The sequence below is a fragment of the Pseudoxanthomonas sacheonensis genome, assembly GCF_010093305.1.
GTDB lineage: Bacteria > Pseudomonadota > Gammaproteobacteria > Xanthomonadales > Xanthomonadaceae > Pseudoxanthomonas_A > Pseudoxanthomonas_A sacheonensis.
On the sequence record NZ_PDWS01000009.1, the window covers coordinates 57672 to 160183 of the forward strand.

Annotated in this window: 84 protein-coding genes and 1 tRNA gene (1 of these 85 only partly in view); 40 read left to right on the forward strand and 45 right to left on the reverse strand. The window is 64.3% G+C overall.

Features of this window, described 5'->3' with window-relative positions; translation table 11 throughout:
* The 8 genes from CSC73_RS09500 to ndk all read right to left on the reverse strand — a co-directional run.
* Window positions 1–654, reverse strand: the 5' portion of a protein-coding gene (locus CSC73_RS09500) for a molybdopterin molybdotransferase MoeA (protein ID WP_163840201.1). It extends 564 nt beyond the left edge of the window; only the first 654 of its 1218 coding nucleotides appear in the window; the start codon lies at window positions 652–654; the stop codon falls past the left edge of the window.
* Between the two features lie 24 nt (window positions 655–678).
* Complete coding sequence (der, locus tag CSC73_RS09505) at window positions 679–2079, reverse strand: ribosome biogenesis GTPase Der (protein ID WP_163840202.1); 1401 nt, start codon at window positions 2077–2079, stop codon at window positions 679–681.
* Window positions 2080–2254: 175 nt separating this feature from the next.
* Window positions 2255–3436, reverse strand: coding sequence for an outer membrane protein assembly factor BamB (gene bamB, locus CSC73_RS09510; protein WP_163840203.1), 1182 nt, complete (start codon window positions 3434–3436; stop codon window positions 2255–2257).
* Window positions 3436–4068, reverse strand: coding sequence for a YfgM family protein (locus CSC73_RS09515; RefSeq protein WP_163840204.1), 633 nt, complete (start codon window positions 4066–4068; stop codon window positions 3436–3438). The genes bamB and CSC73_RS09515 overlap by 1 nt, the downstream gene beginning before the upstream one ends.
* 77 nt (window positions 4069–4145) lie before the next feature.
* Window positions 4146–4979, reverse strand: coding sequence for a helix-turn-helix domain-containing protein (locus CSC73_RS09520; protein WP_163840205.1), 834 nt, complete (start codon window positions 4977–4979; stop codon window positions 4146–4148).
* Window positions 4972–5787 carry a type IV pilus biogenesis/stability protein PilW gene (gene pilW, locus CSC73_RS09525; RefSeq protein WP_163840275.1) on the reverse strand — a complete coding sequence of 272 codons (816 nt, stop codon included), beginning with the start codon at window positions 5785–5787 and terminating at the stop codon, window positions 4972–4974. Before pilW ends, CSC73_RS09520 begins: the two co-directional genes overlap by 8 nt.
* On the reverse strand, window positions 5774–6928 hold the full coding sequence (gene rlmN, locus CSC73_RS09530; RefSeq protein ID WP_163840206.1) for a dual-specificity RNA methyltransferase RlmN: 1155 nt from the start codon (window positions 6926–6928) through the stop codon (window positions 5774–5776). Before rlmN ends, pilW begins: the two co-directional genes overlap by 14 nt.
* A gap of 9 nt (window positions 6929–6937) precedes the next feature.
* Window positions 6938–7363, reverse strand: coding sequence for a nucleoside-diphosphate kinase (gene ndk, locus CSC73_RS09535; protein ID WP_093280210.1), 426 nt, complete (start codon window positions 7361–7363; stop codon window positions 6938–6940).
* Window positions 7364–7573: 210 nt separating this feature from the next.
* On the opposite strand from ndk, the gene CSC73_RS09540 reads away from it, so the two are divergent.
* The 3 genes from CSC73_RS09540 to CSC73_RS09550 all read left to right on the forward strand — a co-directional run bounded on the left by CSC73_RS09540 (window position 7574) and on the right by CSC73_RS09550 (window position 11908).
* Window positions 7574–8200: a TetR/AcrR family transcriptional regulator gene (locus CSC73_RS09540; protein WP_163840207.1), complete on the forward strand. Its 627-nt coding sequence runs from the start codon at window positions 7574–7576 to the stop codon at window positions 8198–8200.
* Window positions 8201–8234: 34 nt separating this feature from the next.
* Window positions 8235–10607 (forward strand): 3-hydroxyacyl-CoA dehydrogenase/enoyl-CoA hydratase family protein, encoded by a 2373-nt coding sequence (locus CSC73_RS09545; RefSeq protein WP_163840208.1) that lies wholly within the window; start codon window positions 8235–8237, stop codon window positions 10605–10607.
* Between the two features lie 95 nt (window positions 10608–10702).
* The gene (locus CSC73_RS09550; protein WP_163840209.1) at window positions 10703–11908 is read left to right on the forward strand and encodes an acetyl-CoA C-acyltransferase; all 1206 of its coding nucleotides are present in this window, start codon (window positions 10703–10705) and stop codon (window positions 11906–11908) included.
* A 177-nt stretch (window positions 11909–12085) separates the two neighbouring features.
* On the opposite strand, the gene galU is transcribed toward CSC73_RS09550, so the two are convergent.
* From galU to cmk, 8 genes are all read right to left on the reverse strand, one after another.
* Complete coding sequence (gene galU, locus CSC73_RS09555; protein ID WP_163840210.1) at window positions 12086–12985, reverse strand: UTP--glucose-1-phosphate uridylyltransferase GalU; 900 nt, start codon at window positions 12983–12985, stop codon at window positions 12086–12088.
* Window positions 12982–14892 carry a polysaccharide biosynthesis protein gene (locus tag CSC73_RS09560; RefSeq protein ID WP_425502300.1) on the reverse strand — a complete coding sequence of 637 codons (1911 nt, stop codon included), beginning with the start codon at window positions 14890–14892 and terminating at the stop codon, window positions 12982–12984. Before CSC73_RS09560 ends, galU begins: the two co-directional genes overlap by 4 nt.
* Window positions 14889–15881 carry an MraY family glycosyltransferase gene (locus CSC73_RS09565; RefSeq protein ID WP_163840211.1) on the reverse strand — a complete coding sequence of 331 codons (993 nt, stop codon included), beginning with the start codon at window positions 15879–15881 and terminating at the stop codon, window positions 14889–14891. Before CSC73_RS09565 ends, CSC73_RS09560 begins: the two co-directional genes overlap by 4 nt.
* Window positions 15882–17060 carry a lipopolysaccharide assembly protein LapB gene (lapB, locus tag CSC73_RS09570; RefSeq protein ID WP_093280216.1) on the reverse strand — a complete coding sequence of 393 codons (1179 nt, stop codon included), beginning with the start codon at window positions 17058–17060 and terminating at the stop codon, window positions 15882–15884.
* Window positions 17061–17083: 23 nt separating this feature from the next.
* Window positions 17084–17356, reverse strand: a complete 273-nt coding sequence (locus CSC73_RS09575) for a lipopolysaccharide assembly protein LapA domain-containing protein (RefSeq protein WP_163840212.1) — start codon at window positions 17354–17356, stop codon at window positions 17084–17086.
* 89 nt (window positions 17357–17445) lie between these two features.
* Window positions 17446–17751, reverse strand: a complete 306-nt coding sequence (locus CSC73_RS09580; protein ID WP_093280218.1) for an integration host factor subunit beta — start codon at window positions 17749–17751, stop codon at window positions 17446–17448.
* Between the two features lie 72 nt (window positions 17752–17823).
* Window positions 17824–19512: a 30S ribosomal protein S1 gene (gene rpsA, locus CSC73_RS09585; protein WP_163840213.1), complete on the reverse strand. Its 1689-nt coding sequence runs from the start codon at window positions 19510–19512 to the stop codon at window positions 17824–17826.
* 177 nt (window positions 19513–19689) lie between these two features.
* Window positions 19690–20361 carry a (d)CMP kinase gene (gene cmk, locus CSC73_RS09590; protein WP_093280220.1) on the reverse strand — a complete coding sequence of 224 codons (672 nt, stop codon included), beginning with the start codon at window positions 20359–20361 and terminating at the stop codon, window positions 19690–19692.
* Window positions 20362–20561: 200 nt separating this feature from the next.
* Here cmk and ykgO point away from each other — a divergent pair, with 200 nt between their 5' ends.
* The 9 genes from ykgO (at window position 20562) to CSC73_RS09635 (ending at window position 29077) form a co-directional block, all read left to right on the forward strand.
* A complete protein-coding gene (ykgO, locus tag CSC73_RS09595; RefSeq protein ID WP_005913193.1) occupies window positions 20562–20687 on the forward strand; it encodes a type B 50S ribosomal protein L36 in 126 nt (41 codons plus the stop codon).
* Window positions 20688–20878: 191 nt separating this feature from the next.
* A complete protein-coding gene (locus CSC73_RS09600; RefSeq protein ID WP_163840214.1) occupies window positions 20879–21208 on the forward strand; it encodes a hypothetical protein in 330 nt (109 codons plus the stop codon).
* A gap of 42 nt (window positions 21209–21250) precedes the next feature.
* Complete coding sequence (locus CSC73_RS09605) at window positions 21251–22282, forward strand: agmatine deiminase family protein (protein WP_163840215.1); 1032 nt, start codon at window positions 21251–21253, stop codon at window positions 22280–22282.
* Between the two features lie 230 nt (window positions 22283–22512).
* Complete coding sequence (locus CSC73_RS09610; RefSeq protein WP_163840216.1) at window positions 22513–23952, forward strand: alpha-L-fucosidase; 1440 nt, start codon at window positions 22513–22515, stop codon at window positions 23950–23952.
* 145 nt (window positions 23953–24097) lie between these two features.
* Window positions 24098–25045, forward strand: a complete 948-nt coding sequence (locus CSC73_RS09615; RefSeq protein WP_163840217.1) for an aldo/keto reductase — start codon at window positions 24098–24100, stop codon at window positions 25043–25045.
* Between the two features lie 7 nt (window positions 25046–25052).
* Window positions 25053–26354, forward strand: a complete 1302-nt coding sequence (locus CSC73_RS09620; RefSeq protein WP_163840218.1) for an NTP/NDP exchange transporter — start codon at window positions 25053–25055, stop codon at window positions 26352–26354.
* Window positions 26355–26431: 77 nt separating this feature from the next.
* The gene (locus CSC73_RS09625) at window positions 26432–27319 is read left to right on the forward strand and encodes a carbon-nitrogen hydrolase (protein ID WP_163840219.1); all 888 of its coding nucleotides are present in this window, start codon (window positions 26432–26434) and stop codon (window positions 27317–27319) included.
* Window positions 27316–27846: a GNAT family N-acetyltransferase gene (locus tag CSC73_RS09630; protein WP_163840220.1), complete on the forward strand. Its 531-nt coding sequence runs from the start codon at window positions 27316–27318 to the stop codon at window positions 27844–27846. The genes CSC73_RS09625 and CSC73_RS09630 overlap by 4 nt, the downstream gene beginning before the upstream one ends.
* A 4-nt stretch (window positions 27847–27850) precedes the next feature.
* Complete coding sequence (locus CSC73_RS09635) at window positions 27851–29077, forward strand: TraB/GumN family protein (protein WP_163840221.1); 1227 nt, start codon at window positions 27851–27853, stop codon at window positions 29075–29077.
* A 115-nt stretch (window positions 29078–29192) separates the two neighbouring features.
* On the opposite strand, the gene CSC73_RS09640 is transcribed toward CSC73_RS09635, so the two are convergent.
* Genes CSC73_RS09640 through CSC73_RS09655 form a run of 3 tightly spaced genes read right to left on the reverse strand, consistent with a single transcriptional unit; the run spans window position 29193 to window position 37212 of the window.
* Window positions 29193–32309 carry an efflux RND transporter permease subunit gene (locus CSC73_RS09640; RefSeq protein WP_163840222.1) on the reverse strand — a complete coding sequence of 1039 codons (3117 nt, stop codon included), beginning with the start codon at window positions 32307–32309 and terminating at the stop codon, window positions 29193–29195.
* A complete protein-coding gene (locus CSC73_RS18465; protein WP_246197480.1) occupies window positions 32306–36070 on the reverse strand; it encodes an efflux RND transporter permease subunit in 3765 nt (1254 codons plus the stop codon). Before CSC73_RS18465 ends, CSC73_RS09640 begins: the two co-directional genes overlap by 4 nt.
* On the reverse strand, window positions 36067–37212 hold the full coding sequence (locus tag CSC73_RS09655; RefSeq protein ID WP_163840223.1) for an efflux RND transporter periplasmic adaptor subunit: 1146 nt from the start codon (window positions 37210–37212) through the stop codon (window positions 36067–36069). Before CSC73_RS09655 ends, CSC73_RS18465 begins: the two co-directional genes overlap by 4 nt.
* A gap of 267 nt (window positions 37213–37479) precedes the next feature.
* Here CSC73_RS09655 and CSC73_RS09660 point away from each other — a divergent pair, with 267 nt between their 5' ends.
* The 4 genes from CSC73_RS09660 to CSC73_RS09675 all read left to right on the forward strand — a co-directional run bounded on the left by CSC73_RS09660 (window position 37480) and on the right by CSC73_RS09675 (window position 39784).
* The gene (locus tag CSC73_RS09660; RefSeq protein ID WP_163840277.1) at window positions 37480–37890 is read left to right on the forward strand and encodes a c-type cytochrome; all 411 of its coding nucleotides are present in this window, start codon (window positions 37480–37482) and stop codon (window positions 37888–37890) included.
* A 7-nt stretch (window positions 37891–37897) separates the two neighbouring features.
* Window positions 37898–38347 carry a c-type cytochrome gene (locus tag CSC73_RS09665; RefSeq protein WP_163840224.1) on the forward strand — a complete coding sequence of 150 codons (450 nt, stop codon included), beginning with the start codon at window positions 37898–37900 and terminating at the stop codon, window positions 38345–38347.
* A gap of 184 nt (window positions 38348–38531) precedes the next feature.
* The gene (locus CSC73_RS09670) at window positions 38532–38879 is read left to right on the forward strand and encodes a PadR family transcriptional regulator (protein ID WP_163840225.1); all 348 of its coding nucleotides are present in this window, start codon (window positions 38532–38534) and stop codon (window positions 38877–38879) included.
* A gap of 11 nt (window positions 38880–38890) precedes the next feature.
* The gene (locus CSC73_RS09675; protein ID WP_163840226.1) at window positions 38891–39784 is read left to right on the forward strand and encodes an HAAS signaling domain-containing protein; all 894 of its coding nucleotides are present in this window, start codon (window positions 38891–38893) and stop codon (window positions 39782–39784) included.
* 58 nt (window positions 39785–39842) lie between these two features.
* Here CSC73_RS09675 and CSC73_RS09680 read toward each other — a convergent pair whose 3' ends face one another.
* A complete protein-coding gene (locus tag CSC73_RS09680; protein WP_163840227.1) occupies window positions 39843–41417 on the reverse strand; it encodes a hypothetical protein in 1575 nt (524 codons plus the stop codon).
* 13 nt (window positions 41418–41430) lie between these two features.
* A complete protein-coding gene (locus CSC73_RS09685; RefSeq protein WP_163840228.1) occupies window positions 41431–42027 on the reverse strand; it encodes an NfuA family Fe-S biogenesis protein in 597 nt (198 codons plus the stop codon).
* 93 nt (window positions 42028–42120) lie between these two features.
* Here CSC73_RS09685 and CSC73_RS09690 point away from each other — a divergent pair, with 93 nt between their 5' ends.
* Window positions 42121–42462, forward strand: a complete 342-nt coding sequence (locus tag CSC73_RS09690) for a 4a-hydroxytetrahydrobiopterin dehydratase (RefSeq protein ID WP_163840229.1) — start codon at window positions 42121–42123, stop codon at window positions 42460–42462.
* Window positions 42463–42508: 46 nt separating this feature from the next.
* Window positions 42509–42934 (forward strand): energy transducer TonB, encoded by a 426-nt coding sequence (locus CSC73_RS09695; protein ID WP_246197481.1) that lies wholly within the window; start codon window positions 42509–42511, stop codon window positions 42932–42934.
* 127 nt (window positions 42935–43061) lie between these two features.
* On the opposite strand, the gene CSC73_RS09700 is transcribed toward CSC73_RS09695, so the two are convergent.
* Entirely contained in the window at window positions 43062–44042 is a 981-nt protein-coding gene (locus CSC73_RS09700) for an RluA family pseudouridine synthase (RefSeq protein ID WP_163840230.1), read from the reverse strand.
* A 421-nt stretch (window positions 44043–44463) separates the two neighbouring features.
* Between CSC73_RS09700 and CSC73_RS09705 the strand changes: the two genes are divergently transcribed.
* Window positions 44464–47667: an Rne/Rng family ribonuclease gene (locus tag CSC73_RS09705; protein ID WP_163840231.1), complete on the forward strand. Its 3204-nt coding sequence runs from the start codon at window positions 44464–44466 to the stop codon at window positions 47665–47667.
* 28 nt (window positions 47668–47695) lie between these two features.
* Here CSC73_RS09705 and CSC73_RS09710 read toward each other — a convergent pair whose 3' ends face one another.
* From CSC73_RS09710 to CSC73_RS09720, 3 genes are all read right to left on the reverse strand, one after another.
* Window positions 47696–48343, reverse strand: a complete 648-nt coding sequence (locus tag CSC73_RS09710; RefSeq protein WP_163840232.1) for a response regulator — start codon at window positions 48341–48343, stop codon at window positions 47696–47698.
* Between the two features lie 278 nt (window positions 48344–48621).
* Window positions 48622–49842 (reverse strand): DUF418 domain-containing protein, encoded by a 1221-nt coding sequence (locus tag CSC73_RS09715; RefSeq protein ID WP_163840233.1) that lies wholly within the window; start codon window positions 49840–49842, stop codon window positions 48622–48624.
* Window positions 49843–49882: 40 nt separating this feature from the next.
* Window positions 49883–50461 carry an HD domain-containing protein gene (locus CSC73_RS09720; protein WP_163840234.1) on the reverse strand — a complete coding sequence of 193 codons (579 nt, stop codon included), beginning with the start codon at window positions 50459–50461 and terminating at the stop codon, window positions 49883–49885.
* A 485-nt stretch (window positions 50462–50946) separates the two neighbouring features.
* Here CSC73_RS09720 and CSC73_RS09725 point away from each other — a divergent pair, with 485 nt between their 5' ends.
* Complete coding sequence (locus CSC73_RS09725) at window positions 50947–51429, forward strand: DUF4145 domain-containing protein (RefSeq protein WP_163840235.1); 483 nt, start codon at window positions 50947–50949, stop codon at window positions 51427–51429.
* Window positions 51430–51460: 31 nt separating this feature from the next.
* On the forward strand, window positions 51461–52165 hold the full coding sequence (locus CSC73_RS09730) for a DUF6988 family protein (RefSeq protein ID WP_163840236.1): 705 nt from the start codon (window positions 51461–51463) through the stop codon (window positions 52163–52165).
* A gap of 421 nt (window positions 52166–52586) precedes the next feature.
* On the opposite strand, the gene CSC73_RS09735 is transcribed toward CSC73_RS09730, so the two are convergent.
* A tRNA-Ser gene (locus CSC73_RS09735) sits at window positions 52587–52676 on the reverse strand.
* 67 nt (window positions 52677–52743) lie between these two features.
* Window positions 52744–53730, reverse strand: a complete 987-nt coding sequence (locus CSC73_RS09740; protein ID WP_163840237.1) for a LysR family transcriptional regulator — start codon at window positions 53728–53730, stop codon at window positions 52744–52746.
* Between the two features lie 117 nt (window positions 53731–53847).
* Here CSC73_RS09740 and CSC73_RS09745 point away from each other — a divergent pair, with 117 nt between their 5' ends.
* Window positions 53848–54426, forward strand: a complete 579-nt coding sequence (locus tag CSC73_RS09745) for an FMN-dependent NADH-azoreductase (RefSeq protein WP_163840238.1) — start codon at window positions 53848–53850, stop codon at window positions 54424–54426.
* A gap of 229 nt (window positions 54427–54655) precedes the next feature.
* Here CSC73_RS09745 and serS read toward each other — a convergent pair whose 3' ends face one another.
* Entirely contained in the window at window positions 54656–55936 is a 1281-nt protein-coding gene (gene serS / locus CSC73_RS09750) for a serine--tRNA ligase (protein WP_163840239.1), read from the reverse strand.
* 248 nt (window positions 55937–56184) lie between these two features.
* On the opposite strand from serS, the gene CSC73_RS09755 reads away from it, so the two are divergent.
* Together CSC73_RS09755 and CSC73_RS09760 are read left to right on the forward strand one after the other, a co-directional pair.
* Window positions 56185–56841 carry an energy transducer TonB gene (locus CSC73_RS09755; protein ID WP_163840240.1) on the forward strand — a complete coding sequence of 219 codons (657 nt, stop codon included), beginning with the start codon at window positions 56185–56187 and terminating at the stop codon, window positions 56839–56841.
* A gap of 119 nt (window positions 56842–56960) precedes the next feature.
* Window positions 56961–57533 carry an energy transducer TonB gene (locus tag CSC73_RS09760; RefSeq protein ID WP_163840241.1) on the forward strand — a complete coding sequence of 191 codons (573 nt, stop codon included), beginning with the start codon at window positions 56961–56963 and terminating at the stop codon, window positions 57531–57533.
* Here the strand turns inward: CSC73_RS09760 and aroA are convergent.
* The 3 genes from aroA to serC all read right to left on the reverse strand — a co-directional run bounded on the left by aroA (window position 57520) and on the right by serC (window position 61587).
* On the reverse strand, window positions 57520–58833 hold the full coding sequence (gene aroA / locus CSC73_RS09765; protein WP_163840242.1) for a 3-phosphoshikimate 1-carboxyvinyltransferase: 1314 nt from the start codon (window positions 58831–58833) through the stop codon (window positions 57520–57522). The genes CSC73_RS09760 and aroA overlap by 14 nt on opposite strands.
* A gap of 388 nt (window positions 58834–59221) precedes the next feature.
* Window positions 59222–60379: a prephenate dehydratase gene (gene pheA / locus CSC73_RS09770; protein WP_163840243.1), complete on the reverse strand. Its 1158-nt coding sequence runs from the start codon at window positions 60377–60379 to the stop codon at window positions 59222–59224.
* Between the two features lie 122 nt (window positions 60380–60501).
* Window positions 60502–61587 (reverse strand): phosphoserine transaminase, encoded by a 1086-nt coding sequence (serC, locus tag CSC73_RS09775; protein ID WP_163840244.1) that lies wholly within the window; start codon window positions 61585–61587, stop codon window positions 60502–60504.
* A gap of 154 nt (window positions 61588–61741) precedes the next feature.
* Here serC and msrP point away from each other — a divergent pair, with 154 nt between their 5' ends.
* Window positions 61742–62710, forward strand: coding sequence for a protein-methionine-sulfoxide reductase catalytic subunit MsrP (gene msrP / locus CSC73_RS09780; protein ID WP_163840245.1), 969 nt, complete (start codon window positions 61742–61744; stop codon window positions 62708–62710).
* Between the two features lie 122 nt (window positions 62711–62832).
* A complete protein-coding gene (msrQ, locus tag CSC73_RS09785; RefSeq protein WP_163840246.1) occupies window positions 62833–63462 on the forward strand; it encodes a protein-methionine-sulfoxide reductase heme-binding subunit MsrQ in 630 nt (209 codons plus the stop codon).
* Here the strand turns inward: msrQ and CSC73_RS09790 are convergent.
* Entirely contained in the window at window positions 63431–64234 is an 804-nt protein-coding gene (locus CSC73_RS09790; protein ID WP_163840279.1) for an FHA domain-containing protein, read from the reverse strand. The two genes, msrQ and CSC73_RS09790, sit on opposite strands and share 32 nt — an antisense overlap.
* 87 nt (window positions 64235–64321) lie before the next feature.
* Here CSC73_RS09790 and CSC73_RS09795 point away from each other — a divergent pair, with 87 nt between their 5' ends.
* Window positions 64322–64597 carry a polyhydroxyalkanoic acid system family protein gene (locus tag CSC73_RS09795; protein ID WP_163840247.1) on the forward strand — a complete coding sequence of 92 codons (276 nt, stop codon included), beginning with the start codon at window positions 64322–64324 and terminating at the stop codon, window positions 64595–64597.
* Window positions 64598–64654: 57 nt separating this feature from the next.
* On the opposite strand, the gene CSC73_RS09800 is transcribed toward CSC73_RS09795, so the two are convergent.
* Window positions 64655–65368, reverse strand: a complete 714-nt coding sequence (locus CSC73_RS09800) for a DUF8198 family protein (RefSeq protein ID WP_163840248.1) — start codon at window positions 65366–65368, stop codon at window positions 64655–64657.
* Window positions 65369–65495: 127 nt separating this feature from the next.
* Here CSC73_RS09800 and CSC73_RS09805 point away from each other — a divergent pair, with 127 nt between their 5' ends.
* The 3 genes from CSC73_RS09805 to CSC73_RS09815 all read left to right on the forward strand — a co-directional run bounded on the left by CSC73_RS09805 (window position 65496) and on the right by CSC73_RS09815 (window position 68631).
* Complete coding sequence (locus CSC73_RS09805) at window positions 65496–66761, forward strand: patatin-like phospholipase family protein (protein ID WP_163840249.1); 1266 nt, start codon at window positions 65496–65498, stop codon at window positions 66759–66761.
* Window positions 66762–66860: 99 nt separating this feature from the next.
* Window positions 66861–67400 (forward strand): phasin family protein, encoded by a 540-nt coding sequence (locus tag CSC73_RS09810; RefSeq protein ID WP_163840250.1) that lies wholly within the window; start codon window positions 66861–66863, stop codon window positions 67398–67400.
* Window positions 67401–67620: 220 nt separating this feature from the next.
* Window positions 67621–68631 carry a restriction endonuclease gene (locus tag CSC73_RS09815; RefSeq protein ID WP_163840251.1) on the forward strand — a complete coding sequence of 337 codons (1011 nt, stop codon included), beginning with the start codon at window positions 67621–67623 and terminating at the stop codon, window positions 68629–68631.
* Between the two features lie 179 nt (window positions 68632–68810).
* Here the strand turns inward: CSC73_RS09815 and CSC73_RS09820 are convergent, their stop codons facing one another.
* A complete protein-coding gene (locus CSC73_RS09820; RefSeq protein WP_163840252.1) occupies window positions 68811–70799 on the reverse strand; it encodes an SDR family oxidoreductase in 1989 nt (662 codons plus the stop codon).
* A 163-nt stretch (window positions 70800–70962) separates the two neighbouring features.
* Between CSC73_RS09820 and CSC73_RS09825 the strand changes: the two genes are divergently transcribed.
* The 4 genes from CSC73_RS09825 to CSC73_RS09840 all read left to right on the forward strand — a co-directional run bounded on the left by CSC73_RS09825 (window position 70963) and on the right by CSC73_RS09840 (window position 73370).
* Window positions 70963–71220, forward strand: a complete 258-nt coding sequence (locus tag CSC73_RS09825) for an acyl-CoA-binding protein (protein WP_163840253.1) — start codon at window positions 70963–70965, stop codon at window positions 71218–71220.
* A gap of 21 nt (window positions 71221–71241) precedes the next feature.
* Entirely contained in the window at window positions 71242–71868 is a 627-nt protein-coding gene (locus CSC73_RS09830) for a TetR/AcrR family transcriptional regulator (protein ID WP_093280259.1), read from the forward strand.
* A gap of 376 nt (window positions 71869–72244) precedes the next feature.
* Window positions 72245–72601, forward strand: coding sequence for a hypothetical protein (locus CSC73_RS09835; RefSeq protein ID WP_163840254.1), 357 nt, complete (start codon window positions 72245–72247; stop codon window positions 72599–72601).
* A 400-nt stretch (window positions 72602–73001) separates the two neighbouring features.
* Entirely contained in the window at window positions 73002–73370 is a 369-nt protein-coding gene (locus tag CSC73_RS09840) for a VOC family protein (protein WP_163840255.1), read from the forward strand.
* A gap of 273 nt (window positions 73371–73643) precedes the next feature.
* On the opposite strand, the gene CSC73_RS09845 is transcribed toward CSC73_RS09840, so the two are convergent.
* Window positions 73644–74063 carry a hypothetical protein gene (locus CSC73_RS09845; RefSeq protein ID WP_163840256.1) on the reverse strand — a complete coding sequence of 140 codons (420 nt, stop codon included), beginning with the start codon at window positions 74061–74063 and terminating at the stop codon, window positions 73644–73646.
* 264 nt (window positions 74064–74327) lie between these two features.
* Between CSC73_RS09845 and CSC73_RS09850 the strand changes: the two genes are divergently transcribed.
* The 3 genes from CSC73_RS09850 to CSC73_RS09860 are packed head-to-tail and all read left to right on the forward strand — an operon-like array spanning window position 74328 to window position 76312.
* Window positions 74328–75182, forward strand: coding sequence for a tetratricopeptide repeat protein (locus CSC73_RS09850; RefSeq protein ID WP_163840257.1), 855 nt, complete (start codon window positions 74328–74330; stop codon window positions 75180–75182).
* Window positions 75160–75774: a hypothetical protein gene (locus CSC73_RS09855; protein WP_163840258.1), complete on the forward strand. Its 615-nt coding sequence runs from the start codon at window positions 75160–75162 to the stop codon at window positions 75772–75774. The genes CSC73_RS09850 and CSC73_RS09855 overlap by 23 nt, the downstream gene beginning before the upstream one ends.
* A 22-nt stretch (window positions 75775–75796) precedes the next feature.
* Window positions 75797–76312, forward strand: a complete 516-nt coding sequence (locus CSC73_RS09860; RefSeq protein ID WP_211840855.1) for a hypothetical protein — start codon at window positions 75797–75799, stop codon at window positions 76310–76312.
* A 3-nt stretch (window positions 76313–76315) separates the two neighbouring features.
* Here the strand turns inward: CSC73_RS09860 and CSC73_RS09865 are convergent, their stop codons facing one another.
* From CSC73_RS09865 to CSC73_RS09895, 7 genes are all read right to left on the reverse strand, one after another.
* Window positions 76316–77020: a pirin family protein gene (locus tag CSC73_RS09865; protein ID WP_163840259.1), complete on the reverse strand. Its 705-nt coding sequence runs from the start codon at window positions 77018–77020 to the stop codon at window positions 76316–76318.
* Between the two features lie 134 nt (window positions 77021–77154).
* A complete protein-coding gene (locus tag CSC73_RS09870; protein WP_163840260.1) occupies window positions 77155–78597 on the reverse strand; it encodes an efflux transporter outer membrane subunit in 1443 nt (480 codons plus the stop codon).
* On the reverse strand, window positions 78591–79322 hold the full coding sequence (locus tag CSC73_RS09875) for an SDR family oxidoreductase (RefSeq protein ID WP_163840261.1): 732 nt from the start codon (window positions 79320–79322) through the stop codon (window positions 78591–78593). The genes CSC73_RS09870 and CSC73_RS09875 overlap by 7 nt, the downstream gene beginning before the upstream one ends.
* 90 nt (window positions 79323–79412) lie before the next feature.
* On the reverse strand, window positions 79413–80147 hold the full coding sequence (locus tag CSC73_RS09880) for an SDR family oxidoreductase (RefSeq protein WP_163840262.1): 735 nt from the start codon (window positions 80145–80147) through the stop codon (window positions 79413–79415).
* A 122-nt stretch (window positions 80148–80269) separates the two neighbouring features.
* Window positions 80270–83446 carry an efflux RND transporter permease subunit gene (locus tag CSC73_RS09885; RefSeq protein ID WP_163840263.1) on the reverse strand — a complete coding sequence of 1059 codons (3177 nt, stop codon included), beginning with the start codon at window positions 83444–83446 and terminating at the stop codon, window positions 80270–80272.
* Between the two features lie 191 nt (window positions 83447–83637).
* Complete coding sequence (locus CSC73_RS09890) at window positions 83638–84840, reverse strand: efflux RND transporter periplasmic adaptor subunit (RefSeq protein ID WP_163840264.1); 1203 nt, start codon at window positions 84838–84840, stop codon at window positions 83638–83640.
* Complete coding sequence (locus tag CSC73_RS09895; RefSeq protein ID WP_163840265.1) at window positions 84837–85610, reverse strand: SDR family oxidoreductase; 774 nt, start codon at window positions 85608–85610, stop codon at window positions 84837–84839. The genes CSC73_RS09890 and CSC73_RS09895 overlap by 4 nt, the downstream gene beginning before the upstream one ends.
* Before the next feature lie 354 nt (window positions 85611–85964).
* Here CSC73_RS09895 and CSC73_RS09900 point away from each other — a divergent pair, with 354 nt between their 5' ends.
* The 3 genes from CSC73_RS09900 to CSC73_RS09910 all read left to right on the forward strand — a co-directional run bounded on the left by CSC73_RS09900 (window position 85965) and on the right by CSC73_RS09910 (window position 88224).
* Window positions 85965–86993 carry a LysR family transcriptional regulator gene (locus CSC73_RS09900; RefSeq protein WP_163840266.1) on the forward strand — a complete coding sequence of 343 codons (1029 nt, stop codon included), beginning with the start codon at window positions 85965–85967 and terminating at the stop codon, window positions 86991–86993.
* A gap of 212 nt (window positions 86994–87205) precedes the next feature.
* Window positions 87206–87685 (forward strand): hypothetical protein, encoded by a 480-nt coding sequence (locus CSC73_RS18365; RefSeq protein ID WP_170299064.1) that lies wholly within the window; start codon window positions 87206–87208, stop codon window positions 87683–87685.
* Between the two features lie 203 nt (window positions 87686–87888).
* Window positions 87889–88224: a hypothetical protein gene (locus CSC73_RS09910; RefSeq protein ID WP_163840267.1), complete on the forward strand. Its 336-nt coding sequence runs from the start codon at window positions 87889–87891 to the stop codon at window positions 88222–88224.
* 65 nt (window positions 88225–88289) lie between these two features.
* Here the strand turns inward: CSC73_RS09910 and CSC73_RS09915 are convergent, their stop codons facing one another.
* The 3 genes from CSC73_RS09915 to CSC73_RS09925 are packed head-to-tail and all read right to left on the reverse strand — an operon-like array spanning window position 88290 to window position 102504.
* Window positions 88290–91607 carry a DUF6923 family protein gene (locus tag CSC73_RS09915; RefSeq protein WP_163840268.1) on the reverse strand — a complete coding sequence of 1106 codons (3318 nt, stop codon included), beginning with the start codon at window positions 91605–91607 and terminating at the stop codon, window positions 88290–88292.
* A 32-nt stretch (window positions 91608–91639) separates the two neighbouring features.
* Window positions 91640–95323, reverse strand: coding sequence for a hypothetical protein (locus tag CSC73_RS09920; protein ID WP_211840856.1), 3684 nt, complete (start codon window positions 95321–95323; stop codon window positions 91640–91642).
* Between the two features lie 11 nt (window positions 95324–95334).
* Window positions 95335–102504 carry an isopeptide-forming domain-containing fimbrial protein gene (locus tag CSC73_RS09925; RefSeq protein WP_211840857.1) on the reverse strand — a complete coding sequence of 2390 codons (7170 nt, stop codon included), beginning with the start codon at window positions 102502–102504 and terminating at the stop codon, window positions 95335–95337.
* Window positions 102505–102512: the final 8 nt, after the last annotated feature.

A 102512-nucleotide genomic window follows, 5' to 3' on the forward strand; every position in this document is an offset into this window, starting at 1 on the left:
CGCGCGCAGCAGACCCATCAACAGCTCGCGGTTGCTGTTGTAGATCTGCCCGGGAAGCAGCGGCAACCCCGGCTCCACCAGTTCATCGCCGGTAGTGAACACCGCGACCGTGGGGCGTTGCGAGACTTCCAGCTCGGCCACGCCCAGCGCGGCCGCCAGACTGACGCGCGCGGGAGACAGGACCGAGCCTGCGCGGAGCACCACGTCGCCGGCCCGCACGTCTTCGCCGGCGCGGCGAATGTCGGCACCAGCCGCCACGCCTGCCGGCACCGTCAGCAAGCCATCGTGTTCATGCGTCTCTTCCTTGATGACGACCGTATCGGCACCGGCCGGAAGCGGCGCACCGGTGGTAATGCGGATGCATTGACCGGATTGCAGCGCCTGGGCCAGCAGCGGTCCTGCGAACTGCGCACCGACGATGCGCAACTCCGTATCGTTTCCCGGATGCAAATCGGCATGGCGCAGCGCGAAGCCGTCCATCCGGCTGTTGTCGAAAGCGGGCAGGTCGATGGGCGCGCTGAGGTCCTGCGCCAGGATGCGTCCGTCCACTCGTTTGATCGCCAGGCGTTCATGGCCGAGCCTGCGCTCGGCCGCGACCCGCTCCACGATGCGCACGGCATCGTCGTAGCCGATGCGTGTGGGAAAGCCGTCCATCGTCCCCGCCACCGGAGGCCGCGCTTACTTGCCGCGCTTGACGTGCCGGATCAGGCGGCGCTTCTTGGCCACCTGTTTGTCGGTCAGCACGTTCTTCTTGCCTTCGTAAGGATTCACCGAATCCTTGAAGATGAAACGCACCGGCGTACCCACCATCTTGAAACGCTTGCGGAAGAAGTTCTCCAGATAGCGCTTGTAGGATTCGGGCAGCACCTTCAGGCGGGTACCGTGGACCACGAAGGTCGGCGGATTGAGGCCGGCGGGATGCGCGAACCGCAATTTCGGCGCATGGCCGCGCACAGCGGGCGGCGGATTGGTTTCGTAGGCCACTTCCAGGGCCTTGGTCACTTCGCTGGTGCCGTGTTCCTTGGTGGCCGAGGCGTGCGCGCGGTGGATGGCGCGGAACAGTTCGCGCAGGCCGGAACCGTGCTTGGCGGAAATGCGCACGTTTTCGGCCCATTCCACGAAATTGAGCTTGCGCGACAGCAGCGATTCGGTCTGCTCGCGCTGGTAGGTTTCCAGGCCGTCCCACTTGTTCACCGCGATCACCAGCGCGCGGCCGGCGTCGAGGATCGCCCCCAGCACGGTCGCATCCTGGTCGGTCACTCCTTCGGTGGCGTCCAGCATTAGCACCGCGACCTGGCATTGCTCGATCGACTGCAGGGTCTTGATGATGCTGAAGATCTCGACGGCTTCTTCGACCTTCGATTTGCGCCGCAGGCCGGCGGTATCGACCAGACGGTACTGGCGGCCGTCGCGTTCCATGTCCACGGCGATCGAATCGCGGGTGGTGCCCGGTACTTCCGAGGCGATCATGCGCTCTTCGCCCAGCAGCCGGTTGAACAACGTGGACTTGCCGACGTTGGGGCGGCCGACGAAAGCGATGCGCACGCGCGCCGGATCGTTGTCCAGCACTTCGGTGGTGCCTTCTTCGGGCAGCCTTGCGTGCACTTCCTCCAGCAACTCGTCGATGCCCTGGCGGTGCGCGGCCGACACGGTGATGACGTCGTTGAAGCCGTAGCGCGAGAATTCCGAGATCGCGGTGGATTCTTCCAGACCATCGATCTTGTTGATCACCAGCAACGTGGGGCGCGAGCTCTTGCGCAGCCAGGCCAGGATGTCGTCGTCCAGCGTCGAGGCGCCCTCGCGGCCGTCGACGATGAACAGGACCAGGTCCGCCTCTTCGGCCGCAGCCCGCGCCTGACGCGCGGTGGCGCCGGCCAGACCTTCCTCTTCGCCTGCGATGCCGCCGGTGTCCACCACCATGAACGGATTCTCTTCGTCCAGGCGGCAGATGCCGTAGTTGCGGTCGCGGGTCACCCCGGGCTGGTCGTGGACCAGCGCATCGCGGCTGCGCGTGAGTGCGTTGAAGAGCGTCGATTTGCCCACGTTGGGGCGGCCGACCAGTGCGACGAGGGGAAGCATATTGAAAACCGGGAATCGGGAATGGGGAATGGGAACAGCGGATTCCCAGTCGCCCGATTATCCTCCATCCGACCGCGGAAAATCGAAAATGACGGATCGAGCTGGATCGGGGTCGCTACCGCGCCCTAGCGACTCCCTGTTCTCGACTCCCTGTTCTCGATTCCCTATTCCTGCCTCACTGCAGGCGGAATGCGGTCAGTTCGCCTTCGACGTTCTGCACCAGCAGGATCCCGTCGGCCACCACCGGCTTGGCGCGCACCGCCTTGCCGCCGACTCGTTCGCGGGCCGCTTCCTCGCCGTTGTCCAGGCGCAGCCAATGCACGTAGCCGTCGAAATCCCCGACCACCGCGTAATCGCCGTGCACCGTCGCCGCGGTCAGCGAGCGGCGGGCCAGGGTCACGTTGGACCACATCGGCGCACCCGAGCTCTTGTCCAGCGCCCAGACCGAACCGGCCGGATCGGCGACGATCACACTGCCCGAGGACAGGCCCAGCCCGCCCGGTCCGCCGTTGTCGCGGGTCCACAGCGGACGGCCGCTGGGGCCATCGATGGCGACCGTTTCCTTCTTGAAGCTGGTGGCATAGACCGTGGTGTCGTCGAGCACGGCGGCGCCATCGACGTCGGCCATGCGTTCCAGTTCGGTGCGCCCCTCGGGCACGCCGATAACCTGATTCCACAGCGGACGCCCGTCGTTCAAGCCCATGGCCGAAAGCGTGCCATCGTCATTGCCGACGAACACCACGCCCGGACCCAGGGTCACCGGCGCATTGCCGCGAACGGTCAGACTTGGAAGATCATGGTTGGAGAACCAGCGACGCTCGCCGGTGGCGGCATCGAAAGCCGAAACGCGGCCATCGTTGGACCGTACCAGCACCAAACCCTGCCCGACGGCGGGCGCTGCGATCACTTCGTTGGGCACCTTGGCCTGCCACTTCTCCGCACCGGTGGCCGCATCCAGCGCGATCACCTTGCCGTCCAGCGAACCGATCACCACCAGCCCATCGCCGGCACCGGGACCGCCGGACAACCTTTCTTCGGACTCGTATTCCCACACGGTCTTTCCGGTCTGCAGATCGAAAGCGCGCACGCCGCCCTCCACAGCCGCCGCATAGACGCGGCCATCGGCCACTGCAGGACCCTGGTTCACGCCCAGACGGTCTTCGCCCTTGCCCGCGTTGGCGCTCCACAATTTGGAAACAGTGGCGGTAGCGGTGAAATCGACCAGCTCGGCCGGCTCGGTGGGTTTGCCGTCGTCCTTGTCCTTGCTGAACCAGCCTTTGACCGTGCTGCAGCCGGACAACACCATCGCCAGGACCGCGATCGCCATAATGCGTTTGAACATGAAAACCGGCCTCATCAAGTTGGCTGCGCGGGCTTGGGCGGTGTGCCGCCCAGATCGCTGAGTTTCAGCTCGACCAGGCGACGCTGCGGCGCAGCCACATCCATCGCGGTGAGAGCCTTCAAATAAGTGTCGCGCGCCTGATCCCGCTTGCCCGTGGCCAGCAACGCATCGCCGCGCGCTTCCAGGCTGGCGCTGTCGGCGGCGTCGCCCAGGACTTTCAGGGCCTCTTCGCCCTTGCCGGCATCGGTCAGCAGCTTGGCGAGGCGCAAGTCGACCAGCGATTGCAGATTCCCGTCGGCCTTGATGCCGCGGAGCGTGGCGATCGCGGCTTCGGCCTGGCCGGCATCGACCTGGGCCTTGGCCAGCCGCAGCGCGGCAAGATTCGCATACGCGTTGCCGCTTTCAAGCTTGCCGACTTCGGCCTGGGCCTTCTTCAGATCGGCCGCGCCTATGCTGTCCAGCGCGGCCTGGTAACTTACATTGGCCTGTTCGGCTTGCTGTACCTGCCGCTTCTGCCACCACTGCCAGCCAAAAATAACCGCGAGTCCCAAGGCTATGCCGCCGACCAATCCGGCGCCGTTGTTTTTCAGCCAATTGCGGACGCGCTCGCTTTGTTCGTGCTCATCGAGCAGATCGTCGATCGCCATGCGTACTCTCGCCCCGTCTGAGCGGGGTCTTCGATTCGGGGTTGGACGGGATTATCCGGTGGGGACCCGTACGCAGGTCAGTTGGCGACCGGCGCAAGGGAACCATCAGAGGATACCGCAAAGCGCGCAATGTTCGCTCGCTTGTACGGCGTCAGGTCCACCGTACTACCTGCTTGCTGAACCACGACCGCCGCTGCGTTGCCCAACACGACACGTCCGACTTCCCCGTTGCGGAAACTGCGTTCCTCGCCCGCCTTGAGCAGGCCGTACTCGAGATTGACGCCACCCGGCGCGTCGATCTGTACCCAGCTGTCGCCCGTCATGCGCAGGGTCAGTCCGCTGGCGCCGTTGCGCGGCAGCGGCGTCAGCGACGCGACATACGGTGCGGCTTGCGTACTGGCGGCGGCCGGCGGCTTGCCGGCGACGCCGCCCTGCTCGGCCGACGCCGCTGGCGCGGGCACGACGTCCAGCGAAGCGGTGGCCTGGGAGCCTTGACCCAGATGCGATTGGGTAGCCACCCAGACCGGCACCGCGATCGCGGCCGTGATGACCACGTAGACCGCTCGGCGCGCAACGCTTTCCAATACCCGTTGATAGCGGGGAGTGTGGCTGTGGCTGACCAGTTCCACCGGGCGCACGCCCTGCAAGTCGGCACGTTCCAGATACGGCTCGATATCGACCTTGAGCAGCCTGGCGTAACTGCGCAGCTGCCCGCGCAGGAACACCGGCGCGCCCAGCACCTGCCAGTTCTCTTCTTCCAGCGCCTGCACTACGCGGACAGGCATTTTCAATTGACTGCCCACCTCCTGCAGACTCAGTCCCGCACGCTCTCGCGCCTGGCGCAGGGCGGGCCCGCAGCCTTCGGCATAACGACCCGCAGACGTCGGGTCCAGTGGTGTCTGGTCAGTCATGGCCTTGTTTTCCCCAGGGGTCCGCGGTAACCACATCGGGGAACTCCGCCCGTAACCGCTGAACATATCGGCTGGCGGCGGCCTTGTCGCCCAGCTTTTCTTCTATACCAGCCGCCAGTTGTAGCACGGCTGCGCTGGCGGGTGCAGCAGCCAATCTTCGTTCTGTGAAGGCCCTCGCTTGAAAATAGCGACCCTGGCGGTATTCGCTCTCGGCCAGGGAGGCCAGCGCATAGGCGTTTTGCGGTGCTATCGAGAGCGCTTTGCGCAGATCGCGGTCGGCGCGTTCGTACTGGCCGGTCTTCAGCGCGCAGCCGCCTGCGTTGGCCAGGGCCGATTCCGGCGTGCCGTAATCCGGCGCCGCGAGCGCCCGGTCGAACCAGACCAGGGACTCGGCGGGAAAGCCGTTGCCGCACAGCCAGGCGCCGTAGTTGTTGAGCACTCCGCCCCTCTTGGGCGCGGCCTCGGCGGCACGCTTGAAGTATTCCCCGGCCTGGGCGCTCGCCCCTTTCTTGTCGGCGATGACCGCCAGCAGGGTCAATGCCTCGACGGAGGAAGGGTTCGCCTTGAGCGCTGCGGAAGCCTCGGCCTCCGCCATCTTGAGGTCGCCCGCGTTGAGCCGTTGCTCTGCCAGGCTCAGCCTGCGCTCGGCCGCCATCCGTTGGGTGGTCTTGGCGTCGTCGACGACATGGTAGTCGGGCGCCACGTATTCGGCCCGCTGCTCCTTCATGGCGGGCACCATGAAGGCCCGGCATGCGGTCAGCAGCGGCAACAGCAGCAGTACGGCGAATGCAGCGCTACGCAGCCGCATCATCGATCCCTTGCGACTGCAGGTGCAGGCGGAACTCGGCCTGGCGCCGCGTGCGGTCGACCACCTGCCCCTTCAGCTGGCCGCAGGCCGCATCGATATCGTCGCCGCGCGTACGCCGGACCATGGTGAGCACTTGCGAATCCAGCAGGATCTTCTGGAAGGCGCGGATGTCGGCATCGGTGCTGCGCTCGTAGCGCGTGCCGGGAAACGGGTTGAAGGGGATCAGGTTGACCTTGCCCGCATCCTTCGACTGCACGGCGTTGTCGAACTGGCGCATCAGGCGCGCCAGTTCGCGCGCGTGCTGGGGCTGGTCGTTGACGCCGCGCATCATGGTGTATTCGAAAGTCACCGAATCGCGCTTCTTGTTGTGCCGCACGTAGCGCGCGCAGGCGGCCATCAGTTCGGCGATCGGGTATTTCTTGTTCAACGGAACCAGCTCGGTGCGCAGCTCGTCGTTGGCCGCATGCAGCGACACCGCCAGCGACACGTCGGATTCGACCGAAAGACGGTCGATCATCGGCACCATGCCGGCGGTGGAAAGCGTCACGCGCTTGTTGGCCAGACCGTAGCCCAGATCGTCGCGCATCACGCTCATGGCGCGCACGACGTTGTCGAAATTCATCAACGGCTCGCCCATGCCCATCATCACCACGTTGGTGAGCTTGCGCTGCAGGTGCGGCACGTTGCCCAGATGGCGCGCGGCCACCCAGACCTGGCCGATGATTTCGGCCGTGGAAAGATTGCGGTTGAAGCCCTGGGTGGCAGTGGAGCAGAACTGGCAGTTGAGCGCGCAACCTACCTGCGAAGACACGCAAAGCGTGCCGCGACCCTTGTCCGGAATGAACACGGTTTCGATGGAATTCTTGCCGTCCATTCCCAACAGCCACTTGTGGGTGCCGTCGGCGGAAGGCTTTTCGAACTGTATCTGCGGAACCACGACCTCGGCATGCTGCTGGAGCTTGGCGCGCAGCGCCTTGCCGAGGTCGGTCATGGCATCGAAATCGGTGACATAACGGTGATGGATCCACTTCATCACCTGGTGGGCGCGGTAGCGCTGTTCGCCGAGAGTATCGGCGAAGAAGCGCTCCAGGCCCTCGCGATCGAGGTTGAGCAAGTTCTGTTTCTTGACGACCTCGTTCACGTCATCGGCTCAGCGCGAGACCACTTCGGTCGCGGCGAAGAAGTACGCCACTTCCACCGCGGCGTTCTCGACCGAATCCGAACCGTGCGCTGCGTTGGCGTCGATCGAATCGGCGAAGTCGGCGCGGATCGTGCCCGGCGCAGCGTCTTTGGGATTGGTGGCGCCGAGCAGTTCGCGATGCAGAGCGACGGCGTTCTCGCCTTCCAGCGCCTGGATCATCACCGGGCCGGAGATCATGAAGTCGACCAGCGCGTTGAAGAACGGACGTTCGCGATGCACGGCGTAGAAACCCTCGGCTTCGCGACGCGACAGCTGCTTGTACTTGGCGGCCACGATCTTCAGGCCGGCCTTTTCGAAACGCGAATAGATTTCGCCGATGACGTTCTTGGCGACGGCATCGGGTTTGACGATTGACAGGGTGCGCTCCAGCGCCATGGATTTTCTCCGTTGGGTGGGCCACTGCGGACCCGAGATTAACATGAAAAACCCGCGTCGAAACGCGGGCTTAGGCTAAATTGCGTAGCGCAATTCTAACGTATCGGCGGCATATTTGCAGCGGCTCCGCACTCTCGATGCGGCAGTGCAGCATGACTTTCGAAGGGGTCGAGCCCAGAATCAAACAAGCGTTTGATTGCCGAGAGCCTGATGGCCAACACCACCCATTTTTCAACCAAGGACCGGATCCTCGGCGCCGCCGAGGAACTGTTCGCCCAGCATGGCTTCGCCGGCACCTCGTTGCGTCAGGTGACCAGTCGCGCCGACGTCAATATTGCCGCGGTCAACTACCACTTCGGCTCGAAGGAGAACCTGGTCAACGAGGTCTTCCGCCGGCGCATGGACGACATGACCCTGCTGCGCCTGCGCCAGCTGAAAACAGCCTTGGAACAGCATCCCGGCGAGTTGCAGCCCATACTGGCCGCGTTCGTGGAGCCCGCCCTGGCCATGTCACAAGACCGTCATGGCGGCGGCGCGTTCGTGCGCGTGGTGGCGCGTGCCTACGCCGAAAAGAACGATGGCCTGCGCAAGTTCCTCTCCGACCACTACGGCCACGTGCTGCGCGAATTCGGCAAGGCGATCGCCGGTTGCGTTCCCGGCCTGAGCAAGGAAGAGCTGTACTGGCGGCTCGACTTCCTGGCCGGCGCGCTTACCTACGCCATGGCCGACTTCGGCCTGATCAAGCGTCCCGCCGATGTCACCGAAGCGGCGCACCGTGAGCGCGCCGCACGCGAACTCATCCGTTTCGCCGAGGCCGGCATCCGCGCCGACCACTGAATTATTTCATCATATAAACAAGGATTTATAGAACATGTCTAATAAGTTGCTTGTACGCAAAGCGGCCGTACTCGGCGCCGGTGTGATGGGGGCGCAGATCGCCGCGCACCTGACCAATGCCGGCGTGGACACGGTGCTGTTCGACCTGCCCGCCAAGGAAGGGAATCCGGACGGCGTGGTGCTGAAGGCCATCGCCAACCTGGGCAAGCTCAGCCCCGCCCCGCTCGCCAGCAAGTCGCTGGCCGAGGCCATCACGTCCGCCAACTACGACAGCGGGCTCGAACAACTGCGCGGCTGCGACCTGATCATCGAGGCCATTGCCGAGCGCATGGACTGGAAGCAGGACCTGTACAAGAAGATCGCTCCGTTCGTGGCCGACCATGCCGTGCTGGCCAGCAACACTTCCGGCCTGGGCATCAATGCTCTTTCCGATGTGCTGCCGGAACAGCTGCGCCACCGCTTCTGCGGCGTGCATTTCTTCAACCCGCCGCGTTACATGCATCTGGCCGAACTGATCCCGACCAAGGTCACCGACACGGCGGTGCTGGAAGGCCTGGAAGGCTTCCTGGTCACCACCCTGGGCAAGGGCGTGGTCTACGCCAAGGACACACCCAACTTCATCGGCAACCGCATCGGCGTGTTCTCCATCCTGGCCAGCATCCACCACACCGCCGAATTCGGCCTGGGCTTCGATGAAGTGGATGCCGTAAGCGGCCCGCTGATCGGCCGTCCCAAATCGGCGACCTACCGCACCTCCGACGTTGTAGGCCTGGACACCATGGCCCATGTCATCAAGACCATGGGCGACACCCTGCCCGACGATCCCTGGCACAAGTACTTCGCCGCGCCCAAGTGGCTGGAGGCGCTGATCGCCAAGGGCGCGCTGGGACAGAAGACCGGCGCCGGCATCTTCCGCAAGGTCGGCAAGGACATCGTGGTGCTGGACCTCAAGGCCCAGGACTACCGCCCGTCCACCGGCGTCGCCGCACCGGAAGTCGTCGAGATCCTCAAGCTCAAGAACCCGGCGGAAAAGTTCGCCAAGCTGCGGGAAAGCCAGCATCCGCAGGCGCAATTCCTGTGGGCCACCTTCCGCGACCTGTTCCACTACAGCGCCTACCACCTGGCCGATATCGCCGAAACCGCGCGCGATGTCGATCTGGCCATCCGTTGGGGCTACGGCTGGTCGCTGGGCCCGTTCGAGACCTGGCAGGCCGCCGGCTGGAAGCAGGTGGCGCAGTGGATCGCCGACGACATCGTGGCCGGCAAGGCCATGAGTTCGGCGCCGCTGCCCAATTGGGTGTTCGACGGCCGCGAAGGCGTGCATGCGGCCGAGGGCAGCTACAGCCCCGTCAAGAACGCCAAGCTGCCGCGTTCCGCCCTGCCCGTCTACCAGCGCCAGCGTTTCCCGGATCCGCTGCTGGGCGAAAAATTCCCCGCGGGCGAAACCGTGTTCGAAAACGACGGCCTGCGCATGTGGACCGACGGCGACGGTATCGCCGTGGTCGGTTTCAAGACCAAGATGAACACCGTCAACGACCACGTGCTCAACGGCCTGCAGGAAGCGGTAGCCCGCGCGGAGAAGGACTTCAAAGGATTGGTGCTGTGGCAGAACAGCGAACCGTTCTCCGCCGGCGCCGATCTTTCCGGCGCCATGGGTCTGCTGCAGGCCGGCAACGTGGCCGGATTCGAGGCCATGGTCGCCAACTTCCAGGCCACCAGCCAGCGCATCAAGTATTCGCTGGTGCCGGTGGTGGCCGCAGTGCGCGGCCTTGCGCTGGGCGGCGGTTGCGAATTCCAGATGCATAGCGCCAAAACGGTGGCCGGACTGGAAAGCTACGTCGGCCTGGTCGAGGCCGGTGTCGGCCTGCTGCCTGCCGGCGGCGGCTTGAAGGAAATCGCGGTGCGCGCTTCGCAGGCCGCAGGTCCCGGCGGCGATGTGTTCGCCGAGCTGAAGAAAACCTTCGAGACCGTGGCGATGGCCAAGGTTTCGGCTTCGGCGATGGAAGCGCAGGAACTGGGCCTGGTGCGCAAGACCGACAGGATCGTGTTCAACGCCTTCGAACTGCTGTACGTGGCCAAACAGGAAGCGCTGGCCCTGGCCGAAAGCGGCTATCGCCCGCCCCTGCCGGCGCGCCGCATCCAGGTCGCCGGCGATGTCGGCATCGCCACTTTCAAGATGATGCTGGTCAACATGCTGGAAGGCCGCTTCATCAGCGAATACGACTACGAGATCGCCGTGCGCATCGCCACCGTACTGTGCGGCGGCGCGGTGGATCGCGGATCGCTGGTCGACGAGGAATGGTTGCTCAGACTCGAGCGCCAGCACTTCGTGGAACTGGCGCAACAGGAAAAGACCCAGGCGCGCATCGGCCACATGCTGAAGACCGGCAAGCCGCTTAGAAACTGAGATTCGGGAAACGGGATTCGGGATTCGTGAAAGCGAAGCCCGAATCCCTGCACTACCGAATCCCCAATCTCGAATCTCGAATTCCGGAGTTATCCATGAGCAAACAGATCCAGGAAGCCTACATCGTCACCGCCACCCGCACCCCGGTGGGCAAGGCGCCGAAAGGCGTATTCCGCAACACCCGTCCCGACGACATGCTGGCGCACGTGCTCAAGGCCGTGGTCGCCCAGGCGCCGGGCATCGACGTCGGCCGCATCGACGACGCCATCATCGGCTGCGCCATGCCCGAGGGCGAGCAAGGCATGAACGTGGCGCGCATCGGTCTGTTGCTGGCCGGCCTGCCCAACACCATCGCCGCGCAAACCATCAACCGCTTCTGCTCGTCGGGCCTGCAGGCCGTGGCGCTTGCGGCCGACCAGATCCGCCTGGGCAACGCCGACCTCATGCTGGCCGGCGGCACCGAGTCGATGTCGATGGTGCCGATGATGGGCAACAAGATCGCCATGGCGCCCAGCGTGTTCGACAACGACCACGTGGCCATCGCCTACGGCATGGGCATCACCGCCGAAAAAGTGGCAGAAGAATGGAAGGTGTCGCGCGAAGACCAGGACGCCTTCGCCCTGGCCTCGCACCAGAAGGCCATCGCCGCGATGCAGGCGGGCGAGTTCCGCAGCGAAATCACGCCTTATGAAGTGATGTCGCATGTACCCGATCTGGCCGGCAACACCATCCAGCTGCGCAAGCTGCTGGTGGAGAACGACGAAGGTCCGCGCCCGGACACCACGCTGGAAGGCCTGGCCAAGCTGCGCACCGTGTTCCGCAATCCCCAGTTCGGTGGCACCGTGACCGCCGGTACTTCGTCGCAGATGAGCGACGGCGCCGCGGGCGTGCTGCTGGCTTCGGAACAGGCGATCAAGGACTACGGCCTGACTCCATTGGCGAGATTCGTGTCCTTCTCGGTCGCCGGCGTGCGCCCGGAAGTGATGGGTATCGGTCCTATCGCCGCGATTCCGAAAGCGTTGAAGCAGGCGGGCATCACCCAGGATCAGTTGGACTGGATCGAATTGAACGAAGCCTTCGCGGCCCAGGCGCTGGCGGTGATCCGCGATGTCGGCCTGGATCCGTCCAAGGTCAACCCGCTGGGCGGCGCCATCGCGCTCGGCCATCCGCTGGGCGCTACCGGCGCGATCCGCACCGCCACGCTCGTCCACGGCATGCGCCGCCGCCAGCAGAAGTACGGCATGGTGACCATGTGCATCGGCACCGGCATGGGCGCGGCGGGCGTGTTCGAAGCGCTTTAAGCCGGTATTTCCGCCAGACCAGAAAGGGCAGCCATTGGCTGCCCTTTTTCGTAGGTCGGGGCTACGTCCCCGATGCGTGAATCTCCGGCCGTCGGCCGCGTAGGGCCGACCTGCGAAATTTCACAACACCCCAAGGAGCTTTCCAGGACGCCGGAACGGGTCGCGATTTCCAACTCGTTATTCCAATTCGGTGACGCCGAGCTCTTTGAGCGCGTTTTGCATCAACTGTTGCGCCGCATCGCTCAGTTTCTCGTGGTCCAGCGCATAACGGATGGTGGCCTCGATCAGGCCGATGTGCGTGCCGCAGTCGAAACGCGTGCCGCGAAAACGGTAGGCGTGGACGGGGTGCTCGGCCAGCAGTGCCGCGATCGCATCGGTCAGCTGGATCTCGCCGCCCGCACCGGGCGTGGTGCTTTCCAGCAGATCGAAAATGCGCGCGCTCAGCACATAACGGCCGACCACCGCCAGAGTGCTGGGCGCCGTCTCGGGACTGGGCTTTTCGACGATGGCCGAAATACGGCCCTCGCGGCCCGAGAACGTCTCGGTCGCCACTATGCCGTAGCTGCCGGTCTGATCGCGCGGCACGTCCTGCACCGCGATCACGCTGGCGCCGGAAGATTCGGCGGCATCGGCCATCTGTTTGAGCGCGCCCGGACCCCGGTTCCAGATCAGATCGTCGGGAAGCAATACCGCGAAAGGTTCGTTGCCCACGATAGGCTTCGCGCAAAGCACAGCGTGCCCCAATCCCAACGCCTCGGCCTGAGTGACGAACACCGCGCGCACGTGGCTGGGCAACACGTTGCGCACCAGTTCCAGCTGCTCCAGCTTGCCTGCCTGTTCAAGCTTCTGCTCCAGCTCGTAGGCTTTGTCGAAATAGTCGGCCACCGCATGCTTGTAGCGGTTGGTCACGAAAATCAGCGTATCGCAGCCCGCTTCCACCGCCTCGTCCACGGCGTACTGGATCAGCGGCTTGTCGATGATCGGCAGCATCTCCTTGGGGACGGTCTTGGTGGCGGGCAGGAAGCGGGTTCCAAGGCCTGCGACGGGGAAAACGGCTTTCCTGATACGTTGACTCATCGGGTATGTCTGGCTTCTCGTGCGGGGAACTGGACGATAGTGGCGCCGGCGTCGCCGCTCTGCCCCGACGGAGAAAATTCGGGTATCGCCGCGCGCAGGATGCGCGAAAGCTCGTCGTTATCGTAATTCGCCACCGCGGTCTGCAGCAGGAAGACCGCGCGCGCGATGATTTCCGCCGAAGCATCGCGCGCGCGCGCTTCGAGAATCTTGGAATGCGAAGTGGGCCGGTAGAGTTCGTCCGCGTGAAACAGCGTTTCATGCAGCTTTTCGCCCGGGCGCAGGCCCGTATAGGCGATCGCGATGTCCTTGCCGGGCTGTTTTCCTGCCAGACGGATCATCTGCTCGGCCAATACCCTAATCGGCACCGGCTCGCCCATGTCCAACGTGTAGATGGAAGCGTGGGCGGCGCTGGCGGCCGCTTGTACGATCAGCTGGCAGGCTTCCGGGATGGTCATGAAATAGCGCGTGACCTCCGGATCGGTGACGGTGACCGGACCGCCGAGCCTGATCTGCTCGCGGAACAGAGGCACCACGCTCCCCGCCGAATCCAGCACATTGCCGAAACGGACGGTCACGAACCTCGTCGAAACGCGGTCGTCCAGGGTCTGGCAAACCATTTCGGCCAAGCGCTTGGTCGCGCCGAGCACGTTGACCGGATCGACGGCCTTGTCGGTGGAGATGAAGACGAAGGTCGCCACGTTCGCCTCGCGGCAGGCCCGCGCCACGACTTCGGTCGCCAACACGTTGTTGCGCACCGCTTCGCGCAATTGCTGTTCCAGAAGCGGGACTTGCTTGTAGGCGGCGGCGTGGAAAACCGCGTCCGGTTCGGCGATCTTCAACGCATGCTGGATGACCGCCGGGTCGCCGCAGTTGCCCAATACGGAAATGATCTCCAGATCGGGAAATGCGCGATGCAACTCCGTCTGGGCCGTGACCAGCGCCAGCTCATCGACTTCCAGCAGGGTGATCCGGCTCGCGCCATGGCGCGCGCATTGCCGGCACAGCTCCGAACCGATCGAGCCGCCGGCGCCGGTGACCAGGACGGTGCGCCCGCCCAGCCAGCCGCGAATGAGTTTCCAGTCCGGAGTGACCGGCTTGCGGCCCAGCAAGTCGTCGATGGCGACTTCCTTCAGTTCGCCGGGCAGCGAACGGCCTTCCAGCACGTCCACCAGTCTGGGCACGGTGCGGAATGGCAGGCCGGTGCTCTCGCAGATGGCCACCACCCGCTGCATGCTCGCAGCATCCATGGACGGCATCGCTATGACGATGAGTTTGGCGGCGGTTTCCTTGGCGATGGCGGGCGCATCGGACAATCCGCCGAGCACGGGAACGCCGTGCAGTTTGGTGCCCTGCAGGCGGGCCGAATCGTCCAGCAGGCCGACCGGCTGATAGGCGCCGCTGCGCCGCAGGTCGCGCACCAGGGCTTCGCTGGACCTGCCCGCACCGAGTATGAGCACCCGCAGGGCTATGCCGTTCTTGCTGTCCGCGTTCTGGTTGTCCTTCCAGGCCCGGAACATGAGGCGCGGCATGCCCAGCAGGCCGACCAGCAGGAACGGATACATCACCAGCACGGCGCGCGGCACCGATCCTAGCCGGTTGTAGAGAGCCAGCCCCAAGGCAAGGGCAAGCAAGCCTACCAGGCTGGCCTTGAGGATATTGCCCAGATCCGGAACGCTGGCGAAGCGCCAGAGCCCGCGATAAAGACCGACCCACCAGAACACCAGTCCCTGCGCGACCACGACTATCGCGATCTCGGGCGACCACAGGGGATATGAAGGGGGGTTTGGCAGCATTGCATAGCGCAGACGATGCAGCGCTTCCCAACACAGCCAGACCATCAGCAGATCGTGCCCCACCACCATCGAACGGGGCACCAGGGCAGCCATTTTTCCGCGCCAGGAATTCACTTTCGCGCATCCTTACTCATAGAGATATCCCTGCGCATACGCGCCCATAAAAAGCCTGCGCCCAGAAACCATACCAGGCAAATACCCGCCGACCCATAGTCCGTCCAGTCCTTTCCGACAACAACCAATAGCGCGGCCACAAGACTGAATCCTGCGTAAGCCAAGGTGACTCCTGCATGACTCACGTTGCGATTCGCCCACTTCTGGTAGGTGTGCTGGACATGCGGCGCCCACCAGCGCTCCCTTCGCAGGATGCGCATACCCAGTGTGAAGCCCGCGTCTACCAGGAAGGCCGAAATCGGCAGCAACAGCAACGGCCAGGCAACCCGGTCCGAGGCGAAAGCCGCCGCCAGCAGTCCCGCAAGCAGGAACCCAAGCGCCCCGCTGCCCACATCGCCCAGAAAAATCCGGGCCTTGGGGAAATTGAAGGGCAGGAATCCGGCCAGGGCCGCGGCCAATCCGGCGGCGACCCACTCCCATGCCCCGCCGGTCAGGACAAAGGCCATGGTCAGCGCAACGATGGCCGCCTGACTGCTTGCCAGCCCATCGATGCCGTCCATGAAGTTCCAGACATTCACCAGGACCATGGCCAGAACGAATGCCAGGATGGGAGCCAGCAGTCCCGGCGTGGAGCGGTGCACCCCCCAAGCCAGAAGGAATGCAGCCAAGGCCTGCACAAGCAGTCTTGGCCAGGCCGGGAGGGGTCGATGGTCATCCACCCAGCCGATACCCGCGACCAGAACCAGTCCAGCAGCGAAACATTTCAGCAAGAAAGACTCCGGTCCGCCTCGCAGCGCCAACCAGATTATCGCCGCCAATACCGTTGCCACTATCGCGATGCCGCCGCCTCTCGGCGTGGCCACGACATGGCTCCGTCGCTCGCCAGGCTGGTCGAGCAACTGCTTCTTCAACGCATAGCGTCGCGCCAGCCAGGTACCGGATGCCGCTAGCACCAGGTGCAGCAGCATCCATACTGGAAGTGCCGTCATTCAGACCACCGCGTAGTTCAGCAGCGGCTTCACCGTTCCCCATTCCTTGCAACTGGGGCATTGCCAATGGTGGGTACGTGCGCCGAAGCCGCAGCGCGTGCAGCGGTAGCTGGGATTGCGCACCAGCAATTGATCGGTGATGTGCTTGAGATCGTTCAACGTGGCGGTCGGATCGGCGCCCTCGGCCAGGGTCAGGTCTATCAGCGCCGCTTCGCCACGCACCGAAGGCCGGTCCTTCAGCTGCCGGGCAAGATAGGCGCGCGCGGCCGCCACTCCGTCCTGTTTTTCGACCAGACGGGTCAGCGCCAGGACCGGAGCGATGCCCCGGTAGTGTTCGCACATTTCCGAAAGGAAAGCGCGGGCGCCGGAAAGATCCCCGCCCTGCTCGTAGTTGGCCAGCAGGCTGGGCAGCACTTCGGGCAGATAATCGGGGTCGTGCCGCGCGGCGCGTTCGAAAGCGCGGATCGCGGCTTCGGGATTGGCCGCGTCCGATTCCATGCGGCCTTCCAGAATGCCCGCACGCACGCAGCTGGCATCGGCCTGATAGGCGCGCGCGATGGCGGCGCGTGCGGATTCGACATCGTTGGCGGTACGGTGGCGCTCGGCCAGTTCGCATTCGAACTGGGCGATCAGTTTACCCATCGGCTCACCGGCCACTTCTTCGTAGCGGGTGGCGTTGTCGATGGCTTTTTCCCAGTCGCGCTCGGTCTGGTAGATGCCGATCAAGTGCTTGAGCGCCTGCGGAGCGCGCTGGTCGATGCGAGTGAGATCGCTGAAAACCGTCTCGGCGCGATCCAACAATCCCGAGCGCATGTAGTCTTCGCCCAAAGCCAGCAACGCCTGCACTTTCTGTTGATCGCTCAAGTCGTGGCGTTGCACCAGTCCCTGATGCAGGCGGATGGCGCGGTCGACTTCGCCCCTGCGGCGGAACAGGTGGCCCAGCGCGACCTGGGTCTCGAAGGTTTCCTTGTCCAGCTCGGCGATATGCAGGAACAGCTCGATGGCCTTGTCCGGCTGCTCGTTCAACAGATAGTTCAAGCCGCGGAAGTAAGTGCTGGAAAGCCGGCTGACCTGGGTGTCGCCATGGCGCTGCCCGCCTCTGCGCCCTATCACCCAGCCGCTGAGCGCGGCCAGCGGCAGGAACAGGAAGAACCAGAACCATTCGTTGAGGAATTGCATCTACTGGAAGCCTATCTGATGGCTCAGACGCCGGTGCCGAGCTGAGGTGCCGATGACGCAGTGGCCTGTTTGTTGGCTTTGCGCAGCTTCGTATACAAAGGCCAGACCAGAGTAGCCAAGACGATCAAACCGCCTATGACCACACCGGCCAGCAGCGAGAGGATGATTGCGACCCCCGAAGAAGTCTGGATGTCTGCGAACAGCAATTTGAGCGTGATGGGCTGGGTATTCAGCACACCGACCAACAGACCTATGCCCAGGAAGATCAATGCGATGATCAGACGGAAAATGTTCATCGGGCAGCTCCATGCTTGGGAGCCGCTAGCTTAGCCGAGAGTGGCGGGACAGGACACGCCGAAAGCGCGCGGGATGCGGCAAGCAGCGCTTATTCGCCGCTTTCCTCGATGGGAGTCACGCCGCTGACGCGTTCGCGCAGCTCTTTGCCGGGCTTGAAATGCGGCACGTGCTTGGCCGGCAGGGCCACCGAATCGCCGGTCTTGGGATTGCGGCCAAGACGGGGCGGACGGTAATGCAGGGAAAAACTGCCGAATCCGCGGATCTCGATGCGCTCGCCATGGGCCAGGGCACCGCCCATCATCTCCAGCAGCGACTTCACTGCAAGATCGACGTCGTCGGCCTTCAGGTGGGGCTGGCGACGGCTCAGGATTTCGATGAGTTCGGATTTGGTCATCGTCACGGAGATAGGCGAAAAGCACCACTACCGGCCCGGAACGACCGGGCCGGAGTGGATCGAGTGGCTTGCTTACTCGGACTTGTTGCCGTCCAGTTGCGCGCGCAGCAGCGCGCCCAGCTGGGTGGTGGCGCCGGCGGAAGAAGACTGCGACTGGTAGTCCTCCAGCACTTCGCGCATTTCGGCATCGTCCTTCGCCTTGATCGACAGCTGCAGGGTACGGCCCTTGCGGTCCATGCCCATGAAGCGCGCTTCGATCTTGTCGCCCACCTTCAGGTGCTGGCTGGCGTCGTCGATGCGTTCGTTGCTGATGTCGCGCGCGGCCACATAGCCTTCCACGCCTTCGGCGATGTCGATGATGGCGCCCTTGGCGTCCACTTCGCGCACTGTGCCTTCCAGCTTGGCGCCCTTCGGATTGGCGGCCATGAACTGGCCGAACGGATCCTGCTCCAGCTGCTTGACGCCCAGGCTGATGCGCTCGCGCTCCGGGTCCACGGCCAGCACCACGGCTTCCAGCGTGTCGCCCTTCTTGTAGTTGCGGGCCACGTCTTCGCCGGTGGAGTTCCAGCTGATGTCCGACAGGTGGATCAGGCCGTCGATACCGCCGTCCAGGCCGATGAAGATGCCGAAGTCGGTGATCGACTTGATCTGGCCCGACACCTTGTCGTTCTTCTTGTGGATGGCGGCGAAGGTTTCCCACGGATTGGCGGCGACCTGCTTCATGCCCAGCGAGATGCGGCGACGCTCCTCGTCCACGTCCAGGACCATCACTTCGACGTCGTCGCCGACCTGCACGACCTTGGACGGGTTGACGTTCTTGTTGGTCCAGTCCATTTCCGACACGTGCACCAGGCCTTCGACGCCCGGCTCGATCTCGACGAACGCGCCGTAATCGGTGACGTTGGAGACCTTGCCGAACACGCGGCTGTTGGCCGGGTAGCGGCGGGCGATGTTGTCCCACGGATCCTCGCCCAGCTGCTTCAGGCCCAGGCTGACGCGGTTGCGCTCGCGGTCGTACTTCAGCACGCGCACGTCGAGTTCCTGGCCCACTTCAACCACTTCGGACGGATGGCGCACGCGCTTCCAGGCCATGTCGGTGATATGCAGCAGGCCGTCGATGCCGCCCAGGTCGACGAACGCGCCGTAGTCGGTGAGGTTCTTGACCACACCCTTCAGCACCACGCCTTCCTGCAGCTTGTCCATCAGCTGCTCGCGCTCTTCCGAATGCTCGCTCTCGACCACCGCACGGCGGGAGACCACGACATTGTTGCGCTTGCGATCCAGCTTGATGAGCTTGAACTCGAGTTCCTTGCCTTCCAGGTAGCCCGGGTCGCGCACGGGGCGCACGTCGACCAGCGAGCCCGGCAGGAATGCGCGGACGTCCTTGATGTCGACGGTGAAGCCGCCCTTGACCTTGCCGCTGATGCGGCCGGTGATGGTGGCGTTGGCTTCCAGGGCTTCTTCCAGCTCGTCCCACACCATGGCGCGCTTGGCCTTCTCGCGCGACAGCACGGTTTCGCCGAAGCCGTTCTCCAGGGAGTCCAGGGCGACCTTTACCTCGTCGCCGACGGCCACGGTGAGCGTGCCGTCGTCGTTACGGAACTGTTCGATCGGCACGATGCCTTCGGACTTCAGGCCGGCGTTGATCACCACCACGTCGTTGCGGACTTCGACCACGGTGCCCATGACGATGGAACCGGGCTTCAGCTTGGTGAGGTGGATCTGGCTCTGTTCAAACAGTTCTGCAAATGATTCGATCATTGAATAAATCTCGGTTGATGACGCAGACCGGGCACTGGTTGGATGTGCGGCGGTCCACCCGTTGTCGGCCTGGGCGGGATGCCTGTGACCGTGAGTGTTGTGGTGGATGAACCGCCGGGAGGATTCCCGACGGGGCTGGTTTTGTTGCGTTGTCCGCTACGCTGGATCCGGCTGGACTCAGGATTTCACCAAGGCCAGCACGCGCTCCACGACCTGATCGATGTTCAGGCCGGTGGTATCGATGAGGACGGCGTCTTCGGCCGGCCTCAACGGCGCCACCGTGCGCTGGGCATCACGGGCGTCGCGGGCGAGAATCTCGCGTAGCAGACCGTCTATTGTGACCGAAACCCCTTTGTCTTTCAACTGGTTATAGCGCCTTTCCGCTCTTTCCTCGGCGCTGGCGGTCAGGAAAACCTTGTAGGGGGCGTCCTTGAAGATGACCGTCCCCATGTCCCGCCCGTCGGCCACCAGCCCGGGAGGCTGCCGGAAAGCACGCTGGCGCTCCTTCAGCGCTGAACGGACCTCGGGAAAGGCGGCTATGGCCGAGGCTACCGCGCCCGTGGTCTCGAGCCTGAGCTCGTCGGTGGCATCGGAGTCGTTGACCCAGACCCGCAGGTCGCCCTGGGCGTTCTCCTTGAAGCTGACCTCGGTGTCGAAAGTGCAGCGCACCAGGGCCGCGGGGTCGGAAATGTCCAGGTTGGCCCAGCTCGCCGCCACGCCCACCGCACGGTACAAGGCGCCGGAATCGAGGTAATGCCAGCCCAGGCGGGCCGCGGCGATACGGCTTACCGTGCCTTTGCCGGCGCCGGAGGGGCCGTCGATGGTCAGAACCGGAATATTGTCGGACATGGGAACCCCGTGGATTTGCCGGGCATTATGCCCGGCCACCCGCCAGTGGCTGGAGGACGCCGGTCGCCGTAAGGCAAAGGCTTGAACCTCAAAGGAAAAATCCGCTAGAATGCGCGGCTTGATTTTTGTCCCGGCCGGACCACTGGTCCGCTCCGGCCACATTCCCAGACAGTTACAGTCCAAATTTCCCGAGGTATGTCATGAAAGTCCTTTCCTCCCTGAAGTCGGCAAAGACCCGTCATCGCGACTGCAAGGTGGTCCGCCGCCGTGGCAAGGTCTTCGTGATCTGCAAGTCGAACCCGCGTTTCAAGGCGCGTCAGCGCTGAAGCACCCACGGCGCATAGGCGCTGCAATATCGGGTCAGTCCGACACAGAAAGACCGCCTCCGGGCGGTTTTTCTTTATCCGGGCGCGTGGCGGCGCGCTCACCGTCACGATTGCCGCACTACATCGCGGCGCGGCGGTTTTTTGTTGCGGCCGTTTTGCTATAAAGACCCGTCCTTTGGGGAGCCACCGCCATGAACCATCGCTTGCTTGCCGTCCCGATGCTCGTCCTGCTCTGCTGCGCGGGCGCCGCCAGCGCCGATACCCTGTTGATAGAGCGCGCCCAGGAAAAACCCGCCGTCGCCTTGCCGGTGCGGGGCGACACCGCCGCAGCCGTGGAAGCCCGCTTCGGCGCGCCTCAGCAGAAACTGGAACCACGCGGCGGCCAGAAACGCCAGTGGCCCGTGATCAACCGCTGGGTCTACCCGGCCTTCACCGTGTATTTCGAGAAGAACCGCGTCATCGACGTGGTGGCCAACCAGGCCGGCCCTGACGAAGTCGGGCCCAAGCCTCCGATCCGATAAAACAGTCCGATAACAGTCCGATAACAGTCCGAAAGAACTTCAATGACCGATGCTTTTCGCTTCCCTGCGGAATGGGAACCCCAATCCGCAGTCCTGATCGCGTGGCCGCATGCAGAAACCGACTGGGCCGAGCGCCTGGGCGAAGTCGAGGAAACCTACGTCGCACTGGTCGCGGCCCTGACCCGCTTCGAGCCGGTAGTGATCTGCGTGGCGGACGAAGATCTGCAGACCTACGCCGAAGCGCGACTGCGTTCGGCGCGGGTGGACATGGCCAAGGTGCGCTTCGTGCCTGCCGAATACGACGACACCTGGCTGCGCGATACCGGCCCCATCACCCTGCGTGCGGGCGACCGGTTCAAACAGCTGGATTTCCGCTTCACTGGCTGGGGCGGCAAATACCAGGCGAGCCGCGACGACCGGCTTGTCGGCGAGCTTTCCGGAATGAACCTGTTTCATAACTATTTCGTGCAAAGCATTGATTTTGCATTGGAAGGTGGTGCTATAGAAACCGACGGAAACGGCACGCTGCTCACTACTTGGCAATGCCTGCACGAGCGCCACCCGGACGTTTCGCGGGCAGAAATCACAGCGCGGCTGGCCGGCTGGCTGCAGCAGGATCGCGTGCTGTGGTTGGACCGCGGCTATCTGGAGGGCGACGACACCGATGCCCATATCGACACCCTCGCCCGCTTCGCGCCGGACAATGCGATCGTGTTCCAGGCCTGCGACGATGCGGCCGATTCGCACTACGCCGAACTCACCGCCATGGGCGAAGAAATCGCCGCGCTGCGCACCCGCGATGGGCGGCCCTATCGGCTGTTCCCGCTGCCTTGGGCCCGGCCGATCCTCGACAACGGCCGTCGCCTGGCCGCTTCCTACGCCAACTACCTGATCGTCAACGGCGCTGTGCTGATTCCGGCCTACGGCGATGACGCCGATGCCAGAGCCGCCGAAGTACTTGCCTCCGCCTATCCGGGCCGGGAGATCGTGCAGGTGCCCTGCCGCCCGCTGATCTGGCAGAACGGCAGTCTGCACTGCATCACGATGCAGTTGCCGGAAGGCCTGCTGCCCTGAGTGGCGGCCATGCGGACCGCGCGATACCGGTCCGCTCCATCATCGGAGTGAATTCCTTCGCCGCGAATCGCAAGCGCATGCGTCGCCTGCCGTCCTTTGCCCGGTCATCCGCTTATCGCAGTGTGAGTCGTGTTGCATATGCAGGCCGGGGTTCGACCTGACGATCGATCTACCGTAGATTTGCATCGATCCAATCGCATCGGTCGCAACTGTCTTCGGAGCCATCAGCCATGCAACGATTCGCTTCCATCGCACGTTTCCGCATCGCATTGCGATATCTGACGGCCTGCGCGTGCCTGCTGGCCGCCCCGCTGTCCATGGCTACCTCTACCGCGCCGACGGTCGTGGCGTCGACGGAAAGCAAGGCCGCGTTCGATGCGCGCATGCAATGGTGGCGCGAGGCGCGCTTCGGCCTGTTCGTCCATTGGGGCCTGTACTCGGGCGCCGCCGGCCGCTGGAACGGCCGACCGGTCGCGGGCACCGCCGAATGGATCCAGCGCAACGCGCATGTGCCCGCCGACGAATACGCGCGGCAGATGCGTCCCTTGTTCCGTCCCAAGCCGGGCTTCGCGCGCGAATGGGCCAGGCTGGCCAGACAGGCCGGCGCCAAATACCTGGTGTTCACCAGCAAGCACCACGAAGGCTTCGCCCTGCACGACAGTGCGGTAACCACGTTCGACGCCAAGGATTTCACCGACCGCGACCTGGTCAAGGAGATCGTCGACGCCGCGCGCGCGGAAGGCCTGAAAGTCGGTCTCTATCATTCCGTGATCGATTGGCACCACCCGGCCTATCCGTACCGCGATTTCCTCAAGCTCGAGCAACCGCTGCCGCATCCGCTGGAGAAAACCACTCCAGCCGAGGATCCCGGCTATCCGCAACGCGCCGACCTGAAGGAATACCAGGACTACCTGCAGGCGCAGGTGCGCGAACTGGTCGAACATTACGGTCCGATCGACATTCTCTGGTGGGACTACTCCAATCCCGGCGCGGAAGGCGAAACCTGGCGGGCGCGGGAACTGATGGCGATGGTGCGCGAGCGGCAACCCGGCATCGTCATGAACAACCGGCTGTATCGCTCGCTCGGTTACGACGACCCGCAAGGCAGCCTGAAATGGTTCGATCGCGCGCACGGCGATTTCACCACGCCGGAACAGGCGATTCCCGCCAACGGCGTCGTCGGCGTCGACTGGGAAGCCTGCATGACGATGAACGACACCTGGGGCTACAACGCGCACGATCGCCATTGGAAATCGACCGCCACCCTGATACGCGATCTGGTCGATGCCGCCAGCAAGGGCGGCAATTTCCTGCTCAACATCGGCCCCCAGGCAGACGGCAGCGTGCCGCAGGCCAGCGTGCTGCGGCTGCGACAGATCGGCGCCTGGATGCAGCGCAACGGCGAATCGGTCTACGCCACCACCGCCAGCCCGCTGGATGCGGTCGGCTGGGGCCGTGTCACCGCGCGGGGCGAACGCTTGTACCTGCATGTCTTCGAGCGTACCAAGGACGGCATGCTGCGTCTGCCACTGTCGGGCAAGCGCAGCGCCAAGCTGCTGCAGGGCGGCGCATCGCTGGAAACAAGCCGGGAAGGCGAAACGCTTGTCGTCGCATTGCCGGCCGAACTGCCCGATGCCATCGATACCGTGGTGGTGCTGGACCCGGCCTGATCCCTGAACCGGCTCGACGACACGCCGCACTTCACAATTCCGGCCCGACATGACTTTGGTTGGGTAGGCGGCAAACGTTTCGTTCACACATCCCATCGCCTGATCGCCGATAACCGGCAGCTCTTCCCTGTTCGAGGAATCTGCCGTGTACACACGACGCAAGTTCCTGGCTTCCGCCGCTATTGCCGCGGCCGGCTTCGGTCTGGCCGCCTGCCGCGACTCCGCACAGGCGGAAGCGGTAAAGACCGGGCCTTCGGCGCGGTCCGGCCCGCTGAATACCCGTCTCATTCCCGGCACCCAGGAACGCCTTCCAGTCATCGGCATGGGCACCTCGGGCAGTTTCGAAGTAGGCGAAAGCGCGGCCGAACGCGACCCGCTGCGCGAGGTGCTGAAACGCTTCTTCGCCGCCGGCGCGTCCCTCATCGACACCGCGCCGACCTATGGCACGGCCGAGGACGTGCTGGGCGCGCTGCTGGCCGAACTGGGGCTTCGCCCCAAGGCATGGATTGCGACGAAGCTGTCCAGCGTCAGCGGTCGCGAGGCGGGATTGGCGCAGTTCAACGACACCCTGCGCCGCCTGAAGACCGATAAAGTCGAACTGCTGCAGGTACACAACCTGGGCGACCTGAAGACGCAGCTGGCGCTGGCGCGGGAGCTGAAATCCGAAGGCAAGGTGCGCTATGTCGGCCTCACCCACTACCTCGAACGTGCGCAGGACGAACTGGCCGCTGTGGTCCAGGCCGAGAAGCCAGACTTCCTGCAGATCAATTATTCGGTCGTGACGCGCGGCGCCGAAAAGCGGGTATTGCCGCTGGCGCGTGAACTTGGCGTGGCCGTGCTGATCAACCGCGCCTTCGAAGACGGCAAGCTGTTCGCGCAGGTCAAGGACAAACCGCTGCCCGCCTGGGCGGCCGAGGCCGGTATCGCTTCCTGGGCGCAGGCTTTCCTCAAGTTCGCGTTGAGCCATCCCGCCGTGACCGCGGTGATTCCCGCCACCGGCAAACCGGATCGCCAGAGCGATAATCTGGGCGCAGGCAGCGGCCCCGACCTCACCGAAGCGCAGCGCCAGTCGCTGATCGCTGCGCTGGCCTGACCCGCGCATGGCATCGCAAGCGAATGCGGTGACTCGCCGCCTGGCCGCGTTGTTCAACGTGGAGGAACGGGAAGCCGGCGCAGTCGTCGCTGGACTGCTGTTGTTCTTCCTGCTGTTCGCAGGCTATTTCATGTTGCGGCCGGTGCGCGAAACCATGGGCGTAGCGGGCGGCGTGGACAACCTGCAGTGGCTGTTCACCGGCACTTTCGTGGCCACGATAGCGGCGTTGCCGCTGTTCGGCTGGCTGGCCTCGAAAGTGGCGCGGCGGCGCATCCTGCCCTGGACCTACGGTTTTTTCGCCGCCAATCTGTTGGCCTTCGCCGCAGCATTCGCGCTGGCGCCCGACAACCTTTGGTCCGCACGCACCTTTTATATCTGGTTGTCGGTGTTCAACCTGTTGTCGATCTCGGTGGCCTGGAGCGTGGTCGTCGATGTATTCGCTTCCAATCAGGCCAAGCGCCTGTTCGCGCTGATGGCCGGAGGCGCGAGCCTGGGCGGTCTGGTCGGACCGCTGCTGGGCACTTTGCTGGTGGAGCCCATCGGTCATTCGGGCTTGCTGCTCCTGTCGGCGGCGATGTTGGGCGGTAGCGCACTGGCCGCGTGTCATCTGCAACGGTGGCGCGATGCCAATCCCTTGCCGCAGCGGGAGGACAGCCAAACGCGACGCAGACCACTAGGCGGCAACCCTTTCGCAGGCGCCACGGATGTTTTCAAATCGCCCTACCTGATGGCCATCGCGCTGTTCGTGCTGCTGTTGACCAGCGTCACCACGTTTCTGTATTTCGAACAGGCGCGGCTGGTGGCCGAGACCTTCAGCGACAAGACCCGGCAGACGCAGGTGTTCGGCACCATCGACGTCGTCGTGCAGAGCCTGGCCATCCTGACCCAGATCTTCCTCACCGGCCGCGTCGCGCAACGGCTGGGCGTCGGCGTGCTGCTGGTGGCCGTGCCGGTCGTGGTCGCGGCGGGATTCGTCTGGCTGGCGCTGGCGCCGACCTTCGCCGTGTTCGTGGTGGTGATGGTGGTGCGGCGCTCGGGCGAATACGCCTTCGTGCGGCCCGGGCGGGAAATGCTTTACACCGTCGTCACTCCCGGAGAAAAGTACAAGGCCAAGAACTTCATCGACACCGTGGTGTACCGGGGCGGCGACGCGGTGAGCGGCTGGGTCAAACGCGGGCTCGATCTGGTCGCTGAACATCCTGCGCTGGCGATGCTGATCGGCGCCGGGATCGCGCTGGCATGGGCCGTCACGGGTGGCATGCTGGGACGCTGGCACCACCGCCGCGAAGCCGCCGCCAACGCGCAATAGAGCCGCGTTCATCGCGCGGCGGCCTTCCCTGTCGCCTTCCGCGATAACATGCCCTCCCCACCCCGCACCCCGCCGACATGACCCTGCGCACTACTCTGCCCGTCGCCCTGATCCAGGAAAAAAACCATGGTGATGCCGAGGCCAATCTTTCGGTGATCGAAGCGCGCGTGGCCGAAGCAGCCAAGCGTGGCGCCAGGCTGGTGTTATTGCAGGAACTGCACAACGGCGCGTACTTCTGCCAGCACGAATCGGTGGCGGAGTTCGACTTGGCCGAACCCATTCCCGGCCCCAGCACCGAACGCCTGGGCAAGCTGGCCAAGCAGCACGGCGTGGTGCTGGTCAGCTCGTTGTTCGAGCGCCGCGCCGCCGGCCTGTACCACAACACCGCGGTGGTCTTCGAGAAAGACGGCAGCACCCTGGGTAAGTACCGCAAGATGCATATCCCGGACGATCCGGGCTTCTACGAAAAATTCTATTTCACCCCCGGCGACCTCGGCTTCAAACCCATCGATACCTCGGTGGGCAGGCTCGGCGTGCTGGTGTGCTGGGACCAGTGGTATCCGGAAGCCGCGCGGCTGATGGCGCTGGCGGGTGCGGAGCTGCTGCTTTATCCCACCGCGATCGGCTGGGATCCGGACGATGCGCAGGACGAAAAGAGCCGCCAGCGCGATGCCTGGATCCTCAGCCATCGCGGCCATGCTGTCGCCAATGGCCTGCCGGTGCTGTCGTGTAATCGCGTAGGCCACGAGCCCTCGCCGCTCGGAGCATCCGGCATCCAGTTCTGGGGCAATAGCCACGTACTGGGGCCGCAGGGCGAATTCATCGCCGAAGCCGGTGGCGAGCCCGAAATCCTCAGCACCGAAGTCGACCTGGCCCGCAGCGAACACGTGCGTCGCATCTGGCCCTTCCTGCGCGACCGGCGCATCGACGCCTATGGCGATCTGCTGAAGCGGTATATCGATTGAACCTGCAGCTGCGCAAGGCGACCCTTGCCGACATTCCGCATATCCACGCGGTGTACGCCCGGGAAGTGCGTGACGGCGTGGCGACTTACGAATATCAGGCACCCGACGAAACGGAGATGGCGCGGCGCATGCAGGAACTGCTGGCGAACGGATATCCCTTTCTGGTCGCCGAACGCGAAGGCGCGTTCGCCGGCTATGCCTACGCCAGCGCTTACCGCGGCCGCGCCGGCTATCGCTGGACCGTGGAGGACACCGTCTATGTAGCTGCCGAAGCTCAGGGGAAAGGGGTCGGCCGCGCTCTGCTCGCCCGCCTGATCGCCGATTGCGAAGCGCTAGGCTTCCGCCAGATGGTGGCGGTGATCGGCGAGCCCGGCAACGGCGCCTCGGTGGTCCTACACGAAAAACTCGGCTTCCACATCATCGGCATATTCCCCGGCCTGGGCCGCAAGCACGGACGCTGGCTGGATACGGTGCAGATGCAGCGCGCATTGGGCAGCGGCAACCACGAAGCACCTTTCGAAGAATGAATCCATGAACGATATATCTTCCTCCGCTCTGCATGATCCGCTCGCCGGGCAGCCGCACCAGATCGTCGAGCGCGATGGCGTGCGCTACACCCTGCTGGGAACCGCGCACGTCTCCAGGACCAGCGTGGAAACGGTACAGGCCGCCATCGCCAGCGGCGATTACGATACGGTCGCGATCGAACTCGACGCCGGGCGCCTGCAAGCGCTGACCGATCCCGATGCCCTGGCCAAACTCGATTTGGTGAAGGTGATCCGCGAAGGCAAGACCCATTTGTTCGCCGCCAACCTCGCACTGGCCGCCTACCAGCGGCGCCTGGCCGAGCAGTTGGACGTGGAGCCAGGCGCCGAGCTGAAAGCGGCCGCACTGGATGCGCGCGAACGCAACTTGCCGCTGCACCTGATCGACCGCGAAGTCGGGCTGACCTTCAAGCGCGCCTTGAGCCGGCTGGGCTGGTGGGGCCGCGCCAAGATCGGCGCCGGCATCATGATGGCCATGTTCGCCGACGAGGAAGTCGGCGACGACGAGATAGAGAAACTCAAGCACGGCGACATGCTGGAATCGAGCTTCGGCGAATTCGCGGCGGAAAGCCCGGCGCTGTACGAAAGCATCATCGCCGAACGCGACCGCTACATGGCCGCGCGCCTGCGCGAATCGGTCACCCACGCCAGCGGCGCGCGCGAGGTACTGGCGGTGATCGGCGCTGGCCATTTGCAGGGCATGGCCGAGCATTTGCGGAGCGATGTCGAAGCGCCGGCCACGGTGCGCGCCGCACTGGAGTCGGTTCCCGAGAAGAGCAAAGTGCCGTGGTTCACCATCGCGCTGGCCGCTTTCCTGGTCGGCGGATTCGCGTGGGGCTTCTATCGCGGCGGCGTGGACGTAGGCGCCGACCTCATCGTGCAATGGGTGCTGGCCACCGGCCTGCTGGGCGCGCTGGGCTGCGCCATCGCTGGCGGCCATCCGCTGAGCATCCTGGCCGCCTTCATTTCTTCTCCGCTGACGCCCCTGCACCCGGCGTTGGCCTCGGGCACGGTCAGTGCGTTCGTCGAAGCGGCGCTGCGCAAACCCACCCACGCCGATTTCATGGCGTTGCGCGACGACGTGCAGACGGTGCGCGGCTGGTGGAAGAACCGGGTCGCGCGGATCCTGCTGAACTTCTTCCTGACCAGTCTGGGTACCGCCATTGGCGTGTGGACGGGCGGTCTGCGGATGCTGGGCAAACTCGTCGGCTGAGCCAGATCTTTGTAGAGCCGAGCTTGCTCGGCTGCTTTCGATTCCACGCCAGGAGCAGCCGAGCAAGCTCGGCCCTACAAACGATACAACCATGGCGGGCCGGGGCCCGCCTTGTTTACTCGGCTTTCAGCGCCGTTATCGCAGCCGCAGGCAAGGCTTCTCCCTTGCGCACCCGCGCACGCTTGGTCAGGCGCGCGGTGCCGCTGCGCATATCGTCCAGAATCGCGTAGATAGTCGGCAGGAACAGCAGGCTGACCACCGTGGAGAACGCCAGACCGCCGGCGATGGCGCGCGCCATCGGGTAGTACGGCGGGCCATCGCCGCCCATCTGCGTGTTGCCCCAGGCGATGGGGATCATCGCCAGGATCGCCGTGCCCATGGTCATCAGGATGGGCCGCAGGCGTTCGCGGCTGCCCTCCACCAGCGCATCGGTCCGGGTCATGCCGCGACGCCGCAGATTGTTGATGTGCTCGATCATCACGATGCCGTTGTTCACTACCACGCCCATCAGCACCAGGATGCCGATGAAGGCCATGATGTTGAATTCGGTGCCGGTCAGCCAGAACAACCAGAACACGCCGAACACCGAGAACAGCACACCGCTCATGATCGCCGCCGGGAACAGCAGCGATTCGAACACCGCCGCCATCACGATGTAGATCAGCAGCAGCGCGATGACCAGGTTGGTCATCATCTGCGCACCCGCCTCGTCCTCTTCCTGGAACGCGCCGCCGTCGAAGGAATAGCTGTAGCCGGTGGGGAACGAAGCCGCTTTCAGGGTGTCCTCCATCGCCTTGCGCGCCTCCGGCACGGTGACCTTGTCGGCCAGGTTGGCCTGCACGGTCAGCGTGGTCTGACGGTTGGTACGCGAGATCTGCGTGGCCGCCGGGGTCACGCCGACATCGACCATGCTCAGCAGCGGTACCGTGCGCCCGTCCGGGGCACGGACCATGAAACTGTCCAGGTCTTCGATCCCGTACTGCTCGGCGCCCGCGAACCGCACCCATACCGGCACTTCGCTCTCGCCGCGGCGGAATTCCCGCAGCGGCGCGCCACGCAATGCGATGCCGACGAAGCTGGCCACGTCGTTGGCGCTGAAGCCGAACGCGGCCGCCCGCTCGCGATCCACCCGTACCGACAGTTCGCTGTTCTGGTCGCCCGCATCCACGCGCACGTCGCGCAACTGCGGACTCTTGGACAGCATCGGCACGATGTCCTTGGCGATCTCCGCCAGGGTCTCGGTGGAATCGCCCACCAGTTGCACCTGCACGTTCTGTCCCGGCTGGCCGCCTCCGCCGCCCTGGCCGCCGTCGTTGCCGATGCCGATGGTGGCGCGCGCGGACTTGGGCAGCTCCTTGCGGATTTCGTCGATCAGGGCCTTGGTGTCGTCGTTGTCCAGTTCGGTCATGTCGAACTTGATGCGGGTGCCCGCATCGCCCTGTTCGCTGTACCAGGAGTAGATCTGCTCGACATGGAAGCGCTTGCGGTTGGCATCCATGAAGTTCTCGATCTTCAGAACTTCGTCGGACATCTGCTTCAGGCTGTAGGAACCCTTCCACTGGTAGAAGATGTTGGTTTCGCCGCCGTCGTCGCCGCCGAACATGTTCTTCTTGGTCAACACCATCGGCACGATGCTGACCATGATGATCAACAGGATGCCCATCACGCTCCAGCCGCGATGCTCCAGGGTCCAGCGCAACAGCCCGGCATAGCGCTTCTGCATGCGCGGAATGATGCCGTTGGTGTTGCCCACCGCCGGCGGGGTTTTCAGGCGGGCCGACAGCATCGGGATCAAGCTCACCGCCACCAGCCACGAAGCCAGCAACGACACCGAGATGGTGATGGCGATCTGCGACAGGTAGATGCTGAGGAAGTTGCGCTCGCCGAACAGGTTGGGCACGAACACGATGCAATGGCACAGCGTGCCGGCCGACAGCGCGATGGCCACGTGGCGCGTGCCTACGATGGAGGCCAGACGTGGCTGGTCGGGCATGCGCTCGCGTTCCTGGTAGATGCTCTCCACCACCACCACCGCGTTGTCCACCAGCATGCCGATGGCCAGCAGCAGGCCCATCATCGACAGGATGTTGAGGGTCACCCCGGCGAAATACATGAAACCCAGGGTCATGATGAAGCAGATCGGGATGGCCAGTGTGACCATCATGGTCGAGGGCCAGTGCCGCAGGAAGAAGAACAGCACCGCGATCGACAGCACCAGACCGATGCCGCCGGCCTCGGCGAGTTCGATCAGCGAAGTGGTGACGTTGTCGCCCTGGTTGTCGATGACCTTGATCTGCAGGTCGTTCAACGAAGGTTCCTTGCGGATTTCCTCGACTTCAGCCAACGCGCGCTTGGAGACTTCGACAAGATTCGCGCTGCGCTCCTTGAAGATGTCCAGACCCACCGCTTTCTTGCCGTCCAGGCGCCGGCCCAGGGTCGTGCGCTCCTGCTTCAAACGCACCTCGGCGATGTCGGACAGACGCACGCCGTTGTTGCCGATCACCAGGTCGCGCAATTGCTGCAGGTCGGTCAGCTCGCCGACCGGCTGCACGCGCAGTCGGCTCCCGCCATCGGTGATGGTGCCGGCCGAGACCGAGAAATTGATCGCCTGCAGGCGCGTGGTCAGATCGTTGAGGCCCAGGTTGTGCGCGGTCAGGCGATCCTGGTCGATCGCGATCTCCACCTCATTGGCCTGGGCACCGGAGATATCCACGCGCGCGACACCGGGAATGCGCTCGATGCGCCGCTTGAACTCGCGGTCGATCATGTCGTAAGAGCTGGCCAGGTCCATGTCGCTGGCCAGACGCACGCGCAACACCGGCTGATCCGTGGTCGAGAACTTCAACACCAAGTAGCGTTGCAAGTCGTCCGGCAGATCGTCGCGGATGGCGTCGATGCGCTCGCGCGCATCGGAGGCGGCGATGGCGACGTCCCGCTCCCAATCGGTGAACTGGATGAAAAGCTGCGCGCCATCGGCATTGGCGCTGGTGTCCATGCGCTTGATGCCGGGCATGGTGGACAGCGTCTCTTCCACCGGCCGCAGCACTGTGCGCTCCACTTCCTCGGGTGTCGAGCCCACATAGGGCAATTGCACGAAGATGAAGGGCGGCGACACTTCCGGGAAAGCCTCCAAGGGCAGACGGAACGCGGCGATAAGCCCGATCGCGGTCAACGACACGAACAGCATGATCGCGCTGACCGGCCGCTTGATGCTCAGTTCGGCGATGCTCATGCGGGTTCGAGTCCTTCACTGTCCGCTTCCAGGGACGCGCGATGCAGGCGGCCGCGTTCGGTGTAGTACTCGTCCGAACGGCGGTCCAACAGGTCGTACACCACCGGAATCACGACCAACGTCAGCAGCGTGGAAACCAGCAGGCCGCCGATCACGGTGATCGCCATCGGCGAACGCACTTCCGCGCCTTCACCGAAGGCCAACGCCAGCGGCAGAAAGCCGAACAGCGTGCACAGGGTGGTCATGATGATCGGACGCAGTCGCGACCGGGCACCTTCCACCAGTGCTTCGCGCTTGGCAACGCCGGCTTCGCGCAACTGGTTGACCTTGTCGATCAGGATGATGGCGTTCTTCACCACCAGGCCGACCAGCAATATCAGACCGATGAAAACCACTACCGACACCGGCGAACGCGTCAGCAGCAACGCGAGCACCGCGCCCACCAGCGCCAGCGGGATGGTGAACAGGATCACGAACGGATGCAGCAGCGATTCGAACTGTGAAGCCATCACCAGGTAGACCAGGAAGATCGCCAGGCCAAAGGCGAACAGCAGCGCTTTGACCGACTCGGCGAGTTCCTCGCCCTGCCCGCCGATGTGCATGCCGATGCCGGCGCCAAGATTGTTCTCGGCGACCATGTCGCGCACTTCGTTCACCGCACCGCCCAGATCTATATCGCGCAAATTGGCGGAGACGATGGCCACGCGCACCTGGTCGGCGCGATGGATCTCGCTGGGGCCGGTGGTGGAGACCACCTCTGCCACCGACTCCAACGTCACCGGACGCGAACTGCCCGGGTTGACGATCAGCTTGCGGATGCTTTCCACCGAAGCGCGATCCGATTCCTGCGCACGCACCAGCACGTCGATCTTGCGGTCGCGGAAGCTGTAGCGCGTGGCCACGTCGCCGCGCACCTTCTTGACCACTATGTCGGCGATCTGGCGCGTGGTCAGGCCCAGTGCACCGGCGCGGTCCTGGTCGAAGCGGATCTGGATTTCGGGGAAGCCCTCCTCCACCGTCGACTTGACGTCGGCATAGTGCGGGTTGGCGCGCAGCATGGCCGCCATCTTCTGGCCGGCGCGCTGGATCGTGTCCAGATCCTGACCGCGCAACTCGATTTCAAGCGGCGTGGAGAAACTGAAAAGCTCGGGGCGGCGGAAATCGACTTGCACGCCCGGGTGGTCCTTCATCGACGAACGCAGCTTTTCGGTTTCATCGGCTTCCAGCTGCTTGCTGCCGCCGTCGGCCATCACCACGGTGATCTTGCCGATGTTCTCGCCGCTCTCGGTGGGGCTGGCATCCAGCCGCGTACCGGTGCCGCTGACGCCGTATAGCGCGCGGATGCCTTCGTCCTTGGCGTGCACCTCCTGCAAGCTGCGCACCAGGCCGTCGGTTTCGCGCAAGGGCGTGCCCGGCGGCAGTTTCACCGTCATTTCGAAACGGTCCTGCGCCAATTGCGGAATCAGGTCCGCGCCCAGCATGGGAACCGTCAGCATGGTCAAAGCGAAGGCGGCGGCGGCAAAGCCCAACACCAGCCAAGGCCTGCGCAGCGAGCCTGGCAACAGTTTCATATAGCCACGTTCGGCACCGTCGTAGGGCATCATCGCCAAGTCGCTGGCCTTGCGCATGACTGGGCCAACCGTGGCTACCAGGATGCGCCAGAGGCGTACCAGCAGCCAACTCGTTCCGAAGAAAATCGGGGCGCCGCAGGCCGCAAAGAACAGCACTACGATCCAGAGCGGCAGGACAAGCGCGATCCGCACCGGCAGCAGCAGAAACCACAGCCCCCAACGCAGCGGCACAGACCAGCGTTCCATGTACGCGGGCCACCAGAACACCCACGGCTTGCCGACCACTGCGGCCTTCAGGCACCCCAGCACGAAAAGAACCGGGAACAGGAGAATCGCCAGTACCCAGGCCAATACACGTGGCAAACCGAAGCCCAAAGGCAGCTTCGTCACACCGAAGACAGTCGAGATGGCAGCTGTCATCAGCGACGAACGCGGATGCGGCATTTCTTCGGGAAAAGCCATCGGCGGCCTGCCCTTCAATGCGCTAAGCATCGGGATCAGCGTCATCGACACCACCAGCGACACCGCGATGGCGATGGCCACGGTCAAGGCCTGGTCGCGGAACAGCTGACCGGCGATACCCTGCACGAACACCAGCGGCAGGAACACCGCGATGGTGGTCAAAGTGGAAGCCACCACGGCCATGCTGACTTCGCGGGTGCCGGTGATGGCAGCCTGCAGGATGCCCAGGCCGCGTTCGCGCGCCTTGGCGATGCTTTCCAGCACCACGATGGAGTCGTCCACCACCAGGCCGGTGGCCAGCGCAAGGCCGCCCAGCGACATCACGTTCAAGCTCAGGCCCAGCTGGTCCATGAAGAAGAACGTGGTGACGATGGAGGCCGGCAACGACAGCGCGACCACGAAGGTGCTCCAGCCGTCGCGCAGGAACAGGAAGATGATCAGGATCGCCAGCAAACCGCCGATCACCGCGTCCATCTTCACGTCGCTGATGGCGTGGCGGATGAACTGCGACTGGTCGTCGATGGTGGTCAGCTCGGCATCCGGCGGAACCAGCGTTTTGAGCTGCTCGAGCTTCGCCTGGATGGCATCGGCCGTGGCGACCGTGTTGGCATCGCCTTCCTTGTAGATCGCCAGTTCGACCGCTTCGCTGCCGGCCAGACGGATGATGCCTTCGCGCTCCTTGTAGCCCTGGCGCACGTCGGCGATGTCCTTCAGGCGCACCGGCATGCCGCCGGCGATGGTGCTGGACGATGAGGAGTTCGCGCTCTGCACCGAAGCCGCCGCCGCCATGGCCGCCGCATCGCCGGTGGAGGCGGCGATGGCCGCCATCTGCGCCGCCGCGCTGGCAGCGGCGTTGCTGCCGCCGCTCTGCGTGGTGACCAGCATGTTGCGGATTTCTTCGACGTTGGCGAACTGATTGACCGTGCGTACCAGATAACGCTGCGAACCCTGCTCCAGGCGGCCGCCGGAAATGTTGATGTTCTCCTGCTGCAGGCGCTGGATCACCGTGTCGATAGGCAGATTGAGCTGCGCGAGTTTCTGCTGGTCGATATCGACCTGGATTTCGTCTTCCAGGCCGCCGCCCACCTTGACCGCGGCCACGCCCTCAACCGGCTCCAGCTTCTTCTTCAGGTCCTCGTCGGCATAGCGGCGCAGCTCGGTGAGCTGGCGCACGGAATCGGCCTCGGTCTTGCCGGCGACTTTCGACGACAGCGCAAGCCGCATGATCGGTTCGGTGGAGGGATTGAAACGCAGCAGCACCGGCGCCTTGGCTTCCAGCGGCAGCTGCAGCACTTCCATCTTGTCGCGCACCTCCAGGCTGGCCTGGTCCATGTCGGTGCCCCAGGCGAATTCCAGCACCACATCGCTCTGGCCGGTACGCGAAACGGATTTCAGTTTGCGCAGGTTCTTCACCACGCCGACGGCTTCTTCCACCGGCTCCGAAATCAAAGTCTCGATTTCCGAAGGCGCAGCACCGGTGTATTCGGTACGCACGGTCAGGGTGGGATAGCTGAGGTCCGGCAGCAGATTGACCTTCAACGCGGCCAGCGCGATGCAGCCGAACAGGAACATGGTGACCCAGAACATCGCCACGGTGACGCGGCGGCGCGTGGAGAATTCCACCAGCCCGCCGCCGGTCAAAGCGGCAGGCGGCGCCAGAGGATCGTTCGCTTCGGGGCCCGCAGCTCCGTGATCCGGAGCCCCCCGGTCAGGGCCGTGGCCGCTCATTTCTTCTTACCGGCTGCTTCAACCTCCACCTTGGCGGTGGCGGCCTTCTTCTTGGCATCGCCGATCACCTCCACCGGCGTGCCGTCGCGCAGCGCGATCTTGCCGGCGGTCACCACGCCATCGCCCGGCTTGAGACCTTCGCGGATTTCCACCCACTCGCCATCCATGTAGCCCAGCTTGACCGGAACGCGTGCGGCCTTGCCGTTGCGCACCGCGAACACCGCCGGGTCGCCATCGTCGTCCAGCAGCGCTACGCGCGGCACCACCAGCGCGTCGGCGCGCTTGTCGTAATCGATCTTGATGCGTCCGAACATGCCCGGCTGCAGCAGCCCGTCGCCGGCGAAGGCGCAGACCACCCGGAAAGTGCCGCTACCGGAATCGACCACCGGCGCGATGCGGTCCACGACGCCGGTGAAAGTCTGGCCCGGCAGCGCGTCGGCGGCCAGTTCGACCGGCTGGCCCGCCTTGAGCGTGGAGATCTCGCGCTCGGGAACGTTGAGCGTGGCTTCCAGCCGCGAGTTGTCGACGATGCGGAAAATAGGCGTGTTGATCTGCACGAAGTTGCCGGTCTTGATCGAACGCGAGGCGATCACGCCCGAGATCGGCGCCAACACGGTGGTGTAGGAAAGCTCCAGCGTGGCCATGGTGTACTGGGCGCGCGCGTTCTCCAGATCGAACTTGATCTGGTCCACGTCGTTGGCGCTGATCATCTGCTGGGTGACCAGTTGCCTGGCCCGGTTGTAGTTGTTTTCCAGCTTGTGCATCTGCGCCGAAGCCTGGGCCACGGCCAGGCGCGAACGGTCGGGATCCAGCCGCACCAGCGGCTGCCCGGCGTGGACCGTTTGCCCTTCTTCCACCAGCACCGCCAAGGCCACACCCGAGGTCTTGGCCACCACCTGCGATTCTCCGCGCGGTTCCAGCGCCGCGGTGCCCGTATAGCTGGCCGCGACCGCGCGATGGGCCGCCTTGGCCACCTCCACCGGCACCGCATCCGGACCCTTGGGCGGATCGCCCGGCTTGGCCTGGGCTTCTCCATCCCCTTTCTTGCACGCGGCAAGAGCGAACACGAAAACGCAGATAAGCGCGGACGCACGGAGCGCGCGCGAAGGAAGACGGCCTGCAGTGAAGTCGGGTCGAGACATGGTGGTACCGGGTGGTTGTTAGGTGTTGTACATAGGTATATCACCCAAGTACAACTCCGGCATGCGCCGAAGGTCATGGTGACTTGCGTCGCGCGATATGTTGACTGCTGCAAAAGACAACGGCGCGAAGGGCGCGATCAGGTCGGTTGCGTCCGCCCGGATCCTGCATGGATGGCAGGTCTTGGGAGTCGCACGCTATACTTGCCGAAGCCAAGCGCTGCGGTTGGACGTAGCGCGCGCAATGAGAGAGTCCCGGATTACGACATGATGCGACCGCTACCGCTCGCCGCTTGCCTTGCCTTGGCCGCCGTCCTTTCGGTGGCCGTCGTTACACCCCAACCCCCTCCCCCACCGGCCGACAAGCCCGCCGAGGCAGCGCCCGCTCCTGCTGCCGCTGCGCCAGCCCCGGCAACGCCCGCCGTACTGGTCGGCAATGCCCAGGCCGGCCGCACCCTGGCCTATACCTGCCAGGGCTGCCATGGCGTCGAAGGCTACAAGAACGCCTATCCCAGCTTCCACGTACCGCGCATCGGCGGCCAGTCGGCCGAGTACCTGACCCAGGCGCTGACCGAATACAAGAAAGGCAACCGCAAGCACCCGACGATGCAAGCCCAGGCGCAGAGCTTCTCTGACCAGGACATCGCCGACCTCTCCGCCTATCTCTCTTCCGTGAAGTAAGCCGCCCATGTCGAACGCCGTGCACGCCCCGCGTCTAGCCATCGCCCTGCTCGCCGCCCTCGCCCTGGCCGCCTGCTCCCAGAACAACGAAGTCGCCGCCGAAGATCCCGGCCATGCCAGCGGCGAACATGGTTCCAGTTCGTCCGCCGGTCTGCCCGATGGCCACATCGCCGCCGGCGAGAAACGCGCCCAGGTGAAGAGCGAAGCGACCAAGCAAAGCTGCATCGACTGCCACGGTGCCGAAGGCAATGCGCCCATCGATCCGACCTACCCCAAGCTCGGCGGCCAGTACGGCGACTACATCGCCCACGCGCTGCAGGCTTATCGCGCGGGCGACCGTCAGAACCCGCAAATGACGCCGCAAGCGGCAGCGCTGACCGACCAGGAGATTTCCGACCTGGCCGCCTACTTCGGCTCGCGTCCCACGAAATTGCGTGACCTGCACGGCGTCGATTGAGAGTCCTGCAAACGCAAAACGAACGACCCCCAGCCAGCTGGGGGTTTTTTTTGCGCGGACATATCGCGGTAGCTGACTGGTGGCTGCCCGCTGCTCTTTCCTACCCATCCGCCGGCCTCGGACAGATCGTATTGACATACTGTGCATTGCACAGTAATGTGCGCCAAACTCTATTAGGTACTGAATGGTGGAAGCCAACCCAAACCCGATCCCCAAGCTGGAGCTGGAGCTCCGCCGCGGCGCGCTCGTGCTGGCGGTGCTCTCCCAGCTGCGGGAGGTCCAGTACGGCTACTCCTTGCGCCAAGCCCTGGCGCTACGCGGCATGCCGATCGAGGAAGGGACGCTTTATCCCTTGCTCCGCAGGCTGGAAGGCCAGGGCCTGCTGGCCTCCGAATGGCGGATCGAAGACGGTCCGCCTCGCCGCTACTACCGGCTTAACGACGCTGGCGAGGCGCTGCTCGTCGAATTGACGGCCACATGGAACGCCCTGGTCGGGACCATGGCCGGACTACTTGAGGGGAGTGAGAAATGAGCTCGAACGATGTGATCGAAGCGTATGTAGCCGAGGTGATGCGCCGCCTGCCCCGCAAGGAGCGCAATGAAATCGGCCTGGAGCTTCGCGACTTGCTTACCCAGATGCTGGCCGAGAGAGCGCAGGATGCGGCCGCCGATGAGGTGGTCTTGGACATGCTGCGGGACTTCGGCACGCCCACCGAAGTCGCAGCACGCTATCGCCCGCCTGGTGTGGTGATTATTCCCGCCGAGCAGACCAGAACCTTCGCCCTGCTCTCGCTCGGAGGCATAGCTCTGCAGTGGGCGTCGACCTTTCCTCGCGTGTTCGATGGACAGCCTTTGGTCGCCTGGTGGTTCACCTGGGGCCTGGGCGCTTTCTGGTGGCCCGGCTTTCTGGCGATGATGTCGCTGATGGGCGTTTTTGCATGCCAGCTGGGCATGTTCAAGCCGACCTGGAAGTCTCGCACCGTCGATCCGGAGCGGATCAACCGCACCTCGATGGCCTTCGGGCTGGCCGGGTACGCCATCGGGGTGGCGCTGATGATCTGCATGCCCTGGATAACCGCCGTGATGCCCGAGCCGATGCCGCGAATTTTTGCTTTCGATCCGACGTTCCTGCGCGAGCGGGCACCGCCGGTGATCCTGCTGTGGCTGGGCGGCTTCGTTACCATGTTCGTAGCCATGCGAAAGGGCCGCTGGTCGAAACTGACGCGAAATCTGTCCGCCGCTTTCGGCCTGGGATTCGTCGCGCTGCTTGTCTGGTGGATGACAGCCGGAGATATTTTCCTGTCGCCGGCGACCGACGAAGGCGCCAAAGGCGCCCTGGGATTGGTCGTGGCCATCATCGTGGCGGATCTTGCCTACAGACTGTACCGTCGACGTCCGCGGATGCACGCACCGAAGATCAAAGCGTCGGGGACCTAGCCCCCAACCTGCGCATGGATGGGAACGCGGCCTGGCAATGCCGGCCGCGCCAAGCCGATCAACTGTCGGTGGGGATCGGATTGCGCTTGACCGGAATATCCGGAGGCGGCCTGGCCACGGCCGGCTGCTCGTTGAGGTTGGGATCGAACAGACTGCAGGCTCCCCCGACCTGCAGCACCGACACCACGCACCTTACCCGCTTGTTGGTGCCGGGAATCTTCATTTCCACTTCGCGGATATTGCGGCGCACCCACTCGGCCAGCAATGACTCGTTGGTTGGACGCCAGTACTTGTCGAACATGCTGGGTTCGTAAGGGAATTCCGGACGCTCCATCCACTTGCTGGCACGGTCGGCATCGGCGCGCTGCTGCTGTTTGGAACCGGGCGCGCCGGGACGCGCCGTGCTGCCGGTGGCGTTGGACGGCACGCGCACGCTGCCATCGGCATTGAACAGACCAGGACCATTGCCCGCACGGCCGCCGGTCGTAGAACCGGGCGTATTGCGGGTGGAGTCGCCCCAGTCGTCCCCGCGGGTCGGCGTGGCCAGACCGCCCGGACGGTTTGCCGCAGCTGAAGAACCGGAAGCGGTCGCGTTCGGTTGCGTGCCCTGCTGCGCGCTCGGTGCGCGCGCGGAATCGCCGGCGGTGGAAGGACTCGTCGCAGTGGCGGTACTGCTGGAAGAAGCCGTGCCACGATTCGGCGCTGCGATCTCGACCTGACGCACGCTTTGCGCAGGCGCGCGCAGCTCGGGCGCTGCGATCGCACGCGATGGAACCTGCACGCTGCGAATCTGCGGCAACGGCGCGGCGATCTCCCGCTGCCGTACTTCCTGGGTGGGTTGTGCGATCTGCGGCGTCGCGATTTCGCGCTGCGGCAACTCGCGCTGCGCCGGCGGCGTTTCCACCACCGTGACCTCGCGCGACGGTACGCCCAACTCCCGCGGTTTGAGTTGCGGCGGCGCGATTTCCAGCGAACGTGGAGTAGCGGGCGGCAATACGAACGTACTGGTCGGCTCGGGCGTTTCGGTCACCTGCACGTTCTGCTGGGCTACTGGCGGTGCGGGCGAAGGAACCTGTTCCTGCGGCAGCGCTGAAGCCTGCGCAGTCTCGGCCGGCGCGCCAGAAGAAGGAGCGGCCGCGGACTGCGCGGCGGCTGCGGCCGATTGGGATTGCGCCGCGGGCGGCCCACCGCCTTCTTCCTTGGGAGTTCCCTGCCCCATGAACTCGACCTGCACGCGGCTCTCGTCTTCGGCCGCTGGCGGAGGCGGCAATTTGATCATCGCCAGCAGCATCAGCAACAGCACGAACAGCAGGTGCATGAAGAAACTGATGCCGCCGGCGAACCAGCGCAGTCTGCGGTCCTCGCGCAGCGGCGGGCCCCAGTCCTGGTAGAACATCGAGCGGAAAGCCTGCCAGCGGTTCAACGCCGCCGGACGGCGCGGAGTTTCGGGCACGGGCCGTTCGGCGAATAGCCGGACGATGGCCTCGGCGCTGTCGTGACGGATCACGCCCAGCTTTTCCCTCAACGCGCGCAGCCACAGGCCCCAGCCGTAGGGCATTCCGGTGTGGCGTTCCAGGATGGGCGCTGGCTTGCCCGCCTGCAGCGCTGCGATGATTTCGGCGGCTCTCGTCACCGGGAAGCGGGAATCAGGCCGCGTTGTCGCGCGGGATGTACGGTGCGTCGCCGGTATCGTGATCGGTGACGTCGCGCACCGCGGTGACGCCGGGAACGCGCGCCATCAGGGTCTTCTCGATGCCCTGCTTCAAGGTCACGTCCGCCATGCCGCAGCCGTTGCAGCCGCCGCCGAAACGGAGCAACACCACGCCGTCCGCGCTTACCTGCTCCACCGCCACCCTGCCCTTGTGCTGGGCCAGTTGCGGGTTGATTTCGTTCTCCACCACCCACCGCACCCGTTCCACCAGCGAAGCCGATTCGGCCGGCGCCTGTCCCTTGATCTTCGGCGCCTTGATGGTGAGCTGGCTGCCGGCGCCCTGGGTCACGTAGTCGATCTCGGCGCCGTCCAGCCAGGCGACGCTTTGCGCATCGACATAGACGGTGAAGCCTTCGCAGTCGACCGCCCATTCGTCGCCCGCCAGATCGCGCGGTTCGGCGAACTCCAGACGCGCGTCGGCGCGCGCGGTGCCCGGATCGACCGCGCTCAGGCGCACGCCCAGGCCGGGCAGCGCCTCGCGCTCGATCAGCTTGCGGAAATGGGCCTGGGCGGTGTCGGAGATATGGATCATGCGGCTATTCTAGCCACCCTATTGTTAGACGCTCATTCGAGCACATAACGGCATGGATGTTACGTTCAGCCAATCCACGCCGAGGAAGCCCCCATGTCCGACCTGATCCCCCTGGCCCAAGCGCACTGCCTGCCGCTCAAGGGCAGCGAGCACAAACTCACCCAGGCCCGCGTGGCCGAACTGATCCTGGAAGTGCCGGACTGGGACCTGGTCGAAGAAGGCCGTGCGCTGTGCAGGACCTTCCATTTCGACAACTACTACCAGACCATGGCCTTCGTGAACGCGCTGGCCTATATCGCCCATGCCGAGGACCACCACCCCGATCTTGGAGTGCACTACAACCGCGCCGTCGTGCGCTACTCCACGCACGATGTGGGCGGCCTGAGCGAGAACGACTTCATCTGCGCGGCCAAAGCCGATCTGCTGGCCGGCTGATGCCGCCGGTTCCCGTACTGGAGCGTCCATTGGAGACATGCATTCCATGAACAACCGATTCCATTCCAAATCGCCGCCAGCGCTCTTCGGCATGCTGGCGATCGGCGCGTTGCTGTCGGCCTGCAGCGCCGATTCGCCCCCGCCGGCACCGGTAATCCCTTCGACCCAGGTAACCGCGCTGAACACACCCATGCCGCACTACCCCGCCGAACTGGGCTGTGCGGGCATTGGCGGCATGGTCATGCTGAATCTGACCATCGGCACGGACGGCAAGCCGGCAAAGGTGGAAATGCTTGCCAGCAGCGGCCAGGAGGCGTTGGACAGGTCTGCGCTGGAAGGCGTGAAGTCCTGGCAGTTCGAACCAGCCACGCGCGGCGGCAAGCCGATAGTCCAGGGCATCCGGGTGCCGGTGAATTTCAAACCGCCGCAGATACGTCCCAACGACTGTTTCAGCCTGGACGAACAGCGCTAACCCATGAATCCTTGTAGAGCCGGGCTTGCTCGGCTGCTCTGCTGCATTCGTTAGGCGACCGGATTCAAGAGCAGCCGAGCAAGCCCGGCTCTACAACGCGCGATCCGGATTTGGATAGCACCGGGATTCAGGCCAGACGATCCAGCGCCGCCGCCAGATCGTCGGCCAGCGGTGCGTTCAACACATAAGGCGACTTGCCGCCGTCGAGCGCGAATTCCAGCGACGCCGCATGCAGGAACAGACGCTTCAGTCCCGCCTGTTCGCGCAACCGCTTGTTGACCGCCTCATCGCCGTATTTGTCGTCGCCGGCCACGGGATGGCCGATGTGCTGGGCATGCACGCGGATCTGATGGGTGCGGCCGGTTTCGATCCTGACTTCGCAATAGGAATGTCCGCCGCGCCGTTCCAGCACCTTGAAATGGCTCAGCGATGGTTTGCCGATAGCGTTCACTTGTACGTGCCGTTCTCCGCCCTGGCGCAGACCCACGTGCAGCGGCGCATCCACGCTCATGACCCCGTCCGGCATGCGCCCCACCAGCAGAGTCAGGTACCGCTTGCGGATGCCGGTGCCGCCCTCCTCGCGCATCAGCGCCTGCAACTCGGTCAAGGCGGAACGCTTCTTGGCCACGATCAGCAGGCCGGAGGTATCCCGGTCCAACCGGTGCACCAGTTCCAGGTTCATGTTGGGCCGCAGCGCCCGCAGGGTTTCGATGGCGCCATGGCTGATGCCGCTGCCGCCGTGGCTGGCCACGCCGGTAGGTTTGTTCAGCACCAGCAGGCGCGCGTCCTCGAACACGATCGCCGCCTCCAGCCGTTGCAGGAACCCGCTCGGCGGCGGCGCCTTGTCTTCGGGATCGCTGAGACTGACCGGCGGAATACGGACCTCGTCACCGGACAGCAGCTTGCGGTCCGCCTTGGCCCGCCCTCCGTTGATCCGGACCTGCCCGCTGCGCACCAGCTTGTAGACCAGGCTGCGCGGGGCGCCCTTCAGCTGGCCCAGCAGGAAATTGTCCAGGCGCTGGCCGTCGCGGTCTTCAGGCACCTTGATGGTGCGAACGGCGGTCTTGGTGGCCCCTTCGGGCTTGCTTGCGGGGGGCTGATCGGTCATCCGTCTTTTATTCTGATACACTCGGGGGGCGAGATAAGGGTTTGATTTCGCTGGAAGTTAACCAGCATCTTCACGATGCTGCGGGCCAGAAGCCCAGCTTTCCGCGATTCCGGCAAAGTGCGTAGCCACCGCCCACGGGGCAGTGAATGTTACCGCGGCTGGTCGGCGAATCCGGACATCGCCCGATGCGTCAGACGTCGGTAGCTGAACACGCCCCGTGAGGCGCAAGGGTTATTCCCGAGCAGCCTCCGGTCCGAAACATATTTGTTAAATGAACCAAAGCGCTCCCGCGGCCTGCCGTGGTGTTGCAGCGCTGGAAACCAACCCTGCCCCGTTCGCGCCTGCGCGAGGGGTGGCGAGCAGTATCCAGAATGCGAAACCCACGGTGTTCCGCGCGGCAGCAGCGCGCGAGGAACGCACAATGAAACGTATGCTGATCAATGCGACGCAGGAAGAAGAACTGCGCGTCGCCATCGTTGACGGACAGACCCTGTACGACATCGATATCGAACAACCGTCCAAAGAACAGAAAAAATCCAACATCTACAAGGGCCGCATTACCCGGCTCGAGCCTTCCCTGGAAGCGGCCTTCGTCGAATACGGCGGCGAACGCCATGGCTTCCTGCCGCTGAAGGAAATCTCCCGCGACTATTTCCAGGCCGGCGTCGACCACAACAAGGCCGGCCTGAAGGAACTCCTGCGCGAAGGCCAGGAAGTCGTGGTGCAGGTCGACAAGGACGAGCGCGGCAACAAGGGCGCTGCCCTGACCACGTTCATCTCACTGGCCGGGCGTTACATGGTGCTGATGCCCAACTCGCCCACCGCCGGCGGCGTCTCGCGCCGGATCGAGGGCGACGACCGCGCCGAGCTGAAGAAAGCGATGGACGCGCTGGTCATCCCCGAGGACATGGGCGTGATCATCCGCACCGCCGGCGTCGGCCGCGACGCCGAGGAACTGCAATGGGACCTGGACTACCTGCTGCAGGTCTGGCGCTCGGTCGCCGAAGCCGCGCTCAGCAAGCCGGCCCCGTTCCTGATCTACCAGGAGTCGCGCCTGATCGTGCGCGCCCTGCGCGACTACCTGCGCGCGGACGTTGGCGAGATCCTGGTCGACACCCCTGAGCTCTACGCCACGGCGAAGGAGTTCATGGAACAGGTGATGCCGCACAACCTGCGCAAGCTCAAGCATTACACCGACGACATTCCGCTGTTCAACCGCTTCCAGATCGAGTCGCAGATCGAAGGCGCCTACGAGCGTAACGTGCGCCTGCCCTCCGGCGGCTCCATCGTGGTCGACCAGACCGAAGCCCTGACCGCGATCGACGTCAACTCCTCGCGCTCCACCAAGGGCAGCGACATCGAAGACACCGCCTTCCAGACCAACATGGAAGCGGCCGACGAAGTGGCCCGCCAGCTGCGCCTGCGCGACCTGGGCGGTCTGGTGGTCATCGACTTCATCGACATGTCCAGCAGCAAGCACCAGCGCGACGTCGAGAACCGCCTGCAGAACGCGCTCAAGTACGATCGCGCGCGCGTGCAGATCGGCCGCATCTCGCGTTTCGGCCTGATGGAAATGAGCCGCCAGCGTCTGCGTCCCTCGCTCGGCGAATCCAGCCAGATCGTCTGCCCGCAGTGCGAAGGCCACGGCCGCATGCGCAGCATCGAATCGCTGTCGCTGTCCATCATCCGCGTGGCCGAAGAGCACGCGATGAAGGAGAACACCGGACAGGTGCTGGTGCAGGCCCCGGTGCAGATCGCCAACTTCCTGCTCAACGAAAAACGCAACGCCTTGCGCGAGATCGAGAAGCGCCACGACGCGCCCATCGTCATCGTCGCCGACGAAGCGCTGCATACGCCGCACTACGAAGTCACCCGCATCCGCGAGAACGAACTGGGCGAGGAATCCTCCAAGCCCAGCTACCAGCGCAACACGCCGCGCAAGCTGCCGGTGCACGCGCTGACCAAGGCGCAGTTGAACATCCCCGCGCCCGCGGTCACCCACGTCAAGCACAGCCAGCCCGCGCCGATCCGCGAAGAGCGCGAGGAAGCGGCAGCGCCCGCTCCGGCATTCGTCAAGGCGCCCGCTTCGTCCGCACCCGCAGCAGCCGCCTCCGGCGGCGTAGTGGGATGGTTGAAGCGCGTGTTCGGCGGCGGCTCCGGCGAAACCTCCAATGCCACTTTGGCCGAGCAAACCCGCCAGCACGAAAACCGCCAGCGGAATGACCGTGGCAACGACCGCAACAATGGCCAGCGCCGCGACGGCCGCGGGAACCAGCAGAACCAGGGCCGCGGCAACGCGGGCGGTCAGCGCCGCGACGAGCAGCGCGGTCCCAAGCCGCAGAACGCGCAGCCCGCCGCTCAGGGCGGCCAGCAGCAGAAGCAGCGCAACGAACAGCCGCAGAAGCAGCAGCAACAACCCAAGCAACAGCAGAACCAGCCCAAGCAGCAGAAGCCGCAGAACGAAGCGGGCCAGAACAGCGGCCGTCCGCAGCGGCCGCCGCGCAACAACGAAGCGCCCAGGCAGCCCCGTCAGGAAACGGCCGAAACGGCCGATCTGGCCGCAGCGCCCGCCATCGCAACGACGGCAGCGGTCGCAGCGACGGCGGCCGCGCCATTGCCTGCCACTGCTCCCGTCGCTACCGGCAACATCGCGCCTGCACCCATCACTACCGCCACCGATGAAAAGGAAGCGCCTTCCGTGCAGGTTGCGGCCGCCAACGATTCCAGCGAGGGCGGAACCGCAGATGCCGGGGACGGTACTGGCCGCCGCCGCCGGGGTCGTCGCGGCGGACGCCGCAGGCGCCGTGGCGCGGGCGAAGCCGGCGCCAGCAATGAAACCAGCGGTTCAGAGGATTTCGGCGACGACGAACAACCCCAGGTCATCATCGCCAACGGCTCGCAGCCCGAGTTCGATTTCGATGACGAAACGCCTGCCGCCAGTCCCGCCGCACGTCCTGCTGCTCAGGCGCCCGCAGCGCCGGTGGTGGCTACGCTCGCCGTTGCCGCACCTGTTGCCGAGCAGGTCCGCCCCACTCCGGAAGCGGCCACGCCCGAGCCAGTTGCTGTTGCTCCGGCGGCAGTCGAAACGCAGTCGGCAGCCGTAATTGAAACGCCGCAGTCAGCAGTAGCCGCATCGGCGACACCGGCCGTCGAATGGAAGACTGAATCCGCCGCTGCACAGACCGAGTCCTTGGCGACCGCCACGCCGGCCGAAGCCAATGCGACGGCTCAGGAAATCCTGAAGAACGACACCGTCGAGAGCTTCACGCTGGTCGAGAGTCCGGCCCCTGCGGAAGCGGCCTCGATTGTCGCGCAAGCCGCCGAGCCTGAAACCACGTCTGAAGTCGTGCACGAAGTCGCCGAACCGACCCCAGCGCCCGTGGCCGCCGTCGAGCCGCCCAAGCCCGCGCCCGTGCGGCCGGCGGTCGGCAATACCGGTTCGCTGTTCTTCACCGCCGATGCCGACACGCCATCTTCGGTCACGCGGCATTTGTTCGAGCCCATGCCCGCCCCGCAGCCGGCGGCGGTCGTGGAAAAGCACGAAGAGCACGACCTGCCCCTGCTTGCCGAAAACGATGAAACGGCCAGCGAAGAAAAAGACCAGGGCAGCGAACGCAGCGCCTGATCAGGCAATCAGGCATCCCGCGTGTTCGCTACAGCGAATGCGCGGGATCCAGCAATCCGTACTGCGCGGCCAGCCGCGCCAGTGCGATGTTGTCCTGGATACCGACCTTCTGGAACAAGCGCGTCTTGTGCGTGTTCACCGTCTTGGCGCTCAGGCTGAGGCGTTTGGCGATGTCTTCCTGCCGCAACCCCTGGATCAGCAGCATCGCCACCTCCAGTTCCCGGGGCGACAACCCGTCGAAGGGCGAGGCGCTTCCGCCCACGTTGGAAAGCGCCATGTTCTGCGCGACATTGGTGCCCAGGTAGCGCTTGCCGCGCGCCACTTCGCGCACCGCGCGCAATAGTTCGCCGGCATCGCCGGCCTTGCCGATGTATCCGCAGGCGCCGGCTTCCAGCAGGCGTTTAGGCAGCGGGCCGTCTTCCAGCACCGACACGATGATCACCTTGGTTTCCAGATCGCCGCGGGCGATGCGCTCGGTGATTTCGAGCCCGCTCATTCCCGGAAGATGCAGATCGCACAACACCACATCGGGTTTCAGGCTGCGTATCTGGCGCAACGCGTCTTCGCCATTGTCGGCGTCGCCCACGACCTCGATGTCCACTTCGCCGGCCAATATCATTTTCATGCCGGTTCGCACCAGCGCATGATCGTCGATCAGGTATACGCGTATCGTCATCCTTGTTTCCCCTCAGTGACACTCCCATCGCGAGAGTAGCTTCGGCAATCGATACGAAGCAACTCACACTTTCCTTTGGGAGCAGTGAAAAACAAGACCAAACAACGTAACCAACGTTTCGCAGCAATGGATATTGCGGGCATTCTACTTATTCGTTCCGGTCGCGCATCCTCCAGCGGTCACGCTTCCTTCAAGCGACCCGCATCCCGTAGGTCGGGGCTACGCCCCCGACGCATGGGAAACCGGCCTGCTCTGCAAGTCGGGGACGTAGCCCCGACCTACGGGATGCGTTTCAGCGGTTGCCGGCGTGCGTAAGTCAGACTGCGCCACAACCATTCCATCGGACCGAAACGATAGCGCGACAGCCACCAGCGACTGAAGAGTATCTGCGCTCCGAACAATACGATCCACGCCGACAATATGCCGACAAGACCATATCTGGGTCCGACACCCAGCCCTGCGCCATAGAACACCGACAGGCACACTGCCGTCTGCAACAGGTAATTGGTCAGCGCCATGCGCCCCACCGGGGCCAGCGCACGCAGATAGCGCCGGCATGAAGCATGCAGGAACAGCAATGCGAAGCCAGCAGCATAAGCGACGCCAAGAGCCAAGGGGCCGGTGCGCAGGACGATGCGCAGCAACGCCAATCCCGGTTGCCCCGCGAAAGCCGAAATATTCGTTTCCAGCGACTCCTCGAAATACCCGAGCCCCGTCGCGGCCATGCCGATGATCGCGGCGGCGGTGAAGATGCGGTGCAGCAGCTCCCGGTGGATTTCCGGCCGTTGCAGCAAGCCTGCGCGACCGGCCCAATAGCCCAGCAGAAAACGTCCGAAGACGAACGGCCACACGTCCCACCAGACCACGTAGGCCCAGTTGGAAAAAACCGCATTCTGCGCCAGCGCCGTCGTCCAGTGCGGGGATGAAAATGCCGCCAGGTTGGCCCTCTCCATCGTTTCCTGCGCAGGCATGCCTTTCAGCAGCGCCTCCATCCACGGTTCGATCAACGCCGGAAGCACCAGCGCCACCGACAAGCCCAGCGACAGCAATGCGCGCGACGAAAGCTTGCGGCAGAGGACCAGCAGCAAACCCATCAGCGCATAGATCAGCAGGATGTCGCCCCACCAGAACAGGTAGGAATGGATAAGGCCGAACAACAGCAGCACGCCGGTCCTGCGCAGATACAGCCGCAGTCCGGCCGAGCCCCGCGTTTGCGCGCGCTCCAGCTGCAGGGCGAAGCCCAGTCCGAACAGCATCGAGAACAGCGTGATCGCTTTTCCCTCGACCAGCAGCGATTCGATCGCATCGGCCACGCGGTCGAAACCGGCGGTGGGCAGCGCCGCCCGCGCAGCATCGTCCAGGAAAGCGTAGAGGGTGAAAGAACCCAGGTTGACCAGCAGCACGCCAGCCAGTGCGAAACCGCGCAATGCATCGATCAGTTCGAGGCGCTCGCCTTCCGCGCTGGGGTTTCCGTATTGCGTTGGGGGAAGCTGCTGCATTGCTGTTGCAAACGTCTTCCGCAACGGAAACAGGCCGTTCTCAGGCCCCGAACCACCCCTTGCCACGGGCTTCTTCGAGCCTGCTTTGCAGGTAATCCCACAATGCGGGACAGCCCATCTCGATCGGCAGCCCCACCCGAGCCACTACTCGCTCGTAACTTATCCCGTTCTCGCGCCAGCTCTGCCCTGCGTTGGCCAGGTTGAGCAATACAGGCATGGCGCGGTCGGCAGCATTGGCGAAACGGGCGTCTGCGGTTTCGCCGCTCTCGAACTCCTTCCATAGCGCCATGAACTCCGCACCCTGCGCCTCCGGCAGCAAACCGAATATCCGCGTCACCGCAGCCAGCTCCGCGGCCTTGCGGTCTTCCCAACCGCCTTCGACGAACACCATGGTGTCGCCGGTATCGATCTCGCCGATGTCGTGCACCAGCAGCATGCGGATCACCCGGTCGATATCGACCGCAGCTTCGGCATAGGACGCCAGCGACGAAGCCAGCAACGCGATCTGCCAGCTGTGTTCGGCGGAATTCTCGTAGCGATCCGCATCCCGGAGACGGATCTTGCGCGTCACGGCCTTGAGCTTGTCCAGCTCTAGTATGAAATCGATGATCTGTTGCATGCCGTGGCTCGTCTGAAGGGAATCCGATCCTGTCAGCGCAAGACGCTCGACTAGTAGCGTGGCGATCCATGCATTGGCAGAGAGAGTGTGGGATTCGAGCCCACGGTGGTATCGCAATCACGTCGGTTTTTAAGTGAAAATATTCATACTTTTCAGTATCTTACATCACATCTCCACACCACCCCACCCAATAAAACCAGCTGATTTACACCTGCACACGAATCGCCCCAAGTGCCGCAGATTGGGAGCGTTTTGCCAAATTTGTCCCAGGAATGCGCAAAGCGTACCCTCTTAGCTGGAAGTAAGGGGGACGGTCTATGGCAGTGAACTTGGTGAGGGACTGCCCGCATTGCGGCGTAGCAAATTCTTCGTTCAACCATTTGGCGACCCGCACGCACCCAGGGGCGAGAGAAGCGACCGCTGTGTTCACATGCAACCGTTGCTCGGAAGCCCGTTGCGTTTCCATGAAGACAGGTGGGAGCGACATGTCCTGGATCAGCTCCCAAGTGGGGGATTTTGATATCGGAATGCAGCAAAGTCATCATTGGCGAATTCACTTGGAGTATCCCGAAGCCAAAGCAGTTACCGCCCCAGAACATATTTCTGCAGCAGTGCGGCGTTGCTTTTTGCAAGCGGGGGAAGCGGCCCTTCGGAATCACTTTGACGCGGCGGGGTCAATGTATCGAAAATCAATAGATCTTGCGACTAAAGAGCTTGATATCAACTTGGCTGGCAAGCTTCTTTTCCAGCGAATCAACGCACTTCACGCTGCCGGCAAGTTGACCGATGACCTAAAAGAATGGGCCCACCAGGTGCGTCTTGACGGGAATGACGCTACCCATGAGGAGGAGGAGCTTACAGCAGACGACATCAAGACCCTTGCAAGCTTTTCGGAACTTTTCTTGACCTACACCTTTACCCTACCCCGCAAGATAGCAGTGCTCAAAGCTACTGAAGACATGGGATGAGGGGAAAGGGGCATAGAAGCCAATGGATTCCATGGAATTTCCCAAGCTAATCTGTGGCTTTAATCCAGCCAGCCCAGTGCTGGCTCTCAGGGCGCAACGCTCTCAGGTGCTTCACTCCAGCCACACCATCGAGCTACTGCGACTCCCCCAACCAAAAACACTGCGACTCAGCGTCGCATCCAACGCTATAGTATTGGCTGCTGAGCATCACGGCGCGATCGCACTGCTGATATCCCAGGCTCATTACTCAACGGCCCACGCTTTGATGAGGCCCTTAGTCGAAACAACGATGCGCGCGCTTTGGCTGACATATCTGGCCTCATTCACTGCAGTAGACGAACTTACGACGCGTCCTAGTGGGCCTGACCTAGATCGCATATGCCGCTATTTCGTAAAGGCAAAGCTACAAGGTCTGACGCCGATCGCGGAAGCAGTGCTGAAACAAGGAAATATGTTTCACAGCTTCGCGCACGCCGGCATTGAACAGCTAGTAAGGCGGCTACGAGGCTATCGGGAAGAAGAAGTTCTAGCTGCCCTTCTTATAGCGGACGTATTTGCCTCTGTCGCAATTGCGAACGCAGCCATAATCTTTGACGATACTAAATTGCATCAGCTTACCGAGATGAACGGGCATCCATTGGCAATGGAGAGTCACTACTACTTTCGCGGTCCTCTACCAGAACCGGGTTGGACGGGTACGCTGCCGGCGATGCCGAACTGGAATGATCCGAAATAAAGAAAGATCCAGAGAAGCATCTGGATAGCGAGTAATGGCCACAATCCTGTCTTGATCTGTGTGTATCGAACGACGGCCAGTAACCCACACCACTCCACCACCACCCATCCGCAAACATCACGATGGATAGCAAAGTCCTCCCTACCCTTGCTGTCTGGGAGTCGCGTCACGTTAGGAATCGGATTCCTCGCCCGTGTCGATCTTATGCTCAATGCCAGGCGCCCATTCTTCGGCGTCGATTTTCCGCGGGGAGGATTTGGTTGGCGGCGGCCCCGACAGTCGGCGCACGCGTACGCGCCAAGTCGTGCCGTTCTTACCAACGCGCTTCTCGATGGTGGCCAACTCTCAGTATCCCCAATTGTCCCAACTGGAACAGACACTGGGCCGACTTTAGGAAGAAATCAAGCAAAAATAAGGGTTTTGGCGGAGAGAGTGGGATTCGAACCCACGGTGGTATCGCTACCACGCCGGTTTTCAAGACCGGTGCCTTAAACCGCTCGGCCATCTCTCCGAAGCTGCTGGTGCAAGCGGCCCGTTGCGGGCCGCGCGGCATTTTCCCATGAAGCGGGCTGGCTTGCCTACGACGCCTTCTTGACCTTGATCTGGGGCAGGTCTTTGCCGTCCGCGGATTCTTCGCACTTGCCGCCGCAATCCAGACGCGAGGACTCGATCTCCTTGGGCAGATGCTCGGCCAGGAAATCGATGAACACCCGCACGGCCGGCAGCATGCCGCGGCGCGAGGCGAACACGGCGTGGCAGATGCCCTGCGGCAAGGTCCAGTCGCGCAACACCACTTCCAGCTCGCCTTTGCGCACCGATTCGGCGCACACCGTCTCCGGCAGCAGAGTGATGCCGAAACCATCCTTGGCCATCGACTGCAGCAGCGGAAAGTCGAAACCCGAAAGCCGCGGCTGGATATCCACCCGGACGATATCGCCGTCCGGACCATGCAGCTCCCAACGCTGGCGCGCTTCGTCCTCGCTGGTGCTGAGGGTCACGTGATCGGTGAGCTCGTCAGGATTCTTGGGCCGGCCCGCACGTGCCAGATATTTGGGGCTGGCGACCATCAACTGACGGATCTGGCCGAAACTGCGCATGACCAGGCTGCCGTCGTCGTCCAGCTTGGCGCGCACGCGCAGCGCCACGTCGTAGCCTTCGTTGATCAAGTCCACGCGGCGGTTGCTGACGTGCAGCTGCAGGCGGACCTTGGGGTACTTGTCCAGGAAGGCCGGCAGGATCTTCGGCAATTGCGTCTGCGCCACTTCCACCGGCACGCTGACGCGCACCACCCCGCGCGGCTCGGCGCTCAGACGGTCCACCACTTCGCGGGCGGCCTGTGCCTCGGCCAGCATGGTCTGCGCGTGGCGGTGCACGCTCATGCCCACGTCGGTGACCGCGAAGCGGCGCGTGGAGCGCTGCAGCAGGCGCACGCCCATGTCGGTTTCCAACTGACTGATGCGCCGGCTCAGGCGCGACTTGGGAATGCCCAATGCGCGCTCGGCCGCCGCGAAACCACCATGGTCCACGACCATGGCGAAGTAATAGAGGTCATTCAGATCCTGCATGGCAATAATTCCATATTCAGAACAATTAGTGATATTTAACCATCTTTATTCCATGAATACAACAATCTACTTTGGCATCCAACGCGGCGCCGCCGCTTCCTGAAGTGGATAGCCAACATGAAACTCCTGCACCTCGACTCCAGCGCACTGGGCACCGGCTCGGTCACCCGTGAACTCACCGCCGCCATCGTAGCCCGTTGGCAGGACAAACTCCCGCAGTTGCAGGTCGAATACCGCGACCTGGACAGCGATCCCCTGCCCCATCTGACCGGCCAGTCGCTGGCCCAGACCAATCCGGAAGAAGCGGCCGACGCGGCACGCACCATGGAACAGTTCCTGGCCGCCGATGTGCTGGTGATCGGCGCACCGATGTACAACTTTTCCATTCCTTCTACCTTGAAGGCCTGGATCGACCGCGTAGCCGTGGCCGGCAAGACGTTCCGCTATACCGAGAACGGGCCGGAAGGGCTTGCCGGCGGCAAGAAGATCATCATCGCCAGCGGCCGCGGCGGCATCCATACCGGTTCGCCGACGGATTTCCAGGAAGCCTATCTGCGCCAGGTATTCGGTTTCCTGGGCGTAACGGATATCGAGTTCGTGCGCGCTGAAGGCGTAGCGTATTCGCCGCAGCACCGCAGCGATGCTATCGCCGGGGCGCTGGCTTCCATTCCGGAGCCGGTGCGGCTGGCGGCATAAAGGGAAGCTGTTGTGCCGATCAAGGCGGGTCCGTTGATACGGGCCCGCTTTTTTTGGATGAGTACGTTGAATTCCGAATCGTCATCCCAGCGAAAGCTGGGATCCATCTTGATCCTGACCTTGATCTGATTTGCGCAAGACGGAAAACAGCAAAGACAAAAGCAAAGTCAAAATGGATCCCAGCTTTCGCTGGGATGACGTCGCTCTTTTTTTTGTGTCGGCTGGACGATTAAGCGATGGTTTCCGCACCACCCATATAGGGCCGCAGCACTTCCGGCACGGTGATGGAACCATCCGCGTTCTGATAGTTCTCCATCACCGCGATCATCGCCCGGCCCACGGCCACGCCCGAGCCGTTGAGCGTATGCACCGGCTCCGGCTTGCCGGTGGCGGGATTGCGCCAGCGCGCCTGCATGCGGCGGGCCTGGAAGTCCTCGCAGTTGGAGCACGAGGAAATCTCGCGGTAGGTGTCCTGCGACGGCAGCCAGACTTCCAGATCAAAGGTCTTGGTGGCCGAGAAGCCCATGTCGCCCGTGCACAGCAGCATGCGCTTGTACGGCAGGCCCAGTTTCTCCAGCACCACTTCGGCGCAGCGGGTCATGCGTTCGTGCTCGTCGTAGCTTTCGGCCGGCCGTGCGATGGAGACCATTTCCACCTTTTCGAACTGGTGCTGGCGGATCATGCCGCGGGTATCGCGGCCGTGGCTGCCGGCTTCGGCGCGGAAGCACATGGAGTGCGAGGTCATGCGCAACGGCAATGCGGCGTCTTCCAGGATATCGTCGCGGACGATGTTGGTCAGCGGAACCTCCGAGGTGGGGATCAGATAGCGCTTGGATTCGCCGACGATGGTGGCGAACAGATCCTCTTCGAATTTCGGCAACTGGCCGGTGCCGCGCATCGAGTCTTCGTTGACTATCAACGGCACGTTGGTTTCTTCGTAGCCGTGCTCGTTGCTGTGCAGATCGAGCATGAACTGCGCCAGCGCGCGGTGCAGGCGAGCCAGCTGGCCGCGCAACACGGTGAAGCGCGCGCCCGACAGTTTCGCACCCGCGTCGCCGTCCAGCCAGCCATGGCGCGCGCCCAGTTCCACATGGTCCTTGACTGCGAAATCGAAGGTGCGCGGGGTGCCCCAGCGGCTCACTTCCAGATTGCCGCTCTCGTCGTTTCCCGGCGGCACGCTGTCGTGCGGCAAGTTGGGAATGCCCAGCGCGATGGCCTCGATCTCGCCGCGGATGCGCTCCAGCTCGATTTCCGAAGCCTTCAGCTCTTCGCCGAAACCTGCCACTTCGGCCATCAGCGCTGCCGTGTCCTCGCCTTTGGACTTGGCCTGGCCGATCGCCTTGGATTTGGTGTTGCGCAGGTTCTGCAGTTCCTGGGTGCGGGTCTGCAATTGCTTGCGCGTGGACTCCAGCGATTGCAGACGTTCCACTTCCAGGTCGAAGCCGCGGGTGGCTTTGAGGCGTTGGGCCAGTTCGGCGGGCTGGGTGCGAAGCAGGGTCGGATCGAGCATGAAATGGATTCGCTGAAGTGGATTCGTGAATATCTGAAAACAAAAGAAGCTAGGCGTCGTCCCCGCGAAAGCGGGGATCCAGCGACTTCAAGCTTTCAAGCAAAGTCGCTGGGTTCCCGCCTTCGCGGGAATGACGATCGAAACGGTGTCTTGCGATTCGCCTTAATTATCGCTTTTTATGCGATGCCCTGCCTCGCCCGGCCAGCCTGGGCTATGCCAGAATCGCGGGCAGCCCATCGGAACCCGCCATGCCCGCCTCGAACCCGCCCGAACACGATTACGTTTTCCGCCTGCCGCGCAGCGCCCTGCGCATCGCCGGCATCGCCTTCGGCATCGGCCTGGTGCTGTTCCTGATCGTGTGGTGGGCGGGGCGCGATCAGGCGTTCTACAAGGTCGAACCCACTGCACCCGGCAAGCCGCTGAGCGAATTGGAAGCATTGCCGGAACCCCTGGCTGGCGGCGACAGCGCCAGCGACATGCCCTCCGCCAGCGCCGAACCGACCGAGCGCCCGCAACTGGTGGAAACAGCGCCTCCACCGCCCCTGCCCGCGCCCATCGACGAAACCGCACAGCCCACACCTCCCGAAGCCGGCGTTCCGGCTGCGGCCGGGGTAGCGCTCGCACCGGGCGACCAGCCGGTCCCGCTCAGCGGCCAGACGCCATCGCCGCGCTACCCCTCCGACGCATTGCGCCGGGGCGAAAGCGGCACGGTGCTGGTACGGGTGGAAGTGGACGTCAACGGCGCACCGGCGGGCGTGGCGCTGGCGCAGCGCAGCGGTTCGCGCGACCTGGACCGCGCCGCCATGGAAGCGGTGCGCAAGTGGCGTTTCATGCCCGCGCAGCGCGATGGGCAAGCTATAGCGTCGAGCCTGGTGATTCCCATCGATTTCAAGGCCGACGAGTAAATTCGGAACCTGAACAGCCACGGCTCCAGGCGGCCGTTTTCACGGTGCCGTGACGCTTTCGCAACAAACCCGCATGCAAGACTCGCACCCGTTCATCCACATGTTCAGGGAGGTCAAGCATGTCTACACCTAATCCGAACGATCCCGGTTACAACAGCGTCGATCCCGATGCCCCCGTAGTCGCACCGCCGCGCACCAGCAGCGCGCTGCTCTGGTTGCTCCTGCTGGTGGCGCTGGTCGCGCTGGGCCTGTGGTGGTATGGAAAACGCGAGGCCACCGAAGCCCGCGACCTGCCTGCCGCCACCCAGCAGCCGGCGGTGGTGGAGGAAACAGCGGCGCCCGCGGCCGTAGTGGCGGACAAGAAACCGGTAGAGAAAAAGCCGGCGGCCAAGCCAAAGCCGGCAGCCAAGATCAACCGGGACCCCTCGCCCCTGGCCGGCAATCAGGCCCCGAAATACCCGCCGCAAGCGCTGCGCGCCGGCGTGGAAGGCAGCGTGAGCGTGCGCGTGGAAGTAGACGCCAACGGCAACGCCACCGATGTGCAAGTGGTGGAGCGCAGCGGCGAACGCAGCCGCGACCTGGACCGGGCGGTGACCGATGCCGTGCGCAAATGGCGTTTCGAGCCGGCGATGAAGGACGGCAAGGCAGTGCCGGGCGCGGTGGTGGTGCCGGTGGAGTTCAAGAACCAGTAAAGGTTCCGAAACCGACCCTTCGCGCCAGCGCATCGTAATTCGGGAACGACGTGGCCACATTGGCCACGTCGGCGATTGCGACTTCGCCCGACGCCACCTGGGCGGCCACGCTGAAGGCCATGGCGATGCGATGGTCGCCATGGCTATCGACCGCACCGCCTCCGATCCGGCCGCCGGAAATGGTGGCGCCATCGGCAGTTTCGTCCACCCGGATGCCCAACGCACGCAATCCTGCCGACATGGAAGCCAGGCGGTCGGATTCCTTGACCCGCAGTTCGGCAGCGCCGCGCACTACCGTGTTGCCGGCGGCGCAGGCCGCGGCGACGAACAGCGCAGGGAATTCGTCGATCATGTCCGGCACGATTTCCACCGGCACTTCGATGCCGTGCAACGGCGCGTGGCGCACGACCAGGTCGGCTACGGGTTCGCCGCCATGCTCGCTGCGGTTCTCTTCGATGATATCCGCACCCATCGCCCTCAACGCGGTCAGCAATCCGGTGCGGCGCGGATTCAGTCCAACGGCGCGCAGGCGCAGCTCCGAACCGGGAACGATGCTGGCCGCCACGATGAAGAAAGCGGCCGAAGAGAAATCGGCCGGCACCGAAATATCCGTGGCGCGCAGGCGCTGGCCGCCGCGCAGGCGCGCATGGCCCGGCGAGAATTCGATGTCCACGCCGAACGCCGAGAGCATGCGCTCGGTGTAATCGCGGGTGGGGTGCGGTTCGCGCACCACGGTTTCGCCTTCGGCGTACAGCCCGGCCAGCAGCACCGCGGATTTCACCTGCGCGCTGGCCACTTCCAGGGTGTAGTCCATGCCACGCATGGGCTGCCCGCCATGGATGCGCAAGGGCGGCACGCCGCCCGGCTCGGAGTCGATGCGCGCGCCCATCTTCGCCAGCGGATCGATGACCCGGCGCATGGGGCGCTTGGAAAGCGACTCGTCGCCTACCAGCACGCTGTCGAAGTTCTGTGCCGACAGCAAACCTGCCAGCAGACGCATGCCGGTACCGGCGTTGCCGCAGTCCAGGGGCGCCACAGGCGCGCGCAAGCCGTCTACGCCCACACCGTGCACGATGCGCTGCGAGGGCAAAAGCGTTTCGATGCGCACGCCCAGCTGCGAGAAGATCGCGGCGGTGGCGCGGGTGTCTTCTCCTTCCAGGAAGCCGTCGATGCGGGAGACGCCGTCGGCCAGGGCGGCGAACATCACCGCGCGGTGGGAGACGGACTTATCGCCGGGGATCTCTATTTCGCCGTGCAGCGCTTGGCCGGGAGAAACGGTCCAGTTCATCCTGTCAGTCATTCGATGATTCTCAGTAGTTGCTTTTGCTTCATAGCTCCACGAGGCCCCTGAGGCACGGCAAGCGCGGTGGGTAAACCCAAAGGGCGGCGCACACGATGTGCGCCGTTTTCGGAAGGCACATGGATGTGCCTTCCGAAAATTCCCGCCGCGCTTGCGAACCCGCGCATAGCGCGGGCGTGCCGCCGGGGTGTGCTTTCTTTTGGTTACTTTTCTTTGCACAAGCAAAGAAAAGTGACTCGCGCGAGAGCGCGAAACGCTGTTGCTTGTCGATCATTATTCTTTTTTGCATCGTGGAAAGGTAGAAACCGCCGTAGCGCTAGTTCATGCATTCGGAGATCGCAGGCAACCCCTCCCCAACCCTCCCCTGCTTCGCAAGGGAGGGGGCCGATCACGGCACCGCCACCGGATACGAACCCAGCACCTTGATCTGCGCCGAATGCGCTTCCAGTTCGGCCAGCGCCTTCTTCATCGACTCGTCCTCGACGTGTCCGGCCAGGTCGATGAAGAATCCGTATTCCCACTTGGCGTGGTGCGAGGGCCGCGACTCGATGCGGTTCATGCTGATGCCGTGGCGCGCGAACGGACTCAGCACATTGAACAGCGCGCCGGGCTGGTCGCGGATGAACACCAGCACCGAGGTGCGGTCGTGGCCCGAAGACGGGAAAATCTGCCGGCCGATCACCAGGAAGCGGGTGGTGTTGTCGGCGTCGTCCTCGATCGAACCCATGATGACTTTCTTCAGGCCGTACACGTGGCCGGCGCTTTCGCCTGCGATGGCCGCCGCGTCGTCCGAATTGCGGGCGCGGCGCGCGCCTTCGGCGTTGCTGGAAACCGGGATCTTCTCCACCTTGGGCAGGTTGGAGCGCAGCCAGGAAGACGTCTGCGCGAACGACTGCGGATGCGAGTAGATACGCTCGATGTCCTCGATGCGGCCGGTGCGCGACAACAGGTACTGGTGCACGCGCAGTTCGACTTCGCCGCAGATCTTGAGGTTGGAAGTGAGGAACATGTCCAGGGTCACCTGGATGGTGCCCTGCCCCGAATTCTCCACCGGCACCACGCCGAAGTCGGCGTTGCCGTTTTCCACTTCCTGGAACACTTCCTCGATGCTGGCCAGCGGCAGGCCGTGCGCGGAGCGGCCGAAGTGCTTCATCACCGCCTGCTGGCTGAAGGTGCCCTCCGGGCCGAGGAAGCCGACTTTCAAGGGCTCCTGCTGGGCCAGGCAGGCGGACATGATTTCGCGGAACACGTGCACCAGCACTTCGTCGCTGAGCGGACCCTGGTTGCGGTCCACCACCATGCGCAGCACCTGGGCCTCGCGCTCGGGGCGGTAATAGTCCACGGCTGCGGCGAGCTTGCCCTTGGCTTTGCCGACCTGCAGCGCGTAGGCGGCGCGGTCGGCGATCAGGCTCTGGATCTGGCGGTCTATGCCGTCGATATGGGCGCGCACGTCGGCCAGGACCGGCGCTGCTGCGTCGGTCCTGGCGACTTTTTCCGCGGCGGGCTTGGCGGCTTTCGCCGCATTCTTCTTTGGTTTCGAGGCCATGGCTAATCCGGTGCTTTCATCAATCTGGACTTGATCTGGACGTAGGAGCGACGCAAGTCGCGAATCGATTGCTAGTCGAAGACACCGTCGCGACTTACGTCGCTCCTACGCGGAATTGGGCTTTATCCATTGCGTTGCTGGAAATCGCGCATGAAATCGACCAACGCCTGCGCGGCTTCCACCGGCAAGGCGTTGTACAACGAGGCGCGCAGGCCGCCGACCGCCTTGTGGCCTTTCAGCGCCAGCAGGCCCGCGGCCTTCGACTCGGCCACGAAGCGCGCCGTCAGCGTCTCGTCGGGAAGGAAGTACGGAACGTTCATGCGCGAACGCACCGCCGGCACCACTTCGTTGCGGTAGAAACCGCCCGAAGCGTCGATGGCGTCGTACACCAGCTTCGACTTCACTGCGCTGCGGCGGGCGAATTCCGCCACCCCGCCCTGCGCCAGCATCCACTTGAACACCAGCCCGGCCAGATACCAGTTCCAGGTGGGCGGCGTATTGAGCATGGAATCGCGCGCGGCATGCGAGCGGTAGTCGAAGATGTCGGCGCGCGGCTGCCCGCTGCGTTCCAGCAGATCGCGGCGGATGATCACCACCGCCACGCCCACCGGGCCCAGGTTCTTCTGCGCGCCAGCGTAGATCACGCCGTACTTGGAAACGTCGATGGGTTCGGAGGCGATGCTGGAGCTGAAGTCGGCGAACAGCGGCGCGGCGCCGACTTCGGGCGTATCGCGGAATTCGACCCCGTGGATGGTTTCGTTGGCGGTGATGTGCACGTAGGCCGCACCGGGGGTGAGCTTCCAGCTGTCGCGGGCGGGAATGTCGCGGAAGCCTCCCGGTTCGCCATCGGCGGCTATGTTCACCTTGACGTAGGGCGCGACCTGCTTGATCGCCGTCCTGCCCCAGTGGCCGGGCACCACGTAATCGACGGTCTGGCCGGGCGCGGTAAAATTCAGGGCCAGCAAAGCCTGCTGGGTGGTGGCGCCTCCGGACAGGAACAGCACCACGTAATCGTCCGGAATTCCCACCAGGGTCCGCAGGTCGGCTTCGGCCTCGGCGGCCACGGCGATGAAATCGGCGCTGCGGTGGCTGATCTCCACGATAGAGGCGCCTACGCCATTCCAGTCGAGCATTTCCGCCTGGGCCTGCAGCAATACTGATTCCGGCAAGGTGGCGGGGCCGGCACTGAAATTGAAGACGCGGGTCATGAGGGGCCTGCAAAGTGGATCCATAGTATGCCGCAGCGCAGCAGCCGGAGCAGTCCTGGTTTCAAACGTAACTTCTGCTGTCTGGATCGCGCGGCCGCGAAACCTTTTGCCGCCCGCCCGCCTCTATAGTTGGGCAATCCCAAGGAACCTCGCCATGTCGCTCCGCGATGCACTGAAAATCCCCGCCAGCCAGATCACCGACGAGTCGGTCTACCGCCAGCGCCGCACGTTCCTGCAGGCCTTCGCCATGGCCCCGGCGCTGACCCTGGCCGGATGCGCCGAAGCCGAGCCGCCCGCCCCGCCAAAGACCGTGGTCACCCCGGCGCAGGCGCGTTCCGGTTTCAGCACCGCCGAGGAACTGACCAAGTATGCCGATATCACCAGCTACAACAATTTCTACGAATTCGGCACCGGCAAGACCGACCCGTCCAACGCCGCCAAGACCCTGAAGACCAGGCCTTGGTCGGTCGCGGTAAGCGGCGAATGCGCCAAGCCCGGCCGCATTTCCATGGAGGATCTGATCAAGGGACTGACGCCGGAAGAGCGTATCTACCGGCTGCGCTGCGTGGAAGGCTGGTCGATGGTGATCCCGTGGCTGGGGGTACCGCTGGGCGAAGTGCTGAAAAAGTTCGCGCCCACTTCCAAGGCCAAGTACGTGGCCTTCACCACCCTGGCCGACCCCAGGCAGATGCCCGGCGTGCGCTACAACTCCATCAACTGGCCCTACCGCGAAGGCTTGCGTATCGATGAAGCGATGCATCCGCTGACCCTATTGGCCACCGGCCTATACGGCAAGCCGTTGCCGCAGCAGAACGGCGCGCCGCTGCGGCTGGTGGTGCCGTGGAAATACGGGTTCAAGAGCATCAAGTCGATCGTGGAGATCAAGTTCGTGGAAAAGATGCCGGAGACTGCCTGGCACGACCTGCAACCTTCCGAGTACGGTTTCTTTTCCAACGTCAATCCGGCCGTCGACCATCCGCGCTGGAGCCAGAAGACCGAGCGCCGCATCGCCGGCAACGCCAGCAAGCTGTTCGCCGAACGCATCCCCACCCGGCTGTTCAACGGCTATGCCGCGCAGGTGGGTTCGATGTATGCGGGGCTTGATCTGAAAAAATGGTATTGACCCGGACGTCATAGGAGCGCGTAGGAGCGCGTAGGAGCGACGTAAGTCGCGAAGTGCTTATCGCGTCCTTCGCGACTTACGTCGCTCCTACGCGCCGCTTCTCCCACCCACAACGGATTGCAATGGCCAAGACCCCCACCGGCATCATCGCCGCCAAGACCCTCGTACACCTTGCCGCACTGATGCCGGTGGCGATCCTGGCTTGGCAGTTTTACGACGTCTGGCAGAACAATAGCGACGCGCTGGGCGCCGACCCGGTGGCCGAGATCGAGCACCGCCTCGGCCTGTGGGCATTGCGTCTGCTGATGGTCGCCCTGGCGATCACGCCGCTGCGGCAGTTGACCGGACAGGCCGTGTTGATCCGCTTTCGCCGCATGATCGGCCTGTATGCGTTCTTCTACGCCTGCCTGCACTTCGCCGCCTATCTGGGTCTGGACCTGCGCGGCTACTGGACGCAGATATTCGCCGAGATCGTGAAGCGTCCGTACATCACCGTGGGTTTCAGCGCCTGGCTGCTGCTGTTGCCCCTGGCCGTCACCTCCACCAAGGGCTGGATCAAGCGTCTGGGGCGCAACTGGGGACGCCTACACAAGCTGGTCTACGCTGCCGGCGTGCTGGCGGTGCTGCATTTCTGGTGGCTGGTGAAATCCGACATACGCGAACCACTGCTGTACGCCTCGATTCTGACAGTGGCGCTGGGCTGGCGCGCGTGGAAAGCCTTCAGCCGGCGCCGAACAGCAACAGCGCACTGAGCATCGCCGCCAGGAAAAGAGCCGCCAGCAACAGCCACGGCCAACGCCGCATGGAAGGTTTGTTGACGGGAACGGCATCCGACTCGGCTCCCTCCTGGGCACCATCGTCGGCCAAGCCCGTGGCTTCACCGGAGGCTTCCTGCCAGGGCACCTCCACCAGAAACCGGTGCTGGCTGCCGAAAGCCACCTGATCGCCGGCCGCCAGCAGCGCATCGCGCACCGCGACGCCGTTGACCATGCTTGCCGCCGCCGAACCCGAGCCGCGCAGCAGCACGCGATCGCCGCGGCGTTCCAGTTGAGCGTGGCGATCCGCGAAATCCGTATCGTCGATACGGATCGCCGCGTCCGGCGCACGGCCGACCAGACAGGGCTGCGACAGAGTGAAGGCGCGGCCATGGTGCTTGCCCCCCACGCCGCGAAGAACGATGCGCGGATCGCTGTTGTCGGCCGGATCGGCCGGCGGCACCGCGTCCAGGCCCTGATGCGAGGCCTGCACCAGGATTTCGGCGCCGTCGAGGTAGACCGTATCGCCGGCGCGCACCAGCGCCATGCGCTGCACCGGCCGGCCGTTGACGTGGACGCCCCGGATACCTGCGGCCACCTGCAGCCACAAACCGCGACGGTCCATGCAGAACTGGGCCAGCAGGGCGCCCTGGGCGTTGTCGCCCACGCCGAGCAGGCCGCTGGCTTCGCGCACGATACGGTGCACGCCGGTGACCAGCGCACGATCGGGTTGTTGGCGGTTGCCGAAATGGAGTCTGAGGTTTTCCACGCCGCGGGAGACTAACATGCCGCGTTGCGGCTTGGACTCGGCGGCGCGCTTGCGCACAATAGGCAACGAACGACAGGAACCACGTACATGCCCAGCATCGACATCCACCACGAACACTCCAAAACGCCCAAGCAAGCGCGCAAGGCGCTGGAAGACGTCGCCGAAAAACTGTCCGAACGCTTCGGCATGCAGCACGAGTGGGATGGCGACACGCTCACCTTCAACCGCTCCGGCGTGGACGGAAAGATCGAACTGTCGCCGAAGAAATTGCACGTCACCGCACAGCTCGGCTTCATGCTGTCGATGCTTAAGGACCCCATCGAGTCCGAAATCAGGCGCGTGCTCAACGAGAAATTCGGGTAGGTCGGGGCCACGTCCCCGACGCCTTGACCGTCCGTGCGTCGGGGGCGTAGCCCCGACCTACCGGAAGGGATCCGGGTCGGCTTCGAACAAGCGCTTGGCCACTACGCGTTCGGATTTTTCGATATCGGCGACGAAAGCCTTGCCGTCGCCCAGCGCCGCAAACGCGTCGAAGCCGCGTTCCAGAAAACCTTGCAGTTCCGCCAATCCGCTGGCCTTGGCCGGTCCGCGCGACAAGCGCAGCAGCATGGCCACGCCGGGCGTCTTCACGGCGCGGGCCAGGCCTATCCCGACACCCGAGATCAGGTCGATCTGATGCCCGCGCAGGCGCCGGTGCCCTACTTCCCGGTAGGCCTTCCCATACAACTCGGCATCCAAGCGCTTGCGGTTAGGCGCGATGCGCTGCAATTCGTCGGCCATGCGCAGGTCCAGGGCATGGGTCAGCGCGCCCAGTTCGATGCCATCGGCCACCGTTCCCAGCACTGCGGCCGGCAACAGCCGCTGCATCATCGGCAGGACCTTGGCGACATTGGCGTCGCGCTTGCTGAAATCGCGGTCGCCGTAAACGTCGGTCAGGAAGAAAAGCGCCGCCGCCCGCCGCTGCGGGTCGTAAAGGAAATGCTCGAAACTGGTTTCCAGGCGCTTGGTCTGCCAACTGCGCAAGACCGGCAGCCAGCGCAGCTGGTTGCGGGGTTCGCGCCTGGGGTCGTGAAGGGCCTGGTGGCACGCCAGGCGGCGTCCGAGCCGTTCGATCAGGGGGTTGCCGCGGGCCATGCGCGAATGATCCGGTGCAAGGCATGCGATCGCAAGCCGGCATGCCGTTTATCGCTACCGGAATGACGTTTCCAAGCTCTACGGCATGTCGGCTACACTCGGACAGTTTTTCGCCACCGGATTGTGCATGCTCTCACTTCACAGTGCCCAGAAACGCGGCTCCGGCGGCCGTATCGGCCTTGCCATCGCGGGCGGCGGCCCCATCGGCGGCATGTACGAACTGGGTGCGTTGCGGGCCATGGACGAGGCGATGGACGGCCTGGACCTGACCCGCATGGATTGCTACGTCGGCGTCAGCTCGGGCGCTTTCCTCGCCGCGGGCCTGGCCAACCGCATGAGCACCGCCGAGATGTGCCGCATCTTCATCACCGGCACCAGCGACGATGCCGAGTTCCGTCCGGAAATATTCCTCAAGCCCAACGTCGGCGAGTACCTGCGCCGCGCCGCCACCCTGCCCGCTCTGTACGCTGACTGGGCGCGCCGGCTGATGCTCAACCCGCGCAAGGCCACGCGGCTGTCGGACCTGATTTTGCGTTTCGGCGGGCTGGTGCCGACCGGCCTGTTCGACAGCGAAGGCGTGGAAAGCTTCCTGCGCGACATCTTCACCCGCCGCGGGCGCAGCAACGATTTCCGCACCCTGGGTGCGGATTTGTTCGTAGTGGCGGTGGATCTGGACAGCGGCGAAGCGGTGCGTTTCGGCGAAAAAGGTTGGGACGGCGTGCCCATCTCGCAGGCCGTGCAGGCGAGCTCGGCCCTGCCGGGCCTGTATTCCCCCGTGCAGATCAATGGCCGCCATTTCCTCGATGGCGCGTTGCGCCGGACCATGCACGCCTCCACCGTGCTGGAACGCGGCATCGACCTGATGATAGGCATCAACCCGCTGGTGCCCTTCGACGCCGGCAATGCCGCCCCGCAGGCCGGCGAGGAGGAGCGGCGCGGCCTGGCCAGCGGAGGACTGCCCGCCGTGCTGTCGCAGACCCTGCGCACCCTGCTGCAATCGCGCATGCAGATCGGCATGGAGAAATACCCGCACCAGTTCCCCAACATCGACCAACTGGTGTTCGAGCCGAATGCGGAGGACAGCGAGCTGTTCTTCACCAACCTCTTCAGCTTCTCCGCGCGCCACCGCGTCTGTCAGCTCGCCTACCGCAATACCCTGGCCGACCTGCGCAAGCGCGCCGACGTGCTGCGGCCGATGCTGGCTGCGCACGGCATCGGCCTGCGCGAGGAAATCATCAACGACCGCCACCGCTCTTTGCTGGACGGACTGGACGTGACCCCGCGCATGACCGAAACGACCGCGCGGCTGCGGCGCGCGCTGGACGACGTGGACCAGGTGGTGGCCAAGCGCCGCGCCCGACGCGCCCCGCGCGCGCTGAAACCGACCGGTTGAAGCACGGCAAGGCCATCCGTCTTCGCGAGCTGGTGTGAAAGCTCTAGACAAGCGGTTGATTCTTCGGCTTCCTCAATCATTCCTTTGTCGACGGAACCCATGGCCAAGCTGAAGAAAACCGCGCGCAAGACCACCTCCGCGAACAACCCCAACCTGCAGGCGCAGGCCGAACGCCTTTCCAAGAACCTCGGCGAATCGGCGCAGCAGGTGTGGCTCGCCGGCGTCGGCGCGTTCGGCCGCGCCCAGGCCGAAGGCAGCAAGCTTTTCGAAACGCTGGTGAAGGAAGGCCTTTCGGTCGAACAGCTCACCCGCAAGGTCGCCGGCGGCAAGGTCGGCGCGGTGCGCGATGCGGTCGAAAGCACGGTCGGCCAGGCGCGCGAGCGGGCCTCCGATACCTGGGACCGCCTGGAAAAAGTGTTCGAAGAACGCGTGCAGCGCGCGCTTCGCCGCCTGGAAGTGCCCAGCCGCGAGGACCTAAGCGCCCTGATCGACCGCGTAGATTCGCTGAACGGCGAACTGCGCAAGCTCGGTGGCGCCGCCGCGCCGCGCAAGAGCGCCGCGAAGAAGGCCGCCGCCAAGAAAACCGTAGCGAAAAAGACCGCACCGGCCAGCAAGCGCGTGCGCAAATCCGCTAAATAAGCCGCGACTAAATCTCGGCACACACTGTTCCCAAAAAATTGTTGCAAGGCACAATATAAAACGTAACAATCATTACTAGCCCGCCAGTCCACTCGAAGTACGTATGCTCCCCTCCCCTTACGACTTCGGACTGGCGGGCTTTTTCGTGCCCGTAAGCAAATCGGCGCCATCGGTTGCTGACGTAGAATGTGAGTTTCCTCGTACCGCTTGAAAGGTAATCATGCCCGCCTGGTTGTTCGGATCGGTCATTACGCTCCTGGTGGGTGCCGTTACCACTGCTTACCTCTGGCTTGTCCGCCGACGCGACGATGAAACCGCGGCCGGCTTGCTGGCCCTGGCCGGAATGCGCTGGCGCGATTTTTCCCGCCTGATCCTGGAAGCCATGGAGCTGCGCGGGCTGGGGCGCATTCCCATCGCAAACGAAGACAGCCAGGAGCACGGCTCCAGTTTCCTGCTCTCCGGCCAGGGCAGGCAGCTGTTGCTGGCCTGCAAGCATGGTTCGGCCTACCGCATCGGTTCGGCAGCCGTGGACGAATTCGCTTCCGAGATCCGTCTGCGCGGCGTCCAGGGCGGAATCCTGGTGACCGAGGGCGTGCTGGACAAGGGCGGTGTGGAAAAGGCGGGCCGCTACAACATCGAAGTCATCGATGGCCCCCTGCTCTGGCCAACGGTCAAGCCGATGGTGGAAGGCAACCTGCAGCGCCGCATCGTCGGCAATGCCTCGTCCCGCGCACGCCGCCACATCGGCATCGCCTGGCTGGGTGCGTTCACCCTGGGCCTGGCGTCGGCGCTGGCTTTCCCGGGCGTACTGGCCCCCGAGTCGGCGCCGGTGCCGACTCCGGTATCGGCTGCTCCTGCAGCGCCCGCCGCGGAGGCTGGCGAACCTGCCATTGCACCCGCCGCCCCTGCACCCGGCATTGCGACAGCGCCCAAGCCTGCGCCGGCGACCGCAGCACCCGCCGCCGGCGTTACCGCCGCTACGACCGAAGCCGACACCGAAAAGCACCGCGCGGAAATCTCCAGGAAATTGTCCAAGACCCCGGGCATCAGCCGCGGCGTATGGATATCGCGCTCAACCCTTGCCGTGGACCGCATCGTCCCCGAACAAGAGGCCTGGCCGCTGGTCTGCAGCCAGCTGAAGGCCTACCCCGATCTGGAGCTCACCCGGGTGCAGATGAATCCACCCCAGGGCAGCACCGATCAAGTGCGTTGGCGGCAGTGCCCGCTTTAACGGAAGCGCGCTTCAAGAGCCTGTCCAAGATCTCTGAAATATCTCGTAAAAAATGGATCCGCCGTCCCCGCGAAGGCGGGGACCCAGTGTCTTTCGTACCGCGACCATAGGTTTGCAGAAAGCTTAAGTCGCTGGATCCCCGCCTTCGCGGGGACGACGAGCCACGGCAGGCGGTGCGGCTACCAGTGCACGCCGCGCATCAACGAAGCGAATGCGATCTGCTCCTGGCTGGGCGCCGATTCCTTCAGCGCCTTGCGGTCGCCCTTGGCTGCGGCCGAATCGGGGAACAGTTCGAACGCCGTGCTCATGATCACCTCGTAGGCCTTCGGCGCCAGCGCATTGATCAAGGCCGAGAAGATGCCCAGGCGCGTGGCGATGCGGCTGGGTTTCTCGATGATCGCCTTGACCAGCAGGTCCGCGGCTTCTTCAGGCGATAGCGTGGGCACGCTGTCGTACATCTTGGTCGGCGCGATCATCGGCGTCTTCACCAGCGGCATGTTGATGGTGGTGAAGCTGATGCCCTTGCCCGACAGCTCGCCCTGCGCGCAGCGGCTGAAGGCGTCCAGCGCCGCCTTCGACGCCACGTACGCGGAGAAACGCGGCGAACTGGCCAGCACGCCGATCGAGCTGATGTTGATGATGTGGCCCTTGCGGCGATGGGTCATGGTGGGCATGAAGCCCATGATCAGGCGGATGCTGCCGAAATAATTCAGCTGCATGGTGCGTTCGAAATCGTGGAAGCGGTCGTAGCTGGCTTCGATCGAACGGCGGATCGAGCGTCCCGCGTTGTTGATCAGGATGTCGACGTGGCCGTGCTCCTCCAGCACCAGCTTCACCAGCCGGTCGCAGTCGGCCATGTCGGCCAGATCCGCGGTGTAGGCGAAGACCTTGCCGCCGGCTTTCTTCATCTCATCGCGGGCCTTGAACAGTTCTTCCTCGCCGCGCGCGACGATAACCGTGATCGCGCCAGCCTCGGCCACGCGCTGCGCGGTGGACAGGCCGATGCCCGACGAACCGCCGGTGATCACCACCACCTTGTTGCGCACCTTGCCCTTCAGGGTGCGGTCGATGAACAGGTCCGGGTCCAGATGCCGTTCCCAGTAATCCCACAACCGCCAGGCATAGCCTTCCAGCCTGGGCACCGCGATGCCGCTGCCCTTGAGCGCGCGCTCGGCCTCGCGGCTGTCGAAACGGGTGGGATAGGTGATGAACTTAAGCACTTCCTTCGGTATCTTGAAGTCGCGCAGCAACATGCCGATGAAACGCTTCACCGGCGGCAGATTGCCGACCGCGCCGCGGATGCCGCTGGGCACGAAGGCGAACATGCGCGCGTCGATGCGCATGGTCATTTCCGGCGCATGGCCCGCGCGGCAGAACACGTTCAGCACTTCGCCCACGCGCATGGGCTCCGGATCGGTCAGGTGGAAGGTGTGACCGTCCAGCTTGGGCTTGTGCGCGATGTGGTCCATGGCGTCGGCCACGTAATCCACCGGCACGATATTGATGCGCCCGCCCTCGATGCCCAGCACCGGCATCCACGGCGGCAGCGTCTCGCGCAATTTCTTGATCAGGGTGAAGAAGTAATAAGGCCCGTCGATCTTGTCGATTTCGCCGGTCTGCGAATGTCCCACCACCATGCCGGGGCGGTAGATGCGCCATTTCAGGCGCTTCTCGTTGCGGACCAGCCCTTCCGAGTCGTGCTTGGTGCGCAGGTACGGGTCGTCCAGGCCCTCGGCCTCGTCGAACATGTCTTCGCGGAAGATGCCCGGGTACAGGCCGGCGGCCGCGATGGAGCTGGTGTGATGGAAGGTTCCCGCCTTGATGGCGGCGGCCAGGTCCAGCGCATGCCGGGTGCCGTCGATATTGGCGGCGCGCTGCGCTTCGGCGCTGGCGGCCAGATCGTAGATGGCGGCCAGATGGAAGAAATGTTTCACCTTCCCGGACAGCGTTCGCAGTTGGCCGGGGGTGAGCCCGCACTTGGGCTTGGTCATGTCGCCGTAGACCACGCTGACCCGCTTGAGGTCCCAGCCCGCTTTCTTGGCGATGGCGTCGAACTTCTTCTGCGAATCCTTGCGGACCAGGACGTACACGGTACCGCTGCGCTTGAGCAGGTTGGTGACCAGGTAGCGGCCGATGAATCCCGTGGCGCCGGTGACGAAATAACTCATGTGCGGTCTATCCCTGGTGTTTGGGCGCGGCCCCTCCGCTGCGCCCCTGCGGCCTAAGTTGCCAGAGATGGCGCTGTTCGACAATGCCGCCGCGTATGGAATGGCATTGACCCGTCCTGCCCCGCGTGGTGTGATGCGCGCGATCACTGGGAGGGATCTTTACATGGCAGATCTGAAAAGCAGCTTCGAACAGGCATCCAAGGCGATCCAGGGCCTGTCCGAACGTCCGGACAACGACACTCTCCTGCGCCTGTATGCGCTCTACAAGCAGGGTTCGGAAGGCGACGTCAGCGGCGACAAGCCGGGGTTCTTCGATTTCGTCGGCACCGCCAAGTACGAAGCCTGGGCCAAGCTGAAAGGCACTTCGCAGGAAGAGGCGCAAAAGAAGTATGTGGATCTGGTGAAGAAGCTGACCGCCTGACCCGGCGCCGGAACCGATCGGGTGGCACGCGACACGCGCCAACGCATCCTCGATGCTTCGCTTGCGATGTTCAACACGCAGGGCGAGCCGCACGTCACCACCAACCACATCGCCGACGAGCTGGAGATCAGTCCGGGCAATCTGTACTACCACTTCCGCAACAAGGACGACATCATCGAGCAGCTGTTCGCGCGCTATGAAGAGCGCATGGACGCGGCCCTGGCGACGCCGTCCGGTCGCCTGCCGGAACTGGAGGACATCTGGCTGCAGCTGCACCTGGTGTTCGAATGCATCTGGGACTACCGGTTCCTGTACCGCGACCTGGTCGAGATCCTCAGCCGCAACCGGCGCATCCGCATGCGCTTCGCGCGCATCCTCAAGCGCGCCGACGACAGCGCGCACGCGGTGATGCGCGGCCTGTCGCAGGCGGGCATCATGCGCGCCTCGGCCGCGGAACTGGCCGGCACCGCCACCAACGTGCTGGTCATCGCCACTTTCTGGCTCAACTACGCCGCCGCACGCGGCGACAAGGACGAACAGGTCGCGATCCGTCATGGCATCGTGCAGGTGATGATGCTGCTGGCTCCGTTCCTGCGGGATGCGGAGCGGGTGCATTTGAATACTTTGACGCAGGCTTATCTGGATTAACGTGCTACACCCCACTTCGGGATCTAATCGTAGTTTGCCCGCATGTCGCACAATCCATACTCTCCACCAGAATCCAGTGCCGGCCAGCCGGGCAAGGCCGTGCCGAACGCCGCGCATAAGCTGGTGGGGATTTTAATAAAGGGTCTAGGTGCGTTCCTGTCGATGTTCGCTTTCCTAGGATGCTTATTCTCCATCTACGCCCTTATAGACCCACGCGAGGCACAGCTCTCCAATGATGCTGATCCGTTCGGTCCTCCCCCAACAATAGGAGAGTCGTCGCTGCACCTGGTGATTTGGCTTGTGATCCTCTGTACCGGTCTATGGCTTTTCTTTCGCCGCCGGTCCTAGTAGCTGCGGCCTAAGAATCCATTCAAGCATGCAAAGCAGCAATTTCAGAAAAGCGCTCAATATCGCTTCTTTGGCGACACTTGTTGCCGCCTTAATGCTATCAGCACCGATCGCTGAGCGCTTCATTGCCGCTATCTGGCAGTGGCACAAGTTCGCCGGCTACTCGAATGACGGGCATATCTCTCTTAGCCTCAAGACCGGGCTGCTGTTTTCTGGTCTGCTGGCAGTCACTTTTGGGTTCGCTTTGTGGATCAATCGACTGGCTAAACATTGCGTTGCGCGCCGTGCTAGGAATTGGTCCTTCCTTGCCATGTACGTTGCGGCGACAGTTGTGGTTGCGTACTGGCTCCTCGGCGTGAGCGGACTCAATGTCTGGCGGGCCTAGCAATTTGATCAAACCGAAGTCGATTCACGGATCGGTTTAACTCTGGGATTAGGGTTTTCCATGCACTCAATCAGGTTCACCCAATGGATCGCTTGCTGTGGGACCATGCTCCTGCTGGTCGCATGTGCTTCCAACAGGGAACTGCCGGAGTACGCTGCCGAGTGCGATATCTCATCCTTGAAATCCACCAACTACCCGCATGACACTTGGTGTCATATCAAGTACTCGGCGCTACGCTGCAGCACCAAGGAGGACAAGTGTCTTACCCAGTGCGAGCGACAAGGGGGTGCGCGTCAGATTGGCGGGGGATGCGCTCATGCTTGCGCCCAGAACGGCGGCGGAATCTGGCCTCCAGAGGCGATCGCTTGCGCTAACGAAGACGCACCCTAAAGGAGAACCGATGGCCATTACAGGCGTGATTGCCCAGTTGCGTACGACCGACATGGCCTCATCGATCGGCTTCTATACACGCAAGCTGGGGTTTTCCATCGAATTCAACTACCAGGATTTCTACACCGGGATTCGCGCGGGGGACCAAGTTTTCCACTTGAAGCTTGTCGACGAGAAGGACCCCTCTATTCCGTATGTCGACGAGGGCGGGCATTTCCATCTCTATCTTCAGACCAATGGCGTGATCGAGTTCGCTGCAAAACTGAAGGCAAAAGATGTCCACCTGGTAGAAGACGTGCACGAAACGCCCTGGAATACGAGAGAGATCGTCATCCACGACGACCAGGGCCACACTTTGTATATCGGCGAGCCGTTGTAGCCGGCGATCATTCACCGATGCAAGGGGGTTTCCATGAGTCAACCCGCAAAGAAGACCACTAAGAAGCCCGCCAAGAGCGCGCAGCCACCAGCACCATTGACTCGTCGTCCCCGCGAAGGCGGGGATCCAGTGTCTTTCGTGCCGCGACTTCGCGCTTTGCAGAAAAGCTAAGAGCCAGGAGCTAAAGTCCCTGGATCCCCGCCTTCGCGGGGATGACGGGATTATTTTTTTCGGACTATTGAAAACTCTTGAACGCGCTCTTCTGAACCCTGATCAGCCGCGCGTCCTGCGCACCAGGCGCTTGGCCGCTGGCTTGCGGGCCGGGGTGGCGCGGGCGCGTTTGGCGGCTGCTTTCTTCACCGGCTTGCGGCCACGGGTGGTTTTCTTGGGCGCCGGCTTCAGGCCCAGCTTGACCAGCACCGGGGCCAGGCGTGCTTCCACTTCGGCGCTGAACTGGCTGGCCTTGGCCTCGCCCTGTTCGCGGACGCTGGCGATGCCGCCAAGCACGTTCGCCTGGGCTTCGTCGGCCAACTTGCCAGCCTGCTTCTTCAGCGACACGACCTTGGCGACGGCGTCGTTGGCGGCATTCAAGGTTTCGCGGCGAGCGACGGCGGCCACGCCCAGACCGGCGAGCCACAGGTGACGCAGGGTGGTTTCCTGCACCTTGGATTTGGTTTTCTTCTTGGCGGCCATGGGGGCTCCGGGGTACCGGCCACGATGGCCGGTTTACGCAGTGGATACTGCCCAGCGAGGCTGGAGCAAACACACTAGCCGTCCCGGAATCGAGGACGTGGGAGCGGCGTCCCGCCGCGAGCTTTTGCTCTAGGGACTGAAACATTCGTCGCTTGTCTTGCCAAGGGCTCGCGGCGGGACGCCGCTCCCACGAGACTCGCCGGACTTGCCAGCTGCCGTGCCGCCCGCCATGCTCGTCATCAATTCCTTGGAGGGGATTTGAACATGGCGGGAAAATCATCGAAGTGGGCCGCGTTTCCGCACGACGCCAAGGCCTTCGCCTATGCCGGCGATGCCTTGAAGAAAGCATGGCCCGCGCTGCATGCGGGCGACAATGAACCCTACCCCGACGCCAAGCGCGCGCAAGCTTTGCTGGATGCCGCCGGCAAAGCCGCCAAAGGGCTGGACGCCGCCTCCCTTTCGACGAAACTGCAGGAGGCCTGGCGCGCCTTCCACCGTGGGGATTTCCAAGCCGCCTTCGAAGCCGGCGAAGCTCTCGGCCCGCTCGGCGCCTCGGTCGCGGTAAAGGCGCTGGGCATCCACGCCACTTACCTGGTCGATGATGACGCCGAAAAACTCAAGCGTTTCGAACAGGCCGCCAAACTGGCCGAGGCGGCGGTCAAAGCGCTGCCAGGCGAAGCCAACAGCCACTACCGCCACGCCTTCGCGCTGGGCCGCTACAGCCAGGGCCTGAGCATCGCCAAGGCGCTGAAGCAGGGCATCGCCGGCAAGGTGCGCGAATCGCTCAACGCCACTCTGGAACTGGCGCCCAAGCACGCCGAAGCGCATACCGCGCTGGCGCTGTACCACGCCGAGATCATCGGCAAGATCGGCGCCATGATCGGCGGCCTGACCTACGGGGCCAAGACCGCCGAAGCAGAGTCGCACATCAAGACCGCGTTGAAACTCACCCCGGATTCGCCGATCGCCCATGTGGAACACGGCAACGTGCTGTTGCTGCTGTACGGCGAGAAGAAGGAAGACGCCGCCGCCGGCGCCTTCGAAAAAGCCGGCAAGCTGAAACCGAAGGACGCGATGGAAGCGCTGGACGCGGCATATGCGAAATCGCAGCTCGAATAAATCGCTGCTGGGAGCATCGCTGTACGCGTGCGCCTGCCTGTCGGTCGCGCAGACGCCCGCCGGAAAACCCGCGACCGTCGCTGCTCCGCCGATCGCCGTCCCGCCCCCGGTCGCAAGCGCGGGGGCCGACGCCTTGGCCGATGCGCTCACCTGCCGGATCAGCTACGAGCGCTACCCGGGCCTGATGCAGGAAATCCGCGACGAACGCGAAGAGGATTTCCGCCAGGCCTACCGCCAGCACAGCCAGCCGATGCTGGATGTGTACCGGCTTGAAGAACCCATATCCGCCTGGGGCAACGAAAGCGACGTCATCGTGATCGCACCGAACCGGGTAATGATGGCGGTGCAAGGTTCGCTGGATGCGGTAACCGCCCAGCTGGAGCACGCGCTGGAACAATCCAGCGAATCGCCGCTGTCCGGCGCATTGGACGACCAGCACGCGCTGGTGATCTTCAATGCCGACGCGCCGGGTCTGGAAGGTATGGTGCTGCTGGGCTGCGAATACCGCATTCCGGATATTTCGCTGCTCGAAGACCCGGCCGATGCATGGCGCAAGCATCCGGTCGTTCCTGCCCTGCCCGCCAAACCCTGACCGCCAGTCGCAGGAACCGGACTTGTCATCCATCCGTCCCTGCCCGCTTCCGGAGGTTTCGCTGTTAGGCCATTATCGCCTGCAGCAAGGCGCGTACACCGATTGCTACTACACCGAAATCGCCGGCAGCGTGAGCCAGGCCGAGTTCGTGGAGGCTTTCTACACCACTTGGGTATTCAAGCTGGAAAGGACGATCCTGAAATGGGCCGTGGCCAGGCCATCCACCGATGCGCAAGCGGCCCTGCTAGCACAAGGCGGGCTGGATGCGTTCTCCGCGTGGACCGTCGAAGACCGGCGCTCGGACCAACTGCTGCTGTGCGATATGCATGGCAGCACACGATCATGGTTGATGACCGCACCGGCCGAATCCGGCGATGGCACGCGGTTGTATTTCGGTTCGGCGGTCGTTCCCGCCAAAGGATCGGAATCCGGAGCCGATATCGGCACCGGATTCCGGCTGCTGCTCGGGTTCCACAAAATGTATTCGAGAATTCTGCTGAAAGCCGCCGTCGGGCGCTTGCAGACCCGCAACGCCTGATCCTCACATCCGCGGCAGATCGAACACCAGCACTTCCGCACCCTGCCCTTCGGCGAGGCTTACCGAGGCTTCGTCCTGGTAAAGCAGCGCATCGCCCGCGACCAGCTTGCGGCCGTTCGCCACGACTTCGCCGCGCGCCACATGCACGTAACCCAGCCGGCCAGGAACCAGCGTCAGATCCGCGCGTTCATCGCCATCGAACAGCCCCGCGTACATCCGCGCATCCTGGTGGATATCGACCGAACCGTCCGCGCCATCGGGACTGACCACCAGCCGCAGCCGCCCACGTTTTTCCTCCGCGGAGAAATTCTTCTGCGCGTAAGACGGCTTCACTCCCTGCTTGGCCGGGATGATCCAGATCTGCAGGAAATGGGTCGTGCCCGATTCGCTGTAGTTGAATTCCGAATGCTGCACGCCGGTGCCGGCGCTCATGCGCTGCACGTCGCCCGGCACGATGCTGGAACTGGTGCCCATGGAATCCTTGTGACCCAGCGCGCCGTCCAGCACGTAGCTGATGATTTCCATGTCGCGGTGGCCGTGCTCGCCGAAACCGCGGCCGGCCGCTACGCGATCCTCGTTGATGACGCGCAGCGGACCCCAGTGGACATGACTGTCGTCCTGGTAGCCGGCGAAGGAAAAGCTGTGCCAGGAATCCAGCCAGCCATGGTTGGCGTGGCCGCGTTCGCCGGCGGGTCGCAGGGTGATCATGTTTCGCGCTCCGATTGAGGTGTGCGCGAAGAATGAGGGCCTTACCCTTGTGAAGTAAGGCCCCTGGAACCGACTAATTGTTCTGAATTCGGAACACTGGCAGAAATATCGGCCAGACGCCCTCATTTTTGAACCTATCGCGATGCCGTGCTTTCCTTCGGAACGTACTGCGGCCAACCGCCCGCCAACGCCTTGTACAACGACACCACCGCGACCGTGTTGCGCACCCTGCCCTGGGCGAACTCGTCCTCGGCCTGCAGGCTGGCGCGTTCGGCTTCCAGCACGTCCAGCACATCGATGGCGCCGTTGTCGTAGCGCAACCGCGCGGTGGCCGTCGCGCGCGCACCGGCGGCGGCGGCACGTTCCAGGTGCGCGTTCTCCTCGGCGCTGCGGGAAACGCGGACCAGCGCGTTCTCGGTTTCCTCCAACGCCAATAGCACCGTCTGCTCGTACGCGGCCAGATCCGCAGCCGTGGCCGCATTGGCCGCCGCAATGCGCGAGCGCACCCGCCCGACATTGAGGAAGGAACCGTCGATGCCAAGGGAGATCAGACGGGTTTCGCTATCGCGTTCGAACAGCGCGCCGGCATCCAGCGCCTGCGTGCCGATCAGCCCGCCCAGCGTGAAGCGCGGGAACAGGTCCGCGGTCGCCACGCCGATACGCGCGGTGGCCGCGCCCAGCCTGCGCTCGGCTGCGGTCACGTCGGGACGGCGGCGCAGCAAGTCGGCGGGAGTGCCTGCGGCGATGGTTTCCGGCAACGAAGGCAGCGGCGTGGCCGACTCCAGCCCGGCCAGCACGGTTTCCGGCGTCTTCCCCACCAGCACCGCAATGCGATGGGTGGCGACGGCGACCGCCGATTGCAGCGCGGGAACCCGCGAACGCGTGTTCTCCAGCTGCGTGCTGGCGCGATCCACTTCGAAACTGCTGCTCAGGCCCGCGCTGCTGCGCAGATTGATCAGCCGCAGCGTCTGGGCCTGGTTGTCGGCGTTCTGTTGCGCGATCCGCAGCTGTTCCTGCAAACCGCGCAGGCGGAAATAGGTTTCCGCCACATCGCCCACCAGCACCACCTGCGCGGCGGCCAGATCGGCTGCGCTGGCCTCGGTCTCGGCGCGCTGCGCCTCGATGCTGCGGCGGATGCGGCCGAAGAAATCCAGCTCCCACAGCGCGCTGATGCCGGCGCTGTACTGGTCGTTGTCGCGCCCCGGCCTGTCCACGCCCGGCATCTGGTCGCTGCTGCTGCGCGCATCGCTGGCTTCGGCGCTCGCGCCCAGGGTGGGCAGACGGTCGTACTTCGAATTGCGCAGCAACGCGTTGGCTTGTTCGTAGTGCGCCAGCGCGATGCGCAGATCGTGGTTGGAAAGCAGCGCTTCGTCCACCAGTTCCTCGAGCACCGGATCGCCGAAGCTGCGCCAGAACTCCAGATCCACCGCCGGCGTCGCCGCCTGTGCGGATTGCTGCGACGAGCTGTTGGAGAACTGATCGACCGCCGGCAGGTTCGGACGCACGTAGTCCGGGCCTACCGTGCAGGCCGCCAGCAACACGCTGGCGACGGCGACAGTGAGAGTACGGATCACCATGGCAGCACCTCGCCGCGATGTTGGAACGTACCGGTCGGGCCGGCGGCGTCGAGCAGCGCCAGACCCACGCTGGTGCTGGCGCCGTCTACCAGTTCGAGCTGCCCGTTGCTGTTCATGTCGGTCTTCACCGAACCCGGATCGGCGGCGTTGACCTTGATCGCGGTGTCGCGCAACTCGTAGGCCAGCTGCACGGTCCACGCATTGACCGCCGTCTTGGACACGTTGTAGGCAGGAACTTTCAAATCGTAGAGTTCCGAGCCCGGGTCGCTGTGAATCGCCAGCGAAGCGAGGCTGCTGGAAAGATTGACGATGCGTGCGGCCGGCGCGCGCCGCAACAGCGGCAGCAGAGCCTGGGTCACGGCCACCATGCCGAACAGGTTGGTGTCGAAGGTCTCGCGCCAGATTTCCAGACTCTGTTCGGAAGGCGTCTTGGCGAAGTCGTCCTTGAAGATGCCGGCGTTGTTGACCAGGATATCCAGCCGGCCGTGGCTGGCTTCGACCTGCTTGGCTGCTGCCGCGATGCTGGCGGTGTCGCTGACATCCAACGCGATGGCTTCCACCGGCAGCCCCTCCGACTTCAGCGCCTGGGCGGCCTCGCGCGCCTTGGCCAGATCGCGCCCCGCCAGCAGCGTATGCACGCCGGCGCTGGCGAGCTGGCGAACCGTTTCCAGTCCGATGCCGCGGGTTGCGCCGGTCACCAGCGCGATTTTCTGATTGTTGCTCATGATCTACTCCGTTGACGCGCGCGTTGCGCGCAGGACGTTTTCACATTCTTCTGCTTGTACTGCGAACCGTTCGCACGGTCCGTCCGTTCTTCACCAGGGAAGGGCGTTGTCGAGATAGCGGTAGGAACCGTTGGGGCCGGCGTCGTCGATCAACGCCAATGCGACACTGGTCTTGGCGCCGTCCGGAACATCGATCTCGCCTTCGCCCGCATTCATGTCCGTCTTCACGTAGCCCGGATGGATGGTGTTGACCTTGACCTTGCTGTCGCGCAGTTCGTAGGCCAGCTGCACGGTCCAGGCGTTCACCGCGCTCTTGGAGACGTTGTAGGCCGGAATCTTGAAATCGTAGATGGGCGAGGAAGGATCGCTGTGCAGCGTCATCGAACCCAGCAGGCTGGACACGTTGACGATGCGTCCGGCCGGCGACTTGTGCAGCAGCGGCAGGAACGACTGGGTGACGGCAATCAGGCCGAACACATTGGTATCGAAGGTTTCGCGCCAGGCCTGCAAGGTCTGTTCGGAGATCTTCTTGCCCTGCTCGTCGCGCAGGATGCCGGCGTTGTTGACCAGGATATCGAGGTGGCCGTATTTCTTCGCCACTTCGTCCGCGGCGGCGGCGATGCTGGCCGTATCGGTCACGTCGAGGACGATCGCTTCCACCGGCAGGCCTTCGGCCTGCAGTTTCAGCGCCGCTTCGACGGCCTTGGCACGGTCGCGTCCGGCCAGCAGGGTATGCACGCCGGCCTGGGCGAGCTGACGGACGGTTTCGAAACCTATGCCGCGGGTAGCGCCGGTAACCAGTGCGGTCTTGGAGGTGTTGCTCATGGGGGATGCTCCGATTCTGGGGGGAGGAGTAGCTGATGCCGGGCGGCGGATTGGCGCCGCCCGTGCGGTCGATATGATTGGTCGCGCCGCCAACCGGCGCTATCCGTTTTCCGTTTTCGCGATCAAGCCTGCACCGCGTGCGATGACGCGATCGTGGATTCGCCGTGCGTGACCAGCGGACGTCCCGACAGCTTGCGCAGCGCGACATAGAACACCGGGGTCAGGAACAAGCCGAACAAGGTCACGCCCAACATGCCCGCGAATACGGTGATGCCAGTGACCGAACGCACCTCCGCACCGGCACCATGCGACAACACCAGCGGCACCGTGCCGGCGATGAAGGCCACTGAGGTCATCACGATCGGACGCAGACGCAGGCGGCACGCTTCCAGTGCGGACTCGACGATGTCCTTGCCCTGCATTTCCAGCTCGCGGGCGAATTCGACGATCAGGATCGCGTTCTTGCACGCCAGGCCCATCAGCACCACCAGACCCACCTGCACGAACACGTTGTTGTCGCCGCCGGTCAGCCATACGCCGGCCAACGCGGACAGCAGCGTCATAGGCACGATCAGGATCACCGCCAGCGGCAGGGTCCAGCTTTCGTACAGCGCGGCCAACACCAGGAATGCGAGCAGCACCGCCAACGGGAACACCACCAGCGCGGCTTTGCCCTGGGTGGCCTGCTGGTAGCTCAGGTCGCTCCAGTCGATGCCCATGCCCGGCGGCAGCACCTGCCCGGCCAGTTCGGTCACCTTGGCCATCGCCTCACCCGAGGACATCACCCGCGGGTCGGCCTCGCCCAGCAGGTCGGCCGCCGGATAGCCGTTGAAGCGGATCACCGGGTCCGGGCCGTAGGTCCGCTTGATGTTCACCATCGAACCGATCGGCACCATCTCGCCGTTGGCGTTGCGCGTGCGCAGGTTGGCGATGTCTTCCACATTGTCGCGGAACTGGCCGTCGGCCTGCGCGATCACCTGCCAGGTGCGGCCGAACATGTTGAAGTCGTTGACGTAGGCCGAACCCAGGTAGGTCTGCAGCGTGTCGAACAACTCGGTCAGCGGTACACCCTGGGCCTTGGCCTTCACCCGGTCCACTTCCGCGTCCAGCTGCGGCACGTTGGCCTGATAGCTGCTGATCGGGAAGCCCAGGCCGGGCGTCTGCGAGGCTGCGCCCTGGAACGACTGCACCGCGGTCTGCAACGCGCCGTAACCCAGATTGGTACGATCCTCGACGAACAGCGACCAGCCCGAACCGTTGCCCAGACCCTGGATGGGCGGCGGCATCAGCGCGAACGCGAAGCCTTCCTGGATACCGGAGATCTTCTGGTTCAACTCGGCGGTGATCGCCGCTGCGCTGTTCTTGCGCTGGTCGAACGGCTTCAGGGTGAAGAACACCACGCCGTTATTGGGCGTGTTGGTGAACTGCAGCGGGTTCAGGCCGGGGAACGCGACCTCGCTTTCCACGCCCTCGATTCCCTTCGCGATCGATGCGATCTTCTTCAACGCCGCATCGGTGCGCTCGATGGAAGCGCCCTCCGGCATCTTCACGCCCGCGATCAGGTACAGCTTGTCCTGCAGCGGAATGAAGCCTGCCGGCACTGCCTTGAACATCACGCCCGCGCCGATCAGCAACACCACGTACACGGCGAACACCGCGCCGCGCTTTCCGAGCGCGCGCGACACCGCACCCTCGTAGCGCTTCGAATTCTTGCTGAAGAAGCGGTTGAACGGGCGGAACACCCAACCGAACAGGCGTTCGATCAAACGCGAAGGCGCGTCCTTGGCCGCGTCGTGCGGCTTCAGCAGCTTGGCCGCCAGCGCCGGCGACAGGGTCAGCGAGTTGATCGCCGAGATCACCGTGGAGATGGCGATGGTCACCGCGAACTGCTTGTAGAACTGGCCGGTCACGCCGGTCAGGAACGCCATCGGCACGAACACCGCGCACAGCACGAGTGCGATGGCGATGATCGGCCCGGACACTTCCTTCATCGCCAGGTGCGCGGCCTCCAGCGGGCTAGCGCCCAGCTCGATGTGCCGTTCCACGTTCTCCACCACCACGATGGCGTCGTCGACCACGATGCCGATGGCCAGCACCAGGCCGAACAAGGTCAGCGTGTTGATAGAGAAGCCGAGCAGATACAACGCGGCGAAGGTGCCGACGATGGATACCGGTACCGCGATCAACGGAATGATCGACGCGCGCCAGGTCTGCAGGAACAGGATCACCACCAGCACCACCAGCAAGGTGGCTTCCAGCAGCGTGGTCACCACCGCCTTGATCGAATCGCGCACGAAGATGGTGGTGTCGTAGATCGACTTGTATTCCACGCCCGGCGGCAGGGTCTTGGCGATCTCGTCCATCTTGGCGATCACCGAGTCGCGGATCTCCAGCGCATTGGCGCCCGGGGCCTGGAAGATGCCGATGGCCGCGGCATTCATGCCGTCCAGGCGCGCACGCAGGGTGTAATCGCCTGCGGCCAGCTCGACGCGGGCCACGTCGGACAACTTCACGATTTCGCCGGCGGCACCGCTTTTGAGCACGATGCCGTTGAACTCCTCGACGGTGCTGAGGCGGCCCTTGGCGTTGATCGGCAACAGGAAATCGCTGCCGTTGGCCATCGGTTCGGCGCCGAGCTGGCCGGCCGAAACCTGCACGTTCTGCTCGCGCACCGCACGCAGCACATCGCTGGCGGTCAGGCCGCGTGAGGCGACCTTCTCCGGATCCAGCCACAGGCGCATGGCGTAGTCGCCGCCGCCGAAGGCCTGCGCATCGCCGACGCCCGGGATCTTGGCCAGTTCGTCCTTCACGTGCAGACGCATGTAGTTGCGCAAGTACAGCGAGTCGTACTTGCCGTCGGTGGACACCAGATGCACCACCATCAGGAACACCGGCGACTGCTTCTGCGTGGTCACGCCCTGCCGGCGTACGTCCTCGGGCAGTCGCGCCAGCGCCTGGCTGACCCGGTTCTGCACGCGCACCGCCGCATCATCGGCGTCGACGCCGGGCTTGAAGGTGACGGTCAGCTGCAGCACGCCATCGGAACCGGCGATGGACTTGACGTACATCATGTCCTCGACGCCGTTGATGGCTTCTTCCAGTGGCGTGGCCACGGTTTCGGCGATCACCTTGGGGTTGGCGCCGGGATAGACAGTGCGCACCACCACGGAGGGCGGCACCACTTCCGGGTATTCGCCGATGGGCAGCATCGGGATCGAGATCAGGCCTGCGGCGAAGATCACGATCGACAACACCGCGGCGAAGATCGGCCGGTCGATGAAGAATCTTGAGAAGTCCATGGGTGGATTTCCTGGTAACTGAAAAAAGAGAACCCGTCTTCCTGTAAAGCAGGAAGTCGAACCCTTCTCCCGCTTGCGGGGGAAGGTGCCCGAAGGGCGGATGGGGGCAAGCTTTTGCCTTTCGGGGAGGTAGCGCGAAGAGCACCCCTCCCCAACCCTCCCCTGCTACGCAAGGGAGGGGGCTTTCATGGCTACTTCATCGCTACTTTCGGCGCGGGTTCTGGTGCGCCCATCGTCACGGTCTTCGCCTTCACCGGCATGCCCGGGAAGAACACCTTCTGCACGCCACTGACGATCACCTTGTCGCCGGCGGCCAGTCCGCTTTCAACGATGCGCAATCCGTCCGCGGTGCGTCCCAGTTGCACGTCCTTGCGCTGGGCCTGGCCCTTGCCGTCGACCACGTACACGTACTTGCGGTCCTGGTCGGTCAACACCGCCTTGTCGTCGATCAGCATCGCCTTGAACTCGCCGCTGCCCAGCACACGGACCCGCGCGAACAGGCCGGGCGTGAACACGCGGTCGGCGTTGTCCAGCAAGGCGCGCGCGCGGATGGTGCCGGTGGCCGGGTCGACCTGGTTGTCGAGGAAATCGACCACGCCGGTGTGCGGGAAACCGTCCTCGCCCACCAGCCCGACCTGCACCGGCACGCCTGCGCCGTTTTCGCTCGGGCGTTCGCCCTTGCGCGCCAACTCGGCGTAATGCAGGAAGGTGCGCTCGTCGGTATCGAAGTGCACGTGCATCTTGTCCAGCGACACCAGTGTGGTCAGCACGCTGGCCGAGTCGCCGGCGCTGACCAGGTTGCCGGCGGTGACCAGCGCACGGCCGGCGCGGCCGCTGATCGGCGCACGCACCTGGGTGAACTCAAGATTCAAGCGCGCCGCGTCCACTGCGGCCTGGGCGGCGGCGACATTGGCCTGCGCCTCGGCGGCGGCCGAGCGGCGCTGCTCGTAGGACTCGGTGGAAATGGCCTGCAGCTCGGAAAGCTTCTTGGCGCGCGCCGCTTCGCTGCGGCCCAGTTCGGCCTGGCTGCGGGCGCGGGCCAGATCGGCCTGGGCGCGTGCGAGTTCGGCGCGGTAGCTGCGCGAATCGATGGTGAAGAGCACGTCGCCCTTGCGGACTTCCTGGCCTTCTTCGTAATTCACGCGTTCGATGTAGCCGGACACGCGCGGACGCAGGTCGACATTCTCCACCGCCTCCACGCGGCCGCTGAAGTCGTCCCACTGGCTGACCTGCTTGACCAGCACCGGCGCGGCGCTCACTTCGGGCGGCGGCGGCATGCCGGTTTCGGCGGCCTGGCCGCTGCAGCCGGCGATGACGGCGACGGTAAGCGCCAGCACCACGCCCAGCGCCGTGGTGCGTAGGGCACGATTTTCGAGAAAGGAAATGGCATTCATTGGTTGGTCTCGTGGGTGGACAAGGGGAGAGGAAAACTGCTGAAAAGAGGACGCGGCGGCGTCAGTGCGCGGCCGGCGTCGAAACGCACCACCGGCTGCGCGCGCTCGGTACGGGTCAGCAACGACACCGCATGGCGGCCTACGGCCATGGCGCTGGGCCATTCGGCGCAGGCATTGCGCGCGTTTTCCGGCGTGCATACCGGATGGTCGACGGACAGCATCTGCACGCGCACGCCCAACGGTTGCGACTCTTCGTGCAACACGTTGGTCAGCATGCGCAACGCAGCGGCGGTGATGGAAGCGTGGCCATAGCCCGCCCAGCCTCGTTCGGCATATGGGCCGCCTATCAGGATGTAATGCGAAGCGACCTCGTTCTCGGCCAGCAGCGGCACCAGGTGGCGCGCGGCGGTCAGGTGCGGCAACAGATCCATTTCCAACTTCTGGCGCAGGAAGTCGGTGGGCTTGTCGATCAACCGGCCGCCTTCCAGCGGACTGGCGATACTGGCGAACACCGCACGTAGCGGACGCTTGCGCTTGCGCAGGTCCGCCGCCAATTTCGCCGCGTCCTCGTCGCTGGTGATGCATCCGGTGGTCATCAGCTCCAGCGCGGGCTCGTCGGCGTAGTGTTCGGCCAGCGCCTGCATGCGCGGACCATCGCGGCCCATCGCCAACACCGGGCTGCCGGCTTCCAGCAACGCACCGACCACGCCGAAACCGACTGTACCGTCAGCGCCCAATACCAGGACTTCCGGGTTCAATATCCCACTCATGGGACTTTTACTCCCGCTACTGGGATAATCCCAATACTGGCGATAGTCCCGCGACCCTTTCGCCCGAGCCGCACCCCGCCGCCGGTCTGGCTGCGATGGGGGGAGGTGAATTCGCGAAAAGCCGTACCGGACAAGCGATCGGTCAACGCTCTCAGCTCGGAAAGCGTTGTCTCTTCGCTGATTTCGGGGTCCGGCTCGGGGCGGAAGAAGCGGGAGAACAGCATGGCGGCAGCTGGCTATTGGTGGGAATGCCGACAAGATAAACCTGCAATCAGGACTTGATTAGTCTGAATTAAAGGGAATAATAATCCCGTCAGCGGTCCAATACCCCGTCCACCCCCTCGGGAGTTCCACATGAGCCACGATCTCAACGACACCCTCATTTTCGTCAAGGTGGTCGAGCACGGCAGCTTCATCGCCGCGGCCAATTCGCTGCGCCTGCCCAAGACCACGGTCAGCCGCAAAGTGCAGGAACTGGAAACGCGCCTGGGCGCGCAGCTCCTGCATCGCACCACCCGCAAGCTGGGCCTGACCGAGGCCGGCAACGTCTACTACGAGCATTGCCAGCGCATCGCGCGCGAACTGACCGAAGCCGAAAGCGCGGTCAGCCAGTTGCATGCCGGCCCGCGTGGCTGGCTGCGTTTCACCGCGCCCTATTCCATCGGCATCGACAAGATCGCGCCGCTGCTGGGGGAATTCCACGCACGGCACCCGGAAGTGCGCATTGAGATGGTGTTGAGCAACGAACCGCTGGACCTTATCGGCGGCGAGATCGATGTCGCCCTGCGTATCGGCAACCTGCCCGATTCCAACCTGGTCGCGCGCCGCCTGGGCAGCCTGCGCACGCAGGTGTACGCCAGCACCAGCTACATCGCCAAGCATGGCGAACCCCTGCACCCGGACGACCTGCAGCACCACCGCACGCTGGCCATGCCCAAGCATCGCCACGGCAACAGCTACGCATGGACCTTGAACGACGGCGTCAGCGATCGCGATTTCACCGTCAACCCGATCCTGGTCGCCAACGACCCGGCCGCGCTCAAGGGCGCGCTGCTCTGCGGCGAAGGCGTGGTGATCGCCGCCGACGTGATGGTCAGGCCATTCGTGGAGATGGGCCATGTGCAGCGCGTGCTGGCCGGCTGGATAGGCGGCGAGTACGAACTCAACGCCGTGTTCCCCCGCGGCCACACCCAGTCGCCGAAGGTGCGCGCGTTCGTCGACTTCCTGCTGGAGCGCCTGAACCTGGACATCGACTACATGAGCGCGCACTGCCCGCTGATGATGGCGCAGGCAGAGCTTGCGAAAGGCCAGGAAGACGCCGCCGAGGCCGAGGAGACCGTCGCGGCCGGCCAACGGATTCTGGAAGCAGTAGTTCCGTCGTAGGTCGGCCCCCGCATCAAGTGCGGGGCAGGCTCTACGTGGCCGACGGGCCGACGGGCCGACGGGCCGACGCGATAGAGTCGACCAGAAGCATGGCGTCGCGTTGGGGGCGTAGCCCCGACCTGCGTGACACCGGACTGAAACAAAACCGACGCAAACTTGTTGCTTGGGCGTAATGCCGGGCGCTGTCCGGCCGCTCCATTGGAGAAACCGGCATGTCCGCAAAGTTCGCTCTTGGTTTGACGCTTTTTCTGGCGTCCTTCGCCGTACTGGCCAAGCAGCCTTATGTGGACATCGAGCAGCGCCTGACTGCCGAACAATTGCGGGCCACCGGCCTGGACACGCTTTCAGCCGAGCAATTGAAACTGCTGAACGGACTGCTGCGCGAGGACGTGGTGAAGGCGGTCGAAGCCAGCAAGACCGAAGCGGAAACCGAACGCGCCTCCTCTTCGTCCTTGATCGGTCTCAACGACCAGCCCATCCGCAGCCGCGTGAAAGGTCCGGTCAGCGGCTGGGAACCCGGCACGGTGTTCGAACTGGAGAACGGCCAGACCTGGAAGGTGCTCAAAGGCAACATGAAGCTGCGCAAGCCTTTCGAGTCACCCGAGATCGTCGTCGTCCCCGGCATCGCCGGGCGCTGGTTCCTGCAGGTGGACGAAGACCTGCCCAAGGCGCGGGTTTACCGGATAGATTGATGCCTGACCGCATCGATCGGGACGCAACCTTCGCTCCAACCTGAACGGGCGCGGGACGATGGCCGGCTCATATTGGTCGCATTGCTCGCTTCGAGCATGTCCCAAGGCCTTTCGAGCGCTGCATTCAGATGCGTGCTGTATAGCTGGCACGTCGCTCCAAGGGCGACGTTGGTGGCACATGCCACGGAGGCTTGCTGATGCACATGAACAACTGCGTTGTACTACCGCTGCCGGTCGGGACGCTGGACATGGTGCGGGAACTGCTGCACTGGCGCCGCAGTTATCCGAACAGCCCATTCTTCAAGTCCGGGTTGGAGTTCGAACGCTACATCGCCACTTTCAAGTTCGGCTACGACACCTTCCTGCCCAATCGCGAAAAGAATTCCACCGAGGAGCTGCTACCCCGGCTGTGCCACCGGTACAAGGATGGCGTAGCGGCCTGCGACCGCATCGACTGGGTTGAAGCGGAGATGATCGTCTCCGCTACATGGGCGCGGTTGGAGGACGCGGATTCCGCGCGAACCGCAGTCAAGCTTTGACTGGAAGGTTCGATCGCACAATCGCGATCCGACTCGGCACGATCAGCGAGGCTCTGGCTCCACAATCAGGGCGCGCCCGTGGCGGTCACGGTACAAGTCAGGGTGAACTGCATCGAACTGCCCATCGGAAAGGTGGGAATCGCCACCCCCGACCCTTGCAGATCCGACACCGTCGGCGATGCCGGGCAGACCGCGCCGCCGGTGGCACTGCCGCAAACCAGCGTGCCCGTGCTGCAGTCCACACCGGCAATCGCCGGATCCCTGAGCACTGCGCCATCGCCGGGACCCGGTCCGTCGTTGTTGAGCGTGAGCGTATAAGTCACCGTGCCGCCGCTCTGCACAGCGGCCGGCGCGGCGGATTTTTCGATGCGCAGATCGACCGTCGGCGTATTGGTGAAAGTGCACTCGAAGTTCTCCGCGCTGCTGTCGATCAGGCTGCCCGGGATGGTGTAGGCGCTGCCTGAGCGGCTGCCTATGGCGATGCCGCCGGAAGTGCAGGTGGCGCCGGTGAGGTTCCATCCAGCCGGCAACGACGATTCGGTGATGACCACATCGCTGCCGAAGGCGGCGACAGCGAAAGGCTCAGTAGTGCCCGCAGACGCCGTATCGCCATCCACCTGCACCGGCGTGTTCGCGGCCACGGTGGCGACCGTGCCGGTAGCCTGACTGGTATTGGTCAAGCCGAATCCGAACGAGCCGCCGGCGACGAACTGCGTGGTCTTGTTGAGCGCCACCGTGGCCGGCGCGCATACCGCCGCCGGCGGCAGCACCTGCGCCAGGAACGCTTGCGCTCCGGGGCCGGACTTGATGTGCACGACGATTTCGTTGAGCCCGCTCAGCCAAGGTCCGTTCAATACTCCCGCAGCCTCACCGCCGGCCTGAAAACCAGTGTAGAAATAAGGGTCGGCGGCGCCGTAGTTGGAATGCACGCCTTGCGCATTGCCGTTCACCCAGACCTCGAACACCGAATTGTCGGCGTAGAACTGCATGTCCAGCGCCATTATCGTCGGATCCACGCCGGGCGCGATGTTGAACTGGAAGCGGTAGAAGATGTCGTAGTTGCCCGGGCCGGGATGGAGCGCATCGGCCGCATTCGAGATCCAGTTCGCGTTGCCATAAGGCGAGACGATGTAGGAAGCCGGCGGTGCGGCGACGACCTGCGCCGCGGCATAGGTCAGGCCCACCGGCGGCGCGCCGGTGATCGGCGTGGTGGTCAGCGCGACCTGCCAGTAGTTGTCAGCGCCCGAAGTCTTCCTGCCCCCCGCTCCATCGTAGGCGGTGTTGAACATCGCGCCGCCGCTGATGCAGCTGATGGTGGCGACATTGCCCGGCGGCAGCGGGAACTGCGTATCGGTATCGCTGGCCGTATTGTTGGCGGTATTGGTATCGGGCGAGCCGGTCGGCGCCGTAACCGTTGCGGTATTGACCAGGTTGCCGGAGAACGTGGAGGGCGCGAACAGCGTCAGGCTGTAGGTGACCGAGCTGTTCGCCGGCAGGTTGGCGGTGGTGTTGATCGCGCCGGTGCCGCTGGCCGCGCCGCAGGTGGCGCCGCCGGTAGCGCCGCCGCAAGTCCAATTGGCGGTGGTGATGCCGGTGGGCAACGAATCGGTCACCTGCGCGTTCTGTACGCCGAACGGGCCGTTGTTGCTGACCACGATGGTATAGGTGACGTTGTTGCCGGGCGTATAGATGCTGCTGGCGTCGGTCTTGGTGATCGCCAGATCGACCGCGAACTCCACCGGCGTGGTGACGCACTTGGCGCCGTCGCCGGCGCCCGCCGGCGCATCGGAGATCAAGGTGGCCTGGCCGGTCGTCGTGTCGAACTTGTAGAACCCGCCGCTATTGCGACGGCCGAAAACGCCATTGCTGGCCCCCATCATCGAACCGAAAGCGTCGGTAGTCCCTATGAACCCCGAAGGCCCGATCGCGGTCACGGCTCCGGTCGTCGGATTGATGGCGTTGAGCAGGCCGGTCACATTGTCCTGGGCGTAAAGCCGGCCGTTGTACCAGGCCAGGTCCGCCGACGCGATGGCTTGATTGAGCGTGATCAGGGTGGAGGTCCGGGTGGTGAGATCGACCCGCCACAGCTGGTTGATGGTGGCGTTGTCCTTGATGTAATAGAAGCCGTCCGCGCCTACCTCGCCCGAAGCTATTCCCGTTCCACTGGCATTGATTCCGCCGCCTGCGATGGCGCCTGTGTCCTCTACCACGCCGTTGCTGCCGATACGCAGCAGACGGTAGGTGCTGGTGGTGGCGTCCCAGCGCGTGGCGAAGATGTAATTGCTGGCAGGGTCGTAGCCCATGGCGTTGTAGCCAGTGGCATCAGGCGAACCTATCGACGGATAGGTAAGCGGGTTGGTGCTGGTATCGATGCGATGGAGTTGGGTCGGACCGCCCACTCCGAGATACATGGTGGAAGTGCAGGTACCGAAGCTGGGCTGGGTCGTGTTGACGTAGGCGCACTCGAAGGCCTCGCCCGCCACCACGGCCGCGGCCGGAATGGTGATCTGCCTGGCGCTCAGCGTTCCGACCGCGGCGCCAGCGGAGTTGGTGCAGCTGGCCGATCCGAACGACCAGAGAGCCGGCAGCGTGGATTCGTTGATGGTGATCGCCACGCCCAGGGCCGAAGCGGTGAAATCGGTGACGGCCGCATTGGCGTCGCCATCCACCACGGTGGGTACTCCCGCCGCAGCGGTCGTGACCGTGGCCGTGGTGCGCACCGTGTTGGTGAGCGTAAAGCCGAACGCGCCACCCGCACCGTTCTGGGTGGTCTTGGTCAGCGTCACCGTCGGCATGGTCGCCAGCATCACGTCGTCGATGCCGAAATCGTTGCCGGTGGCGGCCGTGCTCGCATTGTTGATGCGCAGATTGACCGAGGTGGTGGTGGCGCTGGTGGTGAATATCACCTGGCGCCGGATCCAGGTGTTGTTGGTCCCCGGATAGGCCGTGTTGACGGTGCTGACCACGGCGATCGTGCCGGCGTTGGGAGTGATCACCTGACTCAGCACCGGGTCGCTGACCTGGTTGGTGACCATGGTCCAGTACGAGAACACGTAGTTCTTGTTCGGCTCCACGGTAATAGCGGAAACGGTACGCCAGACCGCCTGGCCCGCGGTGTAGGCGCAGGCTGCGGTGTTGTGATACAGGTAACGCGTCGATGCGGCGCCATCGGAGGTGGAGTCGCCTCCGGTGGCGACGATCTGTCCGTTCAAGCAGGCGGCGCTGAGCCAGTTGCCGTCGGCGGTGCTCTGCGCAGTCGGCAAGGTGCCATTGACCGCTCCGAAGGTCTCGCGGAACGCGATCTGCGCATGCGCGCTGCCGCTCCATAGCGCCATGGCGAGAACTATGGCGCACGAGGCTGCAGCTACCAGTTTCGTTTTCATATCGCTGATCATTTCCTTGTCCCAAACGCGCATCAGTACGAACCCACGATATTCAGGAACCACCCTTTATGGTCGTAATCGAAGTCGGTGAGGTCGTCGCTGAAGTCGGTGAAGTTGTAGCCCACGCCCACGCGGAAGTTCTTGTTGATATCGCGGTCCAGGCCGACCAGGTAGCCGCTGCGCGTACCGCCGTCCTCGACGTCCAGCCACCGGTATTCGGCCAGCGCGTGCCATTGGGTGCGTAGTTCGTAGCGGATCTGGCCCGAGGCGAAAGTGGTGCCCGAATCGAACCAGTCGCCGGTGCCGCGACCGAAACGCGCCTCGCCTTCGCGCCGCGCCAGCTTGGCGGCGAATTCCCAGTGCCGGTCCAGCTTGTACACGCCTTCCAACGACAGTATCTGCGACTTCTGGTCGTAGCTGGCGCCGTTGACCTGCTCAAGCGTGGCCAGATCGTAAAGATAGGTATAACGGCCGAACACGCCCCAGCGCGTGCTGTTCCAGGGGCGCCAGGCAAAACCGAAATTGCCTTCGACGAACTTGGCGCCGGCGGTCGGATCGATCTCGTCGTCGGTGTCGGAATAATTGAACCGCGCCGCGATGCGCCAGCTCTCGTTGATCTTGTGCAGCAGGCGGTTGGTGCTGACCCACTGCCGGCGACGCTCGAAACCGGTATCCCGGCGCCACTCCAGCTTGCTGTTCCAGTCGGTGTCGGGCGAGGTGCGGCCGCCGCTCAGGCTGATCGCGCGACGATCGACCTGCTCGCCGACGCTGTTGGTCAATTCGCCGTCTGACAACGTGAAGCCCAGGTTCCAACCCTGCGACGGATAGAAATCCATGCCGAAGGTATGCGCCAGGCCGGACTCCTGCCGGGTCTTGAGGAACTGGCTTTCGTTGAACAGATTGACCTGGTTGGACAGCCGCCAGCGCTGGCCCAGGGTCCAGCCGTTCTGGCGAGCGGGGTTGAACAAAGAGTCGTACTGGGTGCTGTCGGTCGAATAGGTGTAGCTGCCGTAGACCGAATGCTCGGGATTGAGGCGGTATTCGGCATTCACCTGCGCGGCATCGCCGCGGTCGCCATGAGTGATCTCCGCGCCGACCGTGGACAAGTCGCCGAACAGATACTTGCCGCCCAAGGTGTACGCATCGTTGTCGGCATAGGCGCCGCCGTCGTCGTCCACGGTGAACTGGGCGGTGCCGTACAGGTCCAAAGACGTACCGATCTTGTGGCTATAGCGCAACGCCGCCAGCGTGCCCGAAGCATCGCCCGCCAGCCGCTTTTCTTCGATCCTGCGCAACTCCGCCGTAAGGGTGGCGAAGTCGGTGGCGCGCCATTCCCCGGTGATCTGCGTCTGGTCCAGCGATTCGCCGCCGCGTTCGGCCCGGCTGTAGCGCGCGTACAGGCCCAGGCTGGCGTTGAATTGGCCCAGCACTTCCACGCCCTGCTCTTCCACGTCCATGCCGTTGTCGAAACGGCTGACCGAATAGCCCGCACCGACTCTGCGCCACCAGGCGCCGGCGGACCAGTCCTGTTCCGTCCAGCCGAGTTCGCGGAAGTTGATGCGCGCCTCGATCGCTTTCGCCTCGCCTTCGCGCGGCCCGACCGGATTGAGCCGGGTGAAAGTGAAGCCGCCGTTGTCGGAGAAGAACACCGGCGCGCTGAACGATTCGGTCTGGCTGTACTCGGCTTTCAGGTACGTGCCGCGGCCGGCCTGCAAGGTGATGTCGCCCGCGGCGAGAGTGTAGTCCTCGCCAGCGCGGTTCTCGTCGATGTAGGTGGCGCCTATGCCGAGATGGTCGCCGAACCAATGCTTGCCGCGAACGCCGGCGCTGACCTGGTCGGCGTCGAAGTCCGACGGCACCCATTCGTAGTCCGCGATCAGACGCTGTTCGTACCCGTCCAGCGGCGTGTCGCGCGAGATGCTGCGCAGATTCTCGCGGGTGAGCATCGCCAGCGGCCGCGTCAACAGCACGCGGCCCTGCAATTCGTCGATTTCGTAATCGGCGCCGCGCTGCAGCGTCACTCTGTTCTCGATGCGGCCGGTGGCGGCGTCGCGGATCTCCAGCACCACCACATCCGAGCCGGGCAGCAAGTCCGTGTGCTTGAGGTAGTAAAGGCTGCCGCCGGTGCCGATGAACTCGCTGTGCCCGGGCGCGGTCTGCGCTTCGGAGCCGAACGCGCGCAGCTCGGTGCCCGGATCGCCCCAGGCGTTGCTGCCGCGCGAGCGCCAATTGAGCGCGGCGCCGTACAACGAGCGTACGTACTGGCCGTATTCGGTGCCGGTGAAGCCGGTGCTGAAATTGCCCCACAGCGCCTGGTTCTTGTCCCAGTCGGCGCGCAGGTAGAAGCGGCCCATGGTGTCGACGTCGCGATAGGTGGTGGAGTCGTCGCCGTAAACCGGGTAATAAAGATCCGGATCCAGGCGGCGGAAGATGTCCTGCGGATCGGCCTGGCCGAAACCGTCGAACAGGTGCTCCAGATCGCGTTCGGTGGTGTCGGCCTGCGCCGTGATCAGATATTTGCCCTTGACCTTGGCCTTGCCGTAGAACGCCAGGCGACCGTCGCTGATCACATCGTCGGCGTAGCGGCTGTCGGTCGCGAACGCATCCACCGATCCGCTGATCTTGTTCTGCCATACCGTCACGTCGGCCAGGCCCACGCCGAAGAAATAGCGGCCGGTGACATCGACGCTCAAGGTGTGGCGGATGCCCTGCGGATCGTTCGCTGGCTTGCCGCCCAGGCCGTCGCTGCCGCCGTTGAGGGCGATCTCGAAATCGTGGCGGCCCACCGGCATCAGGTATTCGGCGACGAACTTGCGTTCCAGATCGACCGGATAGCTGTCGCCGTTGATCAGCAGCGAATAGCCCGCCGGCAGATTGCGGCCTTGGATGCGGATGCGGGAACCGTAGATCGGGATGTTCTGCTGGCGCAAACCATTGGCGGAAAAAGCATCGTCGATCAGTTCCTGGGTTTGCGCCTGGTCGGTGGTCAGCGCGGTGCCGAGGGTCTTCTCGACGCTCTCGCGCACTTGCCGCCCGCCGCGCTCGGCCTCTTCCGGCGTCACCAGTTGCAGGGCGCGTGGCTGGGTTTCGTCGAAGTGCCCTTCCCTGTCGTAGGCGCGCAGCACGTAGACCAGCTCGTCGCCGGCACGGAAACGGTATTTGGACAACAGCACGCCGTCCCAGTCCGCGTTGGACACGGCCGCCACGTCCACCGGCACCGTGGCCAGTGGTTCCACCAGGTCGGTATCGACGGCGCGGTAGACCTTCAACTCGTACCGTTCGATGAAGGAGGAGTAGTTGCTGCGCACATAGAACTGCACGGGCTTGACGATGGCCTGGCCGTCGAAGGCCACGAAGCCCGGCGCGGAGATAGACAGTTCCGGCAGGCTCAGCGCCGGATCTTCGGTAGCCCAGATCACGCCGCCATTGTCGAGCTGCAGGTTGAACTGGCCCGCTACGGTCGCCCTGCCCGGCGCGGCCGTGTCGATATCGACCCGGCGGTCCGGCTGCAACGCCGCCGGCGATGCGGCATCGGCCGGCACCACCGGATTGCGTTCGCCCAGCGTGCGCAGCCGGAACAGCAAGCCCTCTTCGGAACTGCACTCGTCGCCGGCGCAGTCCGCCGAAGCCTGCGTTTCCTGCGCAAGCGCCAGTGGCGGCATGCTCGCAAGCAGGCCGATCAAGGTGTAATCGAGTAGTTTCATTTTGATGGTCATGGCCCGCCCCCTCACTTGCCGCTGCCGGCAGGGGCCGGGCCGTTGCTGGATTCCATTTCCACGCGCACCCGACTGCGCAGCTCCGGGCTCAATCGCTGAGCGATCGCCTCGTACACCGCTTTCGCCCGCCGCATCCCCAATGCCAGGTTGTAGGCGTCGGCGCCGCGCACGTCCGCATGGCCGACGACCGACACCGTGCCGCCGCGCGCCTGTTCCAGATAGGCGGCGATGCGGTCGAGCAAGGGGGCGAACTCAGGGCGGATCGTTTCGCGGTCGGTGTCGAACAACACCGTGCCCAGCCGCGGCCCGCCCTGGCCCACGCCTGCGACCAGGCTCGTCGGATCGTTGACCTTGGTGCGCACGCTTACGCTCAGCGCGTTCGCCGTCTCCGACGGCAGTTTCGCCAACAGCGCGGTCCTTACCGCGGTCGCCCGATCGAAAGCCAACCCTTCGCTCTCGCCGTCGGCGCTGATCACCACTTCGCCGCCACGGTATTCGGCGAGCTTGGCGGCGATCTGGTCGATAGTCGGCAGATAGCGCTCGCGCAGCTGCGCGCTGCCGGCGGCGAAGATCACTTCGCCCAGTTCCAGTTCGATCTTGCGTTCGCCACCCTGGATCAGCGCTACCGGCAACTTGGCGCCGAAATCGAACCGTACCGGCAGGCCCGGGGTGATGCGGCGGACCAGCGGATTGTCGGTGGTGATCTGCGTGCCCGGCGGCAACGTCGAAGGATCGACCTTGAGGATGAAATTGCGCCCGCGTTCCCAGGCGCCGCCCGGTATGCCGGCCAGGTGATAGCGGCCGAACTGGTCGGTCTCCACCAACAGGCCGTCGACCGAGGCGATGCGCACGCCCGGTATGCCGCGTTCGTCGATACCGGCATTGCGGATGAGGTAGTCCACCACGTAGCCGCCCTCGCCTTGCCCGATGCGGCGCTCGACTTCCGGCACGGCGGCGTTCAGCCCTTTCGCCGCTTCGCCTTCGGTCGCTAGCGTGGTCGCACCGGCGGCGTCCATGCGCAGGGTCACGCCTTGCTGGGTGCTGAGCACGAAATCGCTGTTGAAATCGGGCCGGGTCAGGCGCTGGCGCAACACGATCTGCCGGCGCTGCGCCGGATCGGCCGGCGACTGGCGCGCACCGATATCGCCCAACGCGATGCCATGCAGCAGCGGCGCGCTGGCATCGGCGACCGGCTGCGGTCCATCGGCGCGATCGATCGTGGTCGAGCCGGGCACGTAAGCCGTAGCGTCGAAGCCGCCCTGGATGCGCACGCCGGAGAGCGCAGCGTTGTCCTGCCAGCCGTCGCCGTCGCGGTCGTCGAACACCGTACCCAGAATCAGGCTGTCGTCGATCAGCGGATCGGCCGCCAGCGTCAGTTCCGCAGTGGCGACGTTCGAAATCGGCGTGCCGCCATTGGAATAAGCCTGCGCCTGGTTGATCAGCACGCCCGGCCGCACGCCGGCGCCGATCCGCATCAGATAGACCAGAGTCGCCGATTCGCCCGCGCCGATGTCCAGGCCTTCGAACCGGATCGGGTTGTAGCCGCTGGCCGTCGCGGCATTGTCGCCGTCCACCACCGTCAGCGAACCGTCGACGTAGGTGAACCCGGCTGGCGGCGTATCGACCACATCGGCGTCGACGACATTGGTCGCGCCCACGTTCTCGACCGTCACCGTGTAGCGCACCAGATCGCCGATCCGGGCTTCGCGCACGCTGCTGGTCTTGATCACGCGCAATTGCGAGGCGTCGGCGACTTCGTGCTCGATGCTGCAGGTGGAGCAGGACGGCGGATTCTGCTGGCTGCCGCCACCGGTGGCCAGCACGACGTTGCTCACCGTGGCGCCGGTGTCGGCATTGATCGTCGCAGGATAGGTGAAGGTATAAGTGCCTGGTGCGGAACCGCTCGCCAGCACGCAGCGCAGACCGGCGCCGTTGGGCGTACAACCTGCCGGCAATGCGCCCAATGTCAGGCCGGCGCTCGGCGTGTCGTCGAGAACAAGGTCCGAGGTGGTCGCAGCCTGCGACACGTCCACAGTCAGCGTGTATTGGATCGTGTCGCCCACATGCAAGGTCGCGCCACCGCCGGGATCGGCCGACTTGGTCACCGCGACGATGGGTTCGGCGACGCGATGCTCGGTGCTGCAGCTCTGGCAATCGGGCTCTTCGCCGCCGCCGCCGCTGGCGACGACCGTATTGCCGATGCTGCCGGTCGCGCCTGCATCCACCTGCACCTGGTAGGTGAAGGCATAGCTGCCGGGCGCCGTGCCCGTTGCCAGGGTGCATTCCAGGCCGCTGGCGACGGCATTGCATGCGCCGCCTGCCGGAACCTGGAACGTGGTGGGCAGCAGCGTCTGTCCGGCGCTCACGGTGTCGGCCAGCGACACCGCCGCGACGGTCGTGGAATTGGCTACGTTCACCGTTATCGTATAGGTGACGATGTCGCCCACTTCCACCGTCTCGCCATTGGCCGGATCGGCGGTCTTGTTCACCGTCACGCGCGGCACGATGGGATTGGTGGTGGTGCAGCTGGCGCAGTTGCCGGTGCTGGTCGTCACGGTGTTGCTGACGGAAGTAGTGGCGTCCGCACCGACCGTTGCCGTGTAGACGAAGGTGTGGGTGCCGATGGCCGCACCCGCAGCAAGGGTGCAGGTGATCACCTGTCCGGCCGCCGTGCAGCCGGCCGGCAGCGTGCCGACGGTCAGGCCGGCGCCGAGCGTATCGGTCAACACTTCCGGCGCGCCGCTGACCGCGTTGGCCACGTTTACCGTCAATGTGTAGGTCAATGTGTCGCCTACCGCCACGGCCGTGCCGCTGGCCGGATCGACGGACTTGCTCACCGTCAACGTCGGCGTGAGCGGATTGGTGGTGGTGCAGGTTCCGCAAGTGCCGGTGCTGGGCACCACGCTGTTGCTGACCGAGGTGGTCGCTGCGGCGTCGACGGTGGCGGTATAGATAAAGGTATGCGTGCCGATGGCGCTGCCGGCAGGCAAGCTGCAGGCAATCACTTGACCCGAAGAGGTGCACCCCGCCGGCAGGGTGCCGACCGTCAGACCCGCGCCGAGCGTATCGGTCAGCACTTCCTGGACGGTCGTGACCGCATTGGCGACATCGATGGTCAGCGTGTAGGTCAGCGTGTCGCCGACCGCCACGGCCGTGCCGCTGGCCGGATCGACGGATTTATTGACCGTGATCGTCGGATCGACCGGATTGGTGGTGGTGCAGGTTCCGCAAGTGCCGGTACCGGGTACCACGCTGTTGCTGACCGACGTGGTCGCCGCAGCATTCACGGTCGCGGCATAGACGAACGTATACGCGCCGATGGGACTGCCGGCCGCCAGGGTGCAAGTGACGACCTGGCCGGAAGAGGTGCACCCCGTGGGCAAGGTGCCGACCGTCAGACCAGTGCCGAGCGTGTCGGTCAACACTTCCTGTGCGGTCGTGGCTGCATTGGTCACCTCTACCGTCAGCGTGTAGGTCAGCGTGTCGCCCACCGACACCGCGGTGCCGCTGCCGGGATTGACGGACTTGTTCACCGTAATTCGCGGCGTGACCGGGTTGGTGGTGGTACAGGTCAGGCAGCTACCGGTGCTGGGCACCACGCTGTTGCTGACCGACGTAGTCGCTGCGGCGTCGACGGTGGCGGTGTAGGTAAAGGTATGCGTGCCGATGGCCGCGCCCGCTGCCAGCGTGCAAGTGACGACCTGTCCCGAAGACGTGCAGCCGGCCGGCAAGGTGCCGACGGTCAGGCCGGCACCCAGCGTATCGGTCAGCACTTCGGCCGCATTGGTCGTGGCATTGGCGACGTTGACCGTCAGCGTATAGGTCAACGTATCGCCTACCGCTACCGCCGTGCCGCTGGCCGGATTGACGGACTTGCTGACCGTCACCGTCGGATCGACCGGATTGCTGGTCGTGCACGCGGTGCAACTACCGGTGCTGGGCACCACGCTGTTGCTGACCGACGTGGTCGCCGTGGCGTTCACCGTCACCGTGTAGACGAAGGTGTAGCTGCCGATGGCGCTGCCGGCCGCCAGGGTGCAAGTGATGACTTGACCCGAAGCTGTGCAGCCCGCGGGCAAGGTGCCAACCGTCAACCCTGTACCCAACGTGTCGGTCAGTACTTCCGCTACCGTCGTCGCGGCGTTGGCGACGTTGACCGTCAGCGTGTAGGTCAACGTGTCGCCCACCGACACGGCAGTACCGCTGCCCGGGTTCACGGACTTGTTGACCGTCACCGTCGGGTTGACCGGATTGGTGGTGGTGCAGGTCGAGCAAGTGCCGGTGCTGGGGACCACACTGTTGCTAACGGAGGTGGTCGCCGTGGCAGCCACCGTCGCCGTGTAGACGAAGGTGTAGCTGCCGATGGCGCTGCCAGCGGCCAGGGTGCAGGTAATCACTTGGCCCGAAGACGTGCAGCCCGCCGGCAACGTGCCGACGGCCAGGCCGGCGCCGAGCGTATCGGTCAGCACTTCGGCCGCCGTGGTCGCGGCATTGGCGACGTTCACCGTCAGCGTGTAGGTCAGCGTGTCGCCAACCGCCACGGCCATGCCGCTGGCCGGGTTCACACTCTTGCCCACGGTTATTGTCGGCTCGAGTGGATTGGTGGTCGTGCACGTGGTGCAAGTGCCGGTGCTGGGCACTACGCTGTTGCTGACCGTTGTGGTCGCCGTGGCGTTCACTGTCGCCGTGTAGACGAAGGTGTAGCTACCGATGGCGCTGCCGGCCGCCAGGGTGCAAGTGATGACTTGACCCGAAGCTGTGCAGCCAGCCGGCAAGGTGCCGACCGTCAACCCTGTACCCAGCGTATCGGTCAGCACTTCCGCAACGGTCGTGGCAGCGTTGGCGACATCCACCATCAACGTGTAGGTCAGCGTATCGCCCACCGACACGGCCGTGCCGCTGCCCGGGTTGACGGACTTGTTCACCGTAATTCGGGGCGTGACCGGGTTGGTGGTGGTGCACGTGGTGCAGCTGCCGGTACTGGGGACCACACTGTTGCTGACCGACGTGGTCGCCGTGGCAGCCACCGTCGCGGTATAGACGAAGGTGTAGCTGCCGATGGCGCTGCCGGCCGCCAGGGTGCAAGTGACGACTTGGCCGGAAGAAGTGCAACCTGCCGGCAAGGTGCCGACGGTGAGGCCGGCGCCGAGCGTATCGGTCAGCACTTCGGCCGCGGTGGTCGCCGCATTGGCGACGTTGACCGTCAGCGTATAGGTCAACGTATCGCCTACCGCTACCGCCGTGCCGCTGGCTGGATTGACGGACTTGCTGACCGTCACCGTCGGATCGACCGGATTGCTGGTCGTGCACACGGTGCAACTACCGGTGCTGGGCACCACGCTGTTGCTGACCGAAGTGGTCGCCGTGGCGGCCACCGTCGCCGTGTAGACGAAGGTATACGCACCGACAGGGCTGCCGGCAGCCAGCGTACAAGTGACGATCTGGCCCGAAGGCGTGCACCCTGCCGGCAAGGTGCCGAGGGTCAGGCCCGCGCCCAGCGTATCGGTCAGCACTTCGGCGGCGGTGGTCGCCGCATTGGCCACGTTCACCGTCAGTGTGTAAGTCAGCGTGTCGCCGACCGACACCGCCGTGCCGCTGCCGGGGTTCACGGACTTGTTGACCGTCACCGTCGGGTTGACCGGGTTGGTGGTGGTGCAAGTCAGGCAGGTAGCGGTGCTGGGCACTACGCTGTTGCTGACCGAAGTGGTCGCCGTGGCGGCCACCGTTGCCGTGTAGACGAAGGTGTAGCTGCCGATCGCGCTGCCGGCAGGCAAGGTGCAAGTGATCACCTGCCCCGCCGACGTGCAACCTGCAGGTAGTGTGCCGATGGTCAGGCCGGCGCCGAGCGTGTCGGTCAGTACTTCGGCCGCGGTCGTCGCGGCGTTGGCCACGTTCACTGTCAGCGTGTAGGTCAGCGTACTACCGACCGACACCGCGGTGCCGCTGCCCGGATTCACGGACTTGTCGACCGTCAGGGTCGGATCGACCGGATTGACGGTCGTACAGGCCACGCAAGTGCCGGTGCTGGGCACTACGCTGTTGCTGACCGTTGTGGTCGCCGTGGCGTCCACCGTCGCCGTGTAGACGAAGGTGTAGGTGCCGATGGCGCTGCCGGCCGCCAGGGTGCAAGTGATCACTTGACCCGAAGAAGTGCACCCTGCCGGCAGGGTGCCGACCGTCAGGCCGGCGCCGAGCGTATCGGTCAGCACTTCGGCCGCGGTGGTCGCGGCATTGGCGACGTTCACCGTCAGCGTGTAGCTCAGCGTGTCGCCGGGCGATACCGCGGTGCCGCTGCCTGGGTTCACGGTCTTGCTGACCGTCACCGTCGGGTTGACCGGGTTGGTGGTGGTGCACGTGGTGCAGCTGCCGGTACTGGGGACCACACTGTTGCTGACCGAGGTGGTCGCCGTGGCGTCCACCGTCGCCGTATAGACGAACGTGTAGCTGCCGATGGCGCTGCCGGCCGCCAGGGTGCAAGTGATGACTTGGCCCGAAGAGGTGCAACCTGCCGGCAAGGTGCCGACGGTGAGGCCGGCGCCGAGCGTATCGGTCAGCACTTCGGCCGCGGCGGTCGCCGCGTTGGCCACGTTCACCGTCAGCGTATAGGTCAATGCACTACCGACCGACACCGCGGTACCACTGCCCGGATTCACGGACTTGCTGACTGTCACCGTCGGGTTGACCGGGTTGGTGGTGGTGCACGTGGTGCACGTGCCGGTGCTGGGGACCACACTGTTGCTGACCGACGTGGTCGCCGCAGTGTCCACGGTCGCGGTGTAGGCAAAGGTATGCGTGCCGATGGCGCTGCCGGCAGGCAAGGTGCAGGTGATCACTTGACCCGAAGAGGTGCAGCCCGCCGGCAGGGTGCCGACCGTCAAACCGGCACCGAGCGTGTCGGTCAATACTTCTGCGGCTGTCGTGACGGCATTGGCCACGGAAATTGCGAGTGTGTAGGTCAACGTATCGCCGACCGACACTGCGGTGCCGCTGCCGGGGTTCACGGATTTGTCGACCGTCAGGGTCGGATTGACCGGATTGGTGGTCGTGCACGCCGAGCAGGTGCCGGTGCTGGGGACCACACTGTTGCTGACGGAGGTGGTCGCCGTGGCAGCCACCGTCGCCGTGTAGACGAAGGTGTAGCTGCCGATGGCGCTGCCAGCGGCCAGGGTGCAGGTAATCACTTGGCCCG

Coding starts and splice junctions, on each gene's coding strand:
- CSC73_RS09845 (WP_163840256.1), bottom strand. CDS start 74,063: ATGGCCGCCAAGAAGAAAACCAAATCCAAGGTGCAGGAAACCACCCTG.
- ykgO (WP_005913193.1), top strand. CDS start 20,562: ATGAAAGTCCTTTCCTCCCTGAAGTCGGCAAAGACCCGTCATCGCGAC.
- CSC73_RS09920 (WP_211840856.1), bottom strand. CDS start 95,323: ATGACCATCAAAATGAAACTACTCGATTACACCTTGATCGGCCTGCTT.
- CSC73_RS09745 (WP_163840238.1), top strand. CDS start 53,848: ATGAAACTCCTGCACCTCGACTCCAGCGCACTGGGCACCGGCTCGGTC.
- CSC73_RS09700 (WP_163840230.1), bottom strand. CDS start 44,042: ATGACCGATCAGCCCCCCGCAAGCAAGCCCGAAGGGGCCACCAAGACC.
- CSC73_RS09865 (WP_163840259.1), bottom strand. CDS start 77,020: ATGATCACCCTGCGACCCGCCGGCGAACGCGGCCACGCCAACCATGGC.
- CSC73_RS09635 (WP_163840221.1), top strand. CDS start 27,851: ATGAACGATATATCTTCCTCCGCTCTGCATGATCCGCTCGCCGGGCAG.
- CSC73_RS09795 (WP_163840247.1), top strand. CDS start 64,322: ATGCCCAGCATCGACATCCACCACGAACACTCCAAAACGCCCAAGCAA.
- CSC73_RS09870 (WP_163840260.1), bottom strand. CDS start 78,597: ATGGTGATCCGTACTCTCACTGTCGCCGTCGCCAGCGTGTTGCTGGCG.
- CSC73_RS09695 (WP_246197481.1), top strand. CDS start 42,509: ATGAACAACCGATTCCATTCCAAATCGCCGCCAGCGCTCTTCGGCATG.
- CSC73_RS09605 (WP_163840215.1), top strand. CDS start 21,251: ATGACCGATGCTTTTCGCTTCCCTGCGGAATGGGAACCCCAATCCGCA.
- CSC73_RS09880 (WP_163840262.1), bottom strand. CDS start 80,147: ATGAGCAACACCTCCAAGACCGCACTGGTTACCGGCGCTACCCGCGGC.
- lapB (WP_093280216.1), bottom strand. CDS start 17,060: ATGCAATTCCTCAACGAATGGTTCTGGTTCTTCCTGTTCCTGCCGCTG.
- CSC73_RS09875 (WP_163840261.1), bottom strand. CDS start 79,322: ATGAGCAACAATCAGAAAATCGCGCTGGTGACCGGCGCAACCCGCGGC.
- CSC73_RS09575 (WP_163840212.1), bottom strand. CDS start 17,356: ATGAACATTTTCCGTCTGATCATCGCATTGATCTTCCTGGGCATAGGT.
- CSC73_RS09545 (WP_163840208.1), top strand. CDS start 8,235: ATGTCTAATAAGTTGCTTGTACGCAAAGCGGCCGTACTCGGCGCCGGT.
- CSC73_RS09835 (WP_163840254.1), top strand. CDS start 72,245: ATGCAAAGCAGCAATTTCAGAAAAGCGCTCAATATCGCTTCTTTGGCG.
- CSC73_RS09850 (WP_163840257.1), top strand. CDS start 74,328: ATGGCGGGAAAATCATCGAAGTGGGCCGCGTTTCCGCACGACGCCAAG.
- CSC73_RS09655 (WP_163840223.1), bottom strand. CDS start 37,212: ATGTCTCGACCCGACTTCACTGCAGGCCGTCTTCCTTCGCGCGCGCTC.
- CSC73_RS09915 (WP_163840268.1), bottom strand. CDS start 91,607: ATGAAAACGAAACTGGTAGCTGCAGCCTCGTGCGCCATAGTTCTCGCC.
- CSC73_RS09720 (WP_163840234.1), bottom strand. CDS start 50,461: ATGCAACAGATCATCGATTTCATACTAGAGCTGGACAAGCTCAAGGCC.
- serC (WP_163840244.1), bottom strand. CDS start 61,587: ATGACCCGCGTCTTCAATTTCAGTGCCGGCCCCGCCACCTTGCCGGAA.
- CSC73_RS09665 (WP_163840224.1), top strand. CDS start 37,898: ATGTCGAACGCCGTGCACGCCCCGCGTCTAGCCATCGCCCTGCTCGCC.
- CSC73_RS09660 (WP_163840277.1), top strand. CDS start 37,480: ATGCGACCGCTACCGCTCGCCGCTTGCCTTGCCTTGGCCGCCGTCCTT.
- CSC73_RS09900 (WP_163840266.1), top strand. CDS start 85,965: ATGAGCCACGATCTCAACGACACCCTCATTTTCGTCAAGGTGGTCGAG.
- CSC73_RS09690 (WP_163840229.1), top strand. CDS start 42,121: ATGTCCGACCTGATCCCCCTGGCCCAAGCGCACTGCCTGCCGCTCAAG.
- CSC73_RS09520 (WP_163840205.1), bottom strand. CDS start 4,979: ATGACTGACCAGACACCACTGGACCCGACGTCTGCGGGTCGTTATGCC.
- msrP (WP_163840245.1), top strand. CDS start 61,742: ATGTCGCTCCGCGATGCACTGAAAATCCCCGCCAGCCAGATCACCGAC.
- CSC73_RS09685 (WP_163840228.1), bottom strand. CDS start 42,027: ATGATCCATATCTCCGACACCGCCCAGGCCCATTTCCGCAAGCTGATC.
- CSC73_RS09740 (WP_163840237.1), bottom strand. CDS start 53,730: ATGCAGGATCTGAATGACCTCTATTACTTCGCCATGGTCGTGGACCAT.
- CSC73_RS09600 (WP_163840214.1), top strand. CDS start 20,879: ATGAACCATCGCTTGCTTGCCGTCCCGATGCTCGTCCTGCTCTGCTGC.
- CSC73_RS09810 (WP_163840250.1), top strand. CDS start 66,861: ATGGCCAAGCTGAAGAAAACCGCGCGCAAGACCACCTCCGCGAACAAC.
- CSC73_RS09565 (WP_163840211.1), bottom strand. CDS start 15,881: ATGACGGCACTTCCAGTATGGATGCTGCTGCACCTGGTGCTAGCGGCA.
- CSC73_RS09725 (WP_163840235.1), top strand. CDS start 50,947: ATGTCCTGGATCAGCTCCCAAGTGGGGGATTTTGATATCGGAATGCAG.
- CSC73_RS09640 (WP_163840222.1), bottom strand. CDS start 32,309: ATGAGCATCGCCGAACTGAGCATCAAGCGGCCGGTCAGCGCGATCATG.
- CSC73_RS09910 (WP_163840267.1), top strand. CDS start 87,889: ATGAACAACTGCGTTGTACTACCGCTGCCGGTCGGGACGCTGGACATG.
- CSC73_RS09580 (WP_093280218.1), bottom strand. CDS start 17,751: ATGACCAAATCCGAACTCATCGAAATCCTGAGCCGTCGCCAGCCCCAC.
- CSC73_RS09625 (WP_163840219.1), top strand. CDS start 26,432: ATGACCCTGCGCACTACTCTGCCCGTCGCCCTGATCCAGGAAAAAAAC.
- der (WP_163840202.1), bottom strand. CDS start 2,079: ATGCTTCCCCTCGTCGCACTGGTCGGCCGCCCCAACGTGGGCAAATCG.
- CSC73_RS09550 (WP_163840209.1), top strand. CDS start 10,703: ATGAGCAAACAGATCCAGGAAGCCTACATCGTCACCGCCACCCGCACC.
- serS (WP_163840239.1), bottom strand. CDS start 55,936: ATGCTCGATCCGACCCTGCTTCGCACCCAGCCCGCCGAACTGGCCCAA.
- CSC73_RS09515 (WP_163840204.1), bottom strand. CDS start 4,068: ATGGCGATCGACGATCTGCTCGATGAGCACGAACAAAGCGAGCGCGTC.
- CSC73_RS09805 (WP_163840249.1), top strand. CDS start 65,496: ATGCTCTCACTTCACAGTGCCCAGAAACGCGGCTCCGGCGGCCGTATC.
- CSC73_RS09840 (WP_163840255.1), top strand. CDS start 73,002: ATGGCCATTACAGGCGTGATTGCCCAGTTGCGTACGACCGACATGGCC.
- CSC73_RS09710 (WP_163840232.1), bottom strand. CDS start 48,343: ATGACGATACGCGTATACCTGATCGACGATCATGCGCTGGTGCGAACC.
- bamB (WP_163840203.1), bottom strand. CDS start 3,436: ATGAGGCCGGTTTTCATGTTCAAACGCATTATGGCGATCGCGGTCCTG.
- rpsA (WP_163840213.1), bottom strand. CDS start 19,512: ATGATCGAATCATTTGCAGAACTGTTTGAACAGAGCCAGATCCACCTC.
- CSC73_RS09670 (WP_163840225.1), top strand. CDS start 38,532: ATGGTGGAAGCCAACCCAAACCCGATCCCCAAGCTGGAGCTGGAGCTC.
- ndk (WP_093280210.1), bottom strand. CDS start 7,363: ATGGCGCTGGAGCGCACCCTGTCAATCGTCAAACCCGATGCCGTCGCC.
- CSC73_RS09885 (WP_163840263.1), bottom strand. CDS start 83,446: ATGGACTTCTCAAGATTCTTCATCGACCGGCCGATCTTCGCCGCGGTG.
- CSC73_RS18365 (WP_170299064.1), top strand. CDS start 87,206: ATGTCCGCAAAGTTCGCTCTTGGTTTGACGCTTTTTCTGGCGTCCTTC.
- CSC73_RS18465 (WP_246197480.1), bottom strand. CDS start 36,070: ATGAGCGGCCACGGCCCTGACCGGGGGGCTCCGGATCACGGAGCTGCG.
- cmk (WP_093280220.1), bottom strand. CDS start 20,361: ATGTCCGACAATATTCCGGTTCTGACCATCGACGGCCCCTCCGGCGCC.
- CSC73_RS09755 (WP_163840240.1), top strand. CDS start 56,185: ATGCCCGCCTCGAACCCGCCCGAACACGATTACGTTTTCCGCCTGCCG.
- CSC73_RS09730 (WP_163840236.1), top strand. CDS start 51,461: ATGGAATTTCCCAAGCTAATCTGTGGCTTTAATCCAGCCAGCCCAGTG.
- CSC73_RS09825 (WP_163840253.1), top strand. CDS start 70,963: ATGGCAGATCTGAAAAGCAGCTTCGAACAGGCATCCAAGGCGATCCAG.
- CSC73_RS09620 (WP_163840218.1), top strand. CDS start 25,053: ATGGCATCGCAAGCGAATGCGGTGACTCGCCGCCTGGCCGCGTTGTTC.
- CSC73_RS09890 (WP_163840264.1), bottom strand. CDS start 84,840: ATGAATGCCATTTCCTTTCTCGAAAATCGTGCCCTACGCACCACGGCG.
- galU (WP_163840210.1), bottom strand. CDS start 12,985: ATGAGTCAACGTATCAGGAAAGCCGTTTTCCCCGTCGCAGGCCTTGGA.
- CSC73_RS09815 (WP_163840251.1), top strand. CDS start 67,621: ATGCCCGCCTGGTTGTTCGGATCGGTCATTACGCTCCTGGTGGGTGCC.
- pheA (WP_163840243.1), bottom strand. CDS start 60,379: ATGGCCTCGAAACCAAAGAAGAATGCGGCGAAAGCCGCCAAGCCCGCC.
- CSC73_RS09855 (WP_163840258.1), top strand. CDS start 75,160: ATGCGAAATCGCAGCTCGAATAAATCGCTGCTGGGAGCATCGCTGTAC.
- CSC73_RS09800 (WP_163840248.1), bottom strand. CDS start 65,368: ATGGCCCGCGGCAACCCCCTGATCGAACGGCTCGGACGCCGCCTGGCG.
- CSC73_RS09705 (WP_163840231.1), top strand. CDS start 44,464: ATGAAACGTATGCTGATCAATGCGACGCAGGAAGAAGAACTGCGCGTC.
- CSC73_RS09540 (WP_163840207.1), top strand. CDS start 7,574: ATGGCCAACACCACCCATTTTTCAACCAAGGACCGGATCCTCGGCGCC.
- CSC73_RS09715 (WP_163840233.1), bottom strand. CDS start 49,842: ATGCAGCAGCTTCCCCCAACGCAATACGGAAACCCCAGCGCGGAAGGC.
- pilW (WP_163840275.1), bottom strand. CDS start 5,787: ATGCGGCTGCGTAGCGCTGCATTCGCCGTACTGCTGCTGTTGCCGCTG.
- CSC73_RS09760 (WP_163840241.1), top strand. CDS start 56,961: ATGTCTACACCTAATCCGAACGATCCCGGTTACAACAGCGTCGATCCC.
- aroA (WP_163840242.1), bottom strand. CDS start 58,833: ATGACTGACAGGATGAACTGGACCGTTTCTCCCGGCCAAGCGCTGCAC.
- msrQ (WP_163840246.1), top strand. CDS start 62,833: ATGGCCAAGACCCCCACCGGCATCATCGCCGCCAAGACCCTCGTACAC.
- CSC73_RS09820 (WP_163840252.1), bottom strand. CDS start 70,799: ATGAGTTATTTCGTCACCGGCGCCACGGGATTCATCGGCCGCTACCTG.
- CSC73_RS09895 (WP_163840265.1), bottom strand. CDS start 85,610: ATGAGTGGGATATTGAACCCGGAAGTCCTGGTATTGGGCGCTGACGGT.
- CSC73_RS09610 (WP_163840216.1), top strand. CDS start 22,513: ATGCAACGATTCGCTTCCATCGCACGTTTCCGCATCGCATTGCGATAT.